The organism is Microbacterium sp. Z12_35, from assembly GCF_058310475.1.
Genome location: NZ_JBZEGJ010000001.1, coordinates 2,429,124 through 2,541,338, shown reverse-complemented (window position 1 = coordinate 2,541,338; position 112,215 = coordinate 2,429,124). Strand labels below are relative to the sequence as shown.

The 112,215-nt window shown below is 68.9% G+C and carries 114 protein-coding genes and 3 tRNA genes (2 of these 117 running past the window's edge); 63 read left to right on the top strand and 54 right to left on the bottom strand.

What is annotated here, in order from left to right; all coding sequences use genetic code 11:
• Positions 1-1,050 carry the final stretch of a beta strand repeat-containing protein gene (locus AC4FS1_RS12215; protein WP_491155362.1) on the top strand. Its footprint begins 1,152 nt before the window's first position, so only the last 1,050 of its 2,202 coding nucleotides appear in the window; its start codon lies beyond the left edge, outside the window; it ends in the stop codon at positions 1,048-1,050.
• Between the two features lie 112 nt (positions 1,051-1,162).
• Here the strand turns inward: AC4FS1_RS12215 and rplI are convergent, their stop codons facing one another.
• The 4 genes from rplI to rpsF all read right to left on the bottom strand — a co-directional run bounded on the left by rplI (position 1,163) and on the right by rpsF (position 2,851).
• Entirely contained in the window at positions 1,163-1,615 is a 453-nt protein-coding gene (gene rplI / locus AC4FS1_RS12210; protein ID WP_491155361.1) for a 50S ribosomal protein L9, read from the bottom strand.
• 11 nt (positions 1,616-1,626) lie between these two features.
• A complete protein-coding gene (gene rpsR / locus AC4FS1_RS12205; protein ID WP_491155359.1) occupies positions 1,627-1,881 on the bottom strand; it encodes a 30S ribosomal protein S18 in 255 nt (84 codons plus the stop codon).
• A gap of 62 nt (positions 1,882-1,943) precedes the next feature.
• Positions 1,944-2,465 (bottom strand): single-stranded DNA-binding protein, encoded by a 522-nt coding sequence (locus AC4FS1_RS12200; protein WP_491155357.1) that lies wholly within the window; start codon positions 2,463-2,465, stop codon positions 1,944-1,946.
• Positions 2,465-2,851, bottom strand: coding sequence for a 30S ribosomal protein S6 (gene rpsF / locus AC4FS1_RS12195; RefSeq protein WP_491155356.1), 387 nt, complete (start codon positions 2,849-2,851; stop codon positions 2,465-2,467). The genes AC4FS1_RS12200 and rpsF overlap by 1 nt, the downstream gene beginning before the upstream one ends.
• A 254-nt stretch (positions 2,852-3,105) precedes the next feature.
• On the opposite strand from rpsF, the gene AC4FS1_RS12190 reads away from it, so the two are divergent.
• Positions 3,106-4,011, top strand: coding sequence for a hypothetical protein (locus tag AC4FS1_RS12190; protein WP_491155355.1), 906 nt, complete (start codon positions 3,106-3,108; stop codon positions 4,009-4,011).
• Positions 4,008-5,141: a hypothetical protein gene (locus AC4FS1_RS12185; protein WP_491155354.1), complete on the top strand. Its 1,134-nt coding sequence runs from the start codon at positions 4,008-4,010 to the stop codon at positions 5,139-5,141. Before AC4FS1_RS12190 ends, AC4FS1_RS12185 begins: the two co-directional genes overlap by 4 nt.
• Positions 5,142-5,254: 113 nt before the next feature.
• On the opposite strand, the gene AC4FS1_RS12180 is transcribed toward AC4FS1_RS12185, so the two are convergent.
• From AC4FS1_RS12180 to AC4FS1_RS12170, 3 genes are all read right to left on the bottom strand, one after another.
• Positions 5,255-5,926, bottom strand: a complete 672-nt coding sequence (locus AC4FS1_RS12180; RefSeq protein ID WP_491155352.1) for an enoyl-CoA hydratase/isomerase family protein — start codon at positions 5,924-5,926, stop codon at positions 5,255-5,257.
• Between the two features lie 280 nt (positions 5,927-6,206).
• On the bottom strand, positions 6,207-7,634 hold the full coding sequence (locus AC4FS1_RS12175; protein ID WP_491155350.1) for a CCA tRNA nucleotidyltransferase: 1,428 nt from the start codon (positions 7,632-7,634) through the stop codon (positions 6,207-6,209).
• A 20-nt stretch (positions 7,635-7,654) separates the two neighbouring features.
• Positions 7,655-9,217 carry a DUF7059 domain-containing protein gene (locus tag AC4FS1_RS12170; RefSeq protein ID WP_491155349.1) on the bottom strand — a complete coding sequence of 521 codons (1,563 nt, stop codon included), beginning with the start codon at positions 9,215-9,217 and terminating at the stop codon, positions 7,655-7,657.
• 98 nt (positions 9,218-9,315) lie between these two features.
• Between AC4FS1_RS12170 and AC4FS1_RS12165 the strand changes: the two genes are divergently transcribed.
• The 4 genes from AC4FS1_RS12165 to trxA all read left to right on the top strand — a co-directional run bounded on the left by AC4FS1_RS12165 (position 9,316) and on the right by trxA (position 14,528).
• Positions 9,316-11,493, top strand: a complete 2,178-nt coding sequence (locus AC4FS1_RS12165; RefSeq protein ID WP_491155347.1) for a DUF6049 family protein — start codon at positions 9,316-9,318, stop codon at positions 11,491-11,493.
• On the top strand, positions 11,490-13,082 hold the full coding sequence (gene murJ / locus AC4FS1_RS12160) for a murein biosynthesis integral membrane protein MurJ (protein ID WP_491155345.1): 1,593 nt from the start codon (positions 11,490-11,492) through the stop codon (positions 13,080-13,082). The genes AC4FS1_RS12165 and murJ overlap by 4 nt, the downstream gene beginning before the upstream one ends.
• 72 nt (positions 13,083-13,154) lie before the next feature.
• Positions 13,155-14,141, top strand: a complete 987-nt coding sequence (gene trxB, locus AC4FS1_RS12155) for a thioredoxin-disulfide reductase (RefSeq protein ID WP_491155344.1) — start codon at positions 13,155-13,157, stop codon at positions 14,139-14,141.
• Between the two features lie 63 nt (positions 14,142-14,204).
• Complete coding sequence (gene trxA / locus AC4FS1_RS12150; protein WP_491155342.1) at positions 14,205-14,528, top strand: thioredoxin; 324 nt, start codon at positions 14,205-14,207, stop codon at positions 14,526-14,528.
• Between the two features lie 79 nt (positions 14,529-14,607).
• Here trxA and AC4FS1_RS12145 read toward each other — a convergent pair whose 3' ends face one another.
• The 9 genes from AC4FS1_RS12145 to rpmH form a co-directional block, all read right to left on the bottom strand.
• Positions 14,608-14,955 (bottom strand): tryptophan synthase subunit alpha, encoded by a 348-nt coding sequence (locus tag AC4FS1_RS12145; RefSeq protein WP_491155341.1) that lies wholly within the window; start codon positions 14,953-14,955, stop codon positions 14,608-14,610.
• A 98-nt stretch (positions 14,956-15,053) separates the two neighbouring features.
• The gene (locus tag AC4FS1_RS12140) at positions 15,054-16,010 is read right to left on the bottom strand and encodes a ParB/RepB/Spo0J family partition protein (protein ID WP_491155339.1); all 957 of its coding nucleotides are present in this window, start codon (positions 16,008-16,010) and stop codon (positions 15,054-15,056) included.
• Positions 16,010-16,924, bottom strand: coding sequence for a ParA family protein (locus AC4FS1_RS12135; protein ID WP_491155337.1), 915 nt, complete (start codon positions 16,922-16,924; stop codon positions 16,010-16,012). The genes AC4FS1_RS12140 and AC4FS1_RS12135 overlap by 1 nt, the downstream gene beginning before the upstream one ends.
• Positions 16,925-17,493: 569 nt before the next feature.
• A complete protein-coding gene (gene rsmG, locus AC4FS1_RS12130) occupies positions 17,494-18,120 on the bottom strand; it encodes a 16S rRNA (guanine(527)-N(7))-methyltransferase RsmG (protein WP_491155336.1) in 627 nt (208 codons plus the stop codon).
• Positions 18,121-18,141: 21 nt separating this feature from the next.
• Positions 18,142-18,651: a Jag family protein gene (locus tag AC4FS1_RS12125; RefSeq protein WP_491155334.1), complete on the bottom strand. Its 510-nt coding sequence runs from the start codon at positions 18,649-18,651 to the stop codon at positions 18,142-18,144.
• A 16-nt stretch (positions 18,652-18,667) separates the two neighbouring features.
• Positions 18,668-19,768: a membrane protein insertase YidC gene (yidC, locus tag AC4FS1_RS12120; protein ID WP_491155332.1), complete on the bottom strand. Its 1,101-nt coding sequence runs from the start codon at positions 19,766-19,768 to the stop codon at positions 18,668-18,670.
• A gap of 4 nt (positions 19,769-19,772) precedes the next feature.
• On the bottom strand, positions 19,773-20,129 hold the full coding sequence (gene yidD / locus AC4FS1_RS12115) for a membrane protein insertion efficiency factor YidD (protein ID WP_491155330.1): 357 nt from the start codon (positions 20,127-20,129) through the stop codon (positions 19,773-19,775).
• Positions 20,126-20,464, bottom strand: a complete 339-nt coding sequence (gene rnpA / locus AC4FS1_RS12110; protein WP_491155329.1) for a ribonuclease P protein component — start codon at positions 20,462-20,464, stop codon at positions 20,126-20,128. The genes yidD and rnpA overlap by 4 nt, the downstream gene beginning before the upstream one ends.
• Positions 20,465-20,473: 9 nt before the next feature.
• Positions 20,474-20,611: a 50S ribosomal protein L34 gene (gene rpmH / locus AC4FS1_RS12105; protein ID WP_033105593.1), complete on the bottom strand. Its 138-nt coding sequence runs from the start codon at positions 20,609-20,611 to the stop codon at positions 20,474-20,476.
• 304 nt (positions 20,612-20,915) lie between these two features.
• On the opposite strand from rpmH, the gene dnaA reads away from it, so the two are divergent.
• The 20 genes from dnaA (at position 20,916) to AC4FS1_RS12005 (ending at position 42,365) form a co-directional block, all read left to right on the top strand.
• Positions 20,916-22,331, top strand: a complete 1,416-nt coding sequence (gene dnaA / locus AC4FS1_RS12100) for a chromosomal replication initiator protein DnaA (RefSeq protein ID WP_491155327.1) — start codon at positions 20,916-20,918, stop codon at positions 22,329-22,331.
• A gap of 407 nt (positions 22,332-22,738) precedes the next feature.
• Positions 22,739-23,890 (top strand): DNA polymerase III subunit beta, encoded by a 1,152-nt coding sequence (gene dnaN / locus AC4FS1_RS12095; protein WP_491155326.1) that lies wholly within the window; start codon positions 22,739-22,741, stop codon positions 23,888-23,890.
• 191 nt (positions 23,891-24,081) lie between these two features.
• Positions 24,082-25,239, top strand: a complete 1,158-nt coding sequence (gene recF / locus AC4FS1_RS12090) for a DNA replication/repair protein RecF (protein ID WP_491155324.1) — start codon at positions 24,082-24,084, stop codon at positions 25,237-25,239.
• Positions 25,232-25,726, top strand: a complete 495-nt coding sequence (locus tag AC4FS1_RS12085) for a DciA family protein (RefSeq protein WP_491155322.1) — start codon at positions 25,232-25,234, stop codon at positions 25,724-25,726. Before recF ends, AC4FS1_RS12085 begins: the two co-directional genes overlap by 8 nt.
• Before the next feature lie 122 nt (positions 25,727-25,848).
• A complete protein-coding gene (gyrB, locus tag AC4FS1_RS12080; protein WP_491155321.1) occupies positions 25,849-27,885 on the top strand; it encodes a DNA topoisomerase (ATP-hydrolyzing) subunit B in 2,037 nt (678 codons plus the stop codon).
• A 62-nt stretch (positions 27,886-27,947) separates the two neighbouring features.
• Complete coding sequence (gyrA, locus tag AC4FS1_RS12075) at positions 27,948-30,545, top strand: DNA gyrase subunit A (protein WP_491155319.1); 2,598 nt, start codon at positions 27,948-27,950, stop codon at positions 30,543-30,545.
• Entirely contained in the window at positions 30,542-30,946 is a 405-nt protein-coding gene (locus AC4FS1_RS12070; RefSeq protein ID WP_491155317.1) for a DUF3566 domain-containing protein, read from the top strand. The genes gyrA and AC4FS1_RS12070 overlap by 4 nt, the downstream gene beginning before the upstream one ends.
• Before the next feature lie 72 nt (positions 30,947-31,018).
• Positions 31,019-31,092, top strand: a tRNA-Ile gene (locus AC4FS1_RS12065).
• An 11-nt stretch (positions 31,093-31,103) separates the two neighbouring features.
• Positions 31,104-31,179 (top strand) — tRNA-Ala (locus tag AC4FS1_RS12060).
• A 172-nt stretch (positions 31,180-31,351) separates the two neighbouring features.
• Complete coding sequence (locus tag AC4FS1_RS12055) at positions 31,352-32,155, top strand: hypothetical protein (protein WP_491155315.1); 804 nt, start codon at positions 31,352-31,354, stop codon at positions 32,153-32,155.
• 227 nt (positions 32,156-32,382) lie between these two features.
• Positions 32,383-33,207 (top strand): ABC transporter ATP-binding protein, encoded by an 825-nt coding sequence (locus AC4FS1_RS12050; RefSeq protein ID WP_491155314.1) that lies wholly within the window; start codon positions 32,383-32,385, stop codon positions 33,205-33,207.
• Positions 33,204-33,962 (top strand): ABC transporter permease, encoded by a 759-nt coding sequence (locus tag AC4FS1_RS12045; RefSeq protein ID WP_491155312.1) that lies wholly within the window; start codon positions 33,204-33,206, stop codon positions 33,960-33,962. The genes AC4FS1_RS12050 and AC4FS1_RS12045 overlap by 4 nt, the downstream gene beginning before the upstream one ends.
• Positions 33,959-34,714 carry an ABC transporter permease gene (locus AC4FS1_RS12040; RefSeq protein ID WP_491155310.1) on the top strand — a complete coding sequence of 252 codons (756 nt, stop codon included), beginning with the start codon at positions 33,959-33,961 and terminating at the stop codon, positions 34,712-34,714. Before AC4FS1_RS12045 ends, AC4FS1_RS12040 begins: the two co-directional genes overlap by 4 nt.
• An 88-nt stretch (positions 34,715-34,802) precedes the next feature.
• Positions 34,803-35,858: an ABC transporter substrate-binding protein gene (locus tag AC4FS1_RS12035; protein WP_491155309.1), complete on the top strand. Its 1,056-nt coding sequence runs from the start codon at positions 34,803-34,805 to the stop codon at positions 35,856-35,858.
• 125 nt (positions 35,859-35,983) lie between these two features.
• Positions 35,984-36,997 carry an adenosine deaminase gene (add, locus tag AC4FS1_RS12030; RefSeq protein ID WP_491155307.1) on the top strand — a complete coding sequence of 338 codons (1,014 nt, stop codon included), beginning with the start codon at positions 35,984-35,986 and terminating at the stop codon, positions 36,995-36,997.
• Positions 36,994-38,391: an NtaA/DmoA family FMN-dependent monooxygenase gene (locus AC4FS1_RS12025; protein WP_491155723.1), complete on the top strand. Its 1,398-nt coding sequence runs from the start codon at positions 36,994-36,996 to the stop codon at positions 38,389-38,391. Before add ends, AC4FS1_RS12025 begins: the two co-directional genes overlap by 4 nt.
• A gap of 37 nt (positions 38,392-38,428) precedes the next feature.
• Positions 38,429-39,025 (top strand): TetR/AcrR family transcriptional regulator, encoded by a 597-nt coding sequence (locus tag AC4FS1_RS12020; protein WP_491155305.1) that lies wholly within the window; start codon positions 38,429-38,431, stop codon positions 39,023-39,025.
• A 108-nt stretch (positions 39,026-39,133) separates the two neighbouring features.
• Entirely contained in the window at positions 39,134-40,495 is a 1,362-nt protein-coding gene (locus AC4FS1_RS12015; RefSeq protein ID WP_491155303.1) for an NtaA/DmoA family FMN-dependent monooxygenase, read from the top strand.
• A gap of 30 nt (positions 40,496-40,525) precedes the next feature.
• Positions 40,526-41,896 carry an NtaA/DmoA family FMN-dependent monooxygenase gene (locus AC4FS1_RS12010; protein ID WP_491155302.1) on the top strand — a complete coding sequence of 457 codons (1,371 nt, stop codon included), beginning with the start codon at positions 40,526-40,528 and terminating at the stop codon, positions 41,894-41,896.
• Positions 41,897-41,936: 40 nt separating this feature from the next.
• Positions 41,937-42,365, top strand: a complete 429-nt coding sequence (locus tag AC4FS1_RS12005; protein ID WP_491155300.1) for an NUDIX hydrolase — start codon at positions 41,937-41,939, stop codon at positions 42,363-42,365.
• A 1-nt stretch (position 42,366) separates the two neighbouring features.
• Here the strand turns inward: AC4FS1_RS12005 and AC4FS1_RS12000 are convergent, their stop codons facing one another.
• On the bottom strand, positions 42,367-42,846 hold the full coding sequence (locus AC4FS1_RS12000; RefSeq protein ID WP_491155298.1) for an aminoacyl-tRNA deacylase: 480 nt from the start codon (positions 42,844-42,846) through the stop codon (positions 42,367-42,369).
• Complete coding sequence (locus tag AC4FS1_RS11995) at positions 42,843-43,397, bottom strand: DNA helicase (protein ID WP_491155297.1); 555 nt, start codon at positions 43,395-43,397, stop codon at positions 42,843-42,845. The genes AC4FS1_RS12000 and AC4FS1_RS11995 overlap by 4 nt, the downstream gene beginning before the upstream one ends.
• 100 nt (positions 43,398-43,497) lie before the next feature.
• Between AC4FS1_RS11995 and AC4FS1_RS11990 the strand changes: the two genes are divergently transcribed.
• Positions 43,498-44,055, top strand: coding sequence for a peptidylprolyl isomerase (locus AC4FS1_RS11990; RefSeq protein WP_491155295.1), 558 nt, complete (start codon positions 43,498-43,500; stop codon positions 44,053-44,055).
• Between the two features lie 16 nt (positions 44,056-44,071).
• Positions 44,072-44,998, top strand: coding sequence for a rhomboid family intramembrane serine protease (locus AC4FS1_RS11985; protein WP_491155293.1), 927 nt, complete (start codon positions 44,072-44,074; stop codon positions 44,996-44,998).
• A gap of 59 nt (positions 44,999-45,057) precedes the next feature.
• Here the strand turns inward: AC4FS1_RS11985 and AC4FS1_RS11980 are convergent, their stop codons facing one another.
• Positions 45,058-45,297, bottom strand: coding sequence for a cell division protein CrgA (locus tag AC4FS1_RS11980; protein WP_491155291.1), 240 nt, complete (start codon positions 45,295-45,297; stop codon positions 45,058-45,060).
• A gap of 53 nt (positions 45,298-45,350) precedes the next feature.
• On the opposite strand from AC4FS1_RS11980, the gene AC4FS1_RS11975 reads away from it, so the two are divergent.
• The 3 genes from AC4FS1_RS11975 to AC4FS1_RS11965 are packed head-to-tail and all read left to right on the top strand — an operon-like array spanning position 45,351 to position 46,941.
• On the top strand, positions 45,351-46,130 hold the full coding sequence (locus AC4FS1_RS11975; protein ID WP_491155290.1) for a class E sortase: 780 nt from the start codon (positions 45,351-45,353) through the stop codon (positions 46,128-46,130).
• Positions 46,130-46,285, top strand: a complete 156-nt coding sequence (locus AC4FS1_RS11970; RefSeq protein WP_491155288.1) for a hypothetical protein — start codon at positions 46,130-46,132, stop codon at positions 46,283-46,285. Before AC4FS1_RS11975 ends, AC4FS1_RS11970 begins: the two co-directional genes overlap by 1 nt.
• The gene (locus AC4FS1_RS11965) at positions 46,282-46,941 is read left to right on the top strand and encodes an anthranilate synthase component II (RefSeq protein ID WP_491155287.1); all 660 of its coding nucleotides are present in this window, start codon (positions 46,282-46,284) and stop codon (positions 46,939-46,941) included. The genes AC4FS1_RS11970 and AC4FS1_RS11965 overlap by 4 nt, the downstream gene beginning before the upstream one ends.
• Here AC4FS1_RS11965 and pknB read toward each other — a convergent pair.
• The 7 genes from pknB to AC4FS1_RS11930 are packed head-to-tail and all read right to left on the bottom strand — an operon-like array spanning position 46,919 to position 55,785.
• Complete coding sequence (gene pknB, locus AC4FS1_RS11960; RefSeq protein WP_491155285.1) at positions 46,919-48,619, bottom strand: Stk1 family PASTA domain-containing Ser/Thr kinase; 1,701 nt, start codon at positions 48,617-48,619, stop codon at positions 46,919-46,921. The two genes, AC4FS1_RS11965 and pknB, sit on opposite strands and share 23 nt — an antisense overlap.
• Before the next feature lie 43 nt (positions 48,620-48,662).
• Positions 48,663-50,393, bottom strand: a complete 1,731-nt coding sequence (locus tag AC4FS1_RS11955; protein WP_491155283.1) for a serine/threonine protein kinase — start codon at positions 50,391-50,393, stop codon at positions 48,663-48,665.
• Positions 50,390-51,844 (bottom strand): peptidoglycan D,D-transpeptidase FtsI family protein, encoded by a 1,455-nt coding sequence (locus tag AC4FS1_RS11950; protein WP_491155281.1) that lies wholly within the window; start codon positions 51,842-51,844, stop codon positions 50,390-50,392. Before AC4FS1_RS11950 ends, AC4FS1_RS11955 begins: the two co-directional genes overlap by 4 nt.
• The gene (locus AC4FS1_RS11945; RefSeq protein WP_491155280.1) at positions 51,845-53,257 is read right to left on the bottom strand and encodes an FtsW/RodA/SpoVE family cell cycle protein; all 1,413 of its coding nucleotides are present in this window, start codon (positions 53,255-53,257) and stop codon (positions 51,845-51,847) included. It abuts the gene before it with no gap.
• Positions 53,254-54,495, bottom strand: a complete 1,242-nt coding sequence (locus tag AC4FS1_RS11940; RefSeq protein ID WP_491155278.1) for a PP2C family protein-serine/threonine phosphatase — start codon at positions 54,493-54,495, stop codon at positions 53,254-53,256. The genes AC4FS1_RS11945 and AC4FS1_RS11940 overlap by 4 nt, the downstream gene beginning before the upstream one ends.
• Positions 54,496-54,508: 13 nt before the next feature.
• The gene (locus tag AC4FS1_RS11935; protein ID WP_491155276.1) at positions 54,509-55,048 is read right to left on the bottom strand and encodes an FHA domain-containing protein FhaB/FipA; all 540 of its coding nucleotides are present in this window, start codon (positions 55,046-55,048) and stop codon (positions 54,509-54,511) included.
• Entirely contained in the window at positions 55,045-55,785 is a 741-nt protein-coding gene (locus AC4FS1_RS11930) for an FHA domain-containing protein (protein ID WP_491155273.1), read from the bottom strand. Before AC4FS1_RS11930 ends, AC4FS1_RS11935 begins: the two co-directional genes overlap by 4 nt.
• 254 nt (positions 55,786-56,039) lie before the next feature.
• On the opposite strand from AC4FS1_RS11930, the gene AC4FS1_RS11925 reads away from it, so the two are divergent.
• Positions 56,040-56,126, top strand: a tRNA-Leu gene (locus AC4FS1_RS11925).
• Positions 56,127-56,279: 153 nt separating this feature from the next.
• Here AC4FS1_RS11925 and AC4FS1_RS11920 read toward each other — a convergent pair.
• The gene (locus AC4FS1_RS11920) at positions 56,280-56,786 is read right to left on the bottom strand and encodes a GNAT family N-acetyltransferase (RefSeq protein WP_491155272.1); all 507 of its coding nucleotides are present in this window, start codon (positions 56,784-56,786) and stop codon (positions 56,280-56,282) included.
• A gap of 299 nt (positions 56,787-57,085) precedes the next feature.
• On the opposite strand from AC4FS1_RS11920, the gene AC4FS1_RS11915 reads away from it, so the two are divergent.
• Positions 57,086-57,292, top strand: coding sequence for a cold-shock protein (locus AC4FS1_RS11915; protein WP_491155270.1), 207 nt, complete (start codon positions 57,086-57,088; stop codon positions 57,290-57,292).
• A 38-nt stretch (positions 57,293-57,330) separates the two neighbouring features.
• Here the strand turns inward: AC4FS1_RS11915 and AC4FS1_RS11910 are convergent, their stop codons facing one another.
• From AC4FS1_RS11910 to AC4FS1_RS11895, 4 genes are all read right to left on the bottom strand, one after another.
• Entirely contained in the window at positions 57,331-59,397 is a 2,067-nt protein-coding gene (locus tag AC4FS1_RS11910) for a phosphatidylglycerol lysyltransferase domain-containing protein (protein ID WP_491155268.1), read from the bottom strand.
• A 43-nt stretch (positions 59,398-59,440) separates the two neighbouring features.
• The gene (locus AC4FS1_RS11905; RefSeq protein WP_491155266.1) at positions 59,441-60,124 is read right to left on the bottom strand and encodes an HAD hydrolase-like protein; all 684 of its coding nucleotides are present in this window, start codon (positions 60,122-60,124) and stop codon (positions 59,441-59,443) included.
• Between the two features lie 45 nt (positions 60,125-60,169).
• Positions 60,170-60,865: an endonuclease NucS gene (nucS, locus tag AC4FS1_RS11900; protein ID WP_491155265.1), complete on the bottom strand. Its 696-nt coding sequence runs from the start codon at positions 60,863-60,865 to the stop codon at positions 60,170-60,172.
• A gap of 123 nt (positions 60,866-60,988) precedes the next feature.
• A complete protein-coding gene (locus tag AC4FS1_RS11895) occupies positions 60,989-62,224 on the bottom strand; it encodes an MFS transporter (RefSeq protein WP_491155263.1) in 1,236 nt (411 codons plus the stop codon).
• Between the two features lie 52 nt (positions 62,225-62,276).
• Between AC4FS1_RS11895 and AC4FS1_RS11890 the strand changes: the two genes are divergently transcribed.
• The 7 genes from AC4FS1_RS11890 to mnhG all read left to right on the top strand — a co-directional run bounded on the left by AC4FS1_RS11890 (position 62,277) and on the right by mnhG (position 69,761).
• Positions 62,277-63,332, top strand: a complete 1,056-nt coding sequence (locus AC4FS1_RS11890) for a LacI family DNA-binding transcriptional regulator (protein ID WP_491155261.1) — start codon at positions 62,277-62,279, stop codon at positions 63,330-63,332.
• Between the two features lie 98 nt (positions 63,333-63,430).
• Positions 63,431-66,367, top strand: a complete 2,937-nt coding sequence (locus AC4FS1_RS11885; protein ID WP_491155260.1) for a Na+/H+ antiporter subunit A — start codon at positions 63,431-63,433, stop codon at positions 66,365-66,367.
• The gene (locus AC4FS1_RS11880) at positions 66,367-66,933 is read left to right on the top strand and encodes a Na(+)/H(+) antiporter subunit C (RefSeq protein WP_491155259.1); all 567 of its coding nucleotides are present in this window, start codon (positions 66,367-66,369) and stop codon (positions 66,931-66,933) included. Before AC4FS1_RS11885 ends, AC4FS1_RS11880 begins: the two co-directional genes overlap by 1 nt.
• Positions 66,930-68,486 carry a Na+/H+ antiporter subunit D gene (locus AC4FS1_RS11875; protein ID WP_491155257.1) on the top strand — a complete coding sequence of 519 codons (1,557 nt, stop codon included), beginning with the start codon at positions 66,930-66,932 and terminating at the stop codon, positions 68,484-68,486. Before AC4FS1_RS11880 ends, AC4FS1_RS11875 begins: the two co-directional genes overlap by 4 nt.
• The gene (locus tag AC4FS1_RS11870) at positions 68,483-69,079 is read left to right on the top strand and encodes a Na+/H+ antiporter subunit E (RefSeq protein WP_491155256.1); all 597 of its coding nucleotides are present in this window, start codon (positions 68,483-68,485) and stop codon (positions 69,077-69,079) included. Before AC4FS1_RS11875 ends, AC4FS1_RS11870 begins: the two co-directional genes overlap by 4 nt.
• Positions 69,076-69,345 (top strand): MrpF/PhaF family protein, encoded by a 270-nt coding sequence (locus AC4FS1_RS11865; protein WP_491155255.1) that lies wholly within the window; start codon positions 69,076-69,078, stop codon positions 69,343-69,345. The genes AC4FS1_RS11870 and AC4FS1_RS11865 overlap by 4 nt, the downstream gene beginning before the upstream one ends.
• Complete coding sequence (gene mnhG, locus AC4FS1_RS11860) at positions 69,342-69,761, top strand: monovalent cation/H(+) antiporter subunit G (protein ID WP_491155253.1); 420 nt, start codon at positions 69,342-69,344, stop codon at positions 69,759-69,761. The genes AC4FS1_RS11865 and mnhG overlap by 4 nt, the downstream gene beginning before the upstream one ends.
• A 163-nt stretch (positions 69,762-69,924) precedes the next feature.
• Here the strand turns inward: mnhG and argG are convergent, their stop codons facing one another.
• On the bottom strand, positions 69,925-71,367 hold the full coding sequence (gene argG, locus AC4FS1_RS11855; RefSeq protein ID WP_491155251.1) for an argininosuccinate synthase: 1,443 nt from the start codon (positions 71,365-71,367) through the stop codon (positions 69,925-69,927).
• Positions 71,368-71,670: 303 nt separating this feature from the next.
• Positions 71,671-72,384 (bottom strand): Pr6Pr family membrane protein, encoded by a 714-nt coding sequence (locus tag AC4FS1_RS11850; RefSeq protein ID WP_491155249.1) that lies wholly within the window; start codon positions 72,382-72,384, stop codon positions 71,671-71,673.
• Between the two features lie 105 nt (positions 72,385-72,489).
• On the opposite strand from AC4FS1_RS11850, the gene AC4FS1_RS11845 reads away from it, so the two are divergent.
• On the top strand, positions 72,490-73,779 hold the full coding sequence (locus tag AC4FS1_RS11845; RefSeq protein ID WP_491155248.1) for an adenylosuccinate synthase: 1,290 nt from the start codon (positions 72,490-72,492) through the stop codon (positions 73,777-73,779).
• A complete protein-coding gene (locus AC4FS1_RS11840) occupies positions 73,776-74,987 on the top strand; it encodes a lactonase family protein (RefSeq protein ID WP_491155246.1) in 1,212 nt (403 codons plus the stop codon). The genes AC4FS1_RS11845 and AC4FS1_RS11840 overlap by 4 nt, the downstream gene beginning before the upstream one ends.
• 10 nt (positions 74,988-74,997) lie before the next feature.
• Here AC4FS1_RS11840 and AC4FS1_RS11835 read toward each other — a convergent pair whose 3' ends face one another.
• Complete coding sequence (locus AC4FS1_RS11835; RefSeq protein ID WP_491155244.1) at positions 74,998-76,119, bottom strand: AI-2E family transporter; 1,122 nt, start codon at positions 76,117-76,119, stop codon at positions 74,998-75,000.
• Positions 76,120-76,217: 98 nt separating this feature from the next.
• On the opposite strand from AC4FS1_RS11835, the gene AC4FS1_RS11830 reads away from it, so the two are divergent.
• The gene (locus AC4FS1_RS11830; protein ID WP_491155243.1) at positions 76,218-76,529 is read left to right on the top strand and encodes a chorismate mutase; all 312 of its coding nucleotides are present in this window, start codon (positions 76,218-76,220) and stop codon (positions 76,527-76,529) included.
• Between the two features lie 104 nt (positions 76,530-76,633).
• Here AC4FS1_RS11830 and AC4FS1_RS11825 read toward each other — a convergent pair whose 3' ends face one another.
• From AC4FS1_RS11825 to AC4FS1_RS11785, 9 genes are all read right to left on the bottom strand, one after another.
• Positions 76,634-77,332, bottom strand: coding sequence for a hypothetical protein (locus AC4FS1_RS11825; RefSeq protein WP_491155241.1), 699 nt, complete (start codon positions 77,330-77,332; stop codon positions 76,634-76,636).
• A complete protein-coding gene (locus AC4FS1_RS11820) occupies positions 77,329-78,246 on the bottom strand; it encodes an ABC transporter ATP-binding protein (protein ID WP_491155239.1) in 918 nt (305 codons plus the stop codon). Before AC4FS1_RS11820 ends, AC4FS1_RS11825 begins: the two co-directional genes overlap by 4 nt.
• Positions 78,243-78,635: a GntR family transcriptional regulator gene (locus AC4FS1_RS11815; RefSeq protein WP_491155238.1), complete on the bottom strand. Its 393-nt coding sequence runs from the start codon at positions 78,633-78,635 to the stop codon at positions 78,243-78,245. Before AC4FS1_RS11815 ends, AC4FS1_RS11820 begins: the two co-directional genes overlap by 4 nt.
• A 225-nt stretch (positions 78,636-78,860) precedes the next feature.
• Entirely contained in the window at positions 78,861-79,592 is a 732-nt protein-coding gene (locus tag AC4FS1_RS11810) for an acyltransferase domain-containing protein (protein ID WP_491155236.1), read from the bottom strand.
• Positions 79,589-80,425: a class II fructose-bisphosphate aldolase gene (locus tag AC4FS1_RS11805; RefSeq protein WP_491155234.1), complete on the bottom strand. Its 837-nt coding sequence runs from the start codon at positions 80,423-80,425 to the stop codon at positions 79,589-79,591. The genes AC4FS1_RS11810 and AC4FS1_RS11805 overlap by 4 nt, the downstream gene beginning before the upstream one ends.
• Positions 80,422-81,378 carry a 1-phosphofructokinase family hexose kinase gene (locus tag AC4FS1_RS11800; RefSeq protein WP_491155233.1) on the bottom strand — a complete coding sequence of 319 codons (957 nt, stop codon included), beginning with the start codon at positions 81,376-81,378 and terminating at the stop codon, positions 80,422-80,424. Before AC4FS1_RS11800 ends, AC4FS1_RS11805 begins: the two co-directional genes overlap by 4 nt.
• A 10-nt stretch (positions 81,379-81,388) precedes the next feature.
• A complete protein-coding gene (locus AC4FS1_RS11795; RefSeq protein WP_491155231.1) occupies positions 81,389-81,514 on the bottom strand; it encodes a hypothetical protein in 126 nt (41 codons plus the stop codon).
• The gene (locus AC4FS1_RS11790; RefSeq protein ID WP_491155229.1) at positions 81,511-82,377 is read right to left on the bottom strand and encodes an ROK family protein; all 867 of its coding nucleotides are present in this window, start codon (positions 82,375-82,377) and stop codon (positions 81,511-81,513) included. The genes AC4FS1_RS11795 and AC4FS1_RS11790 overlap by 4 nt, the downstream gene beginning before the upstream one ends.
• Complete coding sequence (locus AC4FS1_RS11785) at positions 82,374-83,249, bottom strand: SIS domain-containing protein (protein WP_491155227.1); 876 nt, start codon at positions 83,247-83,249, stop codon at positions 82,374-82,376. The genes AC4FS1_RS11790 and AC4FS1_RS11785 overlap by 4 nt, the downstream gene beginning before the upstream one ends.
• A 110-nt stretch (positions 83,250-83,359) precedes the next feature.
• On the opposite strand from AC4FS1_RS11785, the gene AC4FS1_RS11780 reads away from it, so the two are divergent.
• The 7 genes from AC4FS1_RS11780 (at position 83,360) to AC4FS1_RS11750 (ending at position 91,384) form a co-directional block, all read left to right on the top strand.
• Complete coding sequence (locus tag AC4FS1_RS11780) at positions 83,360-84,169, top strand: DeoR/GlpR family DNA-binding transcription regulator (protein WP_491155225.1); 810 nt, start codon at positions 83,360-83,362, stop codon at positions 84,167-84,169.
• A gap of 163 nt (positions 84,170-84,332) precedes the next feature.
• Positions 84,333-85,559, top strand: a complete 1,227-nt coding sequence (locus AC4FS1_RS11775) for a Gfo/Idh/MocA family protein (protein ID WP_491155223.1) — start codon at positions 84,333-84,335, stop codon at positions 85,557-85,559.
• A complete protein-coding gene (locus AC4FS1_RS11770; RefSeq protein ID WP_491155221.1) occupies positions 85,556-86,863 on the top strand; it encodes an ABC transporter substrate-binding protein in 1,308 nt (435 codons plus the stop codon). Before AC4FS1_RS11775 ends, AC4FS1_RS11770 begins: the two co-directional genes overlap by 4 nt.
• Positions 86,860-87,822 carry a carbohydrate ABC transporter permease gene (locus tag AC4FS1_RS11765; protein ID WP_491155220.1) on the top strand — a complete coding sequence of 321 codons (963 nt, stop codon included), beginning with the start codon at positions 86,860-86,862 and terminating at the stop codon, positions 87,820-87,822. Before AC4FS1_RS11770 ends, AC4FS1_RS11765 begins: the two co-directional genes overlap by 4 nt.
• Positions 87,815-88,714 (top strand): carbohydrate ABC transporter permease, encoded by a 900-nt coding sequence (locus tag AC4FS1_RS11760; RefSeq protein WP_491155218.1) that lies wholly within the window; start codon positions 87,815-87,817, stop codon positions 88,712-88,714. Before AC4FS1_RS11765 ends, AC4FS1_RS11760 begins: the two co-directional genes overlap by 8 nt.
• Before the next feature lie 50 nt (positions 88,715-88,764).
• Positions 88,765-89,508: a DeoR/GlpR family DNA-binding transcription regulator gene (locus tag AC4FS1_RS11755; RefSeq protein WP_491155216.1), complete on the top strand. Its 744-nt coding sequence runs from the start codon at positions 88,765-88,767 to the stop codon at positions 89,506-89,508.
• Positions 89,509-89,644: 136 nt separating this feature from the next.
• A complete protein-coding gene (locus tag AC4FS1_RS11750; protein WP_491155215.1) occupies positions 89,645-91,384 on the top strand; it encodes a DUF4832 domain-containing protein in 1,740 nt (579 codons plus the stop codon).
• A gap of 131 nt (positions 91,385-91,515) precedes the next feature.
• Here the strand turns inward: AC4FS1_RS11750 and AC4FS1_RS11745 are convergent, their stop codons facing one another.
• The 5 genes from AC4FS1_RS11745 to AC4FS1_RS11725 form a co-directional block, all read right to left on the bottom strand.
• Entirely contained in the window at positions 91,516-92,475 is a 960-nt protein-coding gene (locus AC4FS1_RS11745; RefSeq protein WP_491155213.1) for a hypothetical protein, read from the bottom strand.
• 61 nt (positions 92,476-92,536) lie between these two features.
• Positions 92,537-93,364 (bottom strand): hypothetical protein, encoded by an 828-nt coding sequence (locus AC4FS1_RS11740; RefSeq protein WP_491155212.1) that lies wholly within the window; start codon positions 93,362-93,364, stop codon positions 92,537-92,539.
• 151 nt (positions 93,365-93,515) lie between these two features.
• Complete coding sequence (locus AC4FS1_RS11735; RefSeq protein WP_491155210.1) at positions 93,516-93,650, bottom strand: hypothetical protein; 135 nt, start codon at positions 93,648-93,650, stop codon at positions 93,516-93,518.
• A 9-nt stretch (positions 93,651-93,659) separates the two neighbouring features.
• Positions 93,660-96,035, bottom strand: a complete 2,376-nt coding sequence (gene purL / locus AC4FS1_RS11730; protein WP_491155720.1) for a phosphoribosylformylglycinamidine synthase subunit PurL — start codon at positions 96,033-96,035, stop codon at positions 93,660-93,662.
• A gap of 91 nt (positions 96,036-96,126) precedes the next feature.
• Complete coding sequence (locus AC4FS1_RS11725; protein ID WP_491155209.1) at positions 96,127-96,531, bottom strand: hypothetical protein; 405 nt, start codon at positions 96,529-96,531, stop codon at positions 96,127-96,129.
• Between the two features lie 80 nt (positions 96,532-96,611).
• Between AC4FS1_RS11725 and AC4FS1_RS11720 the strand changes: the two genes are divergently transcribed.
• The 4 genes from AC4FS1_RS11720 to AC4FS1_RS11705 all read left to right on the top strand — a co-directional run bounded on the left by AC4FS1_RS11720 (position 96,612) and on the right by AC4FS1_RS11705 (position 99,203).
• The gene (locus AC4FS1_RS11720; RefSeq protein WP_491155207.1) at positions 96,612-96,956 is read left to right on the top strand and encodes an ArsR/SmtB family transcription factor; all 345 of its coding nucleotides are present in this window, start codon (positions 96,612-96,614) and stop codon (positions 96,954-96,956) included.
• Between the two features lie 59 nt (positions 96,957-97,015).
• Complete coding sequence (locus tag AC4FS1_RS11715) at positions 97,016-97,993, top strand: SRPBCC family protein (protein WP_491155205.1); 978 nt, start codon at positions 97,016-97,018, stop codon at positions 97,991-97,993.
• Between the two features lie 157 nt (positions 97,994-98,150).
• Positions 98,151-98,645 (top strand): hypothetical protein, encoded by a 495-nt coding sequence (locus AC4FS1_RS11710; RefSeq protein ID WP_491155203.1) that lies wholly within the window; start codon positions 98,151-98,153, stop codon positions 98,643-98,645.
• Positions 98,646-98,750: 105 nt separating this feature from the next.
• A complete protein-coding gene (locus AC4FS1_RS11705; protein ID WP_491155201.1) occupies positions 98,751-99,203 on the top strand; it encodes a hypothetical protein in 453 nt (150 codons plus the stop codon).
• 23 nt (positions 99,204-99,226) lie between these two features.
• Here AC4FS1_RS11705 and AC4FS1_RS11700 read toward each other — a convergent pair whose 3' ends face one another.
• The 4 genes from AC4FS1_RS11700 to AC4FS1_RS11685 all read right to left on the bottom strand — a co-directional run bounded on the left by AC4FS1_RS11700 (position 99,227) and on the right by AC4FS1_RS11685 (position 101,592).
• A complete protein-coding gene (locus AC4FS1_RS11700) occupies positions 99,227-99,988 on the bottom strand; it encodes an ABC transporter permease (protein ID WP_491155199.1) in 762 nt (253 codons plus the stop codon).
• A 10-nt stretch (positions 99,989-99,998) separates the two neighbouring features.
• Entirely contained in the window at positions 99,999-100,784 is a 786-nt protein-coding gene (locus AC4FS1_RS11695) for an ABC transporter ATP-binding protein (protein ID WP_491155197.1), read from the bottom strand.
• Positions 100,785-100,897: 113 nt separating this feature from the next.
• Positions 100,898-101,260 carry a DUF1048 domain-containing protein gene (locus AC4FS1_RS11690; protein ID WP_491155195.1) on the bottom strand — a complete coding sequence of 121 codons (363 nt, stop codon included), beginning with the start codon at positions 101,258-101,260 and terminating at the stop codon, positions 100,898-100,900.
• A gap of 2 nt (positions 101,261-101,262) precedes the next feature.
• Positions 101,263-101,592: a PadR family transcriptional regulator gene (locus tag AC4FS1_RS11685; protein WP_491155193.1), complete on the bottom strand. Its 330-nt coding sequence runs from the start codon at positions 101,590-101,592 to the stop codon at positions 101,263-101,265.
• Between the two features lie 189 nt (positions 101,593-101,781).
• Between AC4FS1_RS11685 and AC4FS1_RS11680 the strand changes: the two genes are divergently transcribed.
• The 7 genes from AC4FS1_RS11680 (at position 101,782) to AC4FS1_RS11650 (ending at position 109,855) form a co-directional block, all read left to right on the top strand.
• Positions 101,782-101,931 (top strand): hypothetical protein, encoded by a 150-nt coding sequence (locus AC4FS1_RS11680; protein ID WP_491155191.1) that lies wholly within the window; start codon positions 101,782-101,784, stop codon positions 101,929-101,931.
• The gene (kdpF, locus tag AC4FS1_RS11675; RefSeq protein ID WP_491155189.1) at positions 101,928-102,017 is read left to right on the top strand and encodes a K(+)-transporting ATPase subunit F; all 90 of its coding nucleotides are present in this window, start codon (positions 101,928-101,930) and stop codon (positions 102,015-102,017) included. Before AC4FS1_RS11680 ends, kdpF begins: the two co-directional genes overlap by 4 nt.
• A gap of 8 nt (positions 102,018-102,025) precedes the next feature.
• Positions 102,026-103,699: a potassium-transporting ATPase subunit KdpA gene (gene kdpA, locus AC4FS1_RS11670; RefSeq protein WP_491155718.1), complete on the top strand. Its 1,674-nt coding sequence runs from the start codon at positions 102,026-102,028 to the stop codon at positions 103,697-103,699.
• The gene (kdpB, locus tag AC4FS1_RS11665) at positions 103,699-105,921 is read left to right on the top strand and encodes a potassium-transporting ATPase subunit KdpB (RefSeq protein ID WP_491155187.1); all 2,223 of its coding nucleotides are present in this window, start codon (positions 103,699-103,701) and stop codon (positions 105,919-105,921) included. The genes kdpA and kdpB overlap by 1 nt, the downstream gene beginning before the upstream one ends.
• Positions 105,922-105,939: 18 nt before the next feature.
• Entirely contained in the window at positions 105,940-106,551 is a 612-nt protein-coding gene (gene kdpC, locus AC4FS1_RS11660) for a K(+)-transporting ATPase subunit C (protein WP_491155185.1), read from the top strand.
• 116 nt (positions 106,552-106,667) lie between these two features.
• Positions 106,668-109,184, top strand: coding sequence for a DUF4118 domain-containing protein (locus AC4FS1_RS11655; protein WP_491155183.1), 2,517 nt, complete (start codon positions 106,668-106,670; stop codon positions 109,182-109,184).
• Positions 109,181-109,855 (top strand): response regulator, encoded by a 675-nt coding sequence (locus AC4FS1_RS11650; protein WP_491155181.1) that lies wholly within the window; start codon positions 109,181-109,183, stop codon positions 109,853-109,855. Before AC4FS1_RS11655 ends, AC4FS1_RS11650 begins: the two co-directional genes overlap by 4 nt.
• 76 nt (positions 109,856-109,931) lie before the next feature.
• Here AC4FS1_RS11650 and AC4FS1_RS11645 read toward each other — a convergent pair whose 3' ends face one another.
• Positions 109,932-110,753 (bottom strand): helix-turn-helix domain-containing protein, encoded by an 822-nt coding sequence (locus AC4FS1_RS11645; protein WP_491155180.1) that lies wholly within the window; start codon positions 110,751-110,753, stop codon positions 109,932-109,934.
• Between the two features lie 181 nt (positions 110,754-110,934).
• On the opposite strand from AC4FS1_RS11645, the gene AC4FS1_RS11640 reads away from it, so the two are divergent.
• Entirely contained in the window at positions 110,935-111,714 is a 780-nt protein-coding gene (locus AC4FS1_RS11640) for an SDR family NAD(P)-dependent oxidoreductase (protein WP_491155178.1), read from the top strand.
• A gap of 17 nt (positions 111,715-111,731) precedes the next feature.
• On the opposite strand, the gene AC4FS1_RS11635 is transcribed toward AC4FS1_RS11640, so the two are convergent.
• Positions 111,732-112,215: the 3' portion of an amidohydrolase gene (locus AC4FS1_RS11635; protein WP_491155177.1), read on the bottom strand. It continues 749 nt past the right edge of the window; 484 of the gene's 1,233 nt are visible here — the last part of the coding sequence; its start codon lies beyond the right edge, outside the window; it ends in the stop codon at positions 111,732-111,734.

The following is a 112,215-nucleotide window of genomic DNA, read 5'->3' as shown; positions in this document are numbered from 1 at the left end:
GGCGGCAACGCCATCGCGGTCCTCGGTGACGCCACCACCGAGAACAGCGCCACCGAGGTCGCACCGAACGCCGGTTCCGGCGCAACGGGGGCCCCCACCACCGACGGTGCGGACAGCATCGCCGGCGGCACCCAGGTCGTCGCACCGATCACCGCACCGATCACCCTCGGCGGAAACGCCATCTCGGTGCTCGGTGACGCCACCACCGAGAACAGCGCCACCGAGGTCGCACCCAACACCGGTTCCGGCGCAACGGGGGCCCCCACCACCGACGGTGCGGACAGCATCGCCGGCGGCACCCAAGTGGTCGCGCCGGTGACACTGCCCATCACCCTCGGCGGCAACGCCATCGCGGTGCTCGGCGACGCCACCACCGAAAACAGCACGACCCTGGTCGCACCGAACGCCGGATCGGGTGCCTCGGATGGGCCCACCACCGACGGTGCCGACAGCATCGCCGGGGGCACCCAGGTGGTCGCACCGATCACCGCACCGATCACCCTCGGCGGCAACGCCATCGCGGTGCTCGCTGACGCCACCACCGAAAACGGCACCACCGTGGTCGCACCGAACGCCGGTTCCGGCAACTCGGCAGGCCCCACCACTGGCGGCAGCGACAGCATCGCCGGGGGCACCCAGATCGTCGCGCCGGTGACGCTGCCCGTGACCGTCGGCGGAAACGCCGTCTGTGCCGTGGGGGACTGCACCACGGCCGGTTCGACCACGGTCGTTCCTCCCGCCCCGCCGGTCGGCCCGACCGACCCGACGGACCCGACGGACCCGACCGACCCGACCGAACCGACCGTTCCGACCACCCCCGCCGCTCCGGGAACCCCCGGAACCCCGGGTGGCGCGGATGACGGCGTGATCGGCGCTCCCGCGGGCCTCACGGCCGCTGGCCTCACGGCCGGTGGACTCACGGCCGGTGCCACGGCCTCCGCTGAGCTCGCTCAGACCGGTGGCGGCTCGGCACTGGCGGGCCTGCTGATGGGAATGCTCCTCCTCGGCGGGGGTGCGGTGATGTTCGTCCGCCTGCGTCGGGTGGCGTAAGCCGGGCGAGGAGGGTGGGTCCACATGGGCGCACCCTCCTCACCGGATCCACAGCCGTGAAACGACGGATGCCGCGGTCCCCGAGGGGTCCGCGGCATCCGGTGTGCGTCCGTTACTTCGCAGCAACCACCTGAAGGGTGATCACGGCGGTGACGTCGTCACGGAGACGAATCGTCGCCTCGTGCTCACCGACCGCCTTGATGGGCGAGGTGATGTGGATCTTGCGCTTGTCCAGGTCGCCGAATCCGGCGGTCTTGACCGCGTCAGCCACGTCGCCGGTCTTCACAGAGCCGAACAGACGCCCTTCGGCGCCCGCCTTCACTGTGAGCTTGACCTTGTTGGACTCGAGCGTGTTCTTCAGGGCCACGGCCTCTTCGTGGTCGTGGATGGCGCGAGACTCGCGGGCCGCGCGAATGGACGCGACCTGCTTCTCGCCACCACGGGACCACGCCACCGCGAAACCCTGGGGGATGAGGTAGTTACGGGCGTACCCGTTCTTGACCTCGATCACGTCGCCGGCGCTTCCGAGCCCGGCGACCTCATTCGTGAGAATCAGCTTTGCCATGCGGGTGCCCCTTAGCGGCCGGCGCCGGCGTAGGGCAGGAGCGCCATCTCACGCGCGTTCTTGATCGCGCGAGCGATGAGACGCTGCTCCTGCACCGAGACACCGGTGATACGACGGGCGCGGATCTTTCCGCGCTCCGAGATGAACTTGCGGAGGGTGGGGATGTCCTTGTAGTCGATGACGCCGACGCGGGTCGGCTTCGCGGGAGCGGTGGGCTTGCCACCCTTCCGCGGCTTCCGGCGATCGCCGGTGGCCTTTCCAGCCATGTTTCCTTCTTTCGTATGAAACGCGGATGCTGCAGCTCAGCGAGCGCGGCATCCAGCGTGAATCAGAACGGGGTGTCGTCTCCGTAGTTACCGGGGGCGGACCACGCGTCAGCGCCGGCGGCGCTTCCGCTGGCGGAGCCGGGCGTGGACCACGGCTCCTCCGTGACCTGCTGACGGGGCTGGCTTCCGCCACCGCCGCCACCGCCGCCGGCGCCCGAGCTGGCCGCGCGCGTCACCTGAGCGGTGGCGTAACGCAGCGAGGGGCCGATCTCATCGACCTCCAGCTCGATCGAGGTGCGGTTCTGGCCTTCGCGATCCTGGTAGGAGCGCTGCTTCAGGCGACCGGTCGCGATGACCCGAGCGCCCTTGGTGAGCGAACCCGCCACGTGCTCGGCGAAGTCGCGCCACACGGATGCCCGGAGGAACAGCGCCTCGCCGTCTTTCCACTCGTTCGCCTGACGGTCGAACGTGCGCGGAGTAGATGCGATGGTGAAGTTCGCCACCGGAAGCCCGTTCTGCGTGTAACGCAGTTCGGGGTCGGCCGTGAGGTTTCCCACAACGGTGATGACGGTTTCGCCGGCCATCAGGCGTCCTTCTTAGCCGTCCGGGTCTCGGCAGCCGCCGCCTTGCGGGCAGCCTTGGCCTCCTTGCGGAGCGCTTCCGAAGCGACCAGAGCGATGGCTTCCTCGGCCCGAAGGACCTTGGTGCGCATGATCTGCTCGTTCAGCTTGAGCTGACGGTCGAGCTCCTGCGTCGCCTCGCTGGTGGCCGTGAAGTTCACGACGGCGTAGATGCCCTCGGTCTTCTTCTGGATCTCGTACGCGAGACGGCGGCGGCCCCAGATGTCGACGTTGTCGATGGTGCCCCCGTCGGTCGTGATGACCTTGAGGAACTTGTCCAGGTTGGGTGCAACCTGGCGCTCGTCGAGCTCGGGATCGAAAATGACCATGAGTTCGTACTGGTGCGTCACTAACCCACCTCCTTCGGACTAGAACGGCTGCCGGGCATTTCCCGGAAGCAGGAGGGTGTGTGCATGTCGTCCGCGTGCGCGCGAATGGCGTCGCCGACAACCTTCACAGTGTATCCGATGCCCAGCTCCGCTGCATCCGCACCCCTCAGCTTGGCCGCGAGAAACCACACTTCGGGCGAGACACCACGCGACGCGGTGAGTCTCGCGGGGAATGTGGTGTCTCGCGCGGAGGGGCGGTGGGTAGCGTGGCGTGCATGGAGTGGACAGAAGACGTCAGCGCCGGCGACTGGATACGCGCGCGCCTGGACGACGGACCTGCGTGGGACGCCACGATGCACGGCGTCATCCCGCGAGGCTTCCCCGCCTATGCCCGCCTCTTCCACCCGGGGCTCGCCGACGACACCGCGGTGACCTGGGAGGCGGCGGCCGCGGCGTTCGGCACGGAGATGCACGGCACGGCTCAGTGGAACCGCATCGTTCGGCGCGGAGGCGGTGGCCCGCACGCGCGGGACGCGGACGCGGTCAAGGCCCCGGACGGGCGCGTGTACTCCGCGCCGCAACCGGGACGGCTGGATGCGGCGCAGCTGAGTGCGACCGCGCGCCACCTCGCCGCCCACACCAGCACCCCGGAGGATGTGTACATCGCAGTCTGGGAGGGGTGGGGCGGCATGCTCGGATTCTTCGGCGAGGCGCCCGCGCGCGCGACGCTGACCCTGGTCGGTGGCGACGACGACCCGGAGCTGTTCGCCCGCCACAGCGCGATGCTCGCGCGCAGCATCCATGACCCGTTCAACAACGTCTTCCGAAAGCCCGTGTGGCAGCCCGGCCTGCTTTCGGACGAGATCTCGCGCGGACCACGACTGCGCCTCCCCAATCGCGACCATGTGCTCTTCCGCGGCTCGATCGCCGACTTCGTCGACCCCGGATGGGCGTCGCGCGTGCCCTGGGCGGAGGACAGTCCGGACTGGACCGCGTCACCCAGCCTGATCTGGCCGGCCGACCGCGCATGGATCCTCGTCACCGAGGTGGATGACGACTCGACCATCATCGGCGGGAGCCCCGACCTCATCCGCGCACTGTGCACGGACCCCGCCCTCGAGGCGCATGCGGTCCGCGAGGGCGCCGACCTGTCATGGGACGCGGATGAGGTGAACCGATGAGCGCTCCTGCACCGATCACGTTCAACTCGCAGCCGCTCACAGAGCCGGTCGATCGGGCGACCGCCAAGGCATACGTCCGCGAACTCCGCGCGCAGGGGAAGGGCTCGGGATCCAGCGCGACGGCGATCGTCGTCATCTGCGTCGTCGGCGTGTTCGTGCTCGGGGTGTTCGGCACGGTCTTCGGCTCCTTGCTCAGCCTGATGTCATCCTCCGGAGGCGGCTTCAGCTTTCCGCTGATCCTCCCCTTCCTCTTCGTCGGTGCCGTGGTGGCCGTATTGATCGTCTCCCTCGTCCGCGGCGGCGGAAGCTCGGTCCGGTGGTACCGCCTGGACCGCTTCGCGCGCGCGAACGGCATGGCCTTCACCCCGGTGATTCCGGCACCGGCGCTCCCCGGCATGATCTTCCAGCGCGGCAGCTCACGCCAGGCCAGCGACCTGGTGCGCGGCGAGCAGCCCCGTTTCGTAGAGTTCGCGAACTACCGGTACACGACGGGGTCGGGGAAGAACCGCACAACGCACAAGTGGGGCTATGTCGCGGTGAAGCTCGACGTGCCGCTGCCGCACATCGTCCTGGACGCGGTGGGAAACAACGGCCTCTTCGGCGCCTCCAACCTCCCGGCCGCGTTCGATCGTGATCAGCGCCTCAGCCTCGAGGGCGACTTCGACAAGTACTTCTCGCTGTACTGCCCCGCGGACTACGAGCGCGACGCGCTGTACCTGTTCACCCCCGACATCATGGCCCGCTTCATCGACAACGCCGCCGCGCTCGACGTCGAGATCGTCGACGACTGGCTCTTCCTGTATGCCAAACGCGATCTCTCCACCCTCGACCCCGCGACGTGGGCGTGGCTGTTCTCCGTCGTGGGAGCACTGCTCGACAAGCTCGCACAGTGGGCCCGCTGGCGCGACGAACGTCTGGTCACCACAGCGGTACCGGCAGCGGATGCGGTGGCCTCCGGCATCCCCGGCGCCGTCGACGGCCCGATGCCGGTGCTCACGCCGCCTCCACCGGGCGTCGCCCCGGAGGGTCGCCGCCTCAAGCGCGGATTCTCGTGGGGAACGGTGATCGTCTTCGGACTGGTGATCGGCTGGTACGTGCTCACGGGCATCATCGAGGCGCTCGGCAACTGAGGACGGCACCCGCGGCGCGCCGGGTTCTGAGATCGTCCGCGGATCCGGGGCATCCGGCGTACCTCGTCCGACCCCGGCGACATCCTCCGAATCCGCGAAGGGCGGCCGGGCGGTCAGCGGTTCATGTCGGCGAACAGCTGCACCGACGCATCCAGCGCCTCGTCGTAGCCCATCTCCGCGAAGCGGTAGAAGGCGGGGCGCCCGATCGCGGCGATGGAGCCCGCCCGAGCGGCCTTCGCCAGCCACTCCCCGGCGACGGCGACGACCTGGTCGGGTTCCGCGAGAGCGTTGATCAGGCCGATTTCCCGAGCGCGCTCGGCGGTGAACGGCTCTCCCGATCCGACGTTCTCCATCGCCGCACGGGCGCCCAGCCGCTGGATGAGCGGCACCTGCGCGACCATCGGCCAGATCCCCAACGACACCTCCCGCGTCCCGATCAGCGCACCCCGAGCCGCGACGGCGTAGTCGGCGACAGCGACGATCGAGGCTCCGGATGCCACGGCGTCGCCGTTGACCGCCGCCACGACAGGGGTGCCGAGGGTCGGCACGTACTTCAGCAGGGCGGCCAGCGCGGTGGCGAATTCCACCGGGTCGCCGCCGGCCCGGATCGCAGGGATGTCCAGCCCGCTGCAGAACACGTCACCGGCACCGGTGAGGATGATGCCGGTCACCTCCGGGTCGGCGTCGGCCGCGCGGAGCTGCTCAGTCAGGTCGGCGAGCACCTCGGGGTTCAGGAGGTTCCCCTCGCCCGACGGATTGAGGATGGTGATGGTCGCGATGCTCACGGGAGCGCCCCTTCCTGGCGAGACGGCCTGCGTCGATGCAGACGTGGCTTCATTCTGCCTGCTGCCGCGCCGCCCGGCCCGCGGTGCATCCGGAGCGCGACCGCTGCCGCGGTCTGCCGGCACGTCATGACGTCGGAGGATCGCGCCGATGTCGGAGCATTTGGCCGTTATCCTCCGACCGAGGTGCGATCATCCGACGATGACGCGGCGGGGCGGGCGGCGCGGGCGCGGCGAGCGGCGGCAGGCGCAGACGCGGCGAGCGGCGCGGGCGCCCAGCGGGTCAGGCGCGAGCGGCCCACCATTCGCGGAGGCGGCGCTCGGCCTCCTCCTCGCCCAGCGGCCCCTCGTCGAGCCGAAGGTCGAGCAGGAACCGGTAGGCGTCGCCGACCTCGCGACCTGGGCGGATGCCGAGGACCTCCTGGATGCGGTTGCCGTCGAGGTCGGGCCGCACCGAGTCGAGCTCCTCCTGCTCGCGCAGCGCGGCGATCCGCGCTTCGAGGTCGTCGTACGCCCCGGCCAAGCCCGCGGCCTTGCGCTTGTTGCGGGTGGTCACGTCGGCGCGCGTGAGGATGTGCAGCCGCTCGAGTTCGGCACCGGCGTCCCGCACGTAGCGGCGGACGGCGGAATCGGTCCAGGTTCCTTCGGCGTAACCGAAGAAACGCAGGTGCAGCTCGATCAGCTTCGCGACCGACCCGATGGTGTCGGAGTCGAGGCGGAGCGCCTGCAGGCGCTTGCGCACCATCCGCGCGCCCTTGATGTCGTGGTGGTGGAACGTGACTCCACCGCCGGGCTCGAGCCGGCGCGTCGCCGGCTTCCCGATGTCGTGGAGGAGCGCCGCCAAGCGCAGGGGAACGTCGGGGGCGGCACCGGGATGCCGCGACTTCTCGAGTGCGATGGCTTGACGCAGCACGGTCAGGGAGTGCTCGTACACGTCCTTGTGGTGATGGTGCTCGTCGATCTCGAGGCGCAGCGCGGGCACCTCGGGGAGGAAACGTTCCATGAGGCCGGTGTCGACGAGGATCCGGAGTCCGCGGACCGGATCGTCGGTGGTCAGCATCCGCACCAGCTCCGACTGAATCCGCTCGGCACTGACGATCGACAGGGTGTCGCCGAGTTCTGCCATCGCGGCCAGCGTCTCGGGGTCGACCTCGAACCCCAACTGGGCCGCGAATCGAGCGGCGCGCAGCATCCGCAGGGGGTCGTCACCGAAGCTCACGGCGGGTTCGATCGGCGTGCGGAGGCGCCGCGCGATCAGATCCTCCACGCCACCGGCCGGGTCGACGAGCGTCTTCCCCGGTATCCGCAGCGCCATGGCGTTGACGGTGAAGTCGCGCCGCGACAGATCCTCCTCGAGGGTGTTCCCGAAGGCGACGGTCGGCTTGCGTGTGAGCCCGTCGTAGCTGTCGGCGCGATACGTGGTGATCTCGACCTGCTCGCCCGATATCCGCGCCCCGATGGTGCCGAACTCGCGGCCGACGTCCCACCGTGCCGAGGAGATCGGCGTGATGATGCGGAGGATGTCATCGGGACGCGCGTCGGTGGTGAAGTCGAGGTCATGCGTGACACGGCCCAGGAGCGCGTCGCGCACCGGGCCCCCGACCACAGCCAGTTCATGCCCGGCGTCGGCGAAGGCGCGCCCAAGGCGGGCAACGACGGCGGAGTCGGCCAGCGCGTCCAGGCGCGCGACACCCTCGGCCATATTGAGCATGCGTCGAGCCTAACCGGGCCTCAACCCGTCGAATCCGCCGAGCCCGGGATCGCCTCCGAGGCGCCGTCGGCGAAGCGGAGGAATCCGGTGAACACCAGCTCCCTGACCCGCGGGTACAGGTCGTCGCGGAGGGCACCGGCGTCGACCTCGAGGAGTTGGGCGATCGCGTCCACGAGCGCGCCGAGCGTCAGGTCGCCGTCGCACGCGCCCACGAGCGCAGCGAGCGCCGAGTCGACCGACAGGGCGCGGCCGAATCCGGCGCCCTGACGCAGCTCGATGACCGTGGGCGCCTCCTCACCGGGCCGGTGGTGGCGGGCTTCGGTCACGTCGGGGGCCACGGCGAACCGGGAGGCGGCGAGGGCATCGTCATCGAGGTGTGCCAGCCGGTCGTGAGCGGCGAGCGCGGCGGCCAGATGAGCGCCGGGGGCTGCCCCGACCGCCCCCACGAGGCGCTCGTAGCGGGCGAGAGAAGGCGCGCCTGCCCCTGGTCGCCGCAGCAACACGTACCCGAACCCGATCTCGGTCACGCCGCGGGCGTCGAAGTCGTCGAGCCACGCGTCGATCAGCTGGGCGAACTCCGCAGACCCCGGCACGGTGCCGCCGTCGCGCACCCACAGCTCGGCGTACGCGAGCGGGTCGAGTCGTTCCCGCTCGATCACCCACGCATCGACCGGCACCTCGGATGCGGCGACCCACCCCCGCACCCGATCGAGGCCGTCTTCGTCCCCTCGGTACTCCCAATTGCCCAGCAGCTGCGCGACGCCGCCCGGCGTGAGGTGCGCTCCCGCCCCGCGCACGACCTCCGCTACAAGACCGTCCCCGACGCGACCGCCGTCGCGGTACTCGTATGCGGGCACGTCGGCGCCCCGGGGCGTGATGACGAAGGGCGGATTGGTGGCGATGCGGTCGAATTGCTCGCCGGCGACCGGCTCGAACAGGCTGCCCTGCCGGGTCTCGATGCCGTCGACGTGATTGAGAAGCGCGTTGAGCTCGGTGAACCGCAGGGCACGCGCGGACACGTCGGTCGCGATGACCCGCGCAACGTTCCGCCGCATCCGCAGCGCCTGGATGCCGCATCCGCTGCCGACATCCACCCCCGTCTGGGCGCGCCCCGCGATCTGCAGCCCGGCGAGCGTGAGGGATGCTCCGCCCACGCCGAGCACGTGATCCTCCGGCAGAGCGCCCCCGAGCGCCGCCTCATCCAGGTCGCTCGCGATCCACCACTCCCCCTCTCCGGCGTCGTCGGAAAAGGCTTGCGGGCGCACGATGGCGCCCGCGTGGACGGTGTCGCCCCGAACCTCGGCCAGTCCCAGCCCGGCGAGACCCTCCGCGCGCGTCTGCGGCAGCGCCGCATCCACGTCTGCCACCGACTGCGCCACACCCAGGCCGAGGAGGCGCGCGAGCACGGTGAGCGGATCACGCCGGTCGCCGAGGGCGCGGAGGGCCGGACCCCGCAAGCCCCGGGCGATGGCGGCATCCCCCTCCGCCGTCCAGGCAGAACGCAGTGCCTCCGAGCTGTACTCGGCGGCACGCAGATCGATGGCGAGCGCCGCGGCGAGCGCGGAATCGGGGTGCGGCAGCATCCGTCCATTCAATCGTTCCGCGGGGCGCACGGTGACCTCGAAGGGACCGCCCATAGAATCGCTGCGGTGCGGTCGCCCTCTGCCCGCGCCGGAGCCTCATGATCCCAACATCTCCCGCCCCGGCCCGCGCGCCGCGTCACCGATGGACGCGACGCGTCTTCGCGACGGGCTTGGCGGCACTCCTCGCCCTGTCCGGAGCTGCGTCCGCCGCTGCCACCGGCACGCCCTCGCCCTCCCCCTCTCCGACGGGCCCGCCGCTCAGCGGGGTGGTGGAACTCACGCTCTCGCCGGTCGGCAACGGCATCCTGCGTCCCGGGCAGCAGTTGTCGGTATCGGCGACCATCGAGAACGGCACGCCCGACGCCCTTCCCGTCACCGACGTGTCACTCGAACTGGGATCCGCTGCACTCCCCGACCGGGACGCGCTGGGCGCGTGGCTGTCCGACGACGACCCCGCCGCCCTCGCGCCGGTGGGAACGGCATCCATCGACGCCGTCCCCTCGGGCGCAGATTCGACCTCGGGCGTGGTGGTCGCCGCAGACAATCCGGCCCTCGCCGCCCGCCCGCCCGGGGTCTACCCCCTACGGGCGACCGCTGTCGTCGGCGGCACGACCCTCGTGTCCACGAGCGTGGTGGTGGTGCCCGACGACGCGGTGACAGCGAGGGTCGGAGTCGTCGTACCGATCACCGCTCCTCCCGGGTCGGCCGGGCTTCTCGATGCCGAGGCACTGGCGGGCCTCACCGCATCCGACGGTGAACTCACCGCACAACTGGATGCGGTGGAGGAGACAGCCGCCATCCTCGCGGTCGACCCCGCGCTTCCGGCCGCCATCCGCGCCCTCGGAACGGCCGCTCCACCGACCGCGGCGCAGTGGCTGGCCCGGCTCGAAGCCCTGCCCCAGACGCGCTTCGCGTTGCAGTTCGGCGATGCCGACCTGGCCCCGCAGATACACGCGGGACTTCCCGCTCCGCTGCAACCCACGTCGCTCGCCTCGTACATCTCGGCGCAGGATGTGGTCACACCGGCGACCCCGAGTGCCACCGCGACACCTGGCACCGACGATCCCTCCTCCCCGGCGCTCCCCGACCTGGCGCAGCTCACGGCGATCGGGGCGAACGCTCATTCCGGGGTGCTCTGGCCCGCGACCGGCAGCGCCGGCGCCGACGTCGTCGCAACGCTGGGTGCCACGACCGTGGGGGGCGCACCTTCCCTGACCCTCGTGCCCTCCGCCACCACATCCGCCGGATCGGAGAACCGCACCGCCGCCGCACGCGCCACAGCCGGCGCGGCGCAGCTGCTCGTCTACGACTCCGAGGTTTCCGCCGCGCTCCGCGACGCCGCGGACGAGCCCGACACTTCGCTGCGCGGCGCCCCCCTCACGGAGGCGACCGCGTATCTCTCCTTCGCCGCCCGGGAGAGCGGCGGCCAGCCGCTCCTCGTGACGGTGGACCGCGGGGTCGGCCGCGATCGCGTGAGCCTGCGCACGGCCATCACCGCCGCATCCCTCGCCCCGGGGGTGAGCACGCTCGGGATGCCGGAGCTCGCCGCAGCGTCGCCGACCGAGGTGAGCGTCACGGAGATCCCCGCGGATGCGGCCCGCGTCGGGGAAGTGACGCAGCTCCTCGCCGACGAGACGGCGGTCGCGAGTTTTGCGACGATCCTCGACGACGCGTTGCTGCTGACCGGACCCCAGCGCGCCGAGATCCTTCAGCTGCTGGCAGTGGGATGGCGGAACGACCCCGTGGCCGCCTCCGCCGCCATCGCGGAGCACCGCCAACAGACCAGCGCAACGCTGGACGCGGTCGGGATCCTGCCCTCCAGCGTGTTGAACCTCATCAGCTACGACGCGAACTTCAGCCCGTGGATCCGCAATGACCTGCCCTATCCGGTGAATGTCGTGCTCGTGGCGCAGCCGGATGACCCGCGGCTCATCGTCGCCGAACGGACGGAGGTGCCCGCATCCGCCGCCAGCAACACGCGCGTGACCGTCCCGGTGCAGGCCCGTGTCGGCAACGGCACGGTGACCGTCACGATGCAGCTGTACAGCCCCACGGGCGTTCCCGTCGGCGCGGTCCAGAGCGCCGAGGTCGAGGTGCGCGCCGAATGGGAGACCATCGGCCTGGTCGTCCTCATCGCGCTCATGGTGCTGTTCGTCGGACTCGGTATCGTCCGCACCGTGCTGCGGCGCCGCCGCGCACGGATCACGGAAGACGCGGATGCTGCGTTGACGCCCGAGGTCCGTACGGACGAGCGGCCGCCGGGGGCTGCGGAATGAGCGGTCTCGGGCGCGCCAGCATCCTCATCGGCGCCGGCACCATCGTTTCCCGACTGACGGGGTTCGTCCGCTCCGTCGTCCTCGTCTCCGCCGTGGGCGCCACCGCCGCGGGCGGGAACGCGTTCGCGATCGCGAATCAGCTACCGAACAACATCTATGCGATCATCTCGACAGGTTTGCTCAGTGCCGTGGTGGTGCCGCAGATCGTCCGCGCGGCCGCTCACGACGACGGAGGCCGCGCCTTCGTGTCCAAGCTGTTCACACTCGGGGCGGTCGCGCTTCTCGCCGTCACCGCCGCGGCGACCCTTGCCGCCCCCTGGCTGGTCGCGCTGTACGCGCCGGAGTTCTCCGCGCAGCAGCAGGCGCTGGCGGCGGCGTTCGCGTATTGGTGCCTGCCCCAGATCCTCTTCTACGGCCTGTACGCGCTCGTCGGCGAGTCACTGAACGCCCGCGGTGTGTACGGCCCGTTCACGTGGGCACCGATCGTGAACAACCTGGTGTCGATCGCAGGCTTCGGGGCCTTCATCGTGCTGTTCGGCACCGAGCCCGCCCTGAGTTCCTGGACCCCCGAGATGGTCTCCCTCCTCGCCGGGACCGCCACTGCGGGCATCGTCGTCCAGGCCGCCATCCTGTTCGCCTTCTGGCGCCGCACCGGCCTTCACGTGCGACCCGACTTCCGCTGGCGCGGGGTGGGGCTGGGGCAGATCGGTCGGCTCGCGGGGTGGACGTTCCTCATGGTCGTCGCGGGGCAGCTCGCCGGACTGGTGCAGTCGCGGATTCTCTCCATCGCGGCCGAAGACCACCCGGGGGTACTGGTCTCGCAGAACGCATGGCTGCTGTTCATGCTCCCGTACTCGATCATCGTGATCTCCATCGGCACCCCCTACTTCACCCGGCTGAGCGGCCACGCCGCCGCCGGCCGGGACGACGATGTGCGCGCCGACATCGTCAGCAGCATCCGCGTGCTGGGTCTGTTCGTCGTCGCGGCCACGGCCGCACTCGCGGTGGCCGCAGTGCCCGCGTCCCGTATCTTCACCGACAGCGCCGACGAGGCGCGGGGGGCCGCGGGCGTTCTGCTGTGCTTCCTCGTCTGCCTGGTGCCGCTGGCCGTCCTGTTCGTGATCCAGCGCACGTTCTACGCCTACAACGACACCCGCACGCCCTTCCTGTTCACGCTGCTGCAGAGCGCTCTCGTCGTCGCCACAGCGCTGTGGGCACAATCGCTTCCCGTCGAGCAGCTCGCAGCGGGAATCGCCCTGGGACAGTCGCTGGCGAGCACCGTCCAGGTGATCATCGCGACGCTTCTCCTCCACCGACGCCTCGGGGGCATCGGTGTCGCGCGTTGGATGAGTTCTCTCGCGCGCTTCGCTCTGGCCGCGATCCCCGCGGCCGCAGCAGGGTGGGGCGTCCTGGTGCTTCTCGGCGGAGACGAGGGGTGGACGACGGCCGACAAGCTTCTGGGCGCCCTCGGTGCCGCGGTCATCGGTTCCGTCGTGCTGGTCGTGTACCTCGGCATCCTGGCGCTTTTCCGCGCTCCGGAGCTGACCCCGGCGGTGGGGATGCTGCGCCGTTTCCTGCCCCGCCGCTGAGGCCTCGGGCCGTGGAATATCCCCGGGCTACGATGGGTTTACACCCGAGAACCTACGAAGGGGGCGACGCACGTGCGTCACGTCATCATCATCGGATCTGGCCCCGCCGGCTACACCGCGGCGATCTATGCCGCGCGAGCGAACCTGGAGCCGTTGGTCGTCGCAAGCTCGGTCGAAGCCGGCGGCGAACTCATGAACACCACCGACGTGGAGAACTTCCCGGGCTTCCCGGAGGGCATCCAGGGGCCCGACCTCATGACGAAGATGCAGGAGCAGGCCGAGCGCTTCGGTGCCGAGGTCGTTTACGACGATGTCGTCGACCTCGACCTCGACGGTGACGTCAAGACGGTCACGCTGGGGAGCGGCGCGGTTCACACCGCCGCATCCGTCATCTACGCCACCGGATCCGCGTACCGCAAGCTCGGTCTCACCGGCGAAGAGCGACTGTCCGGCCGTGGGGTGTCGTGGTGTGCCACGTGTGACGGCTTCTTCTTCCGGGACCGCACCATCGCCGTCGTCGGCGGCGGCGACTCGGCGATGGAGGAGGCCACCTTCCTGACGAAGTTCGCCTCGAAGGTCTACATCATCCACCGCAAGGACTCGCTGCGCGCGTCGAAGATCATGCAGGAGCGCGCATTCGCGAACGAGAAGATCGAGTTCATCTGGAATGCCCAAGTGGCAGACATCCTGGGTGAGGATGCGGTCAACGGCGTCGTGCTGCAGTCAACCGTCGACGGCTCGACCGTTGAGTTGCCCCTGGACGGGCTGTTCGTCGCGATCGGTAACGACCCGCGCACCCACCTCGTTCACGGCAAGCTCGATCTGACCCCCGAAGGCACCATCTGGGTGGATGGGCGTTCCTCGCGGACCTCCGTCCCGGGGGTCTTCGCCGCAGGGGATGTCATCGACCCGACCTACCGCCAGGCGATCACCGCAGCCGGCAGCGGAACGGTGGCCGCGCTCGACGTCGAGCACTTCCTGGCCGCCCGCGGCGAAGCCGGCCTGCCCGAGGTGACCGAAGACCAGATCGACGGTCTGCCCGGCGCTCAGGCGGCCTGAGGAACAAACACGAGCGTCGGCGCGTTGTCTTGGCTGACATTCTTTCCCGATAAGGAGATCACAATGAGCGCAAAGGCCACCACCTCTGCCACTTTCGAGCAGGACGTGCTGAAGGCGGAGGGTCCCGTCCTCGTGGACTTCTGGGCCGCATGGTGCGGACCGTGTCGGATGGTGTCGCCGATTCTCGACGAGATCCAGTCCGACCACCCTGACAAGATCACGGTTCTCAAGCTCAACGTCGACGAGAACCCCGACCTCGCGATGAAGTATCAGATCACTTCGATCCCGGCCATGAAGGTGTTCCAGGGCGGCGAGGTCAAGACGACGATCATCGGCGCGAAGCCGAAGTTCGCCCTCGAGAAGGACCTGGCTGACTACATCGGCTGAGAACCTCCGAACGCAAACACCCCGTCGAGCTCCGGCTCGGCGGGGTTTTTGCGTGCCCGATCCATCATGACCCGAGGGCCTAGGAGGCATCCAGGCGCACGGAGGCGTCCCAGCGGCGGTGCGTCTCCTCGTCGCCCAGCAGACGCCAGACAGCGCGCGTGAGGGCTGGGTATTCGAGGGCGATCTGGCGCAGGACGCGGTAGTGACGGGCGCGGTTCGGCCGCACGCCGCCGTTCTCCGCGATGTTCTCGGCGCGCAGCGTCAGGACGACGAGCTCATCCACGGTCGGGAGGTCTTCCATGAACTCCCACGGGTCCTCGCCGTCGAGAAGACGTTCGTGCACGAGCACCGAAAGCTCGTCGGCTGCCTCCGCGCGCAGCAACTCCAGGCTGGCCCTCCTCCGGGGCTGGTCGTCGTGTGTCGCCATATATCCAGCGTACGACCGACCACCCCTACGAAAGTCCCTGCTCGTCATTCCATGGGGTGCGAATCAGCGTATGCCGATCGCCGTATGTTACCGATCGGTCAGGCGCCGAACCCGTCTTCACCGAGCTCAGAGAGGATGCGGTTCAGGTCCTCAATCGTGGCAAAATCTATCACGACCTGGCCTTTTCTTGCGGACAGGGACACTCGCACGCGCGTATTGAGGCGGTCGCCCAGGCGTTCCGCCACCTCCTCGAGGTGGCCACGCCGCGCGCCTGCCTTGGGCGCGGGACCCCGCCGGTTGCCGGCGTGAGCACCCTTCGCAATCGCCTCAGCGGCGCGAACCGAAAGGTCTTCGTTCACGATCTTGTCGGCAAGCTTGCGCATCGCCGTCTCGTCCTCGAGCGACAGGATGGCACGCGCATGACCCGCGCTGAGGACCCCGGCTGCGACCCGCTGCTGCACGGGGAGCGGCAATCGGAGCAGGCGGATGGTGTTGCTGATCTGCGGTCGCGAGCGTCCGATGCGTGAAGCCAGCTCCTCCTGCGTGATGCCGAAGTCTTCCAGCAGCTGCTGATATGCCGACGCCTCTTCCAGAGGGTTCAACTCCGACCGGTGAAGGTTCTCCAGGAGCGCGTCCCGCAGAAGGTGCTCGTCGGCGGTATCGCGCACGACGGCCGGGATGGTCTCGAGACCCGCCTCACGCGCAGCGCGTGTGCGGCGCTCGCCCATGATCAGCTCGTAGCGCCCCTCCCCCACATCCCTGACCACGATCGGCTGCAGCACGCCGAACTCGCGGACGCTGTGCACGAGCTCAGCGAGGTCGTCCGAGTCGAAATGCGACCGTGGCTGACGCGGGTTGGGGACCACGGCATGCGGGTCGACCTGGATGAGGCGTGCCCCGGGTACCGCCACGAGATCACCGGGAGCCGCCGGCTCGGGCGTCTCAGCTGCCTGCGATGCCCCCGGGAAGAACACATCCACGGGCCGCGCCTCGGACGGCTCCGCCGTCGGGATGAGCGCGCCGATCCCGCGTCCCAGTCCAGTCCTCTTCGCCATCAGGAGCCTTTCTCTTTCTTGCCACGTGCAATGATCTCGACTGCCGCTTCGCGGTACGCCACCGCTCCGGCCGACGCCCCGTCATAGGCGATCACTGTCTGTCCGAAACTCGGAGCCTCCGACACGCGCACAGAGCGTGGGATGACCGTGCGGAGGACCTCGTCGGGGAAGTGCGTGCGCACTTCCTCCGCGACCTGCTGCGCGAGGCGGGTACGCCCGTCGTACATCGTGAGCATGATGGTCGAGACGTGAAGGTCGGTATTCAGATGGCGCTGGATCATCCGCACACTACCGAGAAGCTGGCTGAGGCCCTCGAGCGCGTAGTACTCGCACTGGATGGGGATGAGGACTTCCTGCGCGGCGGTGAACGCGTTGATCGTCAGCAAGCCCAGCGACGGGGGGCAGTCGATGATGACGAAGTCCATTCGCGGATTCTCCGCGGCCAGGTAGTCGTCGAGCGCCGTTCGTAGGCGGTGCTCGCGCGCCACTTGGGAGACAAGCTCTATCTCCGCGCCGGCGAGGTGGATGGTGCTCGGTGCACAGAAGAGGTTCTCGGACTCCGGGCTCTGCTGCACGATGTCGGCGAGGGGGAACTCGTCGATCAGTACGTCGTAGACGCTGGGCGTATCCGCCGTGTGGGGGACACCCAAGGCGGTGGATGCATTTCCTTGCGGATCGAGGTCGATCACGAGGACGCGTGCTCCCACGGCGGCCAGCGCAGCGGCGAGGTTCACTGCGGTGGTCGTCTTACCGACGCCACCCTTCTGATTCGACACCGTGAAAACCCGGGTCGTCGTCGGCAACTCGACCGTGACCTCCTGCAGCGCCCGCCGGCGGGCGGAGAGATCCGCGAGCTCACGGGCGATGGGGGAGTCGAACGTGACGCCGGACCCGGAGTCGTCGGATTGTTTCACGTGAAACGCTCTCCCTTTGCACTCGGTTCCGGACGGTTCAGTCTACCTGTGACCGCGCCCTCCGCCCGCCGCCGAGCCGCGCGCGGCCCGCGATGTTTCACGTGAAACATCGTCCCGTGCGCCCGCGAACGCTCGCGTATCGGGAGTTTCTTTAGCCGACCCGCAACGAGGTGGGGGAATGCCCGTCAGCTCCGGAGCGCGCGACCTCGGCAGGCGCGACGCGGCCTCGAAACCCCCGTCGAATCACGGAGTTCGGCGAGGGAGGCGGATATCGGCCCGCCACCGACGAACGCTACCGGTCCACGGTCAACCCACCTCATGCGCGCGCGTCAGCTAGCCGTTTCCACCCGGCGTGGACCCGCGGTCTTGCCCGACGGACAAGGGAAGCGTGAGACCGAGTGCGGAGGCCACCCCAGCCCAACCCTAGGTCCGGCGCCAAGCCCGGCGTCGAAACCCAGGGCCACACCCAGAACGGCGCACCGCTGCACCGCTAAGCCAAACCGGCCAGCATTGCGATGTTTCACGTGAAACATCAGGCGCGACGCGCGCGTGGAGTTTCACGTGAAACATCAGGCGCGGACGCGCGCGCGGACCACCCGGGTCGGCTCGGCGAGGAGCCCTTCACCGAGTGTCTCGATGTGCACGTCCGACAAGCGGTGTGCGCGGATCTGCTTACGCGCAGCGTCGATCTCTGCCGGTGCGTTTGCGCCCTTCAGGAGGATCAACTCGCCGCCATCGCGCACCAGCGGGGCGGTCCAGGGAATCAGCGTACGGAGGGCACTCACGGCACGCGCGGTCACCGCATCCAGCGTCCCCGCACCACCCCAGTCTTCACTGCGTGACCGAACCACCTCGACGTTGTCCAGACCGAGGTTCTCGACCTGCTCCGACAGCCACTGCGTCCGTCGCTCCATCGGTTCGATGAGAACCCAAGAGACGTCGGGCCGCATGATCGCCAGCACCAGGCCGGGTAGGCCGGCGCCGGACCCGACATCACCGACGCGACCGGAGAACAGGGGTGCGGCAACCGCGCTGTTCAGGATGTGGCGCGTCCACAGCCGCGCCGGCTCCAACGGCCCGATCAGGCCGCGTTCCTCACCATGGGCTGCTAACGCGTCCGTGAAGGCGCGCGCCGTGTCGATCCGATCACCGAAGATCGCCGCGGCCGCCGAGGGCTCTGGTTCGACGACCGTCATCGATGTTTCACGTGAAACATGTCACGCACGCCGAAGGACCGTGTGCCTGTCGGCACCCTCGCCGTAAGACTCGGACACGAGGCCACGGTCGGCAGCGACGTCGTGGACGAGCTTCCGCTCGTAGCTGGACATCGGCGGGAGTGAGGCCTGTGAGGCCCCTGCGTCGAGGCGCTCCATAGCGCGGTCGACAAGTTGCTCCAGCTCACGCTGGCGCATGTCGCGGGAGCCGCCGACATCGAGGATGAGCCGCGAGAAGCGGCCTGTGCGGTTCTGCACCGCGAGGCGCGTGAGTTCCTGAAGGGCCTGCACCGTCTCCGGCTCGGACAGCTTGACCAGCGAACCGGACGACTCCGCCTCTACGGACACATACGCACGGCCGCCGCGGACATCCAGGGCAAGATCACCGTCGATGTCGGCGATGTCGAGGAGTTCCTCGAGGTAGTCGGCGGCGATGTCGCCTTCCTGCTCGAGCTGTTCGTCCGTGACGACCGCATCGGAGGCGGGCGCGACGTCGGTGGAGTCAGAGGTCATGAGAATCCTTGGTACGTCAGGAGGTGGGCGAGGAATCGGGGGTACCGGGGGAGCGTGGGTTATCCGGCCCGGCAGAACCGCCGCCGGGCGCCGGCTTCTTGGCCCCACCCTGCTGCTTCTTGGCACGCTGCTTACTCACGGGCTGCTGCCGCTTGGGGCTGGCGGCCCGGGCGCGCTCCGCCTCTTCGAGGAGGCGCTGCTGTTCGGCCTGGTACTTCTCCATCGAGATGACCTTGCCGCTGGAATCGATGGCCTTCCCCTTGCGCGCGAGGCGCTCCTCGCGTGCCTTCGCCGCATCCGATCCCGGTGTCGGCATTTCACGGATGACCACGAACTGCTGGACCATCGTCCACAGGTTGCTGACGAACCAGTAGATGACGACGCCGAGCGGGAAGAAGACGCCCGAGAAGATGAAGGCCAGCGGAAGGATGTAGAGCATCACCTTCTGCATCTGGTAGGCCTGGCCGGTCTTCGCCTCGGGGGAGAGGTTCTTCGAGATGATCTGAAGCTGGGTGAAGAACTGCGACGCGATCATCAAGACGACCAGTACGACGAGGATGGCGATGGCCACACCGTTGCTCGTCTCGAAGGCGTTGATGAGCGTCTCGTGGAGCGAAGCCACTCCGAAGAGTTTGGCGTCGTAGAACTCTTGGGTCAGGTCATTGTTCAGCAGCCCGACTCCGGAGAAGTCGGGGTCCCTGCGGATCTTCTGGACGTCATTGAGCACACTGAACAGAGCGAAGAAGATCGGCATCTGCACGAGGAGCGGCAGGCAGCTGGACACGGGCGTCGTCCCGTGCTTCTTATACAGCGCCATCGTCTCGCGGCTCATCGCCTCACGCGAGAGCTGATCCTTCTTACCGCGGTACTTCTCCTGAACTTTCCGCAGTTCAGGGGCTATTTCCATCATCTTTCGCTGGCTTTTGATCTGCCGGACGAACAGCGGGATGAGGGCCGAACGCAGGACGATCACCAGGCCGATGATCGACAGCACCCAGGTGATGCCATCCGCGGGCGGGAGCCCGATGAAGGTGAAAAGCGCATGCCACCCGACGAGCACGAGCTCGACCAGCCATTTCAACGGCCAGAGAATGGTTCCAATGAGGTCGAATCCCACGGATTCAGTCCTTTCCAGGGGGCACGACGAAACCGTGCGGGGTGAGCTCGTAACGGAAAGCGCGGCGCGGCTTCACATCGTCGATGCCGCCCTGAGCCCAGGGGTGGCACCGTGCGAGTCGGGCGGCCGCCAGCGCGCTGCCCTTGACCAGTCCATGCTGTTGGACGGCCCCGACCGCATAGGCCGAGCAGGAGGGATAGTACTTGCATACATCGCCGTATACATGGGAGATCGTTGCACGGTAGCCGTGAAGAAGAGCGAGCCCGGCATTCCGAGGTAGAAGCGGAACCGACTCCAGAAGGTTGGATGCTGCGAGATGGCCGCGCCCGACGAACGCGACCGGCAGGGTCGAGGTACTCACGCGGCCGCCTTGCGTCCCAGGCAGCGGACGACCTCGTCACGCAGCACGGAAAAATCGACCGTCGCTGCGCTGGGCAGCGCGCGGATCACCACGTCGGCATCGGGTCGGAGACCCGGTAGCGCCTCGGCGCACACAGCCTTCAGCCGGCGCCGGATGGTATTGCGCACGACCGCAGACCCCACCTGCCGGCTCACGATGAAACCGAACCGCGCGACGGTGGAATCACCGACGCTACCCACGTAGGTCACCGTGTGCGCGCCCGCACACCGCTGGCCCCGCCGGACGATGGCCTGGTAATCCGATCCGCGGGTGATCCGGTTCGGTCTGGCGAGCACTGGTGCGAGTCAGGCGGAGAGCTCGGTGCGCCCCTTGGCGCGGCGAGCAGAGAGGATGCCGCGGCCGGCGCGCGTGCGCATGCGGGCACGGAAGCCGTGCTTCTTGGCGCGGCGACGGTTGTTCGGCTGGAACGTACGCTTGGTCATGAGGTCACTCCGGAAGTGGTGTTCCCCGAGAGCTCATACCGGGGACGATGCGGATGGGGACTGCCGTGAAGGCATAAGTCAACCGACTAAGGCTACGTCGCAGCCGGAGATAACTCAAACCCGCCGTCCGCAGGCGCACATTATCCCCAACCTGGGCGTTTACCCTGGCCCGGACACGCGGACCGGATCTACAGTGGGGTTTGCTCTCCGAACGGTCGCTGGCTAGCGTGTGTGCGTCAGTTATCCACAGGCTCGGCGCCTCGCATCCCGCCGATTCGGCGCACCGACCACCCCCGGGGGGACCATGTCACAGCACGATGTCTCGGACGTCCCCATCTGGCCCGTTGTGCTGGAACGTCTGCTCGAAGACGAGCGCGTCACCCCACAGCTGCAGGGTTTCCTGAACCTCGTGGTTCCGAGCGGGGTCTACGCCGGTGTGCTGTACCTCGACGTGCCGAACGACCTCACCGCGGCCCAGATCAACAAGCGCTTGCGACTTCCGCTCATGGAGGCCCTCAGCAAGGTGGATACTCCCGAGCCGGCCACTTCTTTCCGAGTGGCGGTGAACCCCGACCTCATCGATGCCCATCTGACCGCACCGATCTCGGTCCAGTCGGCCCCCGCACCCACCCAGGTGTCGCGACCGGCGCCGGATGATGCCGGCGAGGCCGCGTCGCCCGCATCCCGCAGCGACACACGCCTGAACCCCAAGTACACGTTCGACAACTTCGTCATCGGCCAGTCCAACCGGTTCTCGCACGCCGCCGCGGTCGCCGTCGCCGAGGCACCGGCGAAGGCCTACAACCCGCTGTTCATCTACGGCGACTCGGGCCTCGGCAAGACCCACCTCCTGCATGCCATCGGCGACTATGCCGTGAGCATGTACGCGGGAATCCGCGTGCGATACGTCTCGAGCGAAGAGTTCACCAACGACTTCATCAACTCGATCGTCAACAACCGCGGTTCCGCCTTCCAGGCCCGCTATCGCGACGTCGACATCCTGCTCATCGACGACATCCAGTTCCTGCAGGGGCGCGCGGAGACGCAGGAGGCGTTCTTCCACACGTTCAACACGCTGCACGACCACGACAAACAGGTCGTGATCACCAGCGACGTGGCGCCCAAACTCCTCACCGGCTTTGAAGACCGCATGCGCAGCCGGTTCGAGTGGGGGCTCATCACCGACGTGCAGGCGCCGGACCTCGAGACGCGCATCGCGATCCTCCGCAAGAAGGCGCAGAGCGAGCGCCTGCAGATTCCCGACGAGGTGCTCGAGTACATCGCGAGTGTCGTGTCCTCCAACATCCGCGAACTCGAGGGCGCCCTCATCCGCGTCTCCGCCTTCGCGAGCCTCAACCGCTCGAACCTGGACATGTCGCTGGCCCAGACGGTGCTGCGCGACATCATCGATCAGGATGACGCGAACGTCGTGTCTCCGACCGACATCATCAGTGCGACCGCCCAGTACTTCAAGCTCTCCGTCGACGACCTCTACGGGTCGAGCCGGTCACAGGCCGTCGCCACGGCTCGACAGATCGCGATGTACCTGTGCCGTGAGCGCACGAGCCTGTCTCTCCCCAAGATCGGCCAGCTGTTCGGAAACCGTGATCACACCACGGTGATGTACGCCTACAAGAAGATCAGCGACCTCATGAAAGAGCGTCGTTCGATCTACAACCAGGTCTCCGAAATCACCACTCAGCTCGGCCGATCGCGCTGATTCGGGGCGACTCGCCCGGCCCGGCCGCCTTCTTGACACAGGCCGGCGGTGCCCTCATCATGCAGTTCTGCACAGTGTGGATAACCTGTGGATAACGTCCGTGACACGCCATGCCTCATGTGCAATCTCGACGATCCCCTGTGGAACACGGACGACGCCGAAGGCCCGCCGGACCGAGTTGTCCTGTTGTTCACGGCACCCGTCCCACATCTCACACTCGTGTAGTTCCCATTCGCCCACTAGCGTGTCGGGATCTATCCACAGTTTCCACAGCTGTTAACAAGATGAAGAGATATCCCTTCATGAAATTCGATCCGATCACCTTTACCCGCCGAGGGCGCGCTTCCAGGCGGACGCGACGCGGGCACTAGCATGGGTACGCCAGACCCGATGCCGAGGGAGCACCCGTGAAGTTTCACGTCAATCGCGATGTGTTCAGCGACGCCGTGTCGTTCGTCGTCAAGCTCCTCCCGCAGCGGAACCCGCAGCCGATCCTCGCCGGTGTGCTGATCGAGGCATCCGATGCCGGCCTCTCGCTGGCCGCATTCGACTACGAGGCATCCGCACGCACGACCATCGAAGCCACCGTCGACGAGCCCGGCACGATTCTCGTCCACGGACGCCTGCTGTCCGAGATCGCCAGCCGTTTGCCGAATGCGCCGATCCAGATCGTGGTCGACGATGACGGCGGCATCCTGCTCACGTGTGGGTCCGCGCGCTTCACCCTGGCGTCGATGCCGGTACAGGAGTACCCCGCGATCCCCGAGGTGAGCGGGCAGTCCGGCGTCGTTCCGGCCGAAGACTTCGCCACGGCCATCGCGCAGGTCGCCTTCGCGGCGTCTCGGGACGATGTCACGCCGGTTCTCACCGGTGTGCAGCTCGAAGTCACGGGCACCACCCTCAGCCTGGTCGCGACCGACCGCTACCGTGTCGCCCTTCGTGAGATTCCGTGGGACGGCGGTTCGGCGGCAGGAGACGAGCCCATCACCGCCCTGGTTCCGGCACGCACGCTGCAGGAGGTCGGAAAGACCTTCGCCCACGGCGGCGACATCGCCATCGCGTTCTCCGGATCGGGTGACCGCGAGATCATCGCGTTCACCGCAGGCAACAAGACCGTGACGTCGCTGCTCATCAAGGGCAACTTCCCCCCGGTCCGCCGGCTTTTTCCCGCGCAGACGGAGCACCACGCGGTGGTCAATACCGCCGACCTGGCCGAGGCCGTCCGGCGTGTGTCGCTGGTGCTGGATCGCTCCGCTCCGCTGCGTTTCACCTTCGCGACAGACACCGTGTCGATGGATGCGTCGGGCACCGAACAGGCGCGAGCGACCGAGTCGGTCGACGCGACGCTGCTCGGCGACGATGTGACTCTGGGACTCAACCCGCAATACCTGCTCGAGTCGCTCGGCGCTGTCAAGAGCGAGTTCACGCGGGTGACGTTCACCTCGAGTGAGAACGCCAACAAGCTCAGCCCCGTGCTCATCACCCCGCAGACCTCGGTCGACAAGGGTGGCGCAGAGACATTCAAGTACCTGTTGCAGCCCAACCTCCTCCTCCGCTGACCCGCACCCAGGAGCGTCCGCGCACGACACGGAGCGAGCGCGCACGACACGGAGCGAGCGCGCACGACACGGAGCGAGCGCGCACCGGACACTGAGGGCGCGCGCACCGGACACTGAGCGAGCGGAGCGAGACGAAGTGTCAGCTCCTCATCCACAGGAAAGACGTCGCGGGTCGGACTTAGGGTGGTCGCATGATCGTGGAGCAGCTCGGGCTCGTCGACTTCCGTAATTACGCGGTCGCCGACGTGTCGCTGCATCCCGGCCCCAACGTCTTCGTCGGCAGCAACGGCCAGGGAAAAACGAATCTCGTCGAGGCCGTCGCCTATCTCGCGACGCTCGGGTCGCACCGGGTGTCGGCGGATGCACCGATGGTGCGCGATGGCGCGGATGCCGCAATCGTGCGCGCCCGGCTCGCGCACGGCGATCGCCGGGTGCTGCTCGAGCTGCAGCTGAACCGCACCGGTGCCAATAAGGCGCGGGTCAACGGCGCCGCCGTGCGGACGGCGGAACTCCCTCGCTACGCACAGGTGGTGCTTTTCGCGCCCGAAGATCTGCAGATCGTCCGCGGCGACCCGTCGGCACGCCGACGCTTCGCCGACGCGCTCCTCATTCAGCGCGCTCCCCGGCTCGCCGGTGTCCTGGCGGACTACGACCGGGTGCTGCGCCAGCGCACGGCGCTGCTGAAATCCGCCCGGGCGCGGGGCATCCGTGGTGATGCGCTTTCCACCCTCGATGTCTGGGACGACAAGCTCGTCGCGCTGGGCACCGAGGTGATCCAGGCGCGGGTCGCCCTCGCCGCCGCCCTCGCCGAGCCGGTCGCGACCGCGTATACGGCGATTGCCGGCGCCGATCACGAACCGCGGCTGGAATGGGCGTTGTCGGTCAGCGGCGCCGACCCGGAAGAGGACGAATCCGCGGCCGTGGATGCGGCGGATGCCGGTTCCCTCGCCGAGCAATTCCGCTCGGCGCTTGCCGCGCGGCGTCCGGCCGAGCTGGAACGCGGACTCACGCTGGTGGGCCCGCATCGGGATGACCTCATCCTGCGCGTGCGTGGGCTGCCGGTGAAGGGCTACGCCTCGCATGGGGAGTCGTGGTCGGTAGCACTGTCATTGCGGTTGGCTTCAGCCGAACTGCTGCGCGCGGAATCCCGGCTCGGCGACCCGGTTCTCATCCTCGACGACGTATTCGCTGAGCTCGATGCGGGCCGGCGGGCACGGCTCGCGGAACTGACCGCCGGATACGAACAGGTGATCGTCACGTCCGCCGTAGAGGAAGACGTGCCCGCAGGTCTTCGTGCGCGCATCGTGCGGGTCGATGCCGGCCGCATCCTGGAAGACATCGATGCCTGACACGTCGGCGGGGCCGGAGGTTCCCGAGACCCTGGCGACCTATCTGCGCCTCCGGGGGCTCGAGCCGTCGAAGTACCGGCGGCGTCGCACGGTCCGCTCCGTCTCTGACGACAGCCAACCCTTCATGGGCGGGCGTGACCCGCACGGCCTCGGTGACGTCGTGGATTCCCTCACGCGCGACGCGGGGTGGGAGCCGCAGCTCGCACGCGCCGACATCTCGCGCACGTGGGCGGAGGTGGCCGGTGAGGAGACCGCACGTCATACGCGTCCCGTCGCTCTGGATGCGGGGTTGCTGACGGTCCAGGCCAACTCCACGGCGTGGGCGAAACAGCTCCAGTTGATGCGCGCGCAGGTGCTTTCCGAGATCATGCGGCGCTTCCCGGATGCGGGTGTCGACGCAATCCGATTTATCGGGCCGGACGTTCCCTCCTGGAAATGGGGTCCGAGAGCCATTCCAGGCCGTGGTCCACGCGATACCTACGGTTGAACCATGTTCAGCGGTATCCCGACGAATTCCAACGCGCCACAGGGGCGTACACGCATCTGAGAGCGCCTCCGCTTGGTAGACTAGGAGAACATCTTCCGACCAATGTGGAGCGCGCGAAACCTATGACGTCCGTGAACCCCGACAGCGTTCCCGAAGAAGCCGCATCCTCATCCGACAATTCTCCGAACGGGTACGGGGCAGACGACATCCAGGTTCTCGAAGGCCTGGAGGCGGTGCGTAAGCGCCCCGGCATGTACATCGGCTCCACCGGTGAGCGGGGTCTCCACCACCTCGTCTACGAAATCGTCGACAACTCCGTCGACGAGGCGCTCGCGGGCTATTGCGACACCATCACCGTGACGATCCTCCCCGACGGCGCGGTACGCGTCGTCGACAACGGCCGCGGCATCCCCGTCGACATGCACCGCACCGAAGGCAAGTCGACCGTCGAGGTCGTCCTCACGGTCCTGCACGCAGGAGGAAAGTTCGGCGGCGGTGGCTACGCCGTCTCGGGCGGCCTGCACGGCGTGGGCTCATCCGTTGTCAACGCGCTGTCATCGCGCCTCGATGTGGAGGTTCGCCGGCAAGGGTTCGTCTGGCGGCAGACCTATCGCGACGGCGGCGTCCCGCAGTCTCCGCTGGAGAAGGGCGAGCCCAGCGACGTCACCGGAACGACGATCACGTTCTGGCCCGACGAATCCATCTTCGACACGGTCCACTTCGACTACGAGACCCTGCGCACCCGGTTCCAGCAGATGGCGTTCCTCAACAAGGGACTGCGTATCGAGCTGCTCGACGAGCGTCCGCAGGCGATCTCGGTGGAAGCCGGTGAAACCGGCGAAGAGATCCCGCACCACCCGCACGACACCTTCCTCTACGAGCGGGGTCTCGTCGATTACGTCGAGTACCTCAACAAGGTCCGTCGCTCCGATGTCGTCAACGACGTGATCATCGACTTCGAGACCGAGGACGCCGATCGCAAGATCGCGCTCGAGATGGCGATGCAGTGGACGACGAGCTACACCGAGAACGTCTTCACCTTCGCCAACACGATCAACACGCATGAGGGCGGCACGCACGAGGAAGGCTTCCGCGCGGCACTGACCACGCTGGTCAACCGGTACGCGCGCGCCAACAACCTCCTGAAGGAGAAGGACGACAACCTCACCGGTGAGGATGTCCGCGAGGGCCTCACGGCAGTCATCTCGGTGAAGCTCTCCGAGCCGCAGTTCGAGGGCCAGACCAAGACCAAGCTCGGTAACACCGAGGCGAAGGCTTTCGTGCAGAAGGTCGTCGGCGATCAGCTCGGCGACTGGTTCGGTCGCAATCCTGCGCAGGCGAAGAACATCATCCGCAAGGCCATCGATGCGGCCAACGCACGCCTCGCGGCGCGCAAGGCCCGTGAGACCGCCCGGCGTAAGAGCGTGTTCGAGTCGGCGGCCATGCCCGACAAGCTCAAGGACTGCACCAGCAAAGACCCCTCGATCAGCGAGATCTTCCTCGTCGAGGGTGACTCCGCCGGCGGCTCGGCGGTGCAGGGGCGCGACCCGCACACGCAGGCGATCCTGGCGCTGCGCGGAAAGATCCTCAACGTCGAGCGCGCACGGCTGGATCGGGCACTGGGCAACCGGGAAGTCCAGGCGATGATCCAGGCGTTCGGCACGGGCATCGGCGAAGACTTCGACATCCAGAAGGCGCGGTACCACAAGATCGTGCTCATGGCCGATGCCGATGTGGATGGCCAGCACATCACGACACTGCTGCTGACGTTGCTCTTCCGCTACATGCGCGGACTCATCGAGGCGGGCTTCGTCTACCTCGCCCAGCCGCCGCTGTATCGGTTGAAGTGGGCGAACTCCGCCCACGAGTACGCCTACAGCGACCGGGAACGTGACGCGATGCTGATCGCCGGCCAGGCTGAGGGGAAGCGCATCCCGAAGGACAACGCCATCCAGCGCTACAAGGGTCTGGGTGAGATGAACGACCACGAACTGTGGGAGACCACGATGGACCCGCAGACCCGCACGCTCCGGCAGGTGACGATCGATGACGCGGCCTCGGCCGATGAGATCTTCTCCATCCTGATGGGCGAAGACGTCGAATCCCGCCGCGGGTTCATTCAGCGCAACGCCAAAGACGTGCGTTTCCTCGACATCTGAGCGATCCCTCCGACAGGCTCAGGGACCGCGAGGTCCCAGCGACCGGACTATGGAAAGAAGACATGGCTGACGACGAGCGCCCCGACCCTTCGACGGGCTCAGCGCCCTACCACGAGCACGGCAAGATCGACCAGGTCGACCTGCAGCTGGAGATGCAGCGCAGTTACCTCGACTACGCGATGAGCGTCATCGTCGGGCGAGCGCTGCCCGACGTGCGCGACGGTCTGAAGCCCGTCCACCGCCGCGTGATCTACGGCATGTACGACGGCGGCTTCCGTCCCGACAAGTCGTTCTCCAAGTGCGCCCGTGTCGTCGGCGAGGTCATGGGGCACTACCACCCCCACGGCGACGCGCCGATCTACGACGCCCTCGTGCGCCTCGTGCAGCCCTGGTCGCTGCGCTATCCCCTCGCGCTCGGGCAGGGAAACTTCGGCTCCCCCGGCAACCAGGGCGCCGCTGCCCCCCGGTACACCGAGACCAAGATGGCTCCGCTCGCGCTGGAAATGGTGCGCGACATCGAAGAGGAGACCGTCGACTTCCAGGACAACTACGACGGGCAGACGCAGGAGCCGACCGTCCTGCCGGCCCGATTCCCGAACCTCCTGGTCAACGGGTCGGTCGGCATCGCGGTGGGTATGGCCACCAACATCCCCCCGCACAATCTCCGCGAGGTCTCCTCCGGAGCCGTGTGGGCGCTGGACCACCCGGATGCTTCGCGGGAAGAGCTGCTCGAGGCGCTGATGGAGCGCATCCCCGGGCCGGACTTCCCCACGCACGCGCAGATCCTCGGCACCCGCGGTATCAAGGACGCCTACCGCACCGGTCGCGGGTCGATCACGATGCGCGCGGTCGTCAATGTCGAAGAGGTTCAGGGTCGCAACTGCCTGGTCATCACCGAGTTGCCGTACCAGGTCAACCCCGACAACGTGGCGGTGAAGATCAGCGACCTCGCCCGTGACGGCAAGATCACCGGCATCGCCGACATCCGCGACGAGTCCTCGGGACGAACCGGTCAGCGCCTCGTGATCGTGCTCAAGCGGGACGCCGTCGCCAAGGTCGTGCTGAACAACCTGTACAAGCACACGCAGCTGCAGGAGAACTTCGGCGCGAACATGCTCGCCATCGTCGACGGCGTGCCGCGCACCCTTCCCCTCGATGGCTTCATCTCGCTGTGGATCGAGCACCAGGTCGAGGTCATCGTCCGCCGGACGCGCTACCGCCTCCGCAAGGCCGAAGAGCGCATGCACATCCTCCGCGGCTACCTCAAGGCGCTGGATGCGCTCGACGAGGTCATCGCGCTCATCCGCCGCTCGCCGACGGTGCAGGAGGCGAACGCCGGCCTGCAGCAGCTGCTCGACGTCGACGATGTGCAGGCTCAAGCCATCCTCGACATGCAGTTGCGCCGCCTCGCCGCGCTCGAGCGGCAGAAGATCATCGACGAGGCGAACGAGCTCGAGGCCCGGATCGCCGACTACAACGACATCCTCGGCGACGCGGTCCGCCAGCGCAGGATCATCCGCGATGAGCTCACGGTCATCGTGGACAAGTTCGGCGACGACCGCCGCACCGAGATCGTTCCGGGCTACGACGGTGACATGAGCGTGGAAGACCTCATCCCCGAGGAGGAGATGGTCGTCACCGTCACGCGCGACGGCTACATCAAGCGCACCCGCAGTGACAACTACCGGTCGCAGCACCGCGGCGGTCGAGGTGTGAAGGGTGCGCAGCTGCGCGCGGATGACGTCGTCGAGCACTTCTTCGTCACCACGACCCACCACTGGCTGCTGTTCTTCACGAACAAGGGCCGCGTGTACCGTGCCAAGGCATACGAGGTTCCCGAGGCCGGACGCGATGCCAAGGGTCAGCATGTGGCGAACCTCCTGGCGTTGCAGCCGGACGAGGAGATCGCCCAGATCCTCGACATCCGCGACTACGAGGTGGCGACGTACCTGACGCTCGCCACCCGTGGCGGCCTGGTGAAGAAGACGCGCCTGTCCGAGTACGACACCAACCGCCAGGGCGGGGTCATCGCGATCAAGCTGCGCGAGGGCGACGAACTCGTCAGCGCCCTGCTGGTGGATGACGGCGATGACATCATGCTCATCAGCCGGCACGGGATGTCGCTGCGGTTCACCGCATCCGACGACTCCCTCCGCCCCATGGGGCGGGCGACCGAGGGCGTGAAGGGTATGTCCTTCCGTGGCGACGACAGCCTGCTGTCGGCGTCCGTCGTCAACGAGGACGGGTACGTGTTCGTCGTGACCGAGGGCGGGTACGCCAAGCGCACGGCAGTGGACCAGTACCGCGGCCAGAGTCGTGGCGGCTTGGGGATCAAAGTGGCACGTCTGAGCGATGATCGAGGGGATCTCGCGGGCGGTCTCATGGTCTCCGCCGACGACGAGGTGCTTGTGGTTCTTGCCAGCGGCAAGGTGGTACGCTCTGCCGTGGCCGAGGTGCCCGCTAAGGGCCGCGACACCATGGGAGTGGTGTTCGCTCGGGCGGCAGAGGACGACCGGATCATCGCCATCGCTCGCAACAGCGAGCGCAGCATGGCCGAAGTGGCCGAGGCCCCGGAACCCTCCGCACCTGAGGATGGCGCCGTCGAAGCGGCCGCATCCGAAGCCTCGCCCGAGACCACCGAGGAGAGTACTGACGCATGAGCACGGTAGCCGACAAGCTGGCCAAGAAGTCGACCCATAAGACCGGTGCCAAGCAAGTACGCCTGCGCCTGGTCTACGTGGACTTCTGGTCGGCGGTCAAGCTTTCGTTCCTGGCGGCCGTCGCCATGGCCGTCGTCACGGTCGTGTCGTTCTTCCTGATCTTCATGGTGGTGCAGACGACGGGTCTCATCGCCCGGGTCGACGAGTTCTTCACGAGCTTCTCCGACGGCGGCGTGTCGCTGGAGGCCTTCGTGGGGCTGCCGCAGGTGATGGCGTTCGCAGCGATCGTCGCCATCCTGAACCTCATCGTGGTGACGGTGCTCGGCGCGGTCGTGGCGGGAATCTACAACCTCGCGGTGAAGGTGACCGGCGGACTGCTGGTCGGGTTCACCTCCAACTGATCGGATTCGGATTTCACCGGCTCATCCGGTAAAGTCTTCGAGGTTGACGACCTCGTCGTCGGTTCACATTTCGGGGCTATAGCTCAGGCGGTTAGAGCGCTTCACTGATAATGAAGAGGTCCCAGGTTCAAGTCCTGGTAGCCCCACTTTCAGCCCCGGGGCCTTAGCTCAGTTGGTAGAGCGCCTGCTTTGCAAGCAGGATGTCAGCGGTTCGAATCCGCTAGGCTCCACCACTTCTGCCCGGCCCAGCCGCTTTCTGCGTAACAGACAGCCCCCGCTTCGATCGGTCCTCATACCGCCGCATTGGAATGAGCGCACCGGTCACCATTGAGCAGCGTCGTCGCTGGCTGCTTGCGGCCGTCTCGGGTTGGTGCTCTCCCTCGTCCTGACGGCGTCCACCGGGTATTGCTGATCTTGATCGGCGTTCATCGCGAGCAATTGCTTGGACGTGACCGCGCCGGGGTGCGCCGCCGTTCCCGACATCATCAGGTGAGATGGCAAGGTGATGCAGTGGCAGGTCCCGGCCATGTGGTTCCGGTTCTCGATGTTTTGGGAGAGATGATGCCCCAGTCGGTCAGAGTCGCCGCGTCGATCCTGCCTCCAGGGTTCCGGTTCATGGGAGTTCTGGACATCTGGCTGATGCTCATCGCCGTCTTCCTGTCGGGTGGACTCGCATTCGCGCCGCTCTGGGCCGCTGACCCGGGGCCGCCGCAGTGGGTGTGGCTCGCGTTCGGCTTCGTTATTGTGGCGATCATTCTCTCGGTGGTTGTCCTGCGATACCGCGAGCTGAAGGAGGGCGCGGAAGCGCAGGTGAAACGAGACGGCGGGAGTGTGTTCCTGTTAGCGGCCGCCGCGATCTCGAGACAGCTGGGGCCGAAGAATCTCATAGCGCAGCCCGATCACCGTGTCAGTGGTGGATGGTTGTGGCTCGGAGATGACTCACTCAAGATTTGGATCCGGGGTGCGGGCGAGCCGCGAGTCGTGCCACATGGCGATATCACAGGCGTCGCCGAGGTCTACGTACTTGGCGGCGTCCTGTTCGACACGCAACTGGCCGTGTGGTTCTCGGACGGGAGCGTGCTCGAGGCCATCCCGACTCGCTACGGTGCCCGGAGCATGTTCCCGTACGGCAGACGCCGGCTGCGTGCCCTAGCCGATCGGATCGACGCGCTGGCTCCGTCTGACCTCGCCGACGGTCGGGCGCGTTAGGTCAGGAGAGCTGTCACCTGGGTCCGACCAACCGTGGCGTGCGCTGCGCCGCGCCGCAGTTTTGTTTTCCCACGTGTAACAGACGCCGCATCGGCGCGACACCCGGACGAAACAGGCCGTGCCTACGCTGTGAACTAATCGATTCACATCCCCGGGATCGACCCGCTTCTCAGGCTCCACGCGTACCCGGGGTTTGGACGAGTTCTCTCGACCGAAACGGAGCCCGGATGTCCATTGCAGCGATCACCGCAGGCGTCGAGGTTTCGGGGGGCACCCCGCCGCGGACGGCGGTGTCCATCCGCGCCGCGGACAAGGTCTTCCGCCTTGGCCACCGGCGCACGGTCCACGCTCTTGCCGCCATCGACATCGAGGTGCACGAGGGCGAGTTCGTCGCGATCATCGGTCCGTCGGGATGCGGGAAATCCACCGTGCTGCGCCTCGCGGCAGGGCTGGACACCCCCACCAGCGGTGAGGTGGAGATCTTCGGCGCCGACCCGCAGCAGCTGAGCCGCCAGCACCGACTGGGCGTCGCGTTCCAAGAGCATGCCCTGCTGCCCTGGGCGTCGGTGCGCGCGAACATCGCCCTGCCGTACAAGGTGGCCGGACGCCCCGTCGACGACGCCCGCGTGGACGGCCTCATCGAGCTCGTCGGCCTCTCCGGCTTCGAGAAGGCGCGACCCAAGCAGCTGTCCGGGGGCATGCGCCAGCGCGTGTCGATCGCCCGCGCCCTGGCGCTGAGCCCCGACCTTCTCCTGCTCGACGAGCCGTTCGGCGCGCTGGATGCGGTCACCCGCCGCCGCATGAATGCCGAACTGGCGCGCATCTGGGGCGAGGAGCAGATCACCACGATCCTCGTGACCCACGACGTGGATGAGGCCCTGATCCTCGCCGATCGTGTCTTCGTGATGACGGGACGCCCCGGCCAGGTGCGTGAAGTGAAGAACATCGACTTCCCGCGTCCCCGGGACGCCGCGACCACTCGGAGCCCGCACTTCCACGAACTCGTGGACGAGCTGACCGCTCTGCTGGACGCGAACGTAGCCGCCGCGTGACGACGACCCCTTCCCTCGTGCGGAGGGTGCTCTACGCCGTCAGTGGCGTGGTCATCCTCGTACTGGGGGCAGAGCTGATCGGGCAGTTCGGACTGCTCGGTCGGGCGTGGCCGCCCCTGACCGACGTGCTGGCGTACGTCAGCCTTCCGGCCGGGGCCAGCCTGCTCTGGCGCAACAGCCTCGTCACGCTCACAGCCGCGGCCGAAGGCTTTCTTCTCGGCGTGACGGTGGCAGTGCTCGGTGCGGCCCTCGCCCTGGTGATCCCGGTGCTCCGGCCCGGCTTCGATCGCTTCGCGTCAATCCTTCACGCCGTGCCCACGATCGCGCTCGCGCCGCTGCTCATCACGACCGTCGGGCGCGACGACACACCGATGGTGATCGCAGCGCTGAGCGTCGGTTTCGTTCTGTTCGTGACGATGACGTCGGCGTTCGCCAACGTGCCTCCGGCACAGCAGGACGTGTTCACCGTGTTCGGTTCCAGCCGCTGGCAGCGACTGGCGCGCTTGGAGGTACCCCGGGCCGTACCGGCGTTCTTCGACGGCCTCGCGTTGGCGGCCCCCGCCGCCATCCTCGGCGCGACGATCGGTGAATGGTTCGGCGCCCCCATGGGTCTCGGCCTCCTGCTGGTCAGTGCCATGCAGAACTTCCAGATGGCTCTGCTGTGGTCCGCCGCCCTCGCGGCGACGGTGATGTCACTTGCCGCGTACCTCGTCTTCATCTACCTGCAACGCCTGGCCGTCCGGAGGTTCGCGTGACTCGGCTGCGCTCCCTGGGCGTCGGCATCCTCCACCTGTGGCCGATCGCGCTCGTTCTCATCGCGTGGGACCTGTGGGTCGTGCTCAACGGCTACACCTCCACCGTCGCCCCGCGACCCTGGGGCGTGCTCGCCGACATCGTGGGCCACTTCGACGCGTACGCCCCCTCGACCGGCTACACGCTTCTGATGTCACTCGGAGGGCTCGTCGGCGGTACGGCCATCGGGTTCTTCGGCGCCATCGCCGTGTGGTGGTCGGCCGCCCTGTCGGGCGTCGTCACGCCGACCGCGCTCATCATCCGATCCGTACCCATCACCGCGATCATCCCGATCATCGCCCGCATCGTCGGATACGGCGACCCGGCAGTGCTCACCTCGACCGCCCTCATCTGCTTCTTCCCCGCGTTCGTGTTCACCCTGTCGGGTCTTGCCTCGATCCCGGATGCGGGGCGCGACCTGTTCCGCGTGCTCGGCGCGAACAAAATGCAGCTCCTCGGACGGCTCGGGCTGCTGCACGCCCTCCCCAGCCTCATGGTCGCCGTGCGGATCACCGCCCCGAGCGCCGTGCTCGCCGCCATGCTCGCCGAGTTCCTGATGGGCACCGAGGGGCTCGGTGCCCTGTTCTCCCAGGCACGCAGCTACATGGAGATGGACCGTGCGTGGGGAACGGCGGTGGTCGCCACCATCGTGTCGGTCACCGTCTTCGCCGCAGCGCGGGTCCTGGAGCGCCGGGTCGATGCCCGCGTGACCTGATCATCTCGTCCGCGCTCGCCCGGGCGCGACGACATGCGCGGCTCGCCTCACCCGAGAGCAGCCGGAGTTTCACCCTGAAAGGAGTTCCATGTCACCCATCACCACACGCCGGAGCGCACGCGCAACTGTCGTCGGAGTCATCCTCACCGCCTCGCTGGGTCTTGCCGGCTGCGCCGGCGCGGCCGACGCAGGGACAAGCGAGGACGGCGAGGAGCTCACCAAGATCCGCGTCTCGTTGGGATGGATCAACAACGTCGAGTGGGCGGGCTTCTGGATCGCTGACGACAAGGGCTACTACGAGGAGGAGGGGCTGGAGATCGAGTGGATCGGCGGCGGCCCCAACGCCCCGACCACCATGGCCACCGTGGCGGCCGGCGACGCCGACCTCGGGATCGTCCCCGGTACGCAGTCGTGGCTGATGAGCTTCGAGGCGGGTAACGACTGGACGGCGATCGGCGCCCTCTTCCAGGAGAGCCCCGGGGCCATCGTCTCCCTCGCGGACCACCCCGTGCGGACGGCGGAAGACCTCGTCGGGCAGACCGTGCTCGGGCAGGAGGGCACGCAGATCAGCTACGACGCCATCTTCGCCCTCGCCGGCCTCGAGCCGGACTACGAGTTCATCCCCGTCGGGTTCGACATCGCGCCCCTCGTCGAGGGTCAGGGGGTGGCGTACACCGCGTATGCGACGAACCAGCCGATCATGCTCGAGGAGCAGTACGGCCTGTCCAAGGACGATTACATCGTCAGCCTCTATGCCGATTTCGGGATGCCGCTGTACGGCAACATCGTCTTCGGCGACTCCGCGTACGTCGAGGAGAACGGCGACCTCATGGAGAAGTTCCTGCGCGCGTCCGTGCGGGGCTGGGAGGAGAACGGTGACGACCCGGCCGTCGGGGCGACGCTCGCCGTCGAGAAGTACGGCGCCGACCTGGGCCTTGACCTGGTCCAGCAGACGAGGGAGAACGAGCTGCAGCAGCCCCTCGTCGTCGGGGAGTACGGCGACCCGCTGTTCTGGATGGACGCCGAGCTCATGCGCGACACCATGTACCCCGCTTTGGAGGCCGCCGGATTCGTCGGCATCCCGGACCCGGAGGAGTACATCGACATGAGCTACCTCGAGGCGGCCCTCGCCAGTCTCGAGTGAACCGAGGTGGGGGACGCTCGCGTCCCCCACCTCTTCCCCCCCACCTCTTCCCCCCCACCTCTTCCCCCCCACCTCTCTTCCCCCCCCACCTCTCTTCCCCCACAGCCCGACAAGGAGCACGCGCCATGACCATGACCGCCGACAGCCCGACCGAGACCGGCGCGACCCGCGACCTGCTCGCCCTTCCCAAGGGGCACCTCCACCTGCATATGGAGGCGGCCATGCGCCCGGCGACTCTCATCGAGCTGGCGGCGCGCATGAATGTCCCGGTGCCGGAGACGACGATCTTCTCGGGGTTCACCGAGTTCTCGACGGTGTATCGCACGCTCCTGACCGTGATGAGCGATGCCGAGCATCTCGGTCTCCTCATCGACCAGATCTTCCAGGATCAGGCGGCGCAGGGGGTGGTCTATGTCGAGCTCGGGGTCGGTTCCACCTTCTACGCACCGCTCTACGGCTCCGATGTCGCGGCACTGGAGGCCATGGCGGGCTTCGCCGAGACGGCAGCGGAGCGTTACGGTATCTCCTTCGGGCTCATGGCGACCATCGACCGCACTGCCGGCTATGACCGTTCGATCCTCGTCGCCGAAGCGGCCGCGCAGATGGCCGGTCGCGGCGTCGTGTCGCTCGGACTCGCCGCAGACGAGCGCGGCTTCCCGTGCGCGGATTTCGCCGACGCATTCGCGATCGGGCGTGACGCGGGGCTGCACGCCACGCCGCATGCCGGGGAGCTGGTGGGACCCCCATCGGTGTGGGAGGCGATCGACGTCCTCCACGCGACGCGCGTGCAGCACGGGGTCCGTGCGATCGAAGACCCGGCCCTCGTCGCCGCGCTCGCTGAGCGCGGCATCCCGTTGGACGTGTGCCCCACCTCCAACCACCTCCTCGATGTGGTCGCCGACATTCAGAGCCACCCGCTGCCGCTCCTGCTGGAGGCGGGGGTGCGGTGCTCGATCAACGCCGATGACCCGATCATCTTCGGGCCCGACATCCTTGCCGAGTACGAACTGTGCCGCAGCGTCCTCGGTCTGACCGACGAGCAGCTCGCCGCGTGCGCCTGGACCTCGATCGAAACCACGAGCGCATCCGCCGAGGTGAAGGCGGCGGCCAAGGCTCGCATCGACGCGTGGCTCGCATGACGGCGGAGGCGGTGAGTCAGACCCTGCGTTTCGGGGTCTTCGAGGTGATGGGCCCGCAGGTGGGTGGCACGTACAGCTGGCCGCATCCGCTCAGCGACAGCATCGACTACCTCGACCCGCAGCACTGGATCCGGATGGCACGGGTCGTCGAGGACGCCGGCTTCGACTTCCTCTTCTTCGCCGGCGGGTACGGATACCCGGTGATCGACGGCGACCTGTCGGACGTGTCGGTGGCCAAGGGAATCAACTTCTCCGGGCTGGACCCCGACTACATCCTCCCCCTGCTCGCCCAGCACACCGACCGCCTGGGCTTCGTCGTCACCCAGACGACCGGCGTCGACCACCCCGCCGCCCTCGCCCGACGGTTCACCACACTCGACCACCTCACCGGCGGGCGCATCGGCTGGAACATCGTGACGGGTGCCTCGCAGAACGCCGTCGCCGAGGTGTTCGGCCACGACGCGATCGTTCCGCACGACACTCGGTACGCGATGGCGGCGGAGTACGTCGAGCTCGCCTCGCGCCTGTGGGAGGAGGGCTGGGACGACGACGCTCTCGTCGCCGATCGTGAGAGCGGGTTGTTCGCCCGCCGGGACGGCGTGCACCGCATCGTCTTCGAGGGCGAGCACTACCGCACCCGCGGGTACTTCGCCGCGCCGCCGTCGCCGCAGCGGACGCCCGTGCTCTTCCAGGCCGGCACCTCTCCGGCGGGACGCGCCTTCGCCGCCGGCCACGCGGAGTGCGTGTTCGTGCAGGGCACCACTCCGGTGCGTACCGCTGCCGCGGTCGCCGACATCCGTCGTCTCACGGCAGAGGCGGGGCGGGAGCCCGAGTCGATCCTCCTCATGGCCGGGCTCACGGTCTTCGTCGCCGAGACGGAGGAGGAGGCCCGCGCGCTCGAGACGCAGTTCGACGGGATGCAGAGTGATGACGTGGTGGCGACCCTCTACGCCGGGAACACCGGCATCGACCTTCTCGCGCTCGACCCCGACCGGACGTTGCAGCAAGTGCTCGACGAGGGCGGGGCGGTCGGGCAGATGGGGACGAGCAACATCGAGCGGTTCCTCGGCGAGGATGCGCCCACCGTCCGGGAGATCCTCGACGAACTGCGCGGGCGTGGAACCCGTGGGTTCCGCCTCACCGGCGACCCGACGCAGGTCGCCGACGGCATCGAGGCGCTGGCCGCGCAGACCGGCCTGGACGGGTTCCTCATCGAGCCGGTCTTCCCTCCGCACGATCTGGAGGACTTCGGGCGACTCGTCATGCCGATCCTTGCCGAGCGAGGACGCGTTCGGGAGGGGCGCCCCGGCAACTCCCTCCGGGAGCGGCTCACCGGGCGCCCGGGCGACCGGCTCGGTGTCGATCACCCGGTCCTCGGTCGCGTCCACACCTGAGGCACCGTCCTGAAAGCGGCACCCTAGGATGGGGCGCGTGGACGCGCCCTCGGAACGAGATCGACTGTTGGGGCTGACCGTCGACCTCATCCTCCGCGAGGGAGTCATCGACCTCAGTCTCAGCGCGCTGGCCCGCAAGATCGGCTCGAACAACCGGATGCTCCTCTACTACTTCGGCTCGAAGCAGGAGCTGCTGGACGAGGCGTCGATGTGTGCTTTCGAGCAGTTCCCGCGGCTGCACGCCCTCTTCGACCGGCTGGCGCGGCCCGGGGACCTGGAGGCACGTCTCGTTCAGGCATGGCGCGACCTTTCCGATCCGGCGAACCACCCGTGGCTCCGCCTCTACTTCCAGCGCTTCGGCATCGCGATGCGTGAGACCGGAAAATGGGATGTCTTCCTCGGCCGTCAGGGCTCCACGTGGTCGGATCAGGTCGCCGCGATCATGCGGGCGGAAGGCTACGACGGGGACGCGAGCACGCTCGCTGGACTGGAGGTCGTCGCGCTGTGGCGCGGGCTCCAGCTCCTCCTCCTGTCCGGCGCCGACCCCGAGGAGCTGACCGCCACGTACTCCTTCGCAGTACGTGGCATGATCGACCGCCTCGAGGTCGTCGCCGTCGCGCGCCAGCGGGGCTGACACCAGTCACCGCTCTTTCTTCTGCGTGTGACACGGGGGAAACAAACCCTCCCTAGGGTGTGAACTGTTCAGTTCATCTGTTGGTTCACCTACCTGTTGGGAGCGCTCATGTCGGAGCCGTGGAAGATCGGAATGTTCCAGTGCGCGGCACTGATGGGTGGGTGGAAGCTGCCGGAGAACACCTCGCCGGACTTCCTGGACATGAACCACTGGCTGACGATGGCGCGGCGCCTGGAAGAGGCCGGAGTCGACTTCATCTTCTTCGCCGACGACTACGGGTACCCGGTGGTCAATGATGCGATCCCGGCCGCCGCCATCCGCAGCGGCGTGCAGATCCCCAAGGCCGACCCCACCGTCATCCTGCCCGCGATGGCCGCGGTCACCGAACGTCTGGGTTTCGTCACGACACTGTCCACCACCGTGGAGATGCCGCCGATGGTCGCCCGGAAGATGGCGACCCTGGACCACCTCACCCGTGGCCGGATCGGATGGAACGTCGTGACGGGGGCAGGACAGAACGCGTCGGCACGCCTGTTCGGCATTCCGCTCACCGATCACGACCTGCGGTACGAGATCGCCGCCGACCACGTCGAACTGTCGCTGCGGCTGTGGGAGGGATGCTGGGACGATGACGCCGTGGTCCTGGACCGGGCGGCGGGCATCTATGCCGACCCGTCGAAGGTCCGCGAGATCGAGCATTCCGGGCCGCACTTCTCCGCCAAGGGGATCTTGAACGTGCCGCCCGGGCCGCAGCGCACGCCCACCCTCTTCCAGGCCGGGGCATCAGAACCCGGTCGCGACCTGGCGGCCCGGTATGCCGAAGGCGTGTTCCTGGCGGCAGAGGTGCCTGCCCTCGCCGCCCAGGTCGCCGACATCCGTCGTCGGGCGGAGGCATACGGGCGCGATCCGATGGCGATCAAGTTCATCGTCGCCGGCACGTTCGTCGTCGCCGAGACCACCCAGGCGGCGCACGAGCTCCAGGCGCGCCGGCGGGCCGCCGTGTCGCTCGACGATGCCGCGGCCTCGTACGCGTTCTTCACGGGTCTGGATCTGTCCACAATGGACCCGGACAAGCCGATGGACCCCGCCGCCGTGCACACCCAGACCGGGCGGACCAACGTCGAACGCTTCCTCGGTCCGAACGCCCCCACGGTGCGGCAGATCCTGGAGGAGTTCCAACGGAACAGCGTCATGGGGGCTCCGCTGGTCGGAGACCCGGCCTCCGTGGTCGACCAGGCGGAAGAGGTTCTGGCCGCCACCGGCGCCGATGGTTTCGCCGTGCAGCCCGACCACACCGGCGGATTCGACACGTTCCTCGACCTCGTCATGCCGGAGCTGCGTTCGCGTGGGCACGTGCGCACCGATTCGCCCGCGATGACGCTGCGTGAGCGGCTGTCCGGTACCGACGACCCGCACCTTGCGGCCACTCACCCCGGCGCCGCGTTCCGGTCCGTCGCCGCGTTCGCCTGACGCGCCATACGCATCCCGAGAGGAGAAACCGTGACCAAGAAGCTGAGCATCGGCATGTTCCAAGGCGGAGGGGTGCGCGGCACCTGGCGCATCCCCGGCCGTGAGCACGAGCGGAACTTCACCGATCTCAGCTACTGGACCGACCTTGCGCGGGCGTGCGAGGAGGCAGGCGCCGACTTCCTCTTCCTCGCCGACTCCTACGGCTATCCCACACTTCACGGCGGCATCATCCCCACCTCCATCGAGAAGAACGTGCAGTTCTCGAGCGTGGATTCGCAGATGCTGATGTCGGCGATGGCGGCGGTGACGGAGAAGTTGGGCCTGGTGACCACGGTGTCGACGACCGTGGAGAAGCCGCCGATCGTCACGCGTCAGTACCGGACCCTGGACCACCTTTCTCGAGGTCGCATCGGCTGGAACATCGTGACCGGTTCCGCTCAGGCCGGATCCGCCCTCCTGTTCGGGGAGCCGCTGATCCCGCATGCCGAGCGCTACGCCCGCGCCGATGACCACGTCGAGCTCTCGCTGAAGTTCTGGGAGGGATGCTGGGAAGACGACGCGCTCATCATGGACGGGGCGAGCGGCACGTGGGCCGACCCCGACAAGGTGCACGAGATCGTCCACGACGGGCCCTACTTCTCGGCGAAGGGTGTGCTCGTCACGCCGCCGAGCCCGCAGGTCACCCCGACCCTGTTCCAGGCGGGCGCCTCCGAGGCGGGGCGGGCGCTGGCGGCCAAGTATGCTGAGGCGGTCTTCCTCGCTGCCGAATCGAAGGCGCTCGCCGCCCAGATCGACGACATCCGACGCCGTGCCGAGGAGAACGGGCGCGGGCGCGACGCGGTGAAGTGCCTGATCGCCGGCACGTTCCGCGTCGCCGAATCGCGCGAGGCCGCACGCGCGCAGCACCAGGCGCAGATCGACCAGATCACCCTCGAGCACGCCGCGACGCTCTACGCATACTTCACGGGGGTGGACCTCCTCTCCCTCGACCTCGACAAGCCCATTCCGGCCGGCGCGGCGCAGAGCGACAACGGTCGCACCAACATCGAGCGCTTCCTCGGGCCGGACGCTCCGACGGTGCGGGAGGTCCTGGAGGAGTTCCGTGCCAACGGGGTCATGGGCACCCCGTTCCTCGGTACGCCCGAGGAAGCAGTCGACCAGGCGGTCGCGATGATCGAGGAGACCGGCGCCGACGGTTTCCTGGTTCAGCCGGAGGCCGACGGATCGCACGAGCTGTTCTTCCGCCACGTGATGCCGGAGCTACGGCGGCGCGGACTGCTGAAGGACGAGCTGCCCGGGACCACCCTTCGCGAGCACCTGTTCGGTGAAGGGCACACCCGCCTGCCCGAGACGCACCCGGGCGCTCGCTTCCGGGCGGCGGCCGTCCCCGCTGCCGTGTGAGGTGGCTCGGCGACGCCGCACGGCCCTAGGCTTTCGCCTTATGGACATGAGGGTCGCCGCTTACGCCGTGGTCGCGGATGCGGACGGCCGCGTCCTGCTCGCGCACTGGAACGAGGGTCGCCACGCCGCGTGGACGCTCCCCGGCGGGGGCCTCGAGCCCGGGGAGGACCCCGAGCACGCTGCCCGCCGCGAGGTGCGGGAAGAGACGGGATTCACCGTCGCCCTTGACGACCTGCTCGGAATCCACTCCCGCGTGATCCCTACCGGGGATCGGCTGAGCGACGACGCAACGGGGCCGCTGCACGCACTGCGGATCGTTTACCGCGCACACCTCACGGGTGGCAGCCTGCGCAACGAGGTCGGCGGATCCACCGATCGGGCCGAGTGGTTCTCGCTCGCGGAGATCGGGGCGCTCGCCCGCGTCAAGCTCGTGGACATCGGCCTGCGGATGGCCGGTCTTCTCGCCTGACTCAGGCCGGAGCGTCGACCGTGATGTCGCCGACGGTCGCGCCGTAAGCGGCGATGAGATCGTCGGCGTCGACGAAGAGGCTGTAGCCGTGGGCACCCGCACCCAGGCCGATCCGCCGCCCGACGATGCGCTCGTCCGCGAAGATCGGCCAGTCAGTGGTGCTGCCGATCGGCACAATGGTTCCGCGCTCGTACCCCGTGGCGGCCAGCGCACGCTGGGGGTCAGGCAACTGCAGCCGGTTGACGCCTACGAGGGTGCGGAGTTTGGGCCACGAGATCGCCCGATCGCCCGGAACCAGGGCGAACAGATACGTATCGTCCGACCGCTTCACGACGAGGGTCTTCACGATGTCGGCCGGCGTCAGTCCCAGAAGCGCCGCAGCCTCGGCGAGGCTCGACGCCGCTGGGCGCTCCACCAACTCCACCTCGAGGTCGCGCTCTGCAGCTGCAGCACGAACCCGCGCGGTGGGGTCTTCGCTCACGCGTCGGGTGCGCGCAGCGGGTCGTCCGCGACCCAGAGCTCGTCGTCTGCGCGCAGCGTCTGCCACGCGGCGTACACGACGCCGGCAGCGGCAGCGACGCCGAGGATGATGGCGATGACGCCGCCCGCACCGATGCCCGGGCGCTTCGGCTCGGCGAACTTCGCCGACAGTGCCTTGGTGGCCTGCTTGCCGTACTTCTCGGCCTTCTTCGTGTAGGTCTTGGCATCCGGCAACGCCAGACCACGACCGGACGCCAGGCGCTCACGCGTGTCGTTCGCCGCATCCCACACCGACAGCGCAGAGCCGACGACAGCGCCGGCGCTGGGCACGACTTTGTCGGTCAGCAACTGCCGCGAGAAGCCCACGCCCTTGCCATAACCCTGCTGGACAGCCGGCACCACCTGCTCACGGCCCAATTTGCCGAGCTGGCGACCCGCCTCGCGGGCGACGTTCGCACTCTCGCTCAGCAGCACCTGCTGAGACCCCCAGAGCTTGGAAGCCTGTTCCTGAAGCTTGCGGAGTTCTTTCTTGCGCTTGCGGCTGAGACTCACGGTAATGCCCTCCCGGTCGATGGGACGTATGCCACCATCTTGCCAGACCGAGCGTGATCACGACGGAGGGGGTTGCAGATAACTCTGCGAGAATGTACTCATGCCTTCGCACTCTGCTGTCGCCACCATCCACACCAACCACGGCGACATCGTCGTCCACCTGTTCGGTGACCAGGCCCCTCGCACGGTCCAGAACTTCATCGGTCTCTCCGATGGCTCGCAGGAGTGGACCCACCCTGCGACCGGTCAGCGCGGCGAAGGCCCGCTGTACAACGACGTGATCTTCCACCGCATCATCCCGGGGTTCATGATCCAGGGCGGCGACCCGCTCGGACAGGGCGTCGGAGGACCGGGCTACAACTTCAACGACGAGATCAGCCCCGAGCTCGACTTCAACGCCCCCTACAAGCTCGCCATGGCCAACGCCGGCACGCGCCGCAACGCCATCACCGGCCAGCTCGAGGGCACCAACGGCTCCCAGTTCTTCATCACCACCGACCCCACGCCGTGGCTGCAGGGCAAGCACACCATCTTCGGTGAGGTGGCCGACGACGCCTCGAGGGCCGTCGTGGACGCGATCGCCGCGGTACCGACGGCGGCCGGCGACCGCCCGATCGAGCCCGTGGTCATCGCCTCGATCGACGTCGTTCCGGTCTGACGGGCGGACGCTGCGGGTGAGCACGGACGAGTTCCACCGCAACCGCGACAACTTCTGTTACCGGCACCCCGACCGGCAGAGCTTCGTCCTCTGCCAGCGGTGCCTGCGGACGATCTGCGCGGAATGCCAGACGCAGGCGGCCGTCGGCGTCATCTGCCCGGAGTGCCTCGCAGAGCAGCGTGCGAACGTCACCCCGGCGCAGCGGACGGCTGAGCGTCGGTGGTCGCGCCCCGCCGTGAGTGCCGTCTCCGACGGCCGCCCCCTCGTGACGTATTCGATCATCGCCGTGACGGCATTCGTGTTCGTCGTGACCCTGATCCCCGGCTTCGGCCGCGTCGTGGAGAGCCTGCTGTCGTTCTACGCGCCCGCAATCTATCCACAGATCAGCGGCGTCTTCCAGCCGTGGCGCGTCCTGACCGTCGTGCTCGTTCACGACGGGTTCTGGCACATCGGTCTGAACATGCTCGCGCTGTGGTTCATCGGGCGCAGCCTCGAGCCCCTGCTGGGGCGGGTCCGCTTCCTGCTGCTCTACGTCCTCAGCGCCGTCGGCGGATCGGTCGCGGTGGCGTTGCTCGCGCCGAACGTGGCGGTGGTCGGAGCATCCGGTGCGATCTTCGGTCTCTTCGGCGCGCTGCTCGTGATCGGGCGCCACATCGGCGCCAACATCCGGATGATCGCCATCCTCATCGCCGTCAACTTCGCGCTGCCGTTCGTCCTCGCGATCGTCTCAGCGGCGGGAACCGGGTCGTTCGCGAACGCGCTCGCGGCCATCCAGATCTCGTGGCAGTCGCACCTGGGTGGGCTCATCGTCGGCGCCGCGGTCGGCTTCATTTACGCCCGCACGCGCGCCCGCCGGCAGCGCCCCCTGCAGATCGGCCTGATGGTGGGTCTCAGCGTCGTCCTCGCGGGGTTCCTGGCTCTTCCCCCGATCCTCTACGCGTAGGTCGACGGGAAGTTATCCACAGGTCTATCCACACATGGGGACAAATCACACCCGTGTAATTATCGCCACCGCGTGGTCATCAGGAAGCCGATGAAGGCGATGGCGAAACCGATCGCCAGGTTCCACGCGCCGATCCCGGGGATGGGGAGATTCGTGCTGCTGAGGTAGAAGACGAGTACCCAGACGAGGCCGATCACCATGAGACCGACCATCACGGGCATGAACCACACCGGGTTGGGCGGAGCATCCCTCTCGCTGCGGTCGACGATCGGGTCTTCGCCGTTGCCAGAACGTGCCATACCCACAGTCTAACTGCCAGCCGCCCCATAGCCCGGAGCCTTAGGATCGCAGCGTGGAGGCCACGGAGGATGAGGCGACTCGGCGCGCGCGCCGCCGCCCCCGACGTCGTGTCTCCGTCGTCGGCGTGATCGGGGAACTGCTCATCACGGTCGGTGTCGTTGTTCTCCTCTACGTCGCGTGGCAGATGTGGATCGGCGATGTGATCTACGCCGCGGAGAAGAACCAGGCCGGATCGGAACTCTCCGAGCAGTGGGAGCAGCAGCACACGCCGGTGACACCCTCCACGGAGCCCTCGGCGGAAGCGCCCGCCGAACCCGTCGCGGTGGAGCCGGTGATCCTTCCCCAGCCGGCCGACGCGCAAGAGTTCGGGGTCATGCGCATTCCACGCTTCGGCGCCGACTATGCGATGCCCATCGCCGGCGGGGTGAGCCGCGCGAAGACCCTCGACCCCATTGGGATCGGCCATTACCCCGACGCCGCCATGCCGGGAGAGGTCGGCAACTTCGCCGTCGCGGCGCACCGGACGACATTCGGGAAGCCGTTCAACCGCATCGCCCACTTGCGCGTCGGGGATGCCATCGTCGTGGAGACCGAGGTGGGGTGGTACACCTACCGGTTCCGCACGCTCGAGTATGTGAAGCCCAACGCGGTGGACGTGCTCCTGGATGTCCCACGCAAGCCTGACGCGCCGGCCGGAGAGCGATACATCACCTTGACCAGTTGCAGTCCGATGTACGCCATGACCGAGCGGATCGTCGGCTACGGCCTCTTCGAGTCATTCACCCCACGCGCCAGCGCCCCACCCGCCGCTCTGACCGAGGCGGCAAGCTGATGTACGGCGCGTTGTGGCATGTGCTTCCCGGCCCCTGGTGGCTGCGCGTCGTGATCCTCCTCGTGCTCGCCGCTGCGGTGGTCTACGGGTTGTTCTTCTGGGTCTTCCCGTGGGTGAGCCAGTTCGTGAACCCGCAGGACGTCACCGTCCAGTGACCGGGTTCCGCGTGCTGGTCGTGGACAACCACGACAGTTTCGTCCACACGCTCGCCGGCTACGTCCGCGAACTGGGCGCCGAGGTCGGGCTCGTCGAAGCGGACGCGATCGACCCCGAGGACGCCGCATCCGTCGTCCGGTCCGCCGACGCCGTGCTGGTCTCGCCGGGGCCGGGGGATCCGGAGCACGCCGGCGCGTCGATCGCCGTCGTCCGCGCGGCGGCGGATGCGGCAGTGCCCCTGCTCGGAGTCTGCCTCGGTCATCAGGCGATCGGCGTGGCGTTCGGGGCGACGGTCGCCCACGCTCCCGAACTCATGCACGGACTGACCTCGCCCGTCGAGCACGACGGGACCGGGCTGTTCGCCGGGTTGCCGCATCCGCTGGTGGCCACGCGTTACCACTCGCTCGCGATCGTTCCCGCGTCTCTGCCCCCTGATCTGGCGGTGACCGCCACGACCGAATCGGGGGTCATCATGGGGGTCGCGCACCGCTTCGTCCCGATCGTCGGGGTGCAATTCCATCCCGAGAGCATCCTCACCGAGGGCGGTCACCGACTCCTGGGCAACTGGCTGGCATCCGCCGGAATGGACGGGGCCGACGAGCGCGGGCGGCAGCTGGGCCCCCGCGGTCCGGTCAGGTCCCCGAGCAGACCGTGAGCAGGATCTCGGAGTGGATGGGAACCTCGCCGGGGCCGATCGACTGACGCACCACGGTGGGGGTCGCCGCCGCCGGGCACGAGGGATCCTCTTCCGACGTCACGCTCAGCTGCAGTTCGGGGCTCTGCAGTTCGCGGGTCGCCGCATCCAGCGTGTAACCGGTGTAGTCCACGATCACGACGCGCCCGGTGGAGACCACCAGGTTCACCGGAGTCCCGAGCGGTACGGCAGCACCCTCGGCCTGGTCGACCTCGAGCACCGTTCCTGCGGCCACCGCCGGATCGTTCCGCTGCCGGATCGCTCCCACCACGAGGCCGGCATCGGTGAGGGCTTGACGCGCCGCTTCTTCGGACAGCCCCGTCAGGGTCGGAACGGATGCGGTCTCCTCGCCGCGGGAGACGTAGACGGTCACTTCGGCGCCGCCCGCGAGCGAGATGCCCGCGTCCGGGTCGGTGCGGATGACGTTTCCGGTGGCGACATCCTCGCTGGGCTCGTCCACACGCAGGGGGACGAGGTCTTCGGCGAGAAGGAGTTCCTCGGCGCGCTCCCAGGCGACATCCGAGACGTCCGGCACGATCCGGGCATTGCCGGGCACCTCAGCGCTCGGACGGATGGACATCGTCCAGATGAGCACGGAGACCAGCAGGACGGCCAGCAGGGCCACGCCCGACCAGATCCATGCCACCGGCGGCCCGGACTGGGTACGGCGCATCGTCGTGTCGGTGCTCAACTGCCGCAGCGATCGTGCGGTCTCGGCCGCGTGGCGCGGGTTCGGACCGTACAGCTCGCTGGTGAGCGCCCCCAGCTGCCGTTTGCTGGGCTGCTTCCCGTCGGCGGCCTCTTCGAGTGCGGCTCGGAAGGTCGCCGCATCCGGGAACCGCTGGAACGGATCCTTCGCGAGGGCTCGGAGCACCACCGCATCCAGCGCCCGCGGCACCGTCTCGGTGATCTCCGACGGCGCGATGGGAGCCTCGCTCACATGCTGGTAGGCCACTGCCACCGGCGATTCGCCACGGAAGGGCTGCCGGCCGGTGAGGAGCTCGTACAGGACGACCCCCGCGGAGTACAGGTCGGCACGGGCGTCCACCGGCTCGCCCTTGGCCTGCTCCGGAGAGAAGTAGGCCGCGGTTCCGAGGATCGTGGTGGTCTCCGCGACGGTGGATGAGGAGTCCGAGACCGCGCGGGCGATACCGAAGTCCATCACCTTCACTTGACCGTCATCGGTCACCATCACGTTGCCCGGCTTGATGTCGCGGTGCACGACGCCGGCACGGTGGGAGAACTCCAGAGCTTCGAGGATGCCGTCGACGTAACGCCGGGCGTCTTCTTCCGGTACGGGTCCCTCGGCGATGATGTCCTTCAGCAGCCTGCCGTGGACGAGCTCCATCACGATGTAGGGCACGGGGTGGGGTACCCCGTCCGACCCGATCTCGGTGTCCTCTCCCGCGTCGAACACCCGGACGATGGCGGGGTGGGCCATGCGCGAGGCCGACTGGGCCTCGAGGCGGAAGCGCGTGCGGAACGCCGCATCCTCGGCCAGTTCCCGGCGGAGCACCTTGATGGCGACCTGACGGCCGAGGGTGACGTCGTACCCGCGGTACACGCTGGCCATGCCGCCTCGGCCGATGAGTTCATCGACGCGATAGCGGCCGGACAGCACGCGTGTCTCGGTCGTCACGGTGCACTCCCCGGGTGGTGGATCAAAAGGTCAGCTTAGGTGGTCATGGGGACGGCGACGAAGTGGGCTCCGGCGCCGCGGCGATCGAGACCTGCGAGGTCGGAGACGACGCGGACTCGCGCTGACCCCCCTGCCCACTGCACAGCCCCACGTACCGGGCGGTGATGCTCCCGGTTGCGGGCACCTGGATCTCGGCGGACTGTTCTCCGGGACCGAAGCTGCGCTGCTGCGTGCCGTCCGTGAAGAGGGCGCCGGTGAGCGTGACGGTGTATCCACTGAGGCTGCCGGTGCCGCTCGGGCAGGAGAACGCGCCCCACGACACCGTCGCGGTGGAGTTCGCCTCGGCCGGATTCGGCTCGACCGTGGGCCCGTTTCCCGGAGCGGGAATCGGAGTCTGCTCGCCGTAGCACGTGACGGTGAGGGCATCGCCTTCTTCGAGATTGCCGCGGGCCGGATCGGTGGACTCCACAGTGCCGACCTGCTCGCCGGAGGGGGCCGCTGAGCCGTTGGCACGCGCCGGACGGAGGCCGGCGTCGGTGGCGGCCTGGATCGCCGCGTCGCAGTTCATCCCGACGAGGCCCAGGGCGTCGAGGTTCACCGTCGTCGACTCGGGCGTCGGTTCGGGGGTGGGGGTGGTGGCGGGCCGGGTGGGGGTGGCGGAGCTGGTCGTCGGCGCCGGCGCCGGGTCCTGGTTGACGAAGAAGGCGATCAGGGTGCCGCCCAGCACCAGCACGAGGAGCCCGATGAGGGCGACCAGCGGCCAGGTCCATGGGCTGCGCTTGCGCTTCTCAGGCGGAGCATCCTCTTCCGTGTGCTCGGCAGTGGCCACCATCGTCGGAGCCGGCAGCAAGCGTGTCGCGGCCGAGGTGTCGGCGCCCGCGGTCAGAAGCTGGGTGACCTCATCGGTCCCCGCGGCTCCGCCGATGGCCGGGACGGCGGCGATCGCGGCGGACAGGTCGCCCCGGCGCAGCGCGGAGGCGGCGCGTGACACGGCCGCGGATGACGCGGGGCGCTCATCCGGCTTCTTCGCGATCATGGCCATGACGAGCCGCTGCACGGGCTCGGGCACGGTGGGCGGCAGAGGAGGCGGCTGCTCGTTGATCTGCGCCATGGCGATCGCCACCTGCGACTCGCCCGTGAAGGGGCGCTTGCCGGCGAGCGACTCGTAGGCCACGATGCCCAGCGAGTACGTGTCGGTCGCCGGGGATGCCGCGTGTCCGGACGCCTGCTCGGGCGAAAGGTATTGCACCGTCCCCATGACCTGGCCGGTCGCGGTCAGCGGCACCTGGTCGGCGATGCGGGCGATGCCGAAGTCGGTGATCTTCACCCGTCCGTCGGGCGTGATGAGGAGGTTCCCGGGCTTGATGTCGCGGTGCACGAGACCCGCCGCGTGTGCGGCCTGCAGGGCCGCCGCCGTCTGCGCCACGATGTCGAGGGTCTTGTCCGTGGACAGGGTGCCATCGCGCTCGAGAATCGTGGAGAGCGCCTCACCGGGCACGAGTTCCATCACGAGGAAGGCGCTGCCGTTCTCCTCGCCGTAGTCGAACACGCTGGCGATGCCCTCGTGGTTGACGAGCGCAGCGTGGCGGGCCTCGGCGCGGAAGCGCTCGAGGAAGCCCGGGTCGCCCATGTACTCGTCTTTGAGGATCTTGATCGCCACGGTCCGGCCGATGACGTGGTCGGTGGCTTCCCACACCTCGCCCATGCCGCCGATCGCGATCCGCGACTCCAGCTCGTAGCGTCCACCGAAGGTCACACCCTGTGTCGGTCTCATTTATTCAGCACCGCCTCCATGACCTTCTTCGCGATAGGAGAGGCGATGGTGTCACCGCTTCCCGACTGTCCTTGCCCTCCGCCGGCTTCCACGACGACCGCGACGGCGACCTGCGGATCATCCGCCGGAGCGAAGCCGGTGAACCACAGCGTGTACGGGCGGTCGCCGTTCTCCGCGGTGCCCGTCTTACCGGCCACCTCGACCCCACCTATTCTTGCACCGGAGGCAGCGCCGTCACTGACATTGGCGACCATCATGCGCGACAGCTGAGCCGCGAGATCACCGTCGAGCGCCTGGCCGAACTCGGTGCCGTCGAAGGTCTCCTGCACGGTCAGATCCGGACCGATCACGGAATCGACCATCTGCGGGTTCATCACCACACCGCCGTTCGCGACGCCGGCGGAGACCATGGCCATCTGCAGCGGAGTCGCCGTCACCTGACCCTGACCGAATCCGGTCAGCGCGGTCTGCGCGTCATCCAAATCGCTCGGGTAGGCGGACTCGGTGGAGGTCAGCGGCAGTTCGAACGCGCGGTTGAAGCCGTACTTCTCGGCTTCCTCGCGGATGGCGTCGTCGCCCAGCTGTACCGCCAGCTCGGCCATCGGGATGTTGCAGCTCAGGCGGAGCGCGTCGGCGATCGTGACCTGCTCGCCCGGACCGCACGTCCCGCCACTGGCGTTGCGCACGGTGCGCGATGACTGCGGCAGCTGGTAGATGGCCGGGTTGGGCAACATGGAGTCGGGCGTGTACTCGCCGGAAGCGAGAGCGGCGGATACGACGACGAGCTTGAACGTCGAGCCCGGCGGGTTCAAGTCGCCGCCGATCGCCCGGTTGAACAGCGGATCGCTCGGATCGGCCAGCAGCGCGTCGTAGGTCGCCTCGACCGCTGCGGTGTCGTGGGAGGCGAGGGCGTTCGTGTCGTAGCTGGGGCTCGTCGCCATGGCGAGGACGCGTCCCGTGCTCGGCTCGATCGCGATCACGGCGCCCTCCAGGCCGCTGAGCGCGTCGAAAGCGGCGCGCTGCACGACGGGGTCCAGCGTGATCTCCACGTTCGACCCGCGCGGCGGCTGACCGGTGACGATGCGATCCAGGCGGGAGAGGAACTGCGACCCGGCCGTACCGCTGAGCACCTGGTTCATGGCCTGCTCGAGGCCCGTGGCAGACCCGAGGACGGGATTGATGAAGCCTGTCACCGGCGCCCACATGTCCGCATCCACGTACGTCCGCTGCCAGCTGTACACGTCGTTCGAGGGTACGGACGAGGCGATCGCCGTGCCGCCCGCGATGATCGAGCCGCGCTGCACCTCGTAGGAGTCGTAGAGGGCGCGTGTGTTGGCCGGGTTCTGAGCCAGCTCCTCGGCCTGTACGACCTGGATGACGCTCGTCGATCCGAACAGCGCAAGGAACATCACGAGCATGAGGATGCTCAGACGTCGTAACTCTTTCGTCATTTAACCGATCACCACCCGGGGTCGGCTGCGCACCGCATCGGAGATGCGCAGCAGCAGCGCGACGATGAGCCAGTTCGAGATGAGGGACGAGCCGCCGGCTGTGAGGAACGGCGTCGTCAGACCGGTGAGGGGGATCAGCCGCGTGACGCCGCCGACCATGATGAACACCTGCAGCACGATCGTGAACGACAACCCCGTGGCGAGCAGCTTGCCGAAGTCGTCCTGCCCCGCCAGTCCGATGCGGATGCCGCGGCTGGCGAAGACCATGTAAAGGCAGAGGATCGCGAACACGCCCACGAGTCCGAGTTCCTCACCGAGGCTGGGCAGGATGTAGTCGCTCTGCGACAGCGGCGTGAGGTAGGGCCGTCCCTGGCCGAGTCCGGTCCCGATCAGTCCACCCTGAGCGAGGCCGAAGATCCCCTGCACGAGCTGATAGCTGCTGCCGTTGATGAGTTCCGGGTTGAACGCGTCGAGCCAGTTGTTGAACCGCGCCCCGACATAAGGCAGCACGCGAGAGGCGAGGAAGGCGCCGCCGGCCGCCAGCAGCACACCGATCAGCACCCAGCTCGTCTTACCCGTGGCGACGTAGAGCATCGCCACGAACATGCCGAACAGCAGCAGCCCCGTGCCGAGGTCGCGCTGCAGCACGATGATGCCGAGCGAGATCAGCCAGATGATCAGCAGCGGACCGAGTTCGCGTGCGCGCGGCCAGGTCATCCACAGGAATCGCGTCCCCACCGAGCTGAGGCTCTCCCGGGTGCGCACCAGGTAGCCGGCGAAGAAGATGGCCAGCGCGATCTTGGCCAGCTCACCGGGCTGGAACTGGAAGAGGCCGCCGACCGACACCCACACGTCGGCGTTCTGATCGGTGCCGAGGCCCGGGACGAACGGGAGGAGCAGGAGCAGCACGCCGGCCAGGCCGAATAGGTAGGTGTACCGGAAGAGCACGCGATAGTTGCGCAGGAAGACGACGATGAGGATGGCACCGCCGATGGCGATCGCCGACCAGGCGAGCTGACGTGTGGAGGAAGCATCCCAGCCGAGATGGTTGCGCGCGATGTCGATGCGATAGATCTCCGCGATGCCGATGCCCGTCAGGAGCGTGGCGATGGGGAGGACGAAGGGGTCGGCGTCACGCGCCCGCAGCCTCAGCACGATGTGGAGCACGAGCGCGAGCGCGAGGGGGAGGCCGCCGTAGACGAAGACCTGCGCGTCGAGGGCGCGGCCGGTTCCGAAGTTCACGAGCACGACGGCGCCGACGTTGATCACGAGGGCGAACAGCAGCAGCCCGAGCTCGCGGTTGCGCTGGGTCTGCGGCACGCGGATGCGCCGGAGCGCCCGGATCACCGCCGTGTCGGCGCTGACGCCATCGGCGGGTGCGCTCGTACGGGCGATCGGCGTCGAGGAGGTCATCGTCCCTCCAATCCGGCTGTCTCACGCAGGCGATCCACGATCAGCTCGGCGTCGGAGAGGGAACGGGCGTTGATGGTGCGCTCCACCGTCCCCCGCTCGAAGTCGGGAAGGTCGGCCAGGGCGATGCCGGTGTCTTCGTGGGGGGACGACAGCGAGATCGGACCGAGCGATTGCTGGATGCCGCGGTACACCACGACAGTGTCGTCGTCGGCGCCGATGAAATAGCGCGTCTGGGTCCAGTTGTATGCGACGGCGAGCGACGCGGCGATGGCGGCGAGCACCAGGAGGAAGCCGATGATCCAGCCCGCCCGGCGACGTCGGGCACGACGCCGGTCTTCCTCGATGAGCTCCTCGAGGAACTCGGCATCCGGCTCGAAGTGCGTCGGCTCGTTCGCCGCCTGGCGGTTCGGATGCAGCCAGCTGCTGCGACCGGGCCGCGCCGCAGGCACCTCGACGCCCACGGGGTTCGATGCCGACCCCACGATCGTGGGGGTGCCGAGGAAGAGGGGATGCTGACCGCCGACGTCGACGATGACGATCGTGACGTTGTCGGGCGCCCCGCCGTCGAGCGCCTGCTTGAGCAGCATGTCGGCGGTGCGGCCGGGAGCGAGACCCGCCCCGAGTGCCTTCGCCGTGTGCTCGTCATCCAGCACGCCCGACAGGCCGTCCGAACACAGCAGCCACCGGTCACCGGGCTGAGTCGGCATGATGAAGGTGTCGACCTCGGGGTCGGGGTCCATGTCGCCGAGCACGCGCATGAGCACGGAGCGGCGTGGGTGGTACCGGGCCTCTTCCGGGGTGATGCGCCCCGAGTCGACGAGGCGCTGCACGAAGGTGTGGTCGGTGGTGATCTGGGTCAGCGCGTCGTCGCGGTAGAGGTAGATGCGCGAGTCGCCGATATGCGCGATGACGGCATAGTCGTCGACCATGACGAGCGCACTGACCGTCGTGCCCATGCCGGCGAGCTCCGGCCGGCGGCCCACCGTGTCGATCAACTCCGTCGCGGCGTCGGTGATCGAGTCGCGCAGTGCCCGTTCGGCCTCGGCGGTCGACGTGAAGGGCTGGTCCAGCAGCGCCAGTTGGGAGATGGCGAGGCTGGATGCGACGTCTCCGCCGGCGTGACCGCCCATGCCGTCGGCCACCACGAAGAGATTCGACCCGGCGTAACCGGAATCCTGGTTGTTGGAGCGCACCTTGCCGGTGTGCGAGATGGCGGCGCTCGAGCCCTGGAAGACCATGGAGTTCCGGGGACTACTTCCGCAGCTCGAAGGTCGTCGCGCCCACCTTGATGGGGGCGCCGATCTTCACCGGGACGGGAGCGGCCACGCGGATGCCGTCGTGATAGGTGCCGTTGGTGGAGTCCAGGTCCTGGATCATCCACTTGTCGCCCCACAGGACGAGTCGTGCGTGGTGGCTCGAGGTGTAGTCGTCGCGGATGACGAGCGCCGACTCGCTGGAGCGGCCGATCGTCAGCGGCTCATTACCCAGGGGCAGCTCGACACCGGCCTTCGGACCACTCGTGATGACGATGCGCGAGACCGTGCTCTTCGTGGCGTTTCCTCCGGGCGCAGCATCCTTCACCCGGGGAGGCGCGGGTCGGCCCACGGGGGTCGTCGCGTCCGCCGGCCCGGCGGCCTGCACGGGCGCGGCTGCAGCAGCGGCCGGCTCCGGGAGCTTGCGCACCTTGACGCCGAACAGATCGGCGCGGAGCGAATACACCACGGCGAAGACGAAGAACCACAGCAGCAGCAGGAATCCGATGCGCAGCAGCAGAAGGGTGAGTTCGCTCACGCCCTGGGCCCTCCCTCGTTCACGCCGAACGCGCGCGTGGCGTCAGGAACCCGGGGGCGGGAGGCGGCCGGCGCGGCCTGGGGGACGACCCGGAAGACGATGTCGGTGCGCCCGATGGTGACCGTCGAGTCGGGCGGAAGGGGGGCTTCGGAGATCTTCTGGCCGTTCAGTTGCGTGCCGTTGGTCGAGCCCAGGTCGCGCACCATCGCGCGCTCGCCGTCCCAGAGGATCTCGACATGGCGGCGGCTGGTGCCCGAGTCGGGGAGGGTGATGTCGGCGTCGCTGCCGCGGCCGATGACGGTGCGGGACTTGACCAGCGGATGGCGGGAGCCGTTGATGTCGACGACGCCGCGCCACGAAACTGTTCCCGCGGCGGTCTTCGACTCCACCCGGAGCGTGCCTGTCGACAGGGACTCGTCGCGCTCGAGCGTGATGGCGACGGGACCGGCGAAGGAGTACCCCTGCGTCCGGGCGTGGGCCTGCACGAGCGTGTCGAGCTCGGAGTCGAGCGCCGTACCGAGCGATCGCATGCGCTCGTCGTCGGCCGGAGCGAGGTGCACCGTGAAGGTGTTGGGCGCGAGGATGCGGTCGCGGCTGACCACCGCAGCCTTCTTGTCGAGCTCGCTGCGCAGCGCCGACGCGATCTCCACCGGCTGGATGCCGCTGCGGAAGGTCTTCGCGAACGCGCTGTTGACAGCGCGTTCGAGACCCTTCTCGAAACTGTCGAGTAGCCCCACGAGACTCCTTCAGGCAGGCAAACCGGTGGGTACATCGTAGTCAGCACGCCTGGGGAGCTTATGGACGCCGCTCTCTCTCGGCTTTTCGCGCGTCTTTCGCCCGCCAACTCAGGAGGATCCGCCCTCACCGGCTGGCGGGGCGCCCGCAAAGTCGATCCAGCCTGAGTTCGGCTCGGCCATGCACGGGCCGCTTTGACGCGTGCGTGGCCGTGATATTGTCGGGAAGTTGAGAGCGCAGGACGTTTCTGCGCCTCGCGCGAGTGGCGGAATAGGTAGACGCGCTGGCTTCAGGTGCCAGTGCCCGCAAGGGCGTGGGGGTTCAAGTCCCCCCTCGCGCACCAAACGGAAGGGTCCCGAGAGGGGCCCTTTTCCGTTTCCCGGGCCCAACCGCCCCTCCTTCCCGCGAGACCTCATCTCCGCCACGAGACTGCGGACGAGAGCCGCAGTCTCGTGGCGGAGATGGCTTCTCACGGAACAACGGGACGGGCCTCGGGCTACTCCAGGGTCGGGGGAAGCACGTAGAGGCGGGCCTCGACCTCGCGGGAGCGGGGGTCGGCGCCGCGGGAGCCGGCGCTTGACGCCTCGGCCCTCGGACGGGACACCTCGGTGAATCCGATGCGCTCGAGGACCGCGCGGGACGGCGCGTCGGCGGAGACTCGGGCGTACAGCGGCCGTTCCCCCTCGCGGGCCACGAGCAGCTTCAGCGCTTCCGTCCCCACGCCCCGTCCCTGCGCGTGCCGGGCGATCGAATACGTCACCTCCCGCTCGCCGTCGACCGAGAAGGCCGCGGCCATGCCGGCGAAACCGCCGTTCTCGGTGACGACCCAGACGGCGACATCCGGTGAGGTGCGCTGGCGCTGCATCAACTCATCGAAGGCGGTCCGATCATCGGGGTCGGATGCGGTGAACACGGCCGGATCGGCCGATCCGGCGGCGCGCATCATCTCGAACACGGCGTCGAGATCGTCGTCGTCGAAGTCGCGCAATTCGATGTGTCCCACACCGCCACCCTATGAGGGCAACATCGCCTCAGAACTTTCCATCTCGCTCTCGCGCTGCACGCGGTGTTGTCAGTAGAGTGTTCGCAGTCACGCTCTGCGTGGCCTATCCGGGGGGATCCGTCGACGCCCGGGCTTTGAGCGTTCGGCTCAGCCCGGGCGTCGTATGGTTAACGGCCCGATCGCGCCGACGCGACGCCGTGCAACGTTTGTGTCACCATCCGATGCGCCCGGAGCCTGCGACCGTTACCGTGGGAATCCACCGGCGCACCAGGGCGCCGGCAAGAAGGAACGGCAACGCAATGAGTACCCAGGGCACGGTCAAGTGGTTCAACTCGGAGAAGGGCTTCGGCTTCATCGCGCCCGATGAGGGCGGCGCGGATGTCTTCGCCCACTACTCGGCGATCGAGGCGGCGGGCTATCGCTCCCTCGAAGAGAACCAGCGCGTCGAATTCGAGATCGCACAGGGCCCCAAGGGGCTGCAGGCGGAGAACATCCGCCCCATCTGACGCCATGGCGCCCGCCCCTGCGGAGGCGGCGCCATGCATCAGTGTTCGCCGCGCACGAGTTCGCGCCCGGCGTCGGCGAACTGCCGCAACGTGGCGGTCGGCAGGAACGCGCGAGTGAGCGCCGCCCCGATGCGAGTGAGGTCGCTCTCGTCGCGGTAGAGCAGGTACATCGTCTCGTAGCGCGGATGGAACTTCTGCTTGAAGCGGTGCAGTGACGCGAAGCCGTAGACCGGCTCGAGCACGTCGGCCACCCACCGTGTGAGGTCGGCGATGGCGCCGGCTCCGGGCGGGTATTCGTGGGTGAGGGGAGCGCCCGACAGGGAGAGCACTTCCGCTCCCTCTGCGGCGAAGAACGTCGCGGATGACGCGATGAGGTACTCCATCACCGGGCCGAAACCGCCGTCCCGGCGCCGCATGAGGTCGAGGGTCCACCCGCGCACCCGGCCGTCGCCGTACACGGGCAGCCACGACAAGAACCCGTCGACGTCGCCGACGGGCGAGATCGCGAGAGCAAGCCGCACCTCGGGATCGGCCGCTTCGTGGAGCGTGCCGAGGGTGAAACCCATCTCCGGCAGCCCCTTGTCCCCCACCCAGCTCTCCGAGATCGCCCGCAGTTGCTGCTGGATCCCCCACGGTTCGTCGCGCAGACGCGTCATCCGGAACCGCATGCCCTCCCGAGCGGCTCGGTTCAGCGATGTGCGCACGTCCGACCACGCCTTGCCGGTGAACTGGAGACCCGGCAGGTCGACGATGGTGTCGTCGGCGACGACGAGGCTCCGCCAGCCGGCGGGGACCGCTGCCCGCGTGGCTTCGCTCGCACTGAAGAAGCACGGCGCGAGGCCGGCACGCTCGCTGTTGCGGATGAACTCCGCGATCACTTCGGGGCGGGATGCGGCGGGGCCGATGGGGTCCGCGAGAGCCAGCGCGACGCCTGCTCGGCACTGATACGCGACGATGCCGCCGCCCACCCGGGAGTAGTCGTTGTGGTCCCAGGTCGCCATCCACGACAGCGTGCCCCCGCCGTAGCGGCGGATCTCGTCCTTCACCTCGTCGCTGGTCGGTGGAGCCGCCTCGCCGATGCGGGCGTTGCGGCGGCCGCGGAACGCGGCTCGGGCCAGGACGAGGTAGCCGAACGTGAGCGCCCACAGCACCGAACCGGCCAACCACACGCTGACGTCGGTATCGACCGCGGACTCGACGTCGGCGATCCCGAGAAGAGCGACCAGCACGACGAGGCCGACACCCACGACCATCTTCAGCACCGTGAGCGCGACGCTCACGGTCCACGCCCAGCGTCTGCCCCGCATCATCCCGCGGGCCACGATAAGGATGACGAGGGCGTCGAGAACGACGCCGACCCAGGGCGCCTGAGAGGGCGCGGTGCGGCCGAAGGGCCCGGTGGTCGGCACCAGGAGGGTGACGATCTGGATGACGCCGAGGACGATCAGCATCACGGATGCGATCAAGCGCTGCTCGCGGACGCTCACGCGCTGCGGACGCAGGGCGCGGGATGTCCCGAGGACGAGAGCGACGGCAAGGACGTGCTCGAGATCGGCTATGGTGCCCCCGAAGAGCAGCGCCACGAAGACGAACGCCACGAGGACGACCCAGGCGCGCAGCCGCCAGGGGGACACGAACAACGACACCGCCGCGGCGAGGCACGCCATCGTGCCGCCGGAGGGACCGACATCCAGCGCGGCGGCCTCTGTCTGAGCCCACGGCCAGGGGAGCATCGTGCCCAGCCAGAGGAGGAGCGACGCGGCGAGCACGGCGAAGAGTTGCCCGATGGCGAAGTAGCTCAAGGCCACACGCGACCCGCGCTGGTACTCCAGATACGCCATCCCGGCGAAGGTGAGGAGGGTGAAGAGGTAGGTCGCCGGGCGATCGACGAAGAACATGCCGGTGATCAGCGTCCACCACCGACCCGACTCGACCGCCGGAAGGCCATAGGCGACGGAGGCGAACAGCGGGGTGTCTTCGAAGGGCGACCAGAGCCCCCGCCACACCACCCCGACGGTGAGGACGATCGTGACGAGAGTGAGGGTGGCGGGGACCCGGCCCGCCACATGTCGGAATCGGTGCGGCCTGGCCGGCTGGTCCCCCATGCGTCTCACCTTATTGATAGGGCGGGCGGGCGATCCGGTGCCGCTATTCGGCGGGGTCGGGAACGAGGAGAAGCTTGCGGAGCTCGTCGGCGTCGTCGACAGCGGCCTGCGCTCCATCGGCCTCGTGCGGCCAGCTGAACCCCCACCGCACGAAGATCACCGGCACATCGTTGGCGATACCGCCCTCCACGTCATGGTGACGATCGCCGATGAGGACCGGGCGGTCGATATCGGCACCGGCGACGGAGAGCCGGCGCAGGGCTTCGGCGACGATGTCGGCCTTGGCGCTCAGGGTGCGCTCATCCGGGGTCGCGCCGACCATCGCGGTCAAGAACGGCGAGAGCTCGAAGTGCTCCATGAGCGCGACGACCTGCACCTCGGGCTTGGATGACGCGGTCGCCTGCGGTACACCGGCCGCCCCGAGGTCGGCGATGAGCTCGGCCATGCCGGGGAAGAGTTTGGCGCTGGCGGTGTACCCCTCCGCCTTGTTGAGGCCGCGATAGAAGGCGACGGCCTCGGTGGCCTGCTCGGGGCTCATCCCGAGATTCGCCTGGAACGACTCGAACATGGGCGGTCCGATCCACCGCGACAGCTCGCCGCGCGTGGGCGGCTGCATCCCGAAGTGCTCGAGCGTGATGGTCAGGCGCCGGAGGATGCCCTCGGATGCATCGACGATCGTGCCGTCCACATCCCAGAGGATGCACGACCAGGGTGAGCGCAGCGGCATGCTCCCACGCTATCTGGCGCGCGGTTCGCGGGATGCGGGCGGGGGTCAGAACAGGCGCGGGGCGCCGGATTGGATGCCCTTCATCTCGTCATAGTCGAGGGTGAGGCAGCGGATGCCGCGATCGGTGGCCAGGACGCGGGCCTGAGGCTTGATCTCCTGCGCGGCGAAGACCCCGGTGACGGGGGCCAGGTGCGGGTCACGGCCGAGCAGCTCGAGGTAGCGGGTCAGCTGCTCGACACCGTCGATATCGCCACGGCGTTTGATCTCCACGGCGATCGTGCCGCCGTCGGGATTGCGCAGCAGCAGATCGACCGGGCCGATCGCGGTCGGGTACTCACGGCGGACGAGCGTCAGGCCGTCGCCGACGAGAGCGACCTGCTCGGCGAGCAGCCGCTGCAGGTCTGCTTCGACGCCGTCCTTGATGAGCCCGGGATCGACGCCGAGGTCGTGGGAGGAGTCGTGGAGAACCTCGTGGATGCGCACGACCAGCGCGTCACCGGACTTCGCGTGGGTCACGCGCCAGCGTTCGATGACGCCGTCCTCGAGGTCCGCAGCATCCGGGTCCTCAGGGGTGAGTGTGCAGGGCGGGCTCATCCAGTTCAGCGGCTTGTACGAGCCGCCGTCGGAGTGCACCAGGAGGCTGCCGTCTCCCTTGTGTACGAGGAGGCGGGTGGCCAGGGGCAGGTGCGCGTTCAGACGGCCGGTGTAGTCGACCGAGCAGCGGGCGATGACGAGACGCACCCGACGAGCCTAGCCCGCCCTTCGTGCCCCCCGACCCGCGCCATTCGCCCCGGGTCGGCCCCGCCGAATGCCCGCGGGTCGGGAGGCGCACGTCGGGAGGGGAGTACGCGGCGGGGTGGGGGTTCAGGCGCGGGGGCGGGCCGGCTGTGGGGCGGATGCGGGCACCAGCGGCCGAGCGGCGCTGGAGAACAGGCCCGACAGGACGATGAGTCCCACGATGATGAGCAGCGTGTTGAGCAACCCGATGTGCTCGCTGACGAAGCCGAGGACGGGCGGACCGCACAAGAACGCCACGTAGCCGATGGTCGCGGCGGCGCTGACCCGGGCCGCCGCCTGGGCGGGGTCGTCGGCGGCCGCGGACATCCCGAGCGGGAAGCCGAGGGAGGCACCGACGCCCCAGAGTGCCGCGCCGACGAAGACCAGCGGGAGGCTGGGGGCGTAGATGAAGAGCACGAGTCCGGCGGCCGCGGTGAAGGCCAGGGTCCGCAGGACCGCGACGCGGCCGAAGCGGTCGACCAGCGGCCCGCCGATCACCCGCACGACCGTCATCGCCACCGAGAACACGGTGAGCACGGCGGCACCGAGCGCCTCGTCGGCGCCGTGATCCTCGACGACGGCCAAGGGCAGCCAGTCGTTCGCGGCCCCTTCCGCGAAGGCCATGCCCAGCATGATGACACCGAGCGCGTACGTGCGCGGCTCCCGCCATGCGCTGAGGGCGAGATGGAGGCGCTCGCGCCACGGCGGCCGCGCCTGCGCGCCCTCATCCATCGTCGCCTCGAGCGCGGGCACGTTGGCGACGCTCGCCACGGCGACGAGCAGGATGACGGCGGCCATGACGCCGGTGTGCACCACGACGTTGATGCCGAAGGTCGCTGCCACCACGCCCAGGCCCGCACCGATGACGGTGCCGAAACTGAAGAACGCATGGAACAGCGGCAGGAGGGTGCGCCCGCCGTACTTCTCGATCGCCGCGCCCTCGACGTTCATCATGACGTCCACCGCACCGTTGCCGAAGCCGAACATCGCCAGACCCAGGAGCACCACGCCGTACGCCGAGAGGACGTCTGTGCCCACCCCGATCGTCGCCACGCCGAGACCCACGAGCACCAGCGCGATCAGCATCCCCGTGCGGGCGCCGGCCCGGGCAAGGACGACCGGGGCCACCGACAGGCCGATGATCGAGGCGACGCCGCCCCCGAGGAGGAGGAATCCGATCTGGATGTTGTCGACGCCGAGCGCGGACTTGATCGCCGGCACGCGGGATGCCCAGGTCGCCAAGCTCAGCCCGCTCGCCAGGAACACGGCGAAGATGGCCGTGCGCCAGCGCAGGAGCTGCGTCCGGGTGAGCTCGACGTTCATCCGACCAGCGTAACGAATCGATTCGATGCGCGCAGCGGGTACGATCGGCGACATGAGCGCTCGCCGAGCCACTATCGCCGACGTCGCCCGCTTCGCGGGGGTGTCGCCGTCCACGGCATCCGTGGTCTTCAGCGGCCGGACGCCGGTGTCGGATGCGACGCGCCAGCGGGTGCGCGAGGCCGCGTCGCACCTGGGTTACACCGGCCCCGACCCCCGCGCGGCCTCCCTCCGCCGCGGACGATCGGGCATCGTGGGCGTGGTCATCGATGGCAGGCTCGGCGCCGTCTTCTCGGATCCGGTGATGACGCTGCAGATGGATGGGCTGACCGAGGGCGTGGCGCGGGCCGGCGCAGGGCTGCTCCTGCTGCGCGGTCTGGGCGACGGCGACGCGGAGCCATCGCTTCTCACCGCACCCCTGGATGCTGCCGTGCTCATCGGCTGCAACGCACGAACGCGGGAGTCGGTCGAGGTGCTGCGCGCGCGGAACGTTCCGGTGGTGGTCATCGAAGGCGACGGCGGGCCCGGTGTGCCCCAGATCCGGCTCGACAACCGCGAGGCACAGCGCCAGCTGGCCAGCCACCTCGCCGGCCTCGGGCACCGCGACGTGGCGATCGTCACCCTTCCCACGCGGGCGGAGCGGCGACCGGGATGGCTCGACGAGGCGGCCGAGGGCGACATCCAGGTCGAGGTCGCCGCCGACCGTCTGGCCGGGGCACGAGACATCTATCCCGACGCACCGGCGTACGCCGCCGGCGCCAGCCTCATCGACGAGGGCCTCGCCGCCGGCCGGGTGCTGTTCGCGGATCGGGCGACGCGCCCCACGGCGGTGATCGCCCAGAGCGACCTCCTCGCCGCAGGTGTCGTCCGCGCCGCCGAGGAAGCGGGCCTGCGCGTCCCGCAAGACGTCTCGGTCACCGGATTCGACGGGGTGGTGGTGGACGGGCTCGCCCCCTATGAGCTGACGACCGTGATCCAGCCCGCCGCGGAGAAGGGCCGGGCGGCGGGAGACGCCGTCGCGGCGATGCTCGAAGGTTCGGACGCCGCATCCCTGCTGTTCACCTGCACCTTCCGCGAGGGCAACACCACAGGTCCCGTCGGCGCTCGCTGAACGGACCCCCCGCGGTTGGCCGGGGTCGCGCCACGTAGGATGGGGGTTACACCCCCAGAGACCCGGGCGCTTCTGCCCTCGACCCCGAGGAGGGCGTAATGCTGCCACTTCTCGGCGCGTTCTGTCTGGTTCCGCTTCTTCTGCCGTGGCTCGTCGCACGCATCGGTGAGCGGGCGTTCTACCTGGCCGCCGTGCTGCCGATCGTCGCGTTCGTCCACGCCGCGATGGCAACGCCCGCGGTGATGAACGGCGACATTCCGTTCGAGACATACGACTGGATCCCCGCCCTCGGCATCGAGATCTCGATGCGGATGGACACGCTCGGCTGGGTGCTCGCGCTCATCGTCACGGGCGTCGGAGCCCTCGTGATGCTCTACTGCCGCTGGTACTTCCGTGGCAAGACGGAGGGTGTCGGTCAGTTCTCCGCCGTCCTGCTCGCCTTCGCCGGCGCCATGTACGGCCTCGTCCTCACCGACGACATCGTGCTGCTCGTGATGTTCTGGGAGGTCACGAGCATCCTGTCGTACCTGCTCATCGGGTACTACCACGTCCGCGGTGCCAGCCGGCGCGCGGCGCTCCAGGCGCTCCTCGTCACGACCATCGGCGGCCTGGTCATGCTCGTCGGGGTCGTGCTGCTCGTCGTGGAGACCGGCACCACGAGTCTCTCCGGCATCCTCGAGATCGCCCCGACCGGCGCCGTCGTCGACGCATCCCTCGTCCTCCTCCTCGTCGGGGCGCTGAGCAAGTCCGCGATCTTCCCGTTCCACTTCTGGCTGCCCGGCGCCATGGCCGCCCCCACGCCGGTGAGTGCGTACCTGCACGCGGCGGCCATGGTGAAGGCCGGCATCTACCTCATCGCGCGGCTGGCCCCGATCTTCGCCCTCGCTGCGCCCTGGCGCCCGATCGTCATCTCCCTCGGGGTGTTCACGATGCTGCTGGGGGGCCTGCAGGCCCTCCGCGAGAGCGACCTCAAGCGCGTCCTCGCCTTCGGAACGGTCAGTCAGCTCGGATTCCTCACTGTCGTGCTCGGATATGGCACCCGGGAGGCCGCGCTCGCGGGCCTTGCGCTCCTCGTCGCCCACGCCCTGTTCAAGTCGTCGCTCTTCCTCGTCGTCGGCGTGATCGACCGTCAGCTGTCCACACGCGACATCGGCGAACTGAGCGGGGTCGGCCGCCAGGCGCCGGTTCTCGCGGTGTTCTCCTCGATCGCGGTCGCCTGTATGGCCGGGGTCATCCCCACCATCGGCTTCGTCGCCAAGGAGGGTGCGCTCACCGCCTTGCTCGAAGAGGCGGCGCACGGCGAGGCGTGGGGCCTGGTCGCCCTGCTCGGGGTCTCGCTCGGCTCGGTGCTCACCGCCGCCTACGGGCTTCGGTTCCTCTGGGGCGCCTTCGCGACCAAGCGCGACGCCGACGGAGCCCGCCGGGAGCCGACCGCGTGGCCCGACCCGCCGATGGGCTTCCTCGCGGCCCCGGTCGTCCTTTCGGCGCTCACGGTGGCAGCCGGCATCGCGACGCCGTGGATGGATGCTGTGCTGCAGCCGTACGCGCAGACCGCTCCGCCGGCGAGCCCGGGCCTGCCCACGCCCGAGGACGCGCCGCATCTGGCGCTGTGGCACGGGTTCGAGCCTGCGCTGTGGATCTCCCTGACGACCATCGCGCTCGGCATCGTCGTCTTCCTGCTCACGGCGCGGAAAGGCCGCTTCGCGACCGCACGCCTCGTTCCGTTCAGCGCGACGGACGTCTACAACGTCACGCTCCGCGGTGTGGCTCGCCTGGCGGTGTTCACGACCTCGCTCACGCAGCGCGGCTCGCTGCCGGTGTACGTCGGCACGATCTTCATCGTCTTCGTGGCCGCGGAAGGAACCGCCCTGCTGTCTTCTCCGGTGTGGCGCGCCGAGCTGGACGCCTGGCAGACGCCGGTGCAGCTGGCGGTCGCCCCGGTGATGATCGCCGCAGGCCTCCTCGCCGTCAACGCGCGGAAGCGCTACAGCGGCGTGGTCCTCGTCTCGGTGACGGGGTTCGGCATGGTCGTGCTGTTCGCCACGAGCGGGGCGCCCGACCTCGCGCTCACCCAGGTGCTCGTGGAGACCGTGACTCTGGTGGCCTTCGCGCTGGTGCTCCGCCGCATCCCGGCCCGGATGGGGGAGCACAACGCGTCGGTGTGGCCGATCGCGCGCGCCGTGCTGGCCGTCGCCGTCGGCGCCACCATGGCGCTCGTCGCGATCGTGGCCACCAGCGCGCGCGTCGACCGGCCCATCTCCGACTCGTGGCCGCTCCTCGCCTATGAGATCGGGCACGGCCGGAACGTGGTCAATGTCGCGCTGGTGGATCTGCGCGGATGGGACACGATGGGCGAGCTGTCGGTGCTCATCCTCGCGGCCACGGGCGTCGCATCCCTCGTCTTCGTCACGCACCGCGCCGACACGCTCTCGGAGTTCACCTCACCTCTGCCCCGACTGCGCTCACGCTCGCGGTCTCCGCTCGTCGAGACCGACGAAGGTCCGCGTCCGCGCACCGACGACACGAGTCACCGCCCCCAGACGTGGCTTCTGGGTGGCCAGAAGGTGCGACCGGAGAACCGCTCGATCGTGCTCGAGGTGATCGTCCGGGTCCTCTTCCACTCGATCATCATCGTGTCGCTGTACCTGCTGTTCGCGGGGCACAACCTTCCCGGAGGAGGGTTCGCCGGCGGCCTCGTCGCCGGTATGGCCCTGGTCATGCGGTACGTCGCCGGTGGCCGGTACGAACTGGGGGCCGCCGCGCCCGCCGACGCCGGACGCATCCTCGGTGCGGGGATGAGCCTGGCCGTCGGGTGCGCCGTGATCCCGCTCTTCTTCGGCCAGGCGCCACTGACGAGCGCCTTCTTCGAGGCGGAGCTGCCCGTGATCGGGCACCTCGAGTTCGTCACCTCGACGATCTTCGATGTCGGCGTGTACCTGGTGGTGATCGGCCTGGTTCTCGACGTGCTGCGGAGCCTCGGCGCCGAAGTCGATCGCCAGACCCAGGAGATGCGCGCGCGGGGGGTGCTGGCCTGATGACCGTGTCGCTCGTCCTCATCATCATCATGGGTGTGCTCTTCGCGTGCGGCGTCTACGCGATGCTCGAACGCAGCCTCACGCGCGTGCTCATCGGGTTCCTCCTGCTCGGAAACGGGGCCAACCTGCTGCTGCTCATCGTGATGGGCGACCCGGGGCGCGCCCCCTTCTCCGGGGGCGCCGACGATTCCGAGGCGGTGTCCGATCCACTCCCGCAGGCGCTGACCCTCACGGCCATCGTGATCACGTTCGCCGTCTCGGCCTTCCTCCTCGCGCTCATCTACCGTTCCTGGCAACTGGGTCAGGCCGACACGGTGCAGGACGACGAAGAGGATGTCGCGATCCGCGTGCGCCCGAGCGAAGAAGACGCCATGGACGTCGAGGTCGAAGACGAGGACGACGACGCCACCACCGACTTCGTCGGAATGGCCAGTTCGCCCATCCGGCTCCTGCACAGCAACGACCTGGCCGCCATCCGTGACGATGCTCCCTCCGACCGCCCCTATCGGCGGACGAAGGATGACGAGGAGCCCCCCCACGAGGACGACGACGGGGAGAACCGATGAGCGCCCTCGTCCCGCTGCTGGTCACCGTCCCCCTCTTCGGGGCGGCGATGGCCTTGATCGCCGGCCGCCACCGCAGAACCCAGGTGGCCGTCTCGATCACGACCCTGACATCGACCCTCATCATCGCCATGGTGCTGCTGGTGATGGTGGATGCCTCCGATGCGCCGCTGGCCGTCTCGGTCGGCGGCTGGCCGATCCCGTTCGGGATCGTGCTGTACGTCGACCGCCTGGCGGCCCTTCTCGTCGTCGTCTCCAGCCTCGTGCTGCTCGCCGTCCTCCTCTTCTCGGTCGGCCAGGGCGCGGAGGACGGGGATGACGACACCCCGGTGTCGATCTTCCATCCGTCGTATCTGATCCTGTCGGCGGGCATCTTCACAGCGTTCATCGCCGGCGACCTGTTCAACCTGTACGTCGGATTCGAGATCCTGCTCGTGGCGTCGTACGTGCTGATCACGCTCGGGAGCACCGAATCGCGCATCCGCACCGGGGTCGTCTACATCGTCGTCTCGCTGGTGTCGTCCATCCTTTTCCTCGCCTCGATCGCCGCCATCTACGGGGCGCTCGGAACGGTGAACATGGCTCAGCTCTCCGAGCGGATGAGCGAGTTGCCGCAGCAGACCCAGCTCGTTCTTCACCTGATGCTCCTGCTGGCCTTCGGGATCAAGGCCGCGATCTTCCCGCTGTCGTTCTGGCTCCCCGACTCCTACCCGACGGCGCCGGCGCCGGTCACGGCGGTGTTCGCGGGTCTCCTGACGAAAGTCGGCGTCTACGCGCTGATCCGCACCGAGACGCAGATCTTCCGCGACAGCGACGTGAACACGCTGCTGCTGATCGTGGCCTTGGCGACCATGATCGTCGGGGTCCTCGGCGCCCTCGCGCAGGCCGAACTCAAACGCATCCTGTCGTTCACGCTGGTCAGCCATATCGGCTACATGGTCTTCGGGCTGGCGATAGCCACACCCGCTGCGATCGGCGCGACCATCTACTACACCGTGCACCACATCGTGGTGCAGACGACCCTGTTCCTGGCCATCGGTCTCATCGAGCGGCGCGCCGGCAGCACCTCCATCCTGCGCGTGCGGGGCCTGATGCGCGCGACGCCGGTGATCGCGGTGCTCTATTTCATTCCTGCCATCAACCTCGGGGGTCTCCCGCCCTTCTCCGGCTTCATCGGCAAGTACGGCCTGTTCGACGCGGCCGCGGAGGTGGGCACGCCGCTCATGATCGTGCTCATCGTCGGCGGGATCGTGACGTCGCTCCTCACGCTGTACGCGCTCATGCGGGCGTGGAACCTGGCGTTCTGGCGCGAGGACGAGGACTCCTCCGAGACCGAGGCGCGCATCCAGTACCTGGGCTCAGCACCCGCCGCGGGCGTGCAGACCGAGCGCCGGGTGACCCCGCGCATCATGACCGCGGCGACGGCGGGGATGGTCGTGGTCACCGTGGCGCTGACCGTCTTCGCCGGTCCGATCTACGACGTCTGCGCCCGGATCGGGGAGACGCTGCTGGAGCCGATCAGCGTCGTGCAGGTCGAGCAGGGGGTGGAGGAATGAGCCCCACCCTGAAGCACATGCTCCACGCGACCTGGCGGCAACTGCCGTTCTTCGTCTGGTTGATCGCCCTGTGGATGCTGCTGTGGGGCCAGTTCACCGTGGTCTCTTTCGTCACGGGCCTGATCGCCGCGATCGCGGTCACCCGCGTCTTCCGGCTGCCCCCCGTGCAGCTCTCCGGCCGGGTGAACCTCTGGTACGGCGTGGTCTTCGTCGTCACCTTCTTGATCGACGTCGTCCGAGGATCCCTCATCGTGGCCGGGCAGGCATTGGACTTCCGCCGCCAGCCGGGCACGGCGATCATCGCGGTGCCGCTGCGTACGAACGACGACCTGATCATGACGCACGTGGGTGTCACGGCATCCCTCATCCCGGGCTCGTTGATCGTCGAAGCGGACCGGCACCGCCGCATCCTGTATCTGCACGTCCTGGGGGTGCGCTCGGATGACGACGTGGCGAAGCAACGCGCCACCGTCCTGCTGTTCGAGCGACGCATCGTGCGTGCGGTGGGTTCACGGGCGCAACTCGCCGAAGTCGGGGTCACCCCGCGAGGGCGCAGGGCCGCCGGATCGTCATCGAGAGGAGGGAGGGCATGAATCCTCTCCTCATCGCCATCTTCGTCCTCTTCACGGTGGCCGCGATCCTCACGCTGTGGCGGATCGTGATCGGGCCGTCGATCCTGGACCGGGCCGTGGCGTCGGACGTCCTCCTGACGGAGGTCCTGTGCGTTCTCGGGGCCGAGATGGCCATCAACCACCACACCCGCTCGTTGCCCATCATGCTCATCATCGCCGCGGTCGGGGTCTTCGGATCCGTGTCCATCGCCCGCTTCGTCGCGCGGAAGGACAACGCAGACCGATGACCACGTTCGCCGCCCTTTCCGCCCCCGCCGCTCTCGGCGCCGGGGCGACGACCGGCCCGCTGGATGCGTGGCTCGATGTCATCGTCCTCGTGCTCATCCTCGCCGGGGCGCTCCTGTGCCTGATCGCCGCCATCGGCATCCTTCGCTTCCGCGACGTTCCCACGCGTCTGCACGCGGCGACCAAGCCCCAGGTGCTCGGCCTCATGGTCATCTGCCTGGCTATCGCGCTGTCGCTGCGGTCGTGGCCCGTGGTGGCGTTCCTCGTGCCTGTCGTGCTTTTCCAGCTGGCGACAGCGCCCCTGTCGGCGCACATGGTGGGGCGTCAGGCCTATCGCAACGAGACACTCGACCGCACCAGCCTGTACGTCGATGAACTGCGGTCCGAGCAGGAGACCCCGCCCGCCTCCGGCGGCTGAGCCCGCGCGGGTCGTTGATGCCCGTGCCCGCGGGATGCGGCGTCCCGGGTGATGCGCGTGTCAGATCAGGCGTTTTGGCGGAGACAGGAGCATTCCGCTCGGATGCTCCTGATCTCACCGAATCTCCTGATCCGGGCGCGGTTCGTGACCCGGATGCGGCGGCTCAGTCGGTCCCGGAGTCGAAGGCCGCGGCCTCGCCGGCCGCGTCGGTCGCGTCGGCCAGCGCGGCGCGCGCAGCATCCGGGCGCATCGCCGGCTCGGTGATCTCGTCGGCCTCGCCCGCGGTGACGCTGCCCACGAGTTCGCCGGTCGGTCCGCCGATGAGGCCCATGCCCGCGTACTGCTCCAAGCGCGTGCGGGAGTCGGCGATGTCGAGGTTCCGCATGGTGAGCTGCCCGATACGGTCGGTCGGACCGAACGCGGCGTCTCCGACGCGCTCCATCGACAGCTTCTCCGGGCCGTAGGACAGGTGCGGCGCGGTGGTGTCGAGGATGGTGTAGTCCTCGCCGCGGCGCAGGCGCAGCGTGACCGAGCCGCTGATGGTGGATCCGACCCACGTCTGGATGGACTCGCGCAGCATGAGGGACTGGGGGTCGAGCCACCGACCCTCGTACATGAGGCGCCCCAGGCGTCGGCCCTGCTCGTGGTAGGTCGCGAGGGTGTCTTCGTTGAGGATCCCGTTGATGAGGCGCTCGTACGCGATGAAGAGGAGGGCCATGCCCGGGGCCTCGTAGACGCCGCGCGACTTCGCCTCGATGATGCGGTTCTCGATCTGGTCGCTCATGCCCAGGCCGTGCCGGCCGCCGATCGCGTTCGCCTCGCGGACGAGAGCGACGGGGTCGTCGAACCCGACGCCGTTGAGTGCCACCGGGCGGCCGCGCTCGAAGGTGACGGTGACATCCTCGGGGGCGATCTGGACCTCGGGGTCCCAGAACCGCACACCCATGATGGGTTCGACGGTCTCCAGCGACACGTCGAGGTGCTCGAGGGTCTTGGCCTCGTGCGTCGCGCCCCAGATGTTCGCGTCGGTCGAGTACGCCTTCTCGGCGCTGTCGCGGTACGGGAAGTCGTGGGCGATGAGCCACTCGCTCATTTCCTTGCGCCCACCGAGCTCGGTGACGAAGTCAGCATCCAGCCACGGCTTGTAGATGCGCAGCGCGGGGTTGGCGAGAAGGCCGTAGCGGTAGAACCGCTCGATGTCGTTGCCCTTGTAGGTGGACCCGTCGCCCCAGATGTCGACGCCGTCCTCCTTCATGGCGCGAACGAGCAGCGTCCCGGTGACGGCGCGTCCGAGCGGGGTCGTGTTGAAGTAGGTGCGCCCGCCGGAGCGGATGTGGAAGGCGCCGCACGCGAGAGCGACGAAGCCCTCCTCGACGAGCGCCGTCTTGCAGTCGACCAGGCGCGAGAGCTCGGCGCCGTATTCCAGGGCGCGGTCGGGGATCGAGGCGATGTCGTCCTCGTCGTACTGGCCGAGGTCGCCCGTGTAGGTGCAGGGCACCGCCCCTTTGTCGCGCATCCACGCCACGGCGACGGAGGTGTCGAGTCCTCCCGAGAAGGCGATGCCGACGCGCTCGCCGACGGGCAGGGTCTGGAGGACTTTGGACATACGCCCAATCCTAGTTTTCCTGCCTGGTCCGCGACGAACCGCCCCGCCTCGCGCCCCCGTCCACCGAACTCCTCGCCCCGGCCGAGGAGATCTGCCCAGGCGAGGGCGGGATCGCCGCATCCGGTCCTCTCTCCGGCAGATCACCTCGCGTCGGCCGACGCTGGGATGCTGCGGCGCAGGCCGCGGGAGCCACGGCGCGCGGCGGGGGAAGGAGCCCGAAGGGACGAGCTCGACGGGCGGGCTGAAGGGACGAGCTCGTAGGGCGGGCTGAAGGGCAGGCCGAACCACGGACCACCTCCCACCTCATCGTGCGGGAGTCGGCTCGACCGCTTTCTTGACGCGCAGCCGCAGGACGGCGACCAGCCCGAACGCGACGACGATGATGCCCACGGCGATCCCCACGATGTACGCGCCCACGCTCGGCCACCCGCCGCTGCCGTAGGGATCGAGGAAGGGGTAGGGGTACCAGTACGGCGTCCCCGAGGTGGGCGCCGTGATCAGCGGCGCGCGCAGCAGTGTGTACGCGATCCACGCGATCGGGAAGAGCACGGCGACGAAGGCCGCCCGCCACGGGGGGCGCCGGTGCCCGGTGCCGACGACGAGATCCGCGACGAGGAACAGCGGCGCCCAGACATGCATCACCTCGTTGGCCCACAGGACCGAGTCCGGTCCGATCGAGATGGCCCGCAGCAACAGGTTGTAGACGACCGCCGTGATGACGAGGTAGGTGGTGACGCAGACGAAGGCTCCCGACAGCACGGGCGGCTCCACCGCCTCCCGGCGTTGCCGCGGGAGGCGCGACAGGGCGGACCATCCGAGCACGACGGCGGCGGCGATGTTGGAGAGGATCGTGAAGAAGCTGAAGTAGTTCGCCGTCGTGGTCGGCACGTGCCGGCCATCGGCGATCGCGAAGCCGATCGTGGAGAACCCCTGCGCGACGACAGCCGCCGCGATCACCGCGGCCACCAGAAGGCGCGCGAGCATCCACCCTGTCGCCGCCGTCGCCGCCCTATCCATGCCGCTCACCCTATCCACGCACGACCTGCACCGATCGCGGTGAGGGAGCGTCGGGCGGCCTCGATAGGATGGGGTGTACCGCCGGAATCCACGCGAGGAGCGCACATGCCCGCAATCGTGATCATCGGAGTCCAGTGGGGGGACGAAGGCAAGGGAAAAGCCACCGATCTCCTGGGTGAGCGCACCGACTGGGTCGTCAAGTTCAACGGCGGCAACAATGCCGGCCACACCGTCGTCATCGGCGACGAGAAGTATGCGCTGCATCTGCTCCCCTCCGGCATCCTGTCGCCCGGGGTCATCCCCGTCATCGGTAACGGCGTGGTGGTCGATCTCGAGGTGCTGTTCAACGAACTCGAGGCGCTGAGCGCGCGAGGTGTCGATATCTCGCGGCTGCGGATCAGCGCGAACGCGCACATCATCACGCAGTACCACCGCACGCTCGACAAGGTCACCGAGCGATTCCTCGGCAAGCGTCAGATCGGCACGACGGGGCGTGGGATCGGCCCGGCCTACGCCGACAAGATCAACCGCGTCGGCATCCGCATCCAGGACCTGTTCGACGAGAACATCCTCCGCCAGAAGGTCGAGGGCGCTCTCGACCAGAAGAACCACCTGCTTCTGAAGGTCTACAACCGCCGCGCGATCGCGGTGGATGAGATCGTCGACGACCTCCTGTCGTACGTCGAGCGGATCCGTCCGATGGTCGCCGACACGTCGCTGCTGCTCAATGACGCACTGGATGCCGGTGACGTCGTCGTGTTCGAGGGCGGCCAGGCGACGATGCTCGATGTCGATCACGGCACGTATCCGTTCGTCACCTCCTCGTCGGCGACCGCGGGCGGCGCCGCGACCGGAGCCGGGGTCGGTCCGAACCGGCTGGACCGCATCGTCGGCATCGTGAAGGCGTACACGACCCGGGTGGGCTCCGGACCGTTCCCCACGGAGCTCTTCGACGAGTCGGGCGAGTGGCTGCGTTCGCGCGGCTTCGAATTCGGCACGACCACAGGCCGCCCCCGCCGCGTGGGCTGGTATGACGCGCCCGTCACGCGCTACGCGACGCGCATCAACGGCATCACCGACCTCGTTCTCACCAAGCTCGACATCCTCACGGGTCTCGACCGGATCCCGGTGTGCGTGGCGTATGAGATCGACGGCGAGCGGTTCGACGAGATGCCGGTGAACCAGACCGAGTTCCACCATGCCGCCCCGATCTACGAGTACTTCCCGGGCTGGAAGGCCGACATCTCCTCGGCGCGGACGTTCGAGGAGCTTCCGCTGGAGGCGCAGGATTATGTCCTGGCGCTGGAGGAGATGAGCGGCACGCGAATCTCGGTCATCGGCGTCGGCGCCGGCCGCGACGCCGTGATCGTGCGACACGACCTCGTCGACGGATGAGGTTCTGGGTCGGCGGGTACGGCGAGGACCACAACGGCGCTCCCGGTGAGGGCATCGGGATGCTGGTGGCGGGCGAAGCGGACTCCGCTTTGGCGGGCGGACCTCTCGCCTTCACCGGTACGGCCGTCGCCGCCCCTTCGCCGTCGTGGGTGACGGCGCATCCCACCCTCGACGTCGTCTACGCCACGCTCGAGGGCGCCGGGCAGGTCCAGGCTTTCCGCCGGGTCTCCGAAGACCGGCTGACCCCGCTCGGCACTCCCGTCGCCGCCGGCAGCGCGCCATGTCATGTCGCGGTGGCGCCCGAGGGCGGCTTCCTCCTGGTGAGCTGCTGGGGCGACGGACGCGTGGTGCGGGTGCCCCTCGGCGCTGACGGCGCGCTGGCCGACCCGCGCATCGCCCCCGCCGCGCTGGACCCCTACCGTCCTGGTGCTGCGGAGGCGGAGGAGGATGCGCGCGACCCCGCCCTCGCGGCCGCCGCCCAGGCCCTGCGCGAAGCCGCGGGCGAGGAGTACGCAGACCTCCTCCCGGACTACGACGAGGAGCGCGCCGAGAGGGCAGAGCCGGCCGAGCCGATGGCGGGTGCGGGTGCGGGTGACGCCGGTGACGAAGCGCGGACCTCACGCGCCCATGAGTCGCTGTTCCTGCCCGGCGGGGTCGTGGTGACGACCGACCTGGGCTTCGACCTCGTGCGCGTGTGGCACGCTGCGGGATCGGGCCTGCGCCGCGGGCAGCAGATCGCGCTGCCCCAGGGTTGCGGGCCGCGCCATATGGTGTGGCATCCGAGCGGCCACCTGTACGTCCTGACCGAGTTCACGCACGAGGTGTTCGTGCTCGCCCCCGACGCGGAAGGCGTGTGGCACGTGCGGGGCGGTGCGCCCGCCGCCCTCGGAGCACTCGACGGCGACACCGGCGCCGAGCTCGCCGCATCCCGCGACGGCCAGTTCCTCTACGCCGGCATCCGCGGAAGCGACACGATCGGGGTCCTCCGCGTGCGCGGTTCCGGCGAGGCGCTCGAGCCGGTGGCGCTCGTGGAATCAGGCGTGCAGCGGCCGCGACATCACGTCGTGGTGCGCGACACGTTGCTCGTGGCCGGGCAGAGTTCGAACGACGTCGTGTCGCTCTCCCTCGACCTGCGCACGGGAGTGCCCGGAGCGCTGCGCTTCCGCACCCCGGCTCCGGCCCCGACCTGCCTCCTGCCGACGCGCTGACCGCGCGGGGCTAGAGCTTCGCGTCCTGTCGGGGGATGATGACCTGCTTGATGATGAGCAGGATCGAAGCGGTCACGGGGATGGCGACCAGCGCGCCGAGCAGTCCGAGGAGCGTCCCCCCGACGAGCGCCCCGATGACCACGAGCGCCCCCGGGACGGAGATCGCGCGGTTCATGACGCGCGGGGTGAGCACGTATGCCTCGATCTGCATGTAGATGAGGTACACGATGGCGAAGACGAGGGCCGCAGTCGGGTTGCTGAATAGCGCCAAGAGCCCGCCGATGATCCAGAACAGGACCGATCCCACGAGCGGGATGAGGGTCAACCCGAAGGCGACGACGGCCATCAGCGCAGGGAAGGGCAGTCCCAGGAGTAAGTAGAGGAGGAAGGCGAGCGTGGCGTTGCAGAAGGCCAGAACGACCATGCCCATGAGATAGCCCCCGACCGAGTTCGTGATCTCGTCGGTCATTTCAGAAACGCGGCTGCGGTTGCGCGCGGGGACCAGACGCACGAACGACGTCTTGATGGAGGGCAGCGACGCGAGGAAGTACAGGCTCAGAACCAGGACGATGATCACCCCCGAGATGACCGTGGCGATGGTGACGCCGACTTTCAGCACGCCACCACCGATCGCGGCGATGTTGGCGGGGTCGGTGACGAAATTCTGCACATCGCCGAGCAGGTTGCTGACGCTCTCGCCGAACGTGTTCTCCAGCCACGCGTAGATGTCGCTCTTCATGAAGTCGCTGACCAGGGACGGTACGTCGCTGACGAACTGGCTGATCTGGCGCGCGACGGTGGGGATGATGAGGCCCAGCACGGCCGCCAGCACCACCGCGAATCCTGCGAACACGACGGCGATGGACCATCCGCGGGCCAGCCCGTGCCGACCGAGGAATCGGACGACCGGATCCAGTCCGAGAGCGACGAACAGCGCGAAGACGACGTAGATGAGAACCGTCGACAGATGCGAGACGGCGAGACCCAGGACGAGCGCCACCAGGCCGCCCAGAGTGAGGAAGAACCCGGCGCCGAACGGGCTGGCGAGGTTGGCCCAGATGGGCTTCGCGACGCGGGAGCCCGCCGGTGCAGCGGGCGGTGGAGCGGAAGCGTCCTCGGTCGCGTCGGTCATGGGTCACACTTTAGGCGGGGCGATTCGCCGCGGGCAGGGCCGTTGGCCGCGGAACGGCGTCTGCCTCAGCCGGTATCGTCGGACGCGGGAGGACGCCAATGACCGATTCGTTCCCGACCTCTGTCGATCCGCGCGAGGTTCTCGTTGGGCTGCGCGGGAGCATCGACAATATCGACGCCGCGCTCATCTTCCTGCTGGCCGAGCGGTTCCGCTGCACCAAGCAGGTCGGGGTGCTCAAGGCCCAGCACGGGATGCCGGCGTCCGATCCCGCGCGGGAGGAGCAGCAGATCGCTCGGCTCAAGCGCCTGGCGGGCGAGGCCGACCTGGACCCCGAGTTCGCCGAGAAGTGGTTCAACTTCGTGGTGGCCGAGGTCATCCGCCACCACACCGCCGCCGCCGGAAGCGTCTGAGCCGCCGCATCCGCCGCGAGAAACGAAGATCCGGGTGAGACACGACGCGACGCGTCATGTCTCACCCGGGATGTGGTTTCTCGGCGCTCCGGATGCGGATGCGGTCAGGGGACGAGGCGGCGGAACATCGGGAACGCGCTGAGCGCGAGCACGGCGGTGAGCAGCAGCATCCAGAGCGTGAGGTTCAGCGAACCCTGCGTGGCAAGCCAGCCGAAGACCTCCGCCCACGCCTGTGCCTGCCCGATGAGCCACAGGATGCCCAGGAGCACCACGCCGACCCCCACCAGCGCGATCGTCAGGCCCATCGGTCCGAACCGCTTGTAGATCGTGGCCGCCCAGAAGCCGATGACGAAGAAGAACATCGCCACCACGAAGAAGAACAGGCCCGCAGCCAGAGCCCCCTGCTCCCAGATCCAGTCGAGGCGGAAGAAGTACCCGTTCATGCCCCAGCCGTCGGTGACCCCTTCGAGAAGACCGCCGAGCACGAACACGATCGCCATGATGAGAGCGGTCAATGCCGCTGTCAGCAGGGTGCCGAGGTAGAACTCGCGCCGCGTCACGCTCATCGCCTGCGAGAACGGGAAGCTGAGGGTCAGCGAGTACACGCCGACGGCCAGGAAGTACCACAGCGGAGCCTGGGCGCCGCCCCCGTACATGTTGACCTCCACCCCGGCGGAGGAGTGCAGGATCGCGTAGATCGCGAGGGTGATCACCAGCGATCCGCCGAGGATGATCAGCGGGATCCAGATGAAGGTCTGACGGTTCATCAGTTGCATCTGGATGACGCGCAGCGTGCGGTTCATCGGAGGGCTCCTTCCTCGGTGGCGGATGCGGCGGCACCGGTGGATGCCTCCTTCTGCGTGACGCGGACGATGAGCTGCTGCAGCGAGACGGGCGTGGCATCCAGTCCCGCCGCAGCCAGCCGCTCGCGGTCGGCTGCAGTGAGGGCGCCGAGCACCGTCACCGACGAGACTCGTCCCAGCGCCTCACGGTGCAGGACTTCCCGTCCGGCGACGAAGGCGTCGACCGCGGCGGTGTCGCCGACGATGTTGGCGGCGCGATCGCGCACGGCATCCGTGTCGTCGTCCATGACGATGCGTCCGCGATCGATCACGATGACCTTCTCGATGAGATTGGAGACCTCGTCGATGAGGTGGCTGGAAAGCACCACGGTGCGCGGGTGCTCGGTGTAGTCCTCGAGGAGCCGGTCGTAGAAGATCTGGCGCGCGACGGCGTCCAGGCCCAAGTAGGGCTCGTCGAAGAACGTTACTTCGGCGCGGGCGGCGAGCCCGATGATGACGCCCACGGCCGACAGCTGCCCGCGGGAGAGCTTCTTGATGCGCGTCTTCATCGGGAGCTGGAACTCGTCGATCAGCTGCTCGGCGAAGTCTTGGTCCCAGTTCGGGAAGAAGAGGCGGGCGGTGCGGAAGGCGTGGCGCGGCACCGCGTCGTCGGGGTACTTCTGACCCTCACGCACGAAGCACATGCGCGACAGCACGCGCGCATTCTCGTAGGGATGCTCCCCGAAGACGCGCACGTCGCCGGAGGTGGCGAAGTTCTGCGCGGTCAGGATCGACATGACCGTCGTCTTGCCCGCGCCGTTGCGGCCCAGCAAGCCGTAGATCTTGTCCTTCTCGATGGAGAAGCTCACGTCGTTGACGGCGACGGTGTCGCGATAGCGCTTGGTGAGGTTGCTCACCTCGATCACGGCGGTCATGACGCTGTCCTTTCACTAGAGGTGTCCGCGGAACCGGCGGCGCGGTCGCGGATGAGAGCGGTGAGGTCATCGGGTCCGAGCCCGAGCTTGCGCGCTTCGAGGAGCAGCGGCTCGACGAAGCGGTCGGCGAATGCGGTGCGGCGTTCGGCGAGCAGGAGGTCGCGCGCGCCGGGCGCCACGAACATCCCGATGCCGCGTCGTTTGTACAGCACGCCCTTGTCGACGAGCATGTTCACTCCTTTGCCGGCGGTGGCGGGGTTGATGCGGTAGAAGGCGGCGAGCTCGTTGGTCGACGGCGCCTGGCCCTCTTCGGGCAGGCTGCCATCGATGATGGAGTCTTCGACGCTCTCCGCGATCTGGAGGAAGAGCGCTCTGCCTTCTTCGATCACGTGCCCTCCGTTGCTTGGTTACTTACTTCAGTAACTAACCATGGAGCCGCGCGGCGTATTTGTCAAGCGCGTCCCTGCGCGCCGGCCGACGCGCCCGCTCGCCGAGAAACGACGTTCCGGACGAAAAACGACGCAGCGCGTGGTTTCTCAGCCGGAATGTCGTTTCTCGTGGGGGCCGCGCGCTCCGGCGCCGGGCTGGAGGCGGGTGACGCGGGGCGCGGAAAATCAGGCCGGGATGGTTCCGGTGGGCTCGGTCCATCCGCCGCCGGCGCGGAGCCGCGACGCGACGACGACCTCCAGCCGCGACCGCGGGACGACAAGGGCCGGATCGAGGACATCCCGGAGCGGCCGACGGAAGACGAACTTGCAGACGGCCTCGCTGGCAGAGAGCGCGGGCGCGGTCGCGGCGACCAGGTCGAACCGCTTCGCGAAGGCGGCGATGTTGCTGCCGGGGAGCTCCGTCCGCAGGACCGGATCCAGGAGCCAGCTGGTGCAGCAGAATCGGCTCGCGCCGGTGAGCTCGGCTGCCGCCTTCAGCGACGCGTCGACGGCGCCCGGCAGGAGCGGCCCCGTCTCCGGCACGTGGAGTGCGAACCCGTGCTCGGTCTCGGTGCGCTCGATCTGGAGACGGCCGACCTCGACGACGTCTCCCCGCAGGATGCTGAAGAGCCAGGGCAGAACCCGGTCCGCGCCGTACAGCGCGTGCTTGCGGCCGACGTCGAGCAGGCTCGCGAGCGTCATGCGCTCGGGGATCCCTTCCCGGCGGTGGCGGGCGAGGGCATCGGGAACCACCGCGACGAGCGCGCCGAGGATGTCGTCGCTTCGCATCTGCGGGAGGCCCATGGCCTCCGGCAGCGGAGGTGCCGCCGCGATGAGCCTGCGGAACTCCTCGACGACGCCGGCGTCGGCCGGCCTGAGGAGGGGAGGCAGGCCCAGGAGCGCCGCCGCGTCAGTCATGCCGCGCCCAGGAGCTGCAGGATGCGGGCGATCTCCGAGGCCACCGCCGCCCGCCCCGGGGCGATGTAGGCGCGTGGATCGACGAGATCGGGCGCAGCGCCGAGGGCCGACCGTGCCGCGTCGGTGAACAGGACGTTGAGGTGCGTGGAGATGTTGATCTTCGTCATGCCCGACCGAACGGCTCCGAGGAGCTCGTCGTCCGAGAGCCCCGACGACCCGTGGAGGACGAGCGGGACCGGCACCGAGCGCGCCGTCCGTTCGATCAGGGCGGTGTCGACGGCAGCCTCGCGCGAGGTCATCGCGTGGGAAGTGCCGACGGCGACGGCCAGCCAGTCCACCCCGGTGGCAGCGACGAAACGAGCCGCGTCTTCGGGATCGGTGCGCACACCGGGAGCGTGCACGCCATCCTTGCCCCCGACCTCGCCCAGCTCGGCTTCGACGAGCACGCCGTGGTCGTGGCAGAAGCGGGTCACGTCGCGGGTGGCCGCGACGTTGTCCTCGTACGGCAGGGTCGACGCGTCGAACATGACGCTCTGGATGCCGAGGCCCACGGCTTCGCGCACCAGTTCCGCATCGTCGGCGTGGTCGAGGTGAACGAGGGCGGGTACCGACAGTGAGCGCGCGATGCTGAGGGTGGCCAGCGCCAGCGGCGCCAGCGAACCGTGGTACGCGACGCAGTTCTGGCTGATCTGGAAGATCACGGGCATGCCGGCCTGCTCCGCGCCGGCGGCGATGGCCTCCGCATGCTCCAGGAGCACGACATTGAAGGCGCCGATCCCTGTGCCGCTGCCGCGGGCGTCGGCGACGAGGTCGGTGGCGGTCCGGGCGCTCATGGAACCCTCCGTTCCGAGGTCGGACGAGGAAGCAGAGCGAGCGGCGGGAGTCCCACGCTCGCACTCAGGTCGGGAAGATGGTCGAGGTCGATCTCGCCCGCGACCGGATGCAGGACCGCTGCGGCGCCGGCGACGGCCGCCCAGGCCAGCGCCGCCTCCAGGTCGGCGCCCTCCGCGACAGCGGCGATGAATCCCGCCGTGGCCGCATCCCCGGCGCCGGTGGGATTTCCCGTGACTCCCGGAATGGCGGCCTGCTCGACGGTGCTGCCGTCGGGGCGCCGCAGAAGCAGCCCTTCCTCACCGCGCGACATGATCACGCTCGAGCCGCCGCGCCCGAGGCGCCCGAGCGCGCGGGTTGTGTCGTCGTCCGCCGTCGCGTCGCGCACCTCCTGCCGGTTGGCCTTGACCACGTCGGCGCCCGCGTCGGCGGCCGCGAGGAGGAGCGGCCCGCTCGTGTCCACGAGCACACGCGCGCGTCGGTCGTGCACGCCGGAGATGAGTCCTGCACAGTGCGCGTCGGTCGTTTCTGGGGGAAAGGATCCGGCCACCACGACCCAGTCCCCGGGGCGCAGGGCTGCTTCGACGCCGGCGCGCAGGTCGTCCCATTCGGCGTCCGTCAGCGTGGGGCCGGGCTCAGCGAGGAGGGTCGGATGCGCGATGCCGTCGACGACGGCAACGGTCGTTCGCGTCTCACCGGCGATCGGGACGGTCGTCGCGGAAAGGCCATCGTGGGAGAGGGCCTGGTCGACCCACCACCCGGCGTCGCCGCCGAGCGGCTGCACCGCCGCCACGTCTCGCCCGAGTGTGCGAAGAACGCGTGCCACGTTGAGTCCCTTGCCGCCCGGCCGCCGCCGCACGCTTCGAACGCGAACGGTCGCACCGACGATCTGGCGGTCGACAGTGTAGGTGACGTCGACCGCGGGGTTGGGCGTCACCGTCAGGATGCGAGCCATCGTCCCGCCTTCATGGCGCGCATCGTCCGTTCGCCCCGAAGGCGACGAGGTCTGCGGAGGCGCCCGCCCGCAGCGACGGAACCGGCAGGCCGAAGGCCGGTGCCGCCACGACGAACGGTTCGGCGGCCTCGCTCATTGCGGCCCCGAGGCGAGCAGCGTCGCACCCAGTGCGGCCGCACGATCTCCCAGTCGCGCGGTGCGGAGAGCCGGTCTGCGCAGCATCCCGAGCCGCCGGTCGAGGGCGTGGGCGAGGGGGGCGACCAGCTCCGGCCCGGCGAGCGCGAGACCGCCGCCGAGCACGATCGTCTCCGCGCCGGTGGTCGCGACGAGGCCCGCGAGAGCATCCGCCAGAACGTCGACCGTCTCATGCCACGCCCGCCGGGCAGTCGCGTTGCCCTGCTGGACCCCGGTGAGGACGGCGCGAGCGTCGGGCAGCCCGGCGCGGCGCGCGGTCCCGGATGCCGACGCCACCTCTTCGACCCTCAACCCCGCGAAGGGTCCGGCGGGGATGAGGAGCTGACCGATCTCGCCCGCCCACCCGCCGCTGACCAGGGGGCTTCCGCCCACGAGGACGGCGGCGGCGATCCCCGTGCCGATGGGGACGAACGCGAGGATGCCCGCGTCGCCGGACGCCGCGCCCCAGCGTGCCTCCGCGAGTGCGCCCGCGCGGACGTCGTGGCCGAATCCGATGTGGCGATCCAACCGACGCTCCAGCAGGGCGGCAAGGGGAAGATCCTCCCACCCGAGGTTCGCCGACGAAACGGCCCTGCCTGCGTGCTCATCGACGATCCCGGGCACCACGACCCCCAGCGGGAGGCGTGGTGCATCGTCGAATTCTTCGAGAAGCCGGGCGACGGTGTCCACGACTCCGGCACCCGTCGGGTCGGGCGCGATGGTGGCTGTTCGCGACTCGGCGTGCACGACGCCGGCGTCATCGGCGACCACTGCTTTCACGGTCGTCCCGCCGACGTCGATCCCGATGGCGCGAGGGGTGGTCACGCCAGGATGACGGAGCGGGTCAGCGAGCGGGGATGGTCGGGGTCGAGTCCCTTGGACTTCGCCAGCGCGACGGCGAAGCGCTGCGCCACGATCAGGCGCGCCAGCGGATCGAGATCGTGCTCGACGAACGTCGCGCCGGTGGCCGCCACCTCCGCACTCAGCCCCTCCGGTGTTCCGCCGAGACTCCACACCAGTCGGCCGGGCTGCGCGATGGAGATGGGGCCGTGCCGGTAGTCCATCGCCGGGTACGACTCCGCCCAGGCCTGCGCGGCCTCGCGCGTCTTCAGCGCCGCTTCGTAGGCGAGCCCGATCGGCCAGCCGGTGGCGACGAAGGTGCACTGGTCGGCGCCGACCAACGCGGCGACATCGATGTCGAGGGCGGCCTCGGCATCGGAGATGGCGCGGTCGAGATCGTCGCCGAACGACGCGCGCAGGAGCGCGATGACGCTGGTGGCGAAGCGGGTCTGCACGACCGACTGCTCGTCCGCGAAGTCGAGCACGACCACCTCGTCGGCCGGCACGGTGGCCGGGGAGTCCGGCACGGCCGTGATCACGGTGGTCGGAGTGTCGAGGCGCTGCAGCAGCTCGACGACCTCCGTCGTGGTTCCGGATCGCGAGATCGCGACGACCCGGTCGTATCGGCGGGATGCGGGGAATTCACTGGCCGCGAAGGCATCCGATTCCCCGAGCCCGAGCTCCTCGCGCCGAGCGGCGGCGGCCATCGCCACGAACCAGCTCGTTCCGCATCCGACGAACGCGACGCGCTCGCCGGATGCGGGGAGCGCGTCGGTCACCGTCGCAGCCAGCCGCACCGCCTCGGACCAGGTGTGCGGCTGTGAGGCGATCTCGTCGTCGACGAAGGTGTGGCTCATGGTCTTCTTCCTGAGGAGCAGATCAATACTGATCGATTAGGAGCAATTTGAGCAGAACCAATCACACGAGTCAACCGGACCTGTGTCAGCATGGGCGGGGGAGGCTGGTCATGCACCAACAACAGCGGCTCAATCTCGTGCTCGAGCTCGTCAGCGAACGCAGCAACGTCACGATCGCAGACGTGAGCGATCTTCTCGGCGTGTCCACCGCGACCGCGCGGCGCGATCTGAACACTTTGGCCGAGCAGCGGCTGGTCACGCGCACGCACGGCGGTGCCACGGCACTGGGATCGGGCTACGAGCTGCCGCTGCAGTACAAGATCGCGCGACAGGCCGACGCCAAGCTGGCGATCGCACGCGCTGTGGAGGCACTCATCCCCCCGGGTGCAACGGTGGGGATGAACGGTGGGACCACCGTCACGGAGGTGGCACGCGCCCTCGGGCGCAGCGAGCGCCTGCACTCCGTGGGCGGGGAGCCGGGAGTCACGATCGTCACCAACGCCCTGAACATCGCCTTCGAGTCGTCGGTGCGCGAGAACATCAAGATCGTCGTGACTGGAGGAGTGCCGCGCCGGCAGTCCTACGAACTCATCGGGCCCCTGGTGGGGAGGTCTCTGCACGACTTCAGTCTCGACATCGCCCTTCTCGGTGTCGATGGGCTCACGGCGGAGTTCGGCGCCACGACGCTCCACGAAGGCGAGGCGGACGCCAGCCGCCAGATCGCCGCCGTCGCACGGCGCGTGATCGTGGCGGCCGATCAGACGAAGATCGGCCGGACGACGTTCGCCCGCATTTGCGCCCTCGACGATGTGGACACCCTCGTCACGGACGGTGCGCTGCCCCCGCGGGCCGCGGCGCAGTTCGAGAAGGCCGGCGTGGAGATCATCGTGGCGCCCCCGGTTTCGCACGGCGCGCGCTGAGGCGTAGCTCCGCCCGAGCGCGCGCCGCGGTCGCTCATTTCGGGGCGACCGCCCGCCACTGGGCGGTCCGGCAATGGTCAAAGCTGATCGATTGACCCGGAGACGTGACAAATTCGCTCACGGTGTGCAAGATGGGTCGCATGCACACCGAAGTGAACGCCTCGTGAAGGTCGAACGGCCCGCGGATGCGGGCGCCGGCCCCCGCATCGCCGTGGTCGGTGTCGGCGCGCGAAGCGTGATCGCGCAGCACGTCGGAGTGGCGTTCGACGGCGCCCGGGTGGTCGCCGCGGTCGATCCCTCGCCGCACGGACGCGCTCGTGCGGAGGCGCTGTTCCCTGGCGTGCCCGTCTTCCATGACGTGACGGAGCTCCTGGCCGCGGGAACAGTGGAGGCCGCCATCGTCACGACGCCCGATGACACGCACGCCGACATCGCCGAGCACCTGCTGGGCGCGGGCGTCGCCGTCTACCTCGAGAAACCGGTCGCCACGACACTGCCCGACGCCGACCGCGTGCTCACCGCCGCCGCTCGATCGGGCAGTGTCCTCTACATCGGCCACAACTTCCGTCACGCGGCCGTCGTCCGGCTCATGAAGCAGATCATCGACCGCGGGGAGATCGGCGACATCAAGACGGTGTGGGTCCGCCACTTCGTCGGCAACGGCGGTGACTACTACTTCAAGGACTGGCACGCCGACCGTGCGCGCACCAACACGCTGCTCCTGCAGAAGGCCAGCCACGACCTCGACGTCGTGCACTACCTCTGCGGCGCTTACACCCGCCGTGTGGTGGGCATGGGGGACCTCATGGTCTACGGCGAGATCACCGACCGGCGCGAGCGTCCCGACGAGACGATGCCGGACTGGTTCTCCCTCGACAATTGGCCGCCGGCCGCGGCCACGGGGCTGAACCCGGTGGTGGACGTCGAAGACGTGTCGATGATGCTCATGACCCTCGACAACGGCGTGCTCGCCAGCTACGAGCAGTGCCATTTCACGCCGGACTACTGGCGCAACTACACCGTCATCGGCACGGAGGGGCGCCTGGAGAACATCGGCGACACCGCCGACGGCGTGGTGAAGGTCTGGAACCGCCGCCGCGAGTGGGCGGTCGAGGGAGACGCGGAGTACCACATCGGCGGAGACGCGAGCGGACACGAGGACGCCGATCTCGCCACGATGCGCGAGTTCCTTTCGCACCTGGTGCACGGCACGCCCACCGTGGTGTCGCCGCTCGCGGCGCGTGCGGCCGTGGCCGCCGGCGCGCTCGCGGCGGACTCCATCCGTTCCGGGTCGCGCCCCTTCGACGTGCCGGCACTTCCTGCGGACGTCGTCGACTACTTCACCTCGCACGGATCACAGCACCACCCGACCGAAAGGAACAACCGATGACACAGACCCGATGGGGCCGCCGCGCGCTCGGCGCGCTGGCCCTCGCGAGCGCCGTCACCCTCGCCGCCACCGCGTGCAGCGGCGGCGCCGGGGGAGCGGGTGGCTCGGGCGAGTACGCCGCGCCCGACGAGGACCTCACCGCGGAGATCACCTACGGCCTGTGGGACCAGGCGCAGGTCGACGCGATCGAGGAGAGCATCGCGGGCTTCAACGAGATCTACCCGAACATCACCGTCAAGCTCAGCGTGACGCCCTTCAGCGAGTACTGGACCAAGCTGCAGACGCAGGCCTCGAGCGACACTCTCCCGGACCTGTTCTGGATGAACGGGCCGAACATCCAGCTGTACGCGCTCAACGACAAGCTCGAGCCGATCACCGGTGCGGTGGATGCGGGAGACATCGACCCGGCGAACTATCCGGAGTCGCTCGTCGATCTCTACACCGTCGATGACGTGTCGTACGGTGTGCCGAAAGACATGGACACCATCGGCGTGTGGATCAACGAGGAGCTGTTCCAGCGCGCGGGCGTCGCCGTCCCGAGCGGCGAGTGGACGTGGGATGACTTCCAGAGCACGGCCGCACAGATCTCCACCGCTCTCGCGGGCGAGGGCGTCTACGGCGCTGCCGGAGGCATGGACGGACAGACCACGTACTACAACACGATCTTCCAGGCCGGTGGCGAAGTGATCGACGGCGAGAGCTCGGGATACAACACCCCCGAGACGCAGGACGGCATCCAGTTCTGGACCGACCTGATCGCGTCGGGCGCGTCCCCGACCATGGCCCAGCTCACCGACACCTCCGCCGACCAGTGGTACACCTCCGGGAAGCTCGCCATGTACATGGGCGGCAGCTGGTTCCGTTCCGCTCTGGCCGACGTGCCGTTCGTGGACAGCGTGGACGTGCTGCCCCTACCCCGTGGCCAGGAACAGGCGACCGTCATCCACGGCGTGGCCAACGTGGTTGCCGCCGGCTCCGAGAACAAGCAGGCCGCCCAGGCGCTGCAGGTCTATCTCGCCGGGGAGGAAGCGCAGCAGACCCAGGGCGAGTTCGGATCGATCATCCCGGCGTTCGAGGGAACCCAGTCGTCGTTCGCCGAGTCGATGCCGCAGGCCGACCTGCAGGTCTTCCTGGATGCGGTGTCCTACTCCCGCCCCCTTCCCGTGAGCGCCAACAGCGCCGCGTGGAACGCTCTGGAGGCGGAGCTGCTGCCGCAGGCGTTCTCCGGCGAGCGCCCGGTGCCCGAGGTGACGGACGAGCTCGCGACCAAGATGGACGACGCGCTCGCGAAGGAGTCGCGTTGACGCTTGCCCAGCGCACCATGGTCACCCCCGTTGCTCCCTCGCGGAGCGGCGGGGGTGACCCGCACCCGGGGCGCACTGGACGCCAGGGCGACGGGTGGTGGGCCGTGGTGTTCATCGGACCGCTCGGATTGGGCATCGGTGCCTTCTACATCTGGCCGATCATCCAGACCGCCGGCTTCTCTTTCACCAGCTTCGGCGTGTTCGGCGACGCGGCCTTCGCCGGGATCGAGAATTTCGCGCGACTGTTCACCGAGCCGAGCTTCTACCTCTCCCTCGGCAACACGTTGCTGTACACGCTCATCGTGTTGCTGGGCGTTCCGCTGGCTGTCGTGCTGGCAAGCCTGCTGAACCTTCCGGGGCTGCGATTCGCCGCGGTCTACCGCGTGCTCTTCTTCCTGCCCTACGTCGCCATGCCCACCGCGATCGCGTTCGTCTGGCGCATCATCTTCAACGGCGACTTCGGTCTCGTGAACTACGTCCTCTCGCTCGTGGGCATCCAGGGACCGTACTGGATCAGTACCCCCGGTTTCGCCATCGTCGCCGTCGCGATCGTGGGATTGTGGAGCTCGATCGGGTTCTCCATGATCGTGCTGGCTGCCGGGCTGAAAACCATCCCGCCCGAGTTCTACGAGGCGGCCTCCCTCGACGGTGCCAGCCGGTGGCGGCAGTTCCGCGCGATCACCGTGCCGCTGCTCACCCCCAGCATCTTCTTCGTCACGATCATCACGGTCATTTCGTGCTTCCAGCTGTTCGACCTGCTGTACGCGATCCTCGGGACGACCGCGAGCAACTCGTCGCTGCCGCGCAGCATGTCGCTCGTCTACTACTTCTACCAAGCAGGATTCGTGAACAACGAGAAGGGGTACGCCGCCGCCGTGGCGATGATCATCTTCGTCATCATCGGATTCGTCACCTTCCTGCAGTTCCGGTTACAGCGGAGATGGGTTCAGAGTGACTGAGGCGATCACCACCCGCACGCTCGTCGCCCCGGATCGGAAGGTCCGACGCAGGGCCGAGCGTCCTCCGCGACGGATCCGGGGCGGTCGGGAATACGTCGTGGCGCACATCGTGCTCGGCGTCGGGGCTGTCATCATGGCCTTCCCGTTCCTGTGGCAGATCATCATGTCGCTGTCCACCAACGAGCAGGTGCAGTCCGTCACGCCCGTCTTCTGGCCGGGTGAGCTGCAGTGGGACAACTACGCCGAGGTCTTCGAGCGGCTGCCCTTCTTCTCCCAGTTCGGCACGTCCGTTCTCATCACTGTCATCCGCACGCTCGCCCAGCTCCTGCTGTGCACGATGGCGGGTTACGCCTTCGCGCGGCTGCGCTTCCGGGGCCGCGGCATCCTGCTCGCGGTCGTCCTATCGATCCTGATGGTCCCTTCGCAGGTGTACCTGCTCTCGCAGTACCAGATCATCCAGAACCTCGGTCTCCTCAACTCCATCGGCGGGCTCGTGCTGCCCGGCCTGTTCAGCGCCTTCGGTACGTTCCTCATGAGGACGGCGTTCCTGGCGATGCCGACCGAGCTGGAGGAGGCGGCGCGCCTGGACGGGGCGAACACGTTCCAGATCTTCTGGCGCGTCATGCTGCCGCTGGCGACCCCCACGATGAGCGTGCTGGCCATCACGACCGTCCTCTGGTCGTGGAACGAGCTGCTGTGGCCGCTCGTGGTGACCAGTTACAGCTCCGACATGCCGCTGTCGGCGGGATTGGCGACGCTGTTGAGCGACCGCACGACCGACTATCCCGTCGCGATGGCAGCCAGCCTCCTGGCAATGGCGCCGGTCCTGATCATGTTCATCGTGCTGCAGCGTCGCGTGATCGACGGTCTGGCGTCGTCGGGGCTGAAATAGGGACGGCCTCCACGCAGGTGTCACAGGCAACAGCAAGGCGCACTCGCCGGATGAACGACATCCTCGATGCGCTCGCCGAGCGCGGCAGCACCTCCGTCGACCGCCTCGCGGTGATCGCCGGTGCCTCCCCGGCCACCATCCGGCGTGATCTGGCGGAGCTGGCCGCGCGGGGTCTCCTGGTGCGTGCCCACGGAAGAGCCAGCCCCGCAGGCACGAATCCCGAGCGGCCGGAGGCGCTGCGCGACGGGCGCTTCACCGAATCCAAACGCCGCATCGCCCGGACAGTGGTGGGCCTGCTTCCTCCCGGGGCACTGGCGATCGCCGTGGGAGGCGGAACAACCACCGCCGAGGTCGCGCGGGAGCTTCCCGACCGTGATGGCATCTCGATCATCACGAACTCGCTCACCATCGCAGGCATCGCGAGTGCCCATTCCGGCTGCGCGGTGGTCATGACCGGGGGGAGGCTACGACCGCAGTCGTTCGAACTGGTCGGGCCCCTCGCGGAGCGAGGTTTCCATGCGGCCCGGGTGGGGATCGCCGTCCTCGGTGCCGACGGTGTCAGCGCCGCGGGCGGCGTGAGCACGCACGACCCGGCGGAGGCCCGGACGAATCACGCGATGGTCGCCTCTGCACGGCGGACGATCGTCGTCGCCGACGGATCGAAGCTGGGCCGCGCGTCTGCCGCCTCGATCGCGGCGACGTCGCAGATCGACGTCCTCGTGACCGACGCCGCTGCCGACCCGGGGGAGGTGGCGGATCTGCGTGCCGCCGGGGTGTGCGTCGTGGTCGCATGACCGGGGCGACGAAGCATCCGCTCACCGGCGTTGCGCGTTTGCCGCTTTTCGTGGACGGCAGGTCCCGGCGCCGTTAGCGTCCGTCTCACACCCGGGATCGCCGGGTGGTTCTCCCCCGGAACATGAGGAGCGATCGATGCGAACGACCCACCGACGACGCGCGGGCCTGCCCGTGCTCACGGCCGCTGTGATGGCGGCGGCCGCCCTTACCACCGCCACTCCCGCGGCGGCCACCCATCCCCGTCCAGCCCCAGCCCCGACCGTCGTGTCATATCAGGAGGACGACGCGGTGATCGCGAACCCCGCACGCGGGTTCTACCGCCACACCGAGACCCATTCGCGCGCTGACGGCAGCGGCTGGACACCGCTCACCGCGTCGGCGCTCGAGGCCTACCGCGCTGAGGGCGTGTCGCAGATCCTGCGCGTGGTGTACCTCGAGCGGTATGTCGGAGCCGACCTGGATGCGACGCTGCTCGACGCCCTCACGGCGGACTTCGCCACCGCGCGCGCGGCGGGCGTGTCGGTCATCCTGCGCTTCGCGTACGCGCAGGGCGGGGACTGGCCGTACTCCCCGCCGTACGGCGACGCGCCTGTGGAACAGGTCCTCGCCCACATCGATCAACTGACACCGGTGCTGCGCGCGAATGCCGACGTCATCGCCGTCCTGCAGAACGGATTCGTGGGTCTGTGGGGCGAGGGGTACTACACCGATCACTTCGTCGCCGACCCGGCGAACCCGGGTGTCGTGACCGACGACGACTGGGCGGCCCGCACTGCCGTGGTGGACGCTCTGCTGGCGGCGCTGCCCGAGTCGAGGATGGTGCAGGTGCGCACCATGCTCTCGAAGCAGCGGGCGGTCGACCGTCCGAGCGGTGGGGCGGGCGCCCTGCCGGCGGAGCAGGCGTACGACGGCAGCGCACTCGCGCGCGTGGGACACCACAACGACTGCTTCCTCGCGTCTCCCGATGACTTCGGCACCTTCCTCTCCGACCCGATCACGCTCGATCAGGAGTATCTGGCGGCCGAGACCCGTTTCCTGCCGATGGGCGGTGAGACCTGCACGGTCAACCCGCCGCGGTCTGAGTGGGACTCCGCATCCGCAGAGCTCGCGCGGTACCACTACAGCTACCTGAACCGCGACTACAACCAGGACGTGCTGAACTCGTGGGGCGATGAGAACCTGACGGAGGTGGCGAAGCAGCTCGGATACCGGTTCGTGCTGGAGCAGTCGCGTGTCGTGAGCGGCGCGAATCCTTCGCTGCAGATCGTGATCCGCAACGAGGGGTGGGCGGCGCCCTACAACCCCCGTCCGGTCTCGGTGGTGCTCGACGGCGCCTCCGGTCCGGTGACGGTGCCGCTCGACGAGGATGCGCGGACCTGGGCGCCGGGGGAGTCCGTGACGCTCGCCGTGCCGCTCGACAACGTGCCGGCCGGCCGGTATTCCGCGTCGCTGGCGCTTCCCGCACCGGACGAGTCGGTCCCGCAGGATCCGCGTTTCGCCATCCGCACGGCCAACGTCGGAACCTGGGACGCCGAGCGCGGTCTCAACCGGCTGCAGCAGGAGATCGTGGTCGGAACCGCCCCGAAGGCGGTCGAAAAGCCGGGAGTCCGGGTCGCCCGGGACGAGGTGCGCGTCACGTGGAAGCCCGCACGCGCGAGCGCGGCAGCGCCCGTCACCGGCTACATCGTGACGCTGACCTCCGCCTCCGGACAGGTGTTCACGCAGGAGACCGCGGCGCCCGCGAAGACGGTGACGTTCGAGGAGGTGCCCTCCGGACGCTGGCGCGCCACGGTGGTCGCGACGAACGTGGTCGGTGCGTCGGAGGCATCGAAGCCCTCCGCTGCGGCGGTCGTGCACCGGCACAAGCACCGCTGAGCCTGGCCCCGAGTGCACGATCGCCCGGAGTGCACGAGCGCCCCGAGTGCACGACAACGCCCCGAGTGCACGAGAAGACGGCGTCGTCAGGCCGTGCGCTCGGTGCGATGTCGTCCTTTCGGCACCGAGTCTCACGACCCCGACTTGGGGCGGGTCACCCGCCCGGGTGCCGTGTCACCGGACGGCCCCGGGCGTGCGGGGGTCGTGGGGGCGCGGGACGGTAGGGGCTGCGGGGGCGGGGGAGGCGCGGATGCCGCGTCCGCAGGGCGGGGAGCCGGCGCATCCGCGGGGTGGGGAGCCGCAGCATCCGCAGGGCGGGGAGCCGGCGCATCCGCGGGGCGGGGAGTCGGCGCATCCGCGGGGCGGGGAGCCGGGGCATCCGGTGCGGCCTGGAGCTCGAGCGCGACCTTCTGCTCGAGCACGTCGATCGCGTCGTCCGAGAGGGACAACAGGCCGTCGAGTTCCTCCCGCACGCGCTTGTACGCGAGCTGGCGTTCGGCGGGGGTGGCTGCCTGGTCGACCGCGATGGTGAGCAGCTGCTGCGCCGTGTCGAGCCGTTTGCGCTCCGCGGCGCTGAACGAGGAGTCCTTCAGCCTCCGGGCGTCGCGTTCGGCGAGGTCGAAGGCGACCTCGTAGTCGGTCACGGCGTTGCGGTACTCGGCCAGTTCCAGCGGCGTCAGGCGCGCCTTGGCCGACGCGGGGCGCAGCCCGTCGGCCACGCGCTTGGCGCGCAGATAGGCGGCGGTGAGCGGCTGGCGGCCGTCGCTCATCGCGGGAAAGGCGATCATCTTCGCCACATCCAGCTCGTACTCGAGCCAGCGGGCGGTCACGGCATCGTGGGCGGCGAAGAGGCGTTCCAGCTGCGCCTGCTGCGACTCGGCAGACAATTCGCCGGGCGCGGCGGCGGGAGTCGGCCGGCCCAGGCCCGCCGCCTGCGCGGCCTGGAGCTCACTCTTGGCCCTGAGGATCTCCAGTCGCCGCTTGTGGCGCCGGCGCGTGGCTCTTTCCCAGCTGCTCGCCACCCCGCCGGCGATGCCGAACAGCGGGAAGGCCAGCCACCAGTAGTTGCCGAGGAACTGCCAGAAGTCCACGTCGCCATGCTACGCGGGGCGCGGGGACGAGCCGGCTACTCCGTCGGCGGAGAGGAGCCGGCTACTCCGTCGGCGGACGCTTCCGGTTCTTCCAGCCTGCCTCCGCGGCGCGCGCCACGGCCTCGGCCGATCGCGCGATCGCGCGGGACGTCGAATCCATGACGTCGCGGGCCAGGTCCGACCACCGGTCGGCGGGCGAGGACGTGTCATCCGGCTCACCGCGCGCACGCCGAGCCGCGTGCTCCGCCGCCGCGAAGGTGCGCTCGGCCTCACGGACGGCGTCGCGGTAGGCGGCGAAGTCGGCCGGGCGCATCTTGACCTCGGCGTTCGCCGGCCGCAGCCACTGCGCGGCGGCCTGGGCGCGGAGGAATTCGGCGGTGAGTGGATGCTGCGGGTCGCTCATCGACGGATAGTCGATGGCCTTCCCGGCATCCGTCTCGTAGGCGAGCCAGCGCGAGCGCAGCGCGTCGTGCTCGGCGAGCAACCGGGCCAGCGGAAGCGCGTCCCGTCCGGACCGCGCCGGGGGAACAGCGGCCCGTGCGGCGCGCACACCGGCGCGGCGGGCGCGGAGGTCGGCGTACGCCGCTTGCACATCACGCTCGGCCTGCGCCAGCGCGCGACGGGCAGCAGCCGCCGCACCGGGAGCGCCGCGCCCGGCCACCCGATCCGCGTCGGCGCGTGCGACGGCGGCACGAGCGCTGAGCACTCCGGCGCGAGCGCGGGTGAGCGCCTCATAGGCGGCGCGGACGTCATGGCGGGCGGCCTCGAGTTCGAGGCGGCGCGCTCGCCCGGAGCCCCGGGTCATCCGCACCCCCGCCCAGCCGATCGCGCCCGCGCCCAGTGCGGCCGGCGCGATCCACCACACCTCGGCGAGCCAGAGCGGATCCACGTCCTCATGCTAACCGCGCCTCTCATCGAGGCGGCGTGGTCTCGGCGAACCCACACGTCCTGGTGCCCGGTACGGGGTGTTCTCGCCGAGAGCACATGTTCTGGGCGTCGGGTGGGGTGTCCAGCGGCGGGCGGCAGGGGGCGCGCCCGGGTCAGCCGAGCAACAGCGAGATCACCGTCGCGCCGCCGCCCACGAGGATGAGCGAGGCGATCACGACCCAGGCGACGATGCGGATGCGGCGCTGGCGGGTCTGGCCGAGGTCGCCGTAGTCCTCCGAGTCGGTCATGGCGACAGTCTAAGCCGCGGGCTCGACGACGGTCGGCCCGAAGGCGGCCGGCAGGGTGGCGCCCGACAGCTCGCGCAGCTCCGGCACGGGGAAGGTGAACAGGCCCTGCACCTCCAGGGCCGCCTCGGTGCCGTCGCTGGGCCCCGCGTCGGTCACGCCGATCCGCAGGACCGGGTAACCGCGGCCTGCGCACAGTCCCCGGAACTTCACGTCCTCCTCGCGGGGGACCGAGACCAGCACGCGCCCGGTGGATTCCGAGAACAGCGCGGTCGCCGCATCCACGCCGTCGCGCTCCATGATCTCGGTCAGCCATACCCGCGCGCCGACGCCGAAGCGCAGTACGCCCTCGGCGAGGGTCTGGGCGAGCCCGCCCGACGACAGGTCGTGGGCGCTGGAGATGAGGCCCTGGGCGTTGCCCGCGCGCAGCAGTTCGGCGAGCTTGCGCTCCTGAGCCAGGTCGACGCGCGGCGGGCGGCCGCCGAGGTGACCGTGGATGGTGCCGGCCCACTGCGAACCCGACAGTTCCGTGGCGGTCACCCCGAGCAGGTAGAGGTTCTCGCCCGGATCCTGCCAGCCGCTGGGGATGCGGTTGGCGACGTCGTCGATGATGCCCATCACGCCCACGACCGGGGTGGGGTGGATGGGAGCGTCGCCGGTCTGGTTGTAGAACGAGACGTTGCCGCCGGTGACGGGGATGCCGAGTTCGAGGCATCCGTCGGCGAGCCCCTCGACGGCCTGGGAGAACTGCCACATGACTTCCGGGTTCTCCGGGCTGCCGAAGTTCAGGCAGTCGGTGACGGCCGCGGGCGCTGCCCCGGTGACCGCGACGTTGCGGTACGCCTCGGCCAGCGCCAGCTTGGCGCCCTCGTAGGGGTCGAGCTGGCAGTAGCGGCCGTTGCTGTCGGTCGCGATGGCGAATCCGAGGCCCGACTCCTCGTCGACGCGGATCATCCCCGCGTCATCGGGGAACGACAGTGCCGTGTTGCCCATCACGTAGTAGTCGTACTGGTTCGTGATCCACGACGTGTCGGCGAGGTTGGGGCTGGAGAGCAGCTGCGTGAACTGACGGCGCAGCGTGTCGGGGTCGCTCTCGCGGGGGAGGGCGCTGGCCGAGTCCTCGCGGAGCGCGTCGATCCACGTCGGGTACGCGACCGGGCGCTCGTACACCGGGCCGTCGACGGCCACGGTCGACGGGTCGACGTTGACGATCTCGCGGCCGTGCCAGTCGATGACGAGGCGCCCGTCGGCGGTGACCTCGCCCAGCACGCTCGTCTCGACATCCCACTTTCCGGTGACGGCGAGGAACGCGTCGAGCTTGTCGGGCGCCACGATCGCCATCATGCGCTCCTGCGACTCCGACATGAGGATCTCCTCGGGAGTCAGCGACGGGTCGCGCAGCAGCACGTGCGAGAGCTCGACCTTCATGCCGCTGCCGCCGTTGGCTGCCAGCTCGCTCGTGGCGCAGGAGATACCGGCGGCCCCGAGGTCCTGGATCGCCTCGACCAGGTCGCCCTGGTACAGCTCGAGGCAGCACTCGATGAGCACCTTCTCCGCGAACGGGTCGCCCACCTGAACGGCGGGGCGCTTGGTGGGCCCCGTCGAGTCGAAGGAGTCGGAGGCGAGGATGGATGCTCCGCCGATGCCGTCGCCGCCGGTGCGCGCGCCGAACAGCACGACCTTGTTGCCGACGCCCGAGGCGTTCGCGAGCTTGAGGTCTTCGTGGCGGAGGACGCCCACCGCGAGGGCGTTGACGAGCGGGTTGCCCTGGTAGACCGAGTCAAAAACGGTCTCGCCGCCGATGTTGGGCAGCCCCAGGCAGTTGCCGTAGAACGAGATTCCGCCGACCACACCGTGGACGACGCGCGCGGTGTCGGGGTGGTCGATGGCGCCGAAGCGCAGCTGGTCCATGATGGCGACCGGGCGCGCGCCCATCGAGATGATGTCGCGGACGATGCCGCCGACGCCCGTGGCCGCACCCTGGAACGGTTCGATGTAGCTGGGGTGGTTGTGCGACTCCACCTTGAAGGTGACCGCCCAGCCCTCGCCGATGTCGACGACGCCGGCGTTCTGGCCCATGCCCACCATGAGACGCGTCTTCATCTCGTCGGAGACCTTCTGGCCGAACTGCCGCAGGTAGATCTTGCTCGACTTGTACGAGCAGTGCTCGCTCCACATGACGGAGTACATCGCCAGCTCGCCCGAGGTGGGACGCCGCCCGAGGATCTCGCGGATACGCGCGTACTCGTCGGGCTTGAGCCCGAGCGCCGCGTACGGCTGCTCTTTCTCGGGCGTCGCGGCGGCGTTCCCGACGGTGTCAGCTTGTGCTGCCGCTCTCGCGGCGGCGGTATCGGCCGGGGCGGCCGTGAGGTCTTCAGCGGGGGTGATCACGCGGCTGCACTCCAGGTTCGGCCGAAGGGTTTTCGGGGATGCCGGACGCCTTCAGTCTAGTTGCGCCAGGGCGGCCGGCTCCTCCGCGTCAGTAGAGGATCTGGAAGCCGGTGGGAAGGCCGATCGTCAGACTCACCAGCAGCGACACGATGCCCGCGATGAATCCCGCCGCGGCGAGTTCCCGGTGGCGGCGCGCGTTCAGCGAGATGATCCCGCAGACGAACGAGACCGCCGCGAGAGCCCACACGGCCAGCTGCGCGGGAGTGCTGAGCTCTCCCAGATACACGCCGCCGAGGATGAGGATGCTGAAATACCACGCCAGCACGATCACCGCACTGACCAGCGCGATCCACGACGCGACCCGGACATCGCCCTTCGGGAGGTTCTGGTCGGCAGCGGGGGCGGGCATGGTGCGACCCGGCCGGAGCGGGTCGGGGAGGCCATCGTCGGCGAAGCGATCTTTCGCGCGGCCTCCGACGTTGTCACCGGTCATGAGGGCAGGCTACCGGGCGTGCCTGGGTGAGGCGAAGATGCTCTTGACGGCGACCACCCCCGCCGCTAACCTACAACCAAATGGTTGTACAAAGTGAACTCGATGACGCAGCGGTGGACCGGATCTTCCGGGCCCTCGCCGACGCCACGCGGCGCGACATCCTGCGCCGTACCCTGACCGGCGAACAGTCCGTGTCGGCGCTCGCCGCCGGCTACGACATGAGCTTCGCCGCCGTCCAGAAGCACGTCGCCGTGCTGGAGACGGCTCGCCTCATCGTGAAGCGGGCCGAAGGAAGGGAGCGCCTCGTGCGCGCCGATCCGGAGACGATCGCCCGAGCCCGTCGGCTGCTCGCCGAGTACGAGCAGCTGTGGCGCTCCCGCATCGACCGCCTCGATGACCTGCTGCGGGAGGACCCCGCGACCTGACCGATGCTGCGGCCCTCAGCGAGGCGCTGCAGCATCCACCCGCTCTGAAGGAGACTGTCATGCCCGTCACATCCGTGACCACCGATCCCGAAGCCCTCACGATGACCCTCCTGGCCGACTTCCCCGTCGGCCCCGAGCGACTGTGGAAGGCCTTCACCGATCCCCGCCAGCTCGAGCGGTTCTGGGGCCCCCCGGGATACCCGGCGACGTTCGACGAATTCGACTTCACGCCTGGCGGGGTCGCGAACTACGTGATGACGGGCCCGCGCGGAGACGTCTCGCGAGGACGCTGGGAGTTCCTCTCCATAGATGCCCCGGCCGGGTACGAGGTGCTCGACGCGTTCGCGGACGAGTCGGGCGCAGCATCCGCTGACATGCCCACCTCCCGCATGGCCTTCGCGATCGCGGCGACCCCCGAAGGGTCGCGCCTCACGTGCGTCACGCACTTCCCCTCGACCGAGGCGCTCGAGCAGCTGGTGGCGATGGGCATGGTCGAGGGCGCGACGATGGCGATGAGCCAGCTCGACGCCGTGCTGCGCGATCTGGGCGACTATGCGCGCGGGCGGGGAACCGAGCTCGAGATCCTCGACGACACCCACGTGCGCATCACCCGACTCATCCAAGGTCCGCGCGAGCTGGTGTGGCGCGCGCACCACGACCCCGAGCTTCTCAAGCGGTGGCTGCTGGGGCCGGACGGGTGGACGATGCCCGTCGCGGAGGTGGACAGCTCCGTGGGCGGGCACTACCGGTACGAATGGGAACCGGCGCCCGGGACGCCGGGGGAGAGGTTCGGCTTCGAGGGCGAGACGCTCCTCTCCGATCCTCCCCGCCGCGCGGTGACCACGGAGCGCATGATCGGCATGGAGGGGGAGGGCACCGTCAACGACCTGTCGCTCTACGAGGAGGACGGCGTGACGCTCCTGACCCTGCTGATCGAGTATCCGGACAAGGACACCCGCGACATCATCCTCGCCACCGGCATGGTCGACGGCATGGAGACCAGCTACGCCCGCCTGGAGTCGCTCGTCCTGGCCTGACACCCGTGTCGACTCGCCACATTCCGTCCGGATTCGGCCCGATATGGCGCGGATTGTGGCGAGTCGACGAGAGGGTTGCGTGAGGATTGCCTCGGGCGCCGTATGAGAAGCGCAAGGATGCGGGAGCGGCCGGGCGGGGCGGCGTAGACCGGTCGCTGTGACCCTCACCACCCTCCTCCCCACGCTGCGCGACAGCATCCCCGCACCCTTCGATCGCACTGCCTGGCCGGCCGGTGCGCGCGCCGGGATCGACGATGTGACGGTGTCGGCGATCTCGCTAACGCGGTACGCCGAGATCTGCGGGACGCCGTGCGTCTGCACCGGCCCCGCCGTCATCCCCTTCTCCGGAGGGACGGCGTCACCCACCGACAGCGCCACGGTCGTCGTCGCGCGCGTGGTGGCCACGGACGACCGCACCATCCGCATCGACGCTTGCCTGTCTCCCGTCCATCCGGTGTGGCGGGAGGCTCGCCTGCTGGGCCGCGTGTCGCACGCGCGTGACGTGTCGCTGGCGGTGTGGGATGCGGACGCGGACGAGCCGTCCGCCAGCGTCGTCCTGCCCGGCGACGTGCGCGTGGGCGATGTCATCGCGGTGCCCTGCCCCGGCGGACACTCCGTGGGCGAGGTTCGCGTTCCCCGCGGGGAGCGCTGACATGGCCGTCCGCGCCCTCGTTCTCTCGCGGTGCGCACGCGTGGAGGCGACGTACGCCGCGGGATATCCCGAGCTCGAGGAGCGGGCGGATGCGGAGGACCTCGCATGAACAGCGACACCGACCTGGCATGCCTCCGCGTCGCCGATCTGGTGCCGGGCACGCTCCGCGCCGACTTCGATGCCCGTCACACCCCCCGCACGCGCGCACTCCGCTCTCGCCTTCACCAGGCGATGGCCGAGCTGTCGGTCGAGCTGCACGCACGGCTGGACGTCCGCCGGGTGATCGCCGTCGTCTGGACCGGTGCCCGGGACGCCACGCCCCACGAGCGCGAACTGGCCGTGGCGGCGGCGGAGAACCTCCACGCCCGGAGCGAGATGGTCCGCGGGGAGCCGCTCTCGCTGGCTCTCATCTTCGCCGACGACGACGCGTCAGCCGACCGGCTGGACCAGTGTCTCCGCACCGATGCGCGGGCCGTCCCCGATGGCGTCTCGGCGATGTCGTGGGTCGACGCCTGCACGTGGGGAATCCCCGCCTGCGCCGCCGCCAACCGGATCTGATCCGACGAGGGGGACGTGGTGGGTCAGGCCGCCTTCCGCCGGTAGATCCGCAGCGCGAGAAAGAAGGCCACCACGAGGATGCCGAGGCACCAGGCCAGGGCGATCCAGATGTCTGCACCGACCGGGCGCTGCGCGAACAGGTCGCGGGTGGAATTGACGATGGACGTGACCGGCTGGTTCTCGGCGAACCAGCGCACGGGGCCGGGCATCGTGTCGGTGGGAACGAACGCCGAGCTGATGAACGGAAGGAAGATCAGCGGGTAGGAGAACGCGCTCGCGCCGTCCACCGTCTTCGCCGACAGGCCGGCGATGACCGCGATCCAGGTCAGCGCGAGGGTGAACAGGAGCAGCATCCCCGTCACGGCGAGCCACGCCAGCACGCCTGCTCCCGACCGGAAGCCCAGCAGCAGCGCGACGGCGACCACGATGACGAGGGAGGTCGCGTTCGCCACCAGCGAGGTCAGGACATGACCCCACAGGACCGACGACCGGGCAATGGGCATCGACTGGAAGCGCTCGAAGATTCCGCCCTGCAGATCGAGGAACAGCCGGTACGCGGTGTACGCGATGCCGGATGCGACGGTGATGAGGAGGATGCCGGGGAGCATGTAGTCGATGTAGGACTGCGTGCCGGTGTCGATCGCCCCGCCGAAGACGTAGACGAACAGCAGCATCAGTGCGATCGGGGTGACCGCCGTCGTGATGATGGTGTCCGGACTCCGCAGGATGTGGCGCAGCGATCTCCCGGTGAGCACGGCGGTGTCGCCGAAGAAGTGGTTGGTCATGGGGTGCTCCTCAGTCGCGGGCCGGATCGGCGGTGGGCGGCGTGCGGTGGGTGCCGCCGACGATGGCGAGGAAGATCTCCTCGAGTGTGGGTTGCTTCTCGACGTACTCCACGGTCGCGGGAGGAAGGAGCGCCTTCAGCTCCGCGAGAGTGCCGTTCGCGATGATCCGGCCCTCGTGGAGGATCGCGATGCGATCCGCGAGATGCTCGGCCTCGTCGAGGTACTGCGTCGTCAGCAGCACGGTGGTGCCTCCGGCGGCGAGTTCCCGCACGGCGCGCCACACCTCGATGCGGGCCTCGGGATCAAGGCCCGTCGTGGGTTCGTCCAGGAAGATCACCGGCGGGCGGCCGATCAGGCTCATGGCGATGTCGAGCCGACGACGCATGCCTCCCGAGTAGGTCGATGCCCTGCGCGACCCTGCGTCGGTGAGCTGGAAGCGCGCGAGCAGGTCGTCGGCGATGCGCCCGGGGTCTTTCTGGTGCCGGAGCCGCGCCACGAGCACGAGGTTCTCGCGGCCGGTGAGCACCTCGTCGACGGCGGCGAACTGGCCCGTGAGGCTGATCGAAGAACGGACCCCGGCCGGCTCTGTGAACACGTCGCGCCCGTCGATGAGGGCCGAGCCGGCGTCGGCGGAAAGCAGCGTGGCGAGGATCTTCACGATCGTCGTCTTTCCGGCGCCGTTGGAACCGAGGAGAGCGAAGATGCTGCCGCGGGTGACGTCGAGGTCGACGCCGCGGAGGACGGACACGTCGCCGAAGGCCTTTTCCAGGCCTCGGACGTGGATGGCGGTTGTCATGGTGGCTTCCTTGAACGTTGGTGGAGGTGCTGTCGAAGGGCGCACGAGGCCATCGCCTCGAGCCGTGGGGCCGAGGGCGTGTCGTGCAGGGTGTCAGGCGACGCGCGCGCTGGTCAGGGCGTCTGCTCCCGATCGGCCGTGTCGATGGCTTTCTCGAGGCGGGACTGTTCGGTACGGATCCAGCTCCCGCCGCCGTAGTTCTGCATGAACGTGTCGGCGAAGGCGACAGGGTCGCTGCCGACGACATCGCGGATCGGGATGCCGCTGGCCGCGCTCTGCTCGAAGAGGTCGCCGAGGTCGTCGAGCATCGCGATGAGGCTGGCGCCGTCGTTACTCGGGCCCAGATGCAGCAGGTAGCGCTCGAGGGCGGCCGCGGCGTGACGGTAAGGACCCGGAAGGTGCCGGACGCGCGCCTTGTAGGCCAGGTACCGCTTCTTCTGCCCCAGGTCGCCGATGATCTTCTCGTACCAGGCCATGGTCAGTCTCCTTCCTCGCGGAGCTGTTCCAGCCGTTCGGCGAGAAAACCCCAGGTCTTCCAGAATTCGGCGAGCTGCTCCCGCCCCGTGGTGTTGAGCGTGTAGACCTTCCGCGGCGGCCCCTTCTCGGAGGGGACCTTCTCTACGTCGACCAGTCCGCGTTGCTCGATGCGGACGAGGAGTGCGTAGATCGTCCCCTCGGCGATGTCGGTGAAACCCCGCTCACGCAGCCCCGCGGTGATCTCGTACCCGTACGCGGATCGTCGTGCGAGCACCGCGAGGACGATCCCCTCGAGGACGCCCTTGAGCATCTCGGTGTCCGGTTTGCCCATGACGCCCCCTCTCCGCTACTCAGTGTCGCTGGGTACCGGTACATAGTAACGCCGAGTACCAGCACATAGCAACACTAGGTACGGCTTCTACCGACCCGGTGTCAGCGTGCTGTGAGAGTCCGTTCGTCATTCGTATGGAAATCGTTAGGACGACGGTGTGTGCACCCCTTGCCGGTGTTGCATCGGAGCGTGGCCCGGCGTGCTGGGCCATCCGCGTTCCAGCCGTCGCGCGGTCCCTACCCGTCCGGAGTCCTCGTGCTCGATCTGATCTATGTCGCCGCCACCATCGCGATCTTCGCCGTGATCGGCCTCGTCGCCAAGGGGGTCGAGAAGCTGTGACCGTCATCTCACTGCTGGCCGCCGCGCTCGCGGTCGCTGCCCTCGTGTACCTCGTCGTCGCCCTCGTCCGTCCGGAGAAGTTCTGATGAGCGCGATGGACATCTGGTTCGCGGTCCTCCAGGCGGGCACGCTGGCGCTGGCACTGGCGGTGGCCTACCGCCCGCTGGGCGATTACATCGCCCGCATCTACACCTCGTCGAAAGACCTCGCTGTCGAACGCGGAACCTATCGGCTGATCGGAGTCGACTCCCGGTCGACCCAGACCTGGCAGGCCTACCTCCGTGGCGTGCTGCTGTTCTCGCTCGTGGGTGTGCTCGCCGTTTACGGGCTCCAGCGACTGCAGGAGTTCCTCCCTTACGCGCTGGGCCTGCCGGCTCCGAGCGAACACCTGTCCTTCAACACGGCCGTCTCGTTCGTGACGAACACGAACTGGCAGTCGTACTCGCCCGAGTTGACGCTCGGCTACACCGTGCAGTTCGCCGCGCTCGCGGTGCAGAACTTCGTCTCGGCTGCGGTCGGCATCGCCGTGGCGATCGCGCTCGTCCGCGGCTTCGCCTCCCGCCGCTCCGGGACGATCGGCAACTTCTGGGTCGACCTCGTGCGGGGAACGTATCGCCTGTTGCTGCCGTTCGCGGTCGTGGCTGCGGTCGTGCTTCTCGCCGGCGGGGTCGTGCAGAACTTCGCGGGCTTCACCGACGCCACCACGGTCGCCGGTGCGGCGCAGTCGATTCCGGGAGGACCGGTGGCCTCCCAGGAGGCGATCAAGCTGGTCGGCACCAACGGCGGCGGCTTCTTCAACACCAACTCGGCGCATCCGTTCGAGAACCCCACACCGTGGACGAGTCTCTTCCAGGTGTTCCTCATGCTCGTGATCCCGTTCGCGATGCCGCGCGCCTTCGGCAGGATCGTCGGCGACAACCGGCAGGGCTACACGATCGTCGGCGTGATGGCCGCGATCTTCCTCGCCTCCCTGGTGCTGGCGACGTGGGCCGAGGCTTCGGCCGGCGGTGCGGCGCCGCAGCTGGCCGGAGGCGTGATGGAGGGGAAGGAAGTGCGGTTCGGCCTCTTCGGTTCGACCCTCTTCGATTCCACATCGACCCTCACCTCCACCGGCGCGGTGAACTCGATGCTCGACAGCTACACGGCGCTGGGCGGGATGCTGCCGATGATCAACATGATGCTCGGCGAGATCGCGCCCGGTGGCGTCGGTGCCGGGCTCTACGGGATGCTCGTCGTCGCCGTCATCGCGGTATTCGTGGGCGGGCTGCTCATCGGCCGCACCCCCGAGTACCTCGGCAAGAGCATCGGTCCGCGGGAGATCAAGCTCGCGAGCCTCTACATCCTCGTGACGCCCCTCCTCGTGCTCGCCGGAACCGCGCTGAGCTTCGCCATCCCGCCCGTCCGCGCCGACGTCGAGGCGACGTCGATCTGGAATCCCGGGGTGCACGGGTTGAGCGAGGTCCTCTACGCCTTCACCTCGGCCGCCAACAACAACGGGTCGGCCTTCGCCGGGCTCACGGCCAACACCCCGTGGTTCAACACCGCGCTGGGCGTGGCGATGCTCCTCGGCAGGTTCGTGCCCATCGTGCTGGCGCTCGCCCTGGCGGGTTCGCTTGCCGCGCAGGACAAAGCCCCGGCCACCGCCGGAACGCTGCCCACCCACCGGCCGCAGTTCGCGGGCCTCCTCGGCGCCGTGGCGATCCTCGTCACCGCTCTCACCTACTTCCCGGTCCTCACGCTCGGACCCCTCGCTGAAGGACTTTCCTGATGTCCACCACCATCCCCGAAGACGTTTCGTCGCGCCCCGCATCCGGTTCGCCGGTCGCTGAGCCTGTCGCGCGGCCCGGCGTGCCGCAGCGCGCCTTCGGCGCATCGCAGATCGTCGGCGCCCTTCCCGGTGCACTGCGCAAACTGAACCCGGCTGCGCAGTGGCGCAATCCCGTCATGTTCCTCGTGTGGGTCGGTGCCGCCCTGACGACGCTCATCGCCATCGTCGAGCCCTTCCTCGGCGGGGCGGAAGCCTCGGGCGGCGCCAGCGTGCCCGCCGGCTTCACGTGGGGCATCGCGGTCTGGCTGTGGCTCACGGTCCTGTTCGCGAATATCGCCGAGGCAGTGGCCGAGGGGCGCGGTAAGGCTCAGGCGGCCACGCTGCGCAAGACCCGCACCACCACGATCGCCCGCCGCGTGTCGGGATACGACTCGGTCAAGGATGCCGCGGCGACCACCGCCGCCGTCGACGACGTCCCCTCGGCCGATCTCACGCTCGGCGACGTCGTGGTGGTCGAGGCGGGCGAGCTCATCCCCGGCGACGGCGACATCGTCTGGGGCATCGCCACCGTGGACGAATCGGCGATCACGGGCGAGTCCGCGCCCGTCGTCCGGGAGTCCGGCGGCGACCGCAGCGCCGTCACCGGCGGCACCCGCGTGCTCTCCGACCGCATCGTCGTGCGGATCACCTCGAAGCCCGGCGAGACCTTCGTCGACCGGATGATCGCGCTGGTCGAGGGTGCTTCGCGCCAGCGCACACCCAACGAGATCGCGCTCAACATCCTCCTGGCGAGCCTGTCGATCGTGTTCGTCGTGGTCGTGCTGGTGCTGAACCCGATCGCCTCTTACGCCGCATCCCCCGTGTCGATCCCCGTGCTCATCGCCCTCCTGGTGTGCCTCATCCCGACCACCATCGGGGCGCTGATGAGCGCCATCGGCATCGCCGGGATGGATCGTCTCGTCCAGCGGAACGTCCTGGCGATGTCGGGCCGGGCCGTGGAGGCGGCGGGCGATGTCACCACCCTGCTGCTGGACAAGACCGGCACGATCACCTACGGCAACCGGCGGGCGTCGGAGTTCATCCCCGTGGGCGGCCCTGACGGCTCGACCGGCTCGGCGACCGCCGTCGAAGAACTCGCCCGCGCCGCATCCCTGTCGTCGCTCGCGGACCCCACCCCCGAGGGGACCTCGATCGTGGAGCTCGCTGCCGCCGGCGGCATCGTGGCCGAGATGCCGCGGGATTCCGTCGCAGTGCCCTTCACCGCGCAGACACGCATGAGCGGCCTCGACCTCCCCGACGGGACGGAGGTGCGCAAGGGCGCCGGAGCCGCGGTTCTGGCGTGGCTGGAAGCGGCCGGAGCGGGCGTCTCACCGCAGGTGGGCGCGCAGCTGATGAGCGAGACCGACGCGATCGCCGCGTCCGGCGGGACGCCGCTCGTGGTGGCCACTCTCCGTCCCGACGCCTCGACCGGCTCACCGACCGGGCGCGTGCTCGGCGTCGTGCACCTCAAAGACGTCGTCAAAGAGGGTCTGCGCGAGCGTTTCGCCGAACTGCGCGCGATGGGCATCCGCACGGTCATGATCACGGGAGACAACCCGCTCACCGCCAAGGCGATCGCCGCGGAGGCGGGCGTGGATGACTACCTCGCCGAGGCCACACCGGAGGACAAGCTCGCCCTGATCACTCGCGAGCAGGAAGGCGGAAACCTCGTCGCGATGACCGGTGACGGCACGAACGACGCGCCCGCGCTTGCGCAGGCCGACGTGGGCGTGGCGATGAACACCGGCACGTCGGCTGCGAAGGAGGCCGGCAACATGGTCGACCTCGATTCGGACCCGACGAAGCTCATCGACATCGTCCGCATCGGCAAGCAGCTGCTGATCACCCGCGGCGCGCTCACGACCTTCTCCCTCGCGAACGATATCGCCAAGTACTTCGCCATCATCCCGGCCATGTTCATGGGGGTGTTCCCCGGTCTGGCGGCACTGAACATCATGCAGTTGTCGTCGCCGGCATCCGCGGTGACGAGCGCCATCATCTTCAACGCCCTCGTGATCATCGTGCTCATCCCCCTGGCGCTCCGCGGCGTGAAATACCGCGCGGCCAGCGCGTCGCGCATCCTCAGCCGCAACCTGCTCATCTACGGGCTGGGCGGCGTGATCGCACCCTTCCTCGGAATCAAGCTCATCGACCTCGTCGTGAGCCTCATTCCGGGCTTCTGAATCCAAGGAGACATCGTCATGTCGAACACCCGCACCACCCTGCGCACCACCGGCGTCGCCGTTCGCGCGATGCTCGTCTTCACCGCCGTGCTCGGGGTCGGCTACCTGCTGCTGATCACCGCGATCGGCCAGCTCGTCTTCCCCGCCCAAGCCAACGGCTCCCTCGTGCGCGACGCCGAGGGCGGCGTGGTGGGGTCATCGCTCATCGGGCAGGGATGGACCGACGCCGACGGTGAACCGCTGCCCGAATACTTCCAGTCGCGCCCGTCCGCCGCAGGCGACGGATACGACGGTGGCGCCTCGAGCGGCTCGAACCTCGGACCGAACAACGCCGACCTCGTGGATGCGATCGCCGAACGCCAAGCGGCGATCTCCGCCTCCGACGGTGTGCCGCGTGCGGAGATCCCGGCCGACGCCGTCACGGCATCCGGCTCGGGGCTCGACCCCGACATCAGCGTCGCGTACGCCACCGTGCAGGCGGAGCGCGTCGCCGAGGCCCGCGGCATCCCGGTGGAAGAGGTCCGCGACCTCGTACAGACGCACGTGAAGCCGCGCGACCTCGGCTTCCTCGGTGCCGAACGCGTGAACGTGCTGGAGCTGAACCTCGCACTGGACGCCCTCGGAGGCTGACAGACTTCCGCCATGGCCTCCCATCCCGATCCCCGAGCGGTTGCGCCGCACCACTGTGCGGCGTGCCCGGCGATCGGCCCGCACCGCAGTGCGGGTGAGCGGTGGGGGGCCTTGTCGTGAAGAGGGGGAGGCTGCGGGTGCTGCTGGGCGCGGCGCCCGGCGTCGGCAAGACGTACGAGATGCTCGGGGAGGGCCGGCGGCTGCAGGCCGATGGCCGGGACGTGGTCATCGCGATCGTCGAGACCCACGGCCGCAGTGCGACGGCAGCGCAGGCGGAGGGGCTCCCGGTCATCCCTCGGCGCGTGGTGGAGCACCGCGGCGTCACGCTGGAGGAAATGGATGTCGACGCGGTCCTCGCGCGCCGACCCGACCTCGCGCTGGTGGACGAGCTCGCCCACACCAACGCACCCGGCTCCCGTAACGGCCAGCGGTGGGCCGACGTCGAGGAGATCCTCGCGGCGGGGATCGACGTCATCACCACCGTCAACGTGCAGCACATCGCCTCTCTCCGCGATGTGGTGGAGCAGATCACCGGCGTCGTGCAGCGCGAGACAGTCCCGGATGGCGTCGTCCGCGGCGCCGACCAGATCGAGGTCGTCGACCTTGCCCCGCAGTCGCTGCGCGACCGTCTCTCGGCCGGTGTCGTCTACCCGGCCGAGCGGATCGACGCCGCCCTGTCGAACTACTTCCGCCTGGGAAACCTCACCGCCCTCCGCGAACTCGCGCTGCTGTGGCTGGCCGACGAGGTGGACAGCGCGCTGCGGACGTATCGCGCGGATCATGGCATCGAAGGGTCGTGGCAGGCGCGGGAGCGCGTCGTCGTCGCCCTGACCGGCGGACCGGAAGGCGAGACGCTGCTGCGTCGGGGCGCGCGGATCGCCGCCCGATCGGCGGGCGGCGAACTGCTCGCTGTCCACGTCTCCAGCCAGGACGGGCTGCGCTCCGCCGTTCCCGGAGCGCTGACCGCGCAGCGAGCCCTCGTCGAATCGCTCGGCGGCACCTACCACCAGGTCGTCGGCGACGACATCGCGCGCGCCCTGGTCGGGTTCGCCCGTTCGGTCAACGCCTCCCAGCTCGTCATCGGGGTGAGCCGTCGCGGACGCCTGGCCGCGGCGCTGACCGGTCCTGGTATCGGCGCCACCGTCATCCGGGAGTCCGGCGACATCGACGTGCACATGGTGACGCACTCCGCCGCCGGGGGGCGCCTGGCGCTCCCGCGGCTCCGGGGCGGTGCGCTCAGTGTCAAGCGCCGCATCCTCGGCTTCGTCGTCGCCCTCGTCGGCGGACCGCTCCTGTCGTGGCTGCTGTACGCCGCCGGCGGCCCCGGCTCCCTCACATCCGATGTGCTCGCCTATCAGCTGCTCGTCGTGGTGGCGGCCCTGGTCGGCGGTATCTGGCCGGCGGTGTTCGCGGCCGTCCTCTCCGGCCTCACCCTCGACTTCCTGTTCATCGACCCGATGTTCTCCGTCGAGATCGCCGATCCCGCGCACGCGCTGTCGATCGTCCTGTACGTCGTGATCGCGATCCTGGTGAGCCTCGTCGTCGACCAGGCGGCTCGGCGTCAACGCGCGGCGCGACGGGCGTTGGCAGAATCCGAAGTGCTCGCCACGGTGGCGGGCAGCGTTCTGCGGGGCGAGAGCGCCGTTCCTGCGCTGGTGACGCGGGTGCGTGAGGCGTTCGGCTTCTCGGGCGTGCGCCTCCTCGCCGCCGACGGAACGGTGCTCGCCACCGACGGCGAGCCGGTGCGCGACGAGCGTGCCGTGCATCTTCCCGTCGGCCCGGCCGATGCCCCTCGTGCGACGCTCGAACTGCACGGCGGAGAGCTCGATGCGTCCGGTCGACGGCTCCTGGATGTCATCGTCGCCCAGCTCGGCGCCGCGCTCGAGCGCACCGTCCTGGCCGAATCGGCGCGCGAGGCCGGTGTGCTCGCCGAGACCGACCAGGTGCGAAGCGCCCTCCTCTCCGCGGTGAGCCACGACCTGCGCCGGCCGCTGGCCGCCGCCGTCGCGGCACTCGGCGGGCTGCGCGCCGCGGACGGTCACCTCTCCGACGACGATCGGCGGGAACTCCTCGCGACCGCCGACGAGAGCCTTGCGACCCTGTCGACCCTCGTCACCGACCTGCTCGACGTGAGCCGGGTTGAGGCCGGCGTGCTGGGGGTGTCCCTCGGGCCGGTGGATGCGGCGGGAGTGATCCTCTCCGCGGTCGACGAGCTGCACTTCGGACCCGATCAGGTCGATCTCGCCCTCGACCCCGACCTCCCCCTCGTTCTGGCAGATCCCGTGCTGCTGCAGCGCGTGCTCGTGAATGTGCTCGCCAACGCCCACCGCCATGCCCCCGCCGGCACGCGCGCCCGCATCGCCACGAGTCGTCTGGGCGGCACGGTGGAGATCCGCGTGGTGGACTCGGGAACCGGGGTTCCGCCCGAGCGCCGCGGCGACATGTTCGCCCCGTTCCAGCGCCTCGGCGACACGGACAACACGACAGGCCTCGGCCTCGGCCTCGCCCTCTCGCGCGGTTTCACGGAAGGGATGGGCGGCACCCTCACCCCCGAAGACACTCCAGGAGGCGGCCTGACGATGGTCATCTCCCTGCCGGCGGCGGACGGCCCACGTGAGGATGAACCCCGATGAAGATCCTCCTTGCCGACGACGATCCGCAATTGGTCCGCGCTCTGCGGATCACCCTTGCGGCGCACGGGTACGACGTGGTCACCGCTCCCGATGGGGCCGCGGCGATCACGGTGGCGGCGCAGGAGCGTCCCGACGTCGTGGTGCTCGACCTCGGGATGCCGCGCCTGGACGGGGTGCGGGTCATCCAGGCGCTGCGGGGCTGGACGGATGCACCGATCCTCGTGGTGTCGGGACGGACGGGGTCGGCCGACAAGGTGGAGGCTCTCGACGCGGGCGCCGACGACTACGTGACGAAGCCGTTCCAGATCGACGAGCTTCTCGCGCGACTGCGGGCGTTGTCGCGACGGACGACCGCCGCATCCGCCGACCCGGTCGTCGCGTTCGGGGACGTGGTCGTGGATCTGACCGCCCGCGTCGTCACTCGGGACGGCGTCCGCGTTCGTCTCACGCCGACCGAGTGGCGGATGCTGGAATTCCTCGCCCGCCACCCGGGCACGCTCGTGACGCGCCAGACCCTGCTGAAGGAACTGTGGGGCAGCGAGCAGGTGTCGGACTCGGGATACCTGCGGTTGTACGTGTCGCAGCTGCGGAAGAAGCTCGAGCCCGAGCCGGCGCACCCCCGGTACCTGCTGACCGAGCAGGGGATGGGCTACCGCCTCCTCACCGACTGACCCCCCGGTCGAGTCACCACGTTCTGTCGTGTTTCGGCGGAGAATCCGACGGATGGTGGCGAGTCGACGGGGGGCGTCACTCCGTGTACGACGCGAGGAAGGCGAGTTTGTCGGCGCTGTCGCTTCCGGGAGCAGGGTGGTAGATCACGAGGAAGAGACTCTGGAGCGTGTCGCCGATGAGGAGTTTCTCGCGATTGAGGGTGAACTCGCCCACGAGGGGGTGGTCGATGGTGACGGGCCAACTCTGCCGGGCCTGGACGTCCTGCTGCGCCCAAAGGGCTCGGAATCGGGCGCTGGCCAGAGAGAGCTCCCCGACGAGGTCGATGAAGCGTGTGTCGGTGGTGTCGGTGCCGACGGAGCGGCGGAAGCCGGCCACCAGGCGCGCGGTGGTGTCATCCCAGTCGGGGTAGAGGGCTCGTTCGTCCGGATCGAGGAAGACGGCGCGAAGCCGGTTCTCGCCTGCCGCCAACCGGGGCGAGATGGCGGTGGCGAGGGGATTGGCGGCGAGCACATCGAAGTAGCGGCCCTCGACGAAAGCCGGCAGGTGCAGCGACGTCAAGAGCTGGGCGACGCTGTCCGGCACGGTTTCCCGTCGCGGCCGCTTCCCCGACCGAGCACCGGACTGCTCCGTCAGCGACAGCAGGTACGCGGTCCCGGTGGGGTCGAGCCCGAACACCCGCGCGAGGGCCTCGAGGATCTGGGGAGAGGGGCGCCGATCGCGACCCTGCTCGAGGCGGAGGTAGTAGTCCGAGCTGATGCCGGCCAGGAGCGCGACCTCCGACCGCCGCAGACCCGGCACGCGGCGGTTGCGTCCGCCGGGAAGGCCGACCTGCTCGGGAAGGACGCGTGCGCGCTGGGCACGCAGATAGTCGCCGAGCATGTTCTGCCGGGAAGCCATGCCCGCATCTTAGATCGCCAGCGGATGCAGCCTCGTGGTCCTGCGGGGACCACTGTCACGGGGGCGTATCCACCCCACTGATACCGGCACCACCATGGATATCGGGCGGCAGATCGGGCGGGCAAGTCATGATCCGGTCGGCGCCACGAGGACCGGAGCAGCGGTAAGCAAGGAGGAGGACATGAGCGGATTGGCTGTCGTCACCGGAGCGTCGTCGGGGATCGGCCGCGAGTATGCGCGCCGGCTGGCATCGCGGGGGACGGACATCATCGCGGTGGGGCGGCGTCAGGAGCGCCTTGACGAACTCGCCACCGAGTTCCCGGACGTGGCGGTGCGGACCGTTGTCGCGGACCTGTCGACGCGCGAGGGAATCCAGGAGGTCATCTCCGCGGTCGGCGACCAGCCGGTGACGTTCCTGGTCAACAACGCCGGGGTCGCTCACTACAAGGCGTTCACCGAGCTGCCCGAGGAGGAGGCGGCCGAACTGGTGGGCGTGAAGGTGCTCGCCCCCACGCTTCTGACCCGAGCCATCACACCCGGGATGGTGGAGCGCGGCGCCGGGCAGATCGTCAATGTCGCGGGCATGATCGCCTTCAGCGGTCCTGCGACTCTCGAGCAGGTCGGGCTGCGACGTGCCGTGTACGCGTCGACCCTCGCCTACGCCCTCGCCTTCTCCCAGACCCTGAACGCCGAGCTGTCTCCGAGCGGCGTGAACGTGCAGGTTCTGCTGCCGGGCGTGGTCGCGACGGAGTTCCACGAACGGCAGGGCATGGACCTGTCGGCTGTTTCGCGGATGACGGCCGCCGACGTCGTCACCGCCAGCCTCCGCGGCATCGACCTCGGGGAGACCGTCACCGCCCCCGGGGTGGAGCAGCATGCGTTGCTCGAGGATGTCTTCGCCGCCGACCTCGCCGCATTCGGTGCGCAGTCGCCGGAGCTGGCATCCCGCTACCGGGCCTGACCGGCGACGGGGCGCCGTCAGCCCAGGAACTCGCGGGCAGCGACGACGAGGTTCTCCACGCCGCGGTCGATCGTCGGCTGGAGGACCGGAGCGAAGAAGGGGGAGTGGTTGGTGGGGATGTCGCGTTCCACGGTGCCCGCCGCCACCGCCTCGGCGTAGGCCTGCGGGTCGACGCCGCCCCAGAACCAGTACACCAACGGCACGCCGGAGTCCCGCGCGAACCAGGAGACGTCCTCGCTCCCGGTGAACATGCCGGGGTCGACGACACTGCCCGCCCCGAACGACCGCTCGAACGCCGCGACCAGGCGGGCCGTGGCATCCGCATCGTTGATGGTGGGCGGGAGGGTGTGGTCGGTGGAGATCACGGGCGGCACCTCGGCGCCGGATGCGGCGGCCTCGGCCCGCACGATGCGCTCGACCTTCTCCAGCACGCGGTCGCGGGCTTCGTCGTCGGGGTACCGCAGGCTCAGCTCCAGCCTCGCCTCCGCCGGGATGATGTTG

Excerpts from the sequence above, each read along its gene's own strand:
- rplI (WP_491155361.1), bottom strand. The coding sequence starts at position 1,615 with ATGGCAAAGCTGATTCTCACGAATGAGGTCGCCGGGCTCGGAAGCGCC.
- rpsR (WP_491155359.1), bottom strand. The coding sequence starts at position 1,881 with ATGGCTGGAAAGGCCACCGGCGATCGCCGGAAGCCGCGGAAGGGTGGC.
- AC4FS1_RS12200 (WP_491155357.1), bottom strand. The coding sequence starts at position 2,465 with ATGGCCGGCGAAACCGTCATCACCGTTGTGGGAAACCTCACGGCCGAC.
- AC4FS1_RS12190 (WP_491155355.1), top strand. The coding sequence starts at position 3,106 with ATGGAGTGGACAGAAGACGTCAGCGCCGGCGACTGGATACGCGCGCGC.
- AC4FS1_RS12185 (WP_491155354.1), top strand. The coding sequence starts at position 4,008 with ATGAGCGCTCCTGCACCGATCACGTTCAACTCGCAGCCGCTCACAGAG.
- AC4FS1_RS12175 (WP_491155350.1), bottom strand. The coding sequence starts at position 7,634 with ATGCTCAATATGGCCGAGGGTGTCGCGCGCCTGGACGCGCTGGCCGAC.
- AC4FS1_RS12170 (WP_491155349.1), bottom strand. The coding sequence starts at position 9,217 with ATGCTGCCGCACCCCGATTCCGCGCTCGCCGCGGCGCTCGCCATCGAT.
- AC4FS1_RS12165 (WP_491155347.1), top strand. The coding sequence starts at position 9,316 with ATGATCCCAACATCTCCCGCCCCGGCCCGCGCGCCGCGTCACCGATGG.
- murJ (WP_491155345.1), top strand. The coding sequence starts at position 11,490 with ATGAGCGGTCTCGGGCGCGCCAGCATCCTCATCGGCGCCGGCACCATC.
- trxA (WP_491155342.1), top strand. The coding sequence starts at position 14,205 with ATGAGCGCAAAGGCCACCACCTCTGCCACTTTCGAGCAGGACGTGCTG.
- AC4FS1_RS12145 (WP_491155341.1), bottom strand. The coding sequence starts at position 14,955 with ATGGCGACACACGACGACCAGCCCCGGAGGAGGGCCAGCCTGGAGTTG.
- AC4FS1_RS12140 (WP_491155339.1), bottom strand. The coding sequence starts at position 16,010 with ATGGCGAAGAGGACTGGACTGGGACGCGGGATCGGCGCGCTCATCCCG.
- rsmG (WP_491155336.1), bottom strand. The coding sequence starts at position 18,120 with ATGACGGTCGTCGAACCAGAGCCCTCGGCGGCCGCGGCGATCTTCGGT.
- AC4FS1_RS12125 (WP_491155334.1), bottom strand. The coding sequence starts at position 18,651 with ATGACCTCTGACTCCACCGACGTCGCGCCCGCCTCCGATGCGGTCGTC.
- rpmH (WP_033105593.1), bottom strand. The coding sequence starts at position 20,611 with ATGACCAAGCGTACGTTCCAGCCGAACAACCGTCGCCGCGCCAAGAAG.
- dnaA (WP_491155327.1), top strand. The coding sequence starts at position 20,916 with ATGTCACAGCACGATGTCTCGGACGTCCCCATCTGGCCCGTTGTGCTG.
- recF (WP_491155324.1), top strand. The coding sequence starts at position 24,082 with ATGATCGTGGAGCAGCTCGGGCTCGTCGACTTCCGTAATTACGCGGTC.
- AC4FS1_RS12085 (WP_491155322.1), top strand. The coding sequence starts at position 25,232 with ATGCCTGACACGTCGGCGGGGCCGGAGGTTCCCGAGACCCTGGCGACC.
- gyrB (WP_491155321.1), top strand. The coding sequence starts at position 25,849 with ATGACGTCCGTGAACCCCGACAGCGTTCCCGAAGAAGCCGCATCCTCA.
- gyrA (WP_491155319.1), top strand. The coding sequence starts at position 27,948 with ATGGCTGACGACGAGCGCCCCGACCCTTCGACGGGCTCAGCGCCCTAC.
- AC4FS1_RS12070 (WP_491155317.1), top strand. The coding sequence starts at position 30,542 with ATGAGCACGGTAGCCGACAAGCTGGCCAAGAAGTCGACCCATAAGACC.
- AC4FS1_RS12050 (WP_491155314.1), top strand. The coding sequence starts at position 32,383 with ATGTCCATTGCAGCGATCACCGCAGGCGTCGAGGTTTCGGGGGGCACC.
- AC4FS1_RS12035 (WP_491155309.1), top strand. The coding sequence starts at position 34,803 with ATGTCACCCATCACCACACGCCGGAGCGCACGCGCAACTGTCGTCGGA.
- add (WP_491155307.1), top strand. The coding sequence starts at position 35,984 with ATGACCATGACCGCCGACAGCCCGACCGAGACCGGCGCGACCCGCGAC.
- AC4FS1_RS12025 (WP_491155723.1), top strand. The coding sequence starts at position 36,994 with ATGACGGCGGAGGCGGTGAGTCAGACCCTGCGTTTCGGGGTCTTCGAG.
- AC4FS1_RS12015 (WP_491155303.1), top strand. The coding sequence starts at position 39,134 with ATGTCGGAGCCGTGGAAGATCGGAATGTTCCAGTGCGCGGCACTGATG.
- AC4FS1_RS12005 (WP_491155300.1), top strand. The coding sequence starts at position 41,937 with ATGGACATGAGGGTCGCCGCTTACGCCGTGGTCGCGGATGCGGACGGC.
- AC4FS1_RS11990 (WP_491155295.1), top strand. The coding sequence starts at position 43,498 with ATGCCTTCGCACTCTGCTGTCGCCACCATCCACACCAACCACGGCGAC.
- AC4FS1_RS11980 (WP_491155291.1), bottom strand. The coding sequence starts at position 45,297 with ATGGCACGTTCTGGCAACGGCGAAGACCCGATCGTCGACCGCAGCGAG.
- AC4FS1_RS11970 (WP_491155288.1), top strand. The coding sequence starts at position 46,130 with ATGTACGGCGCGTTGTGGCATGTGCTTCCCGGCCCCTGGTGGCTGCGC.
- AC4FS1_RS11955 (WP_491155283.1), bottom strand. The coding sequence starts at position 50,393 with ATGAGACCGACACAGGGTGTGACCTTCGGTGGACGCTACGAGCTGGAG.
- AC4FS1_RS11950 (WP_491155281.1), bottom strand. The coding sequence starts at position 51,844 with ATGACGAAAGAGTTACGACGTCTGAGCATCCTCATGCTCGTGATGTTC.
- AC4FS1_RS11945 (WP_491155280.1), bottom strand. The coding sequence starts at position 53,257 with ATGACCTCCTCGACGCCGATCGCCCGTACGAGCGCACCCGCCGATGGC.
- AC4FS1_RS11940 (WP_491155278.1), bottom strand. The coding sequence starts at position 54,495 with ATGGTCTTCCAGGGCTCGAGCGCCGCCATCTCGCACACCGGCAAGGTG.
- AC4FS1_RS11915 (WP_491155270.1), top strand. The coding sequence starts at position 57,086 with ATGAGTACCCAGGGCACGGTCAAGTGGTTCAACTCGGAGAAGGGCTTC.
- AC4FS1_RS11910 (WP_491155268.1), bottom strand. The coding sequence starts at position 59,397 with ATGGGGGACCAGCCGGCCAGGCCGCACCGATTCCGACATGTGGCGGGC.
- AC4FS1_RS11905 (WP_491155266.1), bottom strand. The coding sequence starts at position 60,124 with ATGCCGCTGCGCTCACCCTGGTCGTGCATCCTCTGGGATGTGGACGGC.
- AC4FS1_RS11895 (WP_491155263.1), bottom strand. The coding sequence starts at position 62,224 with ATGAACGTCGAGCTCACCCGGACGCAGCTCCTGCGCTGGCGCACGGCC.
- AC4FS1_RS11890 (WP_491155261.1), top strand. The coding sequence starts at position 62,277 with ATGAGCGCTCGCCGAGCCACTATCGCCGACGTCGCCCGCTTCGCGGGG.
- AC4FS1_RS11885 (WP_491155260.1), top strand. The coding sequence starts at position 63,431 with ATGCTGCCACTTCTCGGCGCGTTCTGTCTGGTTCCGCTTCTTCTGCCG.
- AC4FS1_RS11880 (WP_491155259.1), top strand. The coding sequence starts at position 66,367 with ATGACCGTGTCGCTCGTCCTCATCATCATCATGGGTGTGCTCTTCGCG.
- AC4FS1_RS11875 (WP_491155257.1), top strand. The coding sequence starts at position 66,930 with ATGAGCGCCCTCGTCCCGCTGCTGGTCACCGTCCCCCTCTTCGGGGCG.
- AC4FS1_RS11870 (WP_491155256.1), top strand. The coding sequence starts at position 68,483 with ATGAGCCCCACCCTGAAGCACATGCTCCACGCGACCTGGCGGCAACTG.
- AC4FS1_RS11865 (WP_491155255.1), top strand. The coding sequence starts at position 69,076 with ATGAATCCTCTCCTCATCGCCATCTTCGTCCTCTTCACGGTGGCCGCG.
- mnhG (WP_491155253.1), top strand. The coding sequence starts at position 69,342 with ATGACCACGTTCGCCGCCCTTTCCGCCCCCGCCGCTCTCGGCGCCGGG.
- argG (WP_491155251.1), bottom strand. The coding sequence starts at position 71,367 with ATGTCCAAAGTCCTCCAGACCCTGCCCGTCGGCGAGCGCGTCGGCATC.
- AC4FS1_RS11850 (WP_491155249.1), bottom strand. The coding sequence starts at position 72,384 with ATGGATAGGGCGGCGACGGCGGCGACAGGGTGGATGCTCGCGCGCCTT.
- AC4FS1_RS11845 (WP_491155248.1), top strand. The coding sequence starts at position 72,490 with ATGCCCGCAATCGTGATCATCGGAGTCCAGTGGGGGGACGAAGGCAAG.
- AC4FS1_RS11840 (WP_491155246.1), top strand. The coding sequence starts at position 73,776 with ATGAGGTTCTGGGTCGGCGGGTACGGCGAGGACCACAACGGCGCTCCC.
- AC4FS1_RS11835 (WP_491155244.1), bottom strand. The coding sequence starts at position 76,119 with ATGACCGACGCGACCGAGGACGCTTCCGCTCCACCGCCCGCTGCACCG.
- AC4FS1_RS11830 (WP_491155243.1), top strand. The coding sequence starts at position 76,218 with ATGACCGATTCGTTCCCGACCTCTGTCGATCCGCGCGAGGTTCTCGTT.
- AC4FS1_RS11825 (WP_491155241.1), bottom strand. The coding sequence starts at position 77,332 with ATGAACCGCACGCTGCGCGTCATCCAGATGCAACTGATGAACCGTCAG.
- AC4FS1_RS11820 (WP_491155239.1), bottom strand. The coding sequence starts at position 78,246 with ATGACCGCCGTGATCGAGGTGAGCAACCTCACCAAGCGCTATCGCGAC.
- AC4FS1_RS11810 (WP_491155236.1), bottom strand. The coding sequence starts at position 79,592 with ATGACTGACGCGGCGGCGCTCCTGGGCCTGCCTCCCCTCCTCAGGCCG.
- AC4FS1_RS11805 (WP_491155234.1), bottom strand. The coding sequence starts at position 80,425 with ATGAGCGCCCGGACCGCCACCGACCTCGTCGCCGACGCCCGCGGCAGC.
- AC4FS1_RS11800 (WP_491155233.1), bottom strand. The coding sequence starts at position 81,378 with ATGGCTCGCATCCTGACGGTGACGCCCAACCCCGCGGTCGACGTCACC.
- AC4FS1_RS11795 (WP_491155231.1), bottom strand. The coding sequence starts at position 81,514 with ATGAGCGAGGCCGCCGAACCGTTCGTCGTGGCGGCACCGGCCTTCGGC.
- AC4FS1_RS11785 (WP_491155227.1), bottom strand. The coding sequence starts at position 83,249 with ATGAGCCACACCTTCGTCGACGACGAGATCGCCTCACAGCCGCACACC.
- AC4FS1_RS11780 (WP_491155225.1), top strand. The coding sequence starts at position 83,360 with ATGCACCAACAACAGCGGCTCAATCTCGTGCTCGAGCTCGTCAGCGAA.
- AC4FS1_RS11770 (WP_491155221.1), top strand. The coding sequence starts at position 85,556 with ATGACACAGACCCGATGGGGCCGCCGCGCGCTCGGCGCGCTGGCCCTC.
- AC4FS1_RS11755 (WP_491155216.1), top strand. The coding sequence starts at position 88,765 with ATGAACGACATCCTCGATGCGCTCGCCGAGCGCGGCAGCACCTCCGTC.
- AC4FS1_RS11750 (WP_491155215.1), top strand. The coding sequence starts at position 89,645 with ATGCGAACGACCCACCGACGACGCGCGGGCCTGCCCGTGCTCACGGCC.
- AC4FS1_RS11735 (WP_491155210.1), bottom strand. The coding sequence starts at position 93,650 with ATGACCGACTCGGAGGACTACGGCGACCTCGGCCAGACCCGCCAGCGC.
- AC4FS1_RS11725 (WP_491155209.1), bottom strand. The coding sequence starts at position 96,531 with ATGACCGGTGACAACGTCGGAGGCCGCGCGAAAGATCGCTTCGCCGAC.
- AC4FS1_RS11720 (WP_491155207.1), top strand. The coding sequence starts at position 96,612 with ATGGTTGTACAAAGTGAACTCGATGACGCAGCGGTGGACCGGATCTTC.
- AC4FS1_RS11715 (WP_491155205.1), top strand. The coding sequence starts at position 97,016 with ATGCCCGTCACATCCGTGACCACCGATCCCGAAGCCCTCACGATGACC.
- AC4FS1_RS11705 (WP_491155201.1), top strand. The coding sequence starts at position 98,751 with ATGAACAGCGACACCGACCTGGCATGCCTCCGCGTCGCCGATCTGGTG.
- AC4FS1_RS11700 (WP_491155199.1), bottom strand. The coding sequence starts at position 99,988 with ATGACCAACCACTTCTTCGGCGACACCGCCGTGCTCACCGGGAGATCG.
- AC4FS1_RS11695 (WP_491155197.1), bottom strand. The coding sequence starts at position 100,784 with ATGACAACCGCCATCCACGTCCGAGGCCTGGAAAAGGCCTTCGGCGAC.
- AC4FS1_RS11690 (WP_491155195.1), bottom strand. The coding sequence starts at position 101,260 with ATGGCCTGGTACGAGAAGATCATCGGCGACCTGGGGCAGAAGAAGCGG.
- AC4FS1_RS11685 (WP_491155193.1), bottom strand. The coding sequence starts at position 101,592 with ATGGGCAAACCGGACACCGAGATGCTCAAGGGCGTCCTCGAGGGGATC.
- kdpA (WP_491155718.1), top strand. The coding sequence starts at position 102,026 with ATGGACATCTGGTTCGCGGTCCTCCAGGCGGGCACGCTGGCGCTGGCA.
- kdpB (WP_491155187.1), top strand. The coding sequence starts at position 103,699 with ATGTCCACCACCATCCCCGAAGACGTTTCGTCGCGCCCCGCATCCGGT.
- kdpC (WP_491155185.1), top strand. The coding sequence starts at position 105,940 with ATGTCGAACACCCGCACCACCCTGCGCACCACCGGCGTCGCCGTTCGC.
- AC4FS1_RS11650 (WP_491155181.1), top strand. The coding sequence starts at position 109,181 with ATGAAGATCCTCCTTGCCGACGACGATCCGCAATTGGTCCGCGCTCTG.
- AC4FS1_RS11645 (WP_491155180.1), bottom strand. The coding sequence starts at position 110,753 with ATGGCTTCCCGGCAGAACATGCTCGGCGACTATCTGCGTGCCCAGCGC.
- AC4FS1_RS11640 (WP_491155178.1), top strand. The coding sequence starts at position 110,935 with ATGAGCGGATTGGCTGTCGTCACCGGAGCGTCGTCGGGGATCGGCCGC.